Raw genomic sequence first — 113,933 nt, 5'->3', positions numbered from 1 at the left:
GGTCATCCGCCGGGGGCATCTGCAGCATCTTGAAGCGGCGGGCACCGGGCACCAGGAAGCCCTTGCGGAGCACGTTCAGCACCCCGCCGCCGTCCCGCTCGGGCTGGGAGAGCTGGCTGGTGAGCCGGTCCAGGATGAGACGCTCGCCCTTGGCCCGAGCGGCATCGTCACCGTGGGGCGGGACGACCTTCGCGAAGTTCTCCGGGGCCGTGTCCTCGAGCCAGCCCAGCACATCCTCGGGGAAGATCGCGCGTTCCTTGTCGTACCCCTCCGAGGTGGGGGAGTGGAGCCACCCGTGCTCCGAGAGGTAGGTGGCGATCTCCTGCTGGAGCTTCTTCTCCTGGTGCTGCTGACTCATGGGCTCTCCCTAGTTCTCCCTGTGCAGACCCTGCGCGATGTCGTCTTCCAGTTGCTCCGCGGCGGGCTTGTTCTTGGCGGTGACGTCGATCTGGCCCGTGGCTGCGGCCGTGATGAGGGCGGCTCGGCGCTCGCGAGCGAGGTGGGCAACTTTTTTCGCGTTGGCGACCATGTCGGACATGTACGTAAGTTCGTGGTTCAACGACGCAACGACCCTGTGCTGCTCCTCCAGTGGGGGCATGGGGAGCCTGAAGTTTTTGACCACTGTGGAGTTCGTCGAAGCCAGGTTGGTGGATTGCCGTGCCGTCTGATCGAAGTACACTCGCGCCGGTGTTGCTTCAAGGCCGTAGACGAGAAATTCTGGGGCGAGCAAACTTCCACATCGGAACGTAAAGACGTGATTCTGATGAAGCATGGGGTCGATCTCCGCGGCCCAAATGGCACCACGTCCCAGTTTGTCTCGGTCGCCCCCCTCGGTCATCAACACATCCCCCTCGTGAAGTCGATACCGTTCGGCCTCAGCGATGGGAAGATCAACGGTGGCAATGTCATCAAGACTGACACGGCCAACTTGAACGTTGGCAACGCGAAGATACGGGTAGCTTTCCGTTGCGCCGTCATGGGTCTTCCCGAGTGTTAGTCCGGACCGAAGCTCCCCTCGGTACTTTAGGGCGACTTCTGGCCATTCTGCGTCCATGAATATACGGTCGATGAGACTCCGTCTGCGCAATGCAACGGTATCCACGAGGGATCCAGTGTCGGCAATGAGCGTATCGATTTCGGCGGTCTCGTGGTCGAGGTAGTCCGCGATCATCTTCTGTTCCAATTCAGGAGGAACTGGCAAGCTAATATTTTTCATGGCAGACCATCGAGTGGACCACAAGTCTGCAACAATACCCGAACCGAAGCGGTAGAATTCTTCCTGAAACCCTGTGCTTCTTATGAGGTGGTGTGCAAAGCGTTTATTTATCCGCTCCGGAATCAAGACAGTGTTGATAACAGAAACCGATCCATCTCGAGGTGCTTCTCCTGCGGAGCCCTTGCGGTCGGACCTGCTGTTGATAACAATGTCGCCCTGATGCACGCGTTTTTTGGGTGCGCCATCTACGGAGACGGCCACTTGATCGAGTTGGTCTACCACTCCTGATTTCGTGACCGACAGGGGCGCATCCGTGAGCGACGTGGTCGCTTCATTTCTTTCCCTAAACAGCGATCCGAGAGGTGCCATGCTCCATCCCGAGGGGACGTTCTTCAGCCATAAAGGACGGTGACTATTTCGCATCTCTCTTCACCTCCTCCAGCCGCGCGCGGATGCGGCCCAGGACCTCGTCCAGGTCGCGGTCGATCTCCTCCAGCGGGCGGGGTGGGACGTACTCGTAGAAGTGGCGGGTGAAGGGGATTTCCGCGCCCTCCTTGGTCTTGGACTCGTCGATCCAGGCATCGGGTACGAACGGCTTGACCTCGCGTTCGAGGTACTCGTGAATGTCCTCGTCCCAGGGGACGTTCTCGGTGTCCCGCAATGTCGCATCGGCCTCGGGCTGGTGGAGGCGGCCGGTCTGCAGTTCGCCGCCCTCGTCCCGTTCGCTCAGCTCGTTCACAATCACCTTCACCAGGGCCGGCTTCAACCGCAGACCTGCCTCCGTTGCGGCTTCCATGAACTCATTGGTGAACCGCGCGCGGTTGGTGCTGACCGTGTTGTCTCCACGCTGGGACAGGCCGGTGAGGGCGGAACGGAGCGCAGCGGCGTCGTCGTGAGGGAGCTTGGAGACCTGCTTGGCGGCCATGACGCGCTCGATGCGCTCGGGCGTGCACGCGAAGTTGAGCCGGAGCGGGCGCTCCACCGTGATGGTGCGGTAGAAGAAGTCCTCCGTGCGGAAGATTTTGGAGCGTTTTGTCTCCGCGAAGTCCCGGTAGAGCTGGGCGATCTCCGCGATGTTCTCCGCGGAGAGCTGCTTGCGCTTGGAGCCCACCGACTTGCGCATTTTCACGAACATGTCCGTGGCGTCGATCAGCTGGACCTTGCCGCGGCGTTCCTCGGGCTTGTCCTTGGACAGCAGCCACACGTATGTGGAGATGCCCGTGTTGTAGAACATGTCCGTGGGCAGGCCGATGATGGCCTCCAGGTAGTCGTTCTCCAGGACCCACTTGCGGATGTTCGACTCGCCGGAACCCGCGCCGCCCGTGAACAGCGGGGAGCCGTTGAGCACGATGGCCGCGCGGCCCGCCGCCTGGTTCTCGTCCGCGGAGCCCGGCTCGCGCATCTTGGAGATCATGTGCATGAGGAACAGCAACGAGCCGTCCGAGACGCGGGGCAGGCCCGGGCCGAAGCGGCCGCCGAAGCCCGCGACCGTGTGCTCGCGCTCCACCTCCTTGCGGTTCTGCTTCCAGTCCACCCCGAACGGCGGGTTGGAGAGGCAGTAGTGGAAAGTGCGGCCCCGGAACGCGGGCTCGGTGAGGGTGTTGCCCAGCACGATGTTGTCGATCGGCTGACCCTTGACCACCATGTCCGCCTTGCAGATGGCATAGGACGCAGGGTTGATCTCCTGGCCCAGCAGGTTCACCTGGGCGGACGGGTTCAGGGCGGTGATCTTGTCGTCCGCCACGGAGAGCATGCCGCCGGTGCCGGCCGTGGGGTCGTACACCTCGCGGATCAGGCCGGGGACGGTGAGGTCCGCGTCGTCCGTGAGCAGCAGGGTGACCATGAGGTCGATGACCTCGCGCGGGGTGAAGTGCTCACCCGCCGTCTCGTTGGACGCCTCCGCGAACTTGCGGATCAGCTCTTCGAAGATGTGGCCCATCTGGTCGTTGCTGACGGCGTCCGGGTGCAGGTTGGCCTTGGAGAAGTGCTGGAGGATCTGCAGCAGCAGGTCGTGGTTGGCGAGGTCCACGATGGTGTCCTCGAACCGGTACTTCTGGAAGATCTCCCGCACGTTCGGGGAGAACGCGTTGACGTAGTCCCGGAGGTTCTCTTCCAGGTTGTCCGGATCGCCCTGCATGGACTTGAGGTCGTGCTGGGAGCGGTTAAAGAAGCTGTAGGTGTGGCCTGCACGGTTGCGCAGCATGGCGATGGGCGGCTCCACCCCCACGTACAGGGGGCCGATGGCCTCCAGCACCGCCTCTTTGGTGGGGGCCAGCACCGCATCCAGGCGGAAGAGGACCGTGAACGGCAGGATCACGTCCCCGTACTCGTGCTGCTTGTAGGTGCCGCGGAGGATGTCCGCGGCACCCCAGATGAAGGATGCGTGGTTGAACACTTGTGGGGCCTTACGTGGAGATCGGGAGGGTACTGCCGAGTGTAGGGCGCGGGGGTGCCGGGGGCGCGGAAGCCGGTGGAGCGGCGTCGTGCGGGCGTGGGCGGGAGGTGCCGGGGCGGCGCGGTGCACACCGAAGTCATAACGGGCTGACGCATTTTTATGAGTAACTCAGTTGCTCATAATTTTCGGAAGTCATCTGATCAACTGGCCAGGCGGCGCGAGTGCCTCCTGCGGCTGTGGATCGGGCGGGCGATTCGGAGTGAAGTCTGTTGGCGGATGGGTCGTCGTCACTAGGGTGGGTCCATGCAGATGAATGGAGCGGTCGTTGAGCACGCGGGCCTCTGGCTTGAGAATGCCCTGCAGTCCGGCGAGGGCGACGTGCTGCTGACCAGCCCGTACCTGTCCTTCACGGAGTGCGCACGGGTGGCGCGCGCCGCGCAGGAATCCACTCGGGAGATCATCCTCTGCACCGTCCTGGACCCCTTCGCGGCGGCCCAGGGGTACCTCTCGGTGGAGGGATTGAGAAGGCTTGCCGCCGCTGGGGTGGAGTTGCGCCACGTGAAGCGCTTGCACGCCAAGTGCTTCCTGGTGGGGGATCGGGGACTCGTGGGTTCCGGAAATCTCACGGGCGCTGGCCTGGGATATGCCGTTGAGCCGAATCGCGAAATCGGGGTGGAGGTGGCCCCCGATCAGGTGGTAGCCCTGCGAGAGACCATAGAAGGCTGGCCCGCCCACGTTGTTTCCGACGCAGACCTGGAGGATTTGGAGCAGAGGGCGCGGAGCGACGCTCCCGTGCCGGGGCGGGTGCCGGACCCAGCCGACCCCACTGGATTGCGCCGCGCGGCCGAGCAGGTGCTCCTGGATGCGCAGAATGGGGACCGAGAGCTGTGGATCAAGGTCGAGTACGGGGAGCCAAAGCCGGAGGCATGGTTGGATCCGTACTTCTTTGCGAGCCCCAAAAGCGGTCGCCCGGGGTTCAGGGCTGGCGATCTGGTGTTGATCTGCGCGGGAGACACCAACGACTGTTACGCCATCGTGGAGATAACGGGCGAAGCGGAGTGGAAGACGGACATTCCCCTGTTCCGAGGTCAAGTACGAGATGAGGACGCCATCGAACGCTGGCCCTGGATCAACAGGACCCGCCCTCGTCTGGTGCCACTGCACGACGTGGACTACAAGAAAGCTGACCTGGGCCTTCGCGCCCCGGTGCGGCGGGGCCACATGCGGCTGCGCCTGGACCAGTTCGCGGAGGCCGTGAGGTGTCTGTGTGCCAATGGGGTCGCGCCACGTTCCTGACGCAGGACTCTCGCTGGCTCACGGCGGGGAAACCTTCGTTTCGGCAGCAGCCACCAGTTTCTTCGCCCACTCGATGCACCTCGTCGCGTTCACCACTGTCAGACTCTGGACCCCGTATCCGGCGCGTGTCTTCATCGTGGGCAGGCGGCCCAGGGCGGTGTGGTCACCGCCAGCAGAGCGGAGGTACCGTACGGCGTCAACGTGGTTATCTGCCTTGGAATGTCCTCCCAGGGTGATCAGGCAGAGGGCATCCGAGGCTGCGATCCCAGCATGGATGGCGTTGGTGGCCACGACATCCGCGTACTCGACCTGAGGGTGCATCACCATAATGGTCTCAGCGGCGTCGAGAAATGCCTGTGCATCTGCCAGGCGAGCGAGTGCATCCGATCGAGCGGACATCAGGCTGCCACCGTCAAGCCCAATCGCTGCCGCAGCCACTGCTGGTCTCCGTACACGTGGACACCGTCCCGCAGGATCGAGTCGAAGATCGGTGCGGGCAGGACCTCGGAGATTTCGTAGACCAGAGGGCGAACATCGTTCCCGGTCAGTGCGTTGGCATGGATGGCAAGGTCGTTCAGGTCTTCGAAGAACTCGTCGTCCGGGTCGTCCTCCACGATGACGAGGAGGTCGATGTCGGACTCGTCCCGCATGTCTCCGCGAGCGGCGGAACCGAAGAGTGTGACCTGCACGGGATTGGTGGTCCACTGGGCGATCCGGGACTGCAGCTGGGACAAGAACTGGGCGCGCGCGTTCACCGCCCGGGTCACCACTTCGGCGAGAAGGTGGTCCTTGTTGAGGGAGTACTCCCGCCGGTTCCCGATCGAGCGTTCTCGGACCAGACCCCCGCTGGTAAGCCGCTCCAGGCACTTCCGGGCACCCGAGACGGACCCCCCGATGCCTTTGCTCCGCACCAGCTGGCCCGGGGTGAGGCCATCCTCCTGTGCGAGCGCCAGAAGGGTCTCCGATTCCAGGGTGGGACACAGTGCCCCAAGCGGATTTTGCAGTCTCATGACACCTCCAATCGCTCACTATTGTACGCGTTCGAGTGTCCAATGGGCCCTGTGTCAGCCCCATCCTCTGCCGCCGCCGCCTACCCTGGACCCATGCCCACCCCGTACCTCCCCATCCCCCCACTCTCCGACCTCCTCGACTCCGCCCACGTGGTCTCCCTCCCCATGCGCGTGACCTTCCGCGGCGTCACCGAGCGCGAGACCGTCGTCTTCCGCGGCCCCGCCGGGTGGGGCGAGTTCGGCCCGTTCCCCGAGTACGGGGACGCCGAGGCCGCCGCATGGCTGCGCGCGGGGATCGAGACCGCGTGGCAGGGCTTCCCGGAGCCCGTCCGTGACCGCGTCCCGGTCAACGCCACGGTCCCCGCGGTCCCCGCCGAGCGCGTTGCGGACGTCCTCGGCGGCTACTCCGGTCAGGTCCACGCCGTGAAGATCAAGGTCGCAGAGCGCGGCCAGGGCCTCGCGGACGACGTCGCCCGCGTGGCCGCCGTCCGCCACCTCCTCCCGGACGCCGAGCTGCGGGTGGACGCGAATGCAGGATGGGACGACGACGCCGCCGTGACCGCCCTGGGCGCGCTCAGCGAGTTCCGCCTCGCCTACGCCGAGCAGCCCGTGGCGAGCGTCGAGGGCCTGGCGAGCGTGCGGCGTCGGCTGCGGGAGCAGGGCGTGGGCACCTTGATTGCCGCGGACGAGTCCGTGCGCAAGGCCGAGGACCCGCTGGCCGTTGCGCGCGCGGGTGCCGCGGACCTGATCGTCGTGAAAGTGGCGCCGCTCGGGGGAGTGCGCCGCGCCCTGGAGATCGTGGCGCAGGCTGGACTGCCCGCCGTCGTCAGCTCGGCCATTGACTCCTCCGTGGGGATCCGCGCGGGCGTCGCCCTGGCCGCCGCGCTGCCCGAGCTGCCGCACGCGTGCGGGCTGGGCACCCTCTCGCTCATGGCGGCGGACGTGACCGCCGAGCCCTTGCGCCCCGTGGACGGGCACCTGCCCGTGCGGGACGTCGCCGTGGACGAGGCCCTGCTCGCCGAGCACGCCGTCGCGGGCGAGCGCCGGGACTGGTGGCTGGACCGGCTGCGGCGCACCCACGCCGTGCTGGCGGCAGCCTCGGAGATGTGACCTGGTTAACCCGATGTTTGCCCTCTGGTCGTGGCGTGATCACACCGGGGTGCTGAGGTGATGGGCGGAAACACTCGCTGACATGCACGGACGCATGTCTCACCCAGGGAGCCACTCCATGACCCAAGCACCCGAACGCCGCCGTCTCCTGCCCATGCTGGGCCACGTGAACGGCAAGCGCAGCCCGCTCACGTGCGAGCTCAAGTGCGGCAGCCAGTGCACCACCCCGGACACCAACACCTCCGGCAACGAGTACGTGCAGGACGTCATCTCCGCCGCGATGACCCGCCGCGCCGCCCTCGGGCTCGGTGCCGCCGGAGCCGTCACGGTGGGTCTGGTGGCCGCCACCGCCCAGCCCGCGGAGGCCACGTACGGCTACTGGGGCAAAGGCAAGGCCCGCCTGGACTTCACCCCCATCAAGCCGGTGAACATGACGGTGGACGATCTCAACGTCCCCAAGGGCTACGACTGGTCGCCCATCATCCGCTGGGGCGACCCCCTGTTCTACGACTCCCCGGAGTTCGACCCCAAGAACCAGACCCCGGAGGCGCAGGCCAAGCAGTTCGGCTACAACTCCGACTACCTGGACATCATCCCGGACCCCAACGGGCTCACGGGTGTGCTGGTGAACAACCACGAGTACACCAACGAGAACACCATGTTCCCCACGGGCTACGAGAAGACCAACCTGACCAACATGGTGAAGACCGCCATTCAGGCCCACGGCATGTCGGTCGTGGAGATCACCCGCGCCAAGGTGGGGGAGCCCTGGACCTACGTGCGCGGCGGTGCCCGCAACCGGCGCATCACCCTGACCACCCCGTTCGTGGTGGACGGCCCCGCGGCCGGCTCGGACCTGCTCAAGACGCAGGACGACCCCACGGGCAAGCGCGTGCTGGGCACCCAGAACAACTGCTCGGGCGGCGTGACCCCGTGGGGCACCGTGCTCTCCGGCGAGGAGAACATCCACCAGTACTTCATCACCTCCGGCACCGCCGAGGAGAAGCGCTACGGCTTCCCCACCACCATGCCCTCCCGCCGCTGGCCCGAGGTGGAGAAGCGCTTCGACGCCCGCATCCCGGGGTACAAGAACGAGCCCAACCGCTTCGGCTGGGTGGTGGAGATCGACCCCCAGAACCCGAACTCCGCCCCGCTCAAGCACACCGCAATGGGCCGCTTCAAGCACGAGGGCGCCAACGTGCGCGTGGGCGACGACGGCACCGTGGTGGCGTACTCCGGTGACGATGAGAAGTTCGAGTACATCTACAAGTTCGTCTCCGCCAAGAAGTACAAGAAGGGCGACAAAAAGCACAACATGACCCTCCTGTCCGAGGGCGACCTCTACGTGGCCAGGCTCAAGGGCAACTCGCCCAAGAAGCAGATCACCGGGGACGGCACCCTGCCCAGGGACGGCGAGTTCGACGGCTCCGGCGAGTGGCTGCCGCTGGTCAAGGGCGGCAAGTCCATGATCAAGGGCATGTCCGTGGAGGAGGTGCTCGTCTACACCCGCCTGGCCGCGGACAAGGCCGGGGCCACCAAGATGGACCGCCCCGAGGACGTGGAGCCCAGCCCCCACACCGGCAAGGTGTACGCGGCGCTGACCAACAACTCGGACCGCGGCAAGGCGGGCAAGGCTGGCGTGGACGAGGCCAATCCGAAGACCGGCAACCGGGACGGCTACGTCCTGGAGCTCACCGAGCGCCACAACCTCCCCCAGGCCACGCGCTTCGACTGGAACCTGCTGCTGGTGTGCGGCGACCCCACCAAGGACTCCGGCACGTACTTCGGCGGGTTCCCCAAGGAGAAGGTCTCCCCGATCTCCTGCCCGGACAACGTGGCGTTCGACAAAGCCGGCAACCTGTGGATCTCCACGGACGGCGCGCCCTCCAAGATCGGCTACAACGACGGCCTGTTCAAGGTGACCCTCAACGGCTCGGAGCGCGGCCGCGTGCAGCAGTTCCTGTCCGTCCCGCAGGACGCCGAGACCTGCGGCCCGGTGATCCACGACACCGAGGGCATGGTCTACATCTCCGTGCAGCACCCGGGTGAGGACGGCACGTTCGAGCAGCCCCGCTCGTACTTCCCGGACTACGCCCTGCCCACGCGCCTGGAGCCGGGCGAGTTCTCGATGCCCCGCCCCTCCGTGGTCCAGGTCTTCCGCAAGAACCGGAACAACAAGCCCCAGTTCCCGGGCGGCGTGAGCGACCAGCCGGGCAAGGGCGAGAACCAGGGCAAGAAGCGCAAGAACGGCCAGACCGGGCCCAAGTACCGCGGCTACGAGGACAAGTCCACCCAGGAGCTGCAGCAGCGCGCGCAGCAGGCTCCCAAGAGCTACGAGAGCTGAGACTCTCCGGCTCGGCCTGAGCAGGCGGGCGGGATCGCGGACAGCCGCGGTCCCGCCCGCTTTTCCATGCCCGGCGGACGACGCCGCCCGCGCGCCTTCCGCAGTCCGGTGCGGCCCGCCGGAAACCCGGCCGAGCGGCGTCGTCGTGGTTCGAAAACCGGGTGTGACGTGCGAGGACGCCGGGTATGTGACGTGTTTGTGACGGGGGTTCGTGGGGGTTACCGCGCGGTCTGTACGTTGGAACGACTCGCCTCCCTCTCACCCAAGGAGCACCCCATGACCACCTCCGCAGACACCGGGACCGCGCCCCCCAAGAGCGCGTCCGGACGCGTGCGCGGACCTCGTAAGGGCACCGATCTGGGCCAGTGGAAGGTCAGCGGGCGCACGCCCCTGAACCACAACGAGGAGTTCAAGGCGGAGGAGAACTCGCTCAACGTGCAGCAGCGGATCATCGAGGAGTACTCGAAGACCGGCTACGCCTCGATCCCCGCGGACGACGTCCACGGCCGGTTCCGCTGGCTGGGCCTGTACACGCAGCGCAAGCAGGGCGTGGAGGGTGCCAGCACCTCCAAGCTGGACGCCGAGTCCCTCTCGGACGAGTACTTCATGCAGCGCATCCGCCTGGACGGCGGGCAGCTGAGCACCGAGCAGGCGCGCGTGCTGGGGGAGATCTCCCGGGAGTTCGCGCGCGGCACCGCGGACGTCTCGGACCGGCAGAACATCCAGCTGCACTGGATCCGCATCGAGGACGTCCCCGAGATCTGGGAGCGCCTGGAGGCCGTGGGCCTGACCACCCTGGAGGCCTGCGGTGACACCCCGCGCGTGTTCCTTGGCAGCCCCGTGGCCGGTGTGGAGAAGAACGCCATCATCGACCCCTCGCCGGAGCTGGCCGCGCTGCGCGAGGAGTTCATCGGCAACCCCGAGTACGTGAACCTGCCGCGCAAGTTCAAGACCGCGATCACCGGCAGCCCCACGCTGGACGTGGTGCACGAGATCAACGACGTCAGCTTCGTGGGCGTGAACCACCCCGAGCTGGGCCCCGGATACGACCTGTGGGTGGGCGGGGCGCTGTCCGTGGCGCCGCGGCTCGGCGAGCGCCTGGGCGCGTTTGTCTCCCGCGAGAACGTGGTGCCCGTGTGGGCCGGGGTGTGCGGGATCTTCCGTGACTACGGCTACCGCAAGCAGCGCACCAAGGCCCGCCTGAAGTTCCTGCTGGCCGAGTGGGGCCCAGAGAAGTTCCGGAAGGTGCTGCAGGACGAGTACCTGGGCTTCGAGCTGCCGGACGGTCCCGCCCCGGAGCGCGCGGTGGGCCACTCGGACCACGTGGGCGTGCACGAGCAGGTGGACGGCAACCGGTACGTGGGCTTCGCGCTCACCGCGGGCCGGCTCTCCGGGGACGCGCTCGTGGCCCTGGCCGACGCCGCCGAGGCCGCCGGTTCCCAGCGCATCCGCCTGACCCCGCACCAGAAGGTGCTGGTGCTGGACGTGCCCGAGGACACCGTGGACGGGCTGATCGAGGCCGTGCAGCCCCTGGGACTGCACGCGAAGCCCAGCCCGTTCCGCCGCTCGACCATTGCGTGCACGGGCATCGAGTTCTGCAAGCTCGCATTCGTGGAGACCAAGGGCCTGGCCGCCCGGGTGATCGACGACATGGAGGACCGCCTGGCGGACGTGGAGATCCCCACGCCCATCTCCCTGCACATCAACGGCTGCCCGAACTCGTGCGCCCGCATCCAGACCGCGGACATCGGGCTCAAGGGCCAGTACATCGGGGAGGAGTACGTGTTCCAGGTGCACCTGGGCGGCGGGCTGGCCTCCACCGACCGCGAGGAGGGCGGCCTGGGTCGCACCGTGCGCGGGCTCAAGGTCACAGCGGACGACCTCTCCGACTACGTGGAGCGCGTGACCCGCACCTTCCTGCGGGAGCGCGGCCCGGAACAGTCCTTTGCCGAGTGGGCGCTGAGCGCCGAGGAGGATTCCCTGCGATGACCACCACTGACGTGACGACATCACCCGGGCGCACCCGCTCCACCGAGGAGCTCAAGGCCCTCGTGGAGGAGGCGCGTGAGCGTTTCGGCGAGCGGGACGCGGACCCGGACGAGGTGCTCGCGTGGGCCGCGGAGACCTTCGGGCCCCGCCTGGCGGTGGCGTGCTCCATGGCCTCGGACACCGTGGTGCCCGCACTGGTCAGCACCCACCTCAAGGGGGTGGACGTGCTGTTCCTGGAGACCGGCTACCACTTCCCGGAGACCCTGCAGACCCGCGACGAGTTCGCCCGGGACTGGCCCGTGAACGTGCGCACCCTGCTGCCCGAGCTCACCGTGCCCGAGCAGGACGAGAAGTACGGTGCCCGGCTCCATGACCGTGACCCGGGGCTGTGCTGCGGGATGCGCAAGGTCGCGCCGCTGGACAAGGCCCTGGCCGGGTACGAAGCGTGGGTGACCGGGCTGCGTCGTGAAGAGACGCCGCACCGCGCGAACGCCGCGCCCGTGGAGTGGGACGAGCACCACCAGATGGTCAAGATCAACGCCATTGTGGACTGGACCTTCGACCACGTGGTCGAGTACGCCGAGCAGAACCTGGTGGTGGTCAACCCGCTGCTGAGCCAGGGCTACCCGTCCATCGGGTGCGCCCCGTGCACGCGGAAGGTCGCCCCCGGAGAAGACCCCCGCGCCGGACGCTGGTCCGGCGTGGGCAAGACAGAATGCGGGATCCACCTGTGAGCACCACCACTGCCCCCACTGGTACTGCGCTGACCCAGCTGCAGCGGCTCGAGGCCGAGTCCATCCACATCTTCCGGGAGACCGCGGCGGAGGGCGAGCGCCCCGTGCTGCTGTTCTCCGGCGGCAAGGACTCCGTGGTCATGCTGCACCTGGCCGCCAAGGCCTTCTGGCCCGCACCCATCCCGTTCCCCGTGCTGCACGTGGACACCGGGCACAACTTCCCGGAGGTCCTGGAGTTCCGGGACCGCACGGTGGAGCGCCTGCACATCCGCCTGGAGGTCGCGAAGGTGCAGGACTACCTCGACGACGGCCGGCTCACGGAGCGCCCGGACGGCACCCGGAACCAGCTGCAGACCGTGCCCCTGCTGGACGCCATCACCGAGGGCCGCCACGACGTGGTCTACGGCGGCGCCCGGCGGGACGAGGAGAAGGCCCGCGCCAAGGAGCGGATCATCAGCCTGCGGGACGAGTTCGGCCAGTGGGACCCCCGCAACCAGCGCCCGGAGCTGTGGAGCCTGTACAACACGCGCCACCGCCCCGGGGAGCACGTGCGGGTGTTCCCGCTGTCCAACTGGACCGAGCTGGACATCTGGTCCTACATCACCGAGCAGGGCATCGAGCTGCCCTCCCTCTACTACGCCCACGAGCGGGACGTGGTGAGCCGGGACGGCATGTGGCTGGCCGTGGGCGAGCACGTGAGCCCGCGCGAGGGCGAGACCGTGCAGATCCGCACCGTGCGCTACCGGACGGTGGGGGACATGAGCTGCACGGGCGCCGTCGAGTCCCCGGCCACCACCGCGCAGGACGTGCTGGCCGAGGTCAGGACCAGCACGCTCACCGAGCGCGGGGCCACCCGCGCGGACGACCGCGTGTCCGAGGCCGCCATGGAGGACCGCAAGCGAGAGGGCTACTTCTAGAGATGAGCACCGAGAACCAAGCGAGCCTGCTGCGCATCGCCACGGCCGGCAGCGTGGACGACGGCAAGTCCACCCTGGTGGGGCGGCTGCTGCACGACACCAAGAACATCCTGGTGGACCAGCTGGAGGCCATTGAACGGGTCAGCGAGTCCCGCGGGCTGAGCTCCGCGGACCTGGCGCTGCTGACCGACGGGCTGCGGGCGGAGCGAGAGCAGGGGATCACCATTGACGTGGCCTACCGCTACTTCGCGACCCCCGCACGCAGCTTCATCCTGGCCGACTGCCCCGGCCACGTGCAGTACACGCGCAACACCGTCACGGGGGCGTCCACGGCGGACGCGCTGATCGTGCTGGTGGACGTGACCCACGGGATCGTGGAGCAGACCCGCCGCCACCTGGCCGTGGCCGCGCTGCTGGGCGTGCCGCACCTGATCGTGGCGGTCAACAAGATCGACCTGGTCCCGGACGCACAGGACGCCTTCGAGGCACTGGAACGGGACCTGCATGCGCTCGCGGACGAGCTGGGCGTGCTGGACCTGCAGACCATCCCGGTCTCAGCACTTCGCGGGGACAACGTGGTGGAGACCTCCGAGGCCACCCCGTGGTACGCGGGGCCCTCCTTGCTGGGCTGGCTGGAGAACCTCCCGGACTCCTCGCAGCTCACGCGTTCCGAGCCCTTCGCGCTGCCCGTGCAGACCGTGATCCGCCCGCAGTCCGCCGCGGTGTCCCCGGAGTTCACGGACTACCGCGGCTACGCGGGGCAGATCGCCTCCGGGACCGTGGCCGTGGGCGATTCCGTGGCGGTCCAGCCCGCGGGGCGCACCACCACGGTCACCCGCATCGACGTGGCCGGCGCCCCCGCCGAGCAGGCCGTGGCGGGGCAGTCCGTCACGCTGAGTCTCGCGGACCAGATCGACATCAGCCGCGGCGACCTGATCGCGGCCCCTGCCGAGGCGCCGCAGGGCTCCAAGACCGTGGACGCGGTGGTGTGCTGGCTGGACGACGAGAACCCCCTCCGTGAGGGCCAGCGCGTGCTGCTCAAGCACACCACGCGCGTGGTCCGCGGCATCGTCGGCTCCCTCGACGGGCGCCTGAACTTGGAGAGCCTCGCCGCGGAGTCCGTGGGCGCGTTCGAGCTCAACGACATCGGGCGCGTGAGCATCCGCGTGGCCGAACCCCTGTTCACCACCGCGTACACGGCCTCCCACGCGCTCGGTTCGTTCTTGCTGATCGAACCGCAGTCCGGGCGCACCCAGGCCGCGGGCATGGTCCAGGACGACAGCGTCCACACCCCGGGCGTGCTCGGCAGCCTCCGCGCGGACGCGGGGGAGTGGGCCATCTGAGCCCCGGCTGACGACGCCGCCCGGTCCCGTCCCACGGTGCCGCCGGGTGCGTGCCGTGCCCGGCGCCGTCGCGCCCGCAGGAGACGGTCGCGCCGCCCGTTCCGGTTCCACGGTGCCGCCGGGCGGCTGCCGTGCCCGGCGCCGTCGACCGGTCCGTCTGCGTCGGTGCGGCTGAGTACCCTCGGGAGGGTGATCACCCCCAGCATCCTCACGGCCACCACGGTTCTGCGCGCGCTCGCGGAGCGCGGAATGCGGCACCTGGTGGTGTCTCCCGGCTCGCGCTCTGCGCCGCTGGCCTACGCCGCGGCCGCCGCCCACGCGAGCGGTGCGCTGAGCGTGCACGTGCGGATCGACGAGCGGGACGCCGCGTTCACCGCCCTCGGGGTCGCGCGTTCCACGGGCCACCCGTGCGGCGTGCTCACCACGAGCGGCACCGCCGTGGGTGAGCTGCTGCCCGCCGTGATGGAGGCCTCCCACGCGGGGGTGCCCGTGGTGGTGCTCAGCGCGGACCGCCCGCCCGAGCTGCGCGGCACCGGTGCCAACCAGACCACGCGCCAGCCCGGGATGTTCAGCACCTTCGTGCGCGCGGAGGTGGACGTGCTGCCCCCGGACGGGACCGGGACCGAGGCCGAGCAGCGCGCCGAGATCGCCGCCGCCCTGCAGCCCCCGCTCGCCGCGCTGGCCGGAAGCCGGGACGCCGCGCCGGGTCCGGTGCAGCTCAACATCGCCCTGCGGGACCCCCTCTACCCCGTCTCGGACGAGGACCACGAGCACCTCAAGGACTGGGCCCGGGAACTGGCCGCAGAGCTGCGCGGCACCCGGCCCGACGGCCCCTCCGATCTCACGGCCCACCCGTGGTCGGTGCTTCCCGAACCGTTCCTGCCCGCCGAACTGTCGACCGACGGCGCCCCGACCGCACCGCTCCGCGACTCGAGCACGGCCTCAGCACCTTCCCATCCCGTGGTCTTCGCGGGCGACGGCGCCGGGCGGGCCGCCGCTCGATTCGCCCGCGAGCACGGCATCCCCCTGCTTGCGGAGCCCTCCTCGAACGCCCGCGAGGGGGAGGCGGTCGCCTCCTACGAGAGCCTCCTGGACACCGCCCTCGGGCGGCAGGTCGACACCGTGGTGCTCGTGGGACGGCCCACCTTGAGCCGCGCGGTCTCCGCCCTGCTCAAGCGTCCCGGCGTGCAGATGGTGGCGGTGCGCCCGGAGCCTACACCGTGGTTCGAGCCGGGGCGCCGCCCCGAGACCGAGGTGCGTGGCTTCGCGGAGGCCGCGAGCGCCGTCGGGACCGTGGCCGAGGGCTGGCTCGGTGCGTGGCGCGAGGCGGGGGACGCCGCCGACGCCGCGGTGCTGCGCTACGCGGACGGCCAGGAGCAGCTGACCCGGCTGCACGTGGCCCGCGCGGTGTGGGACGCGAGCTGCCGGGACGGTTCCGTGCTGGTGGTGGGTTCCTCCACGGTGGTGCGGGACGTGGACCTCGTGGCGCGGGCGGACTCGCCCGTGCCCGTGATCGCGAACCGGGGTCTGGCCGGGATCGACGGCACGGTGGCCACCGCGTTCGGCGTGGGGCTGGGCACCGGGCGCCCGGTGCGCGCCGTCATGGGAGACCTCACGTTCCTGCACGACGCCGGCGGGCTGCTCGTGGGCCCGGGGGAACAGGTTCCGGACGCGCACCTGGTGGTGGTCAACGACTCCGGCGGGGGAATCTTCCAGACCCTCGAGCACGGAGGGCTGGGCCTGGACGAGCGCTACACCGCGGCCGTGGAGCGGTTCTTCGGGACCCCGCACCGGGCGGGGGTCGCGCAGCTGTGCGCGGCGTACAGCGTCGAGCACGTGCGCGTGGACACGGTTGAAGACCTGACCGCGGCGCTCGCGGAGCCCGTGGGGGGCCGCAGAGTCATCGAGGTACCGGTGTCCCGGGAGACCCTGCGGGACGTCAACGCGGCCGCGCGGCAGGCGGGAGCGCGGGCGGCGCAGGAGCACCTCGCGGGCGGCTGAGCCGCGCCGCGGCCGCGGCGGTGACCCCGCTGGCGCGGGGTGCGGGGCCGCTCGTTAGCATGGCGTCATGAGTGAACAGACCGCACAGCAGAGCACCCCTCGCACCGCCCTGGTCACGGGCGCCACCCGCGGCATCGGCCGGGCCATCGCCCGGGACCTCGCCGCCGACCACGTGGTGTTCGTGGGAGGACGCTCCGCCGAGGACGTCGAGCGCGTGCGCGCGGAGCTCGCCGGCGTGGGCCCCGGGACCCGCCCGTTCGTGGCGGACGTGACCGACGACGAGCAGGTGGCCGCCGCCTGGGCACCCCTGCGGGACGAGTTCGGGGCGCTGAACGTCCTGGTGCACTCGGCGGGCATCGCCCCGCAGTCCCTCGTGGCGGACGCGCCCCGCAAGATGTGGGAGCAGATCTTCGACGTCAACGTGATCTCCGTGGCGCAGCTGACCCGGCTCACCCTGCCCGAGCTGCGCGCGGCTCAGGGGGACGTGGTGGCCATCAACTCCGGCTCGGGGTTCACGTCCCGGGCGTCCTCCGCGCTGTACTCCGGCACCAAGTTCGCGCTGCGTGCCCTCACGGACGCGCTGCGCGAGGAGGAGCGCGAGCACGGCGTGCGCGTGGCGTCGGTGCACCCGGGCCGCGTGGCCACGGACATGCAGGAGCAGCTGCACGAGTACATGGGCCAGGAGTACCGCCCGGAGGAGTGGATCCAGCCCGAGCAGATCGCCGCCGCGGTCCGCATGGCGGTGGACGCCGAGCGCACCTCCGAGGTGGAGGTCATCTCCGTGCGCCCCTCCGGGATGCGCTGAGCACCACCGGCCCGGGGTGCCGGGAGAGCTCCGGGCGGGTGCGCCCGGAGGGTGCTACATGCCCATCCACTCCTGCCTGAGGCGGTCCACGGTGCCGTCCTTCGTGACCCGGTCCAGGGTGCGGTTCACGGCGTCGAGGACCTCGGTGTTGCCCTTCTTGACGGCCACACCGAGGTTCTCGTTGGTGTCCACGGTCTGCACGAGCCGCAGCTCCGGACGCTTCTTCGCCTCCTGGGAGAGCGTGGAGATGTTTCCGGAGACCGCCTTGACCTGACCGCCCTGCAGGGCCGAGAACATCCGGTCCAGATCCTCGAACTCCCGCACCTTCAGCTTCTTGTGCCGCGCGTACTTCTCACCGGAGGTGGCGTGCTGGACCCCCACGGTGCTGCTGCCCACCGAGTCGAAGCCGGTGATACCGGAACCCTCGGCGGTCAGCAGCGCGATCTGGTCGTTGAAGTAGGGCTGCGAGAAGTCCACGGCCTCACGGCGCCGTTCGGTGATGGTCATCCCGGAGATGGCAGCGTCACACCGTCCCTCGTTCAGGGCCTCACCGGATTCCAGGGTGTGGAAGTCCGCCTGCACCACGGTGAGTGTGCGGCCCATGTCCCGGGCGATCTCGTGGCCCAGGGACATGTCGAACCCCACGGTCTCGCCGTCGCGCTCGAACTCGAACGGGGCGTAGGGGGAGTTGGTGCAGACACGGAAGGCCTCGGGGGAAGGGCTCTGCTGGGCCTCCTCCTGCGCGGAGGATCCACACCCGGCCAGCACCACGGTGGCCGCGCAGACGGCGGCGACCGCGGATGCAGTGCGACGTGGCGCTGGCATGGGGACTCCTCATCGAGTGGCCTGGACCTGTGGCGATCGTACTATGCGGCCTCGTGGCCCCGGCCGGATCCGCTACCCCTGGCTGCGCGCGGGCAGCGCCTCCAGCATGGGACGCAGCTTGGCCCACGTCTCGGCGAGCTCGGCCCGCGGATCGGACTCCGCCACGATCCCGCAGCCCGCGCTCACCCGCGCCCGGTGCCCGTCCAGCTGGACCGCCCCGCGCAGGGCGATGCCCCACTCGCCGTTGCCGGCGCCGTCGAGCCAGCCCACGGGGCCCGCGTAGAGGCCGCGGTCCATGCGTTCGAGGTCCTCGATGACCGCGCCCGCGGTCTCGGTGGGGGTTCCGCACACCGCGGCGGTGGGGTGCACGGCCTCCGCGAGCTCCAGCGCAGAGGGCAGCGTGCCGTCCACGCCGGTGCGCAGCTGCGCGGTGACGTCCGAGGCCAGGTGCCACACGTTGGGCAGCGCCAGGATGAACGGGTGCTCGCCGCCGGAGACCTCGTCCGCGTACGGGGACAGTCCTGCCACCAGGGAGTCCACGGCAAAGCGGTGCTCGCGCTGCTGCTTCTCGGACCCGCCCAGCTCGGTGCCCGCGAAGTCCTCCGGGTTCGCACCCTCGGGGAGGTCCTGGCGGTCCAGGGTCCCCGCGAGCACACGGGCCGTCGCGGTGCCGCGGTGCACGCGGATGAGCATCTCCGGGGTGGCGCCGAGCAGGCGCCCCGCGCACGGCGAGTCCTCCTCGCCCAGGCGCACGCAGTACGTCCAGCACGTGTCGAAGCGCTCGCTCAGCCGCCCGAGCACCCCGCCCAGGTCGATGTCCGCGCCGGTGTCCACCACCACGTCCCGCGCGAGCACGAGCTTGTCCAGCTCTCCGGCGCGGATCATGCCCACGCCGTCCGCCACGGCCGCCATCCACTGCTCCTCGTCCAGCGCACCGGGCACCGCCGTGGGGTGCGACGACGCCGCCCGGCCGGCATCCGCGCGAGGCGGCGCGGCGGCGTCGTGCCCGGCGGGGGCAGCGTGCCCGGCGGGGGTGACGCGCGCGAGACGTCGCCAGGCGGCGTCGAGGTCCGAGACCGTGGGGGAGGGGTCGGTGGTGACGAGCGTGAGCCAGGCGGTGTCCCCGCTGGTGCTCACCACGAGCTCGGGCACCATGAGCCCGGAGTCCACGGTGGAGGACGGGGCGAACGCGAACGCACCGAAGGCCAGCAGCCCGGTGCCCGGGCGCCGCACCTCGTCCGTGACGCGCGCGGAGTCCCGCACGGCGTCCCACCACACCCGCGCGGACGTGAACCGCGTGCCGCCGCGCACCCGGTAGGCCGCGGTGCGCCCGAGGCCCACGAGGCCCTGGCCGCGCACGATCCACGTGGCGGGGTCCTCGCTGCCGAGCAGGCGGCGCACGTCCGGGTCGCGCGCGAAGTCCGAGGCGGCGGGGACGTCCGAGAGGGGGAGGGTGAGCGCGCTCAGACGGGGCGCGGGGAACTCTGGTGTCATCGCCCACCAGCATAGGACGCGCTGGGCACCGGTGCTGCCGCTCCCCAGCCCGCCTCTGCGCCCTGCCCCCTCACGGGATCCCGGCCCCCGTGGTGCGCAATGACGGGCTCGAGGCCCGCACCGGAGCCCGACCGCGAGGGGGAGCCGGGGGCGGTGGGTGAGCGGGCGGCGTCGGCGGGCAGTGACACAATGGTCCGTGGATTCCAGGGGGTCTCGCGTGCCGGCCGGCGCGCACCCGGGGTGCACGAGGACGCGGAGGGCTGCGGCGCAGTGAAGGTTCTGATCAGCGGGGGCGGTCCCGCCGGCGCCACGGCGGCGTACTGGCTCGCGAGCCAGGGCATCCCCGTGACCGTCCTGGAGAAGACGGGCTACCCGCGGGAGAAGGTCTGCGGGGACGGGCTCACCCCGCGCGCCGTGCAGCAGATGCGGCTCATGGGACTGCCCCACGGCGAGGCCGAGGGCTACACGCGCAACCAGGGGCTGCGGCTCGTGGCGGCCGGGCGCACCGTGGAGTTCCCCTGGCCCGAGCTCACCGACTTCCCCTCCTACGGCCTGGTCCGCACCCGCGCGGGCTTCGACGAGGACATCATCCGCCACGCGCAGCGGGCCGGTGCGCACGTGGTCGAGCACCGTGCCGTGAAGGACGTCCTGCGGGACGGCACCGGGCGCGTGGTGGGCGTGCGCGCCACCGTGATGGACCCCGCCACCGGCCGCCGCACCGCGGAGACCGAGGAGCACACCGCGGACCTCGTGCTGGCCGCGGACGGGAACTCCACCCGCACCGCCGTGGCGGCGGGCCTGCACCGGCGCACCGACCGGCCCATGGGCGTGGCCGTGCGCACCTACTACCGCTCCCCGCGCTCCGCGCTGGACTGGATGGAGGGCTGGCTGGAGCTGCAGGACGGCACCTCCCCGCAGCGCTCGCTGCTGCCCGGCTACGGCTGGGTGTTCGGCGTGGGGGACGGCACCGCGAACGTGGGCCTCGGCATCCTGGACACCTCCCCCGCCTTCGGCACGCTGGACTACCGCACGGTGCTGCGCGACTGGGTGGCCTCCATGCCCGCGGACTGGACCTTCGACCCCGAGCACCAGGTGGGGCGCATCGGCTCCGCCGCCCTGCCCATGGCCGGCAACCGCACCCCCCACTACGTCCCCGGCCTGATGCTCCTGGGCGACGCCGCCGGGCTCGTCTCCCCGTTCAACGGCGAGGGGATCTCCAACGCCATGGAGTCCGGGCTCTTCGCCGCGTCCTGCATCCTGGACGCCGCCGGTGCCAACGGCTCTCAGCAGCGCGAGAACGCCCTGGCCCGCTACCCGCAGCTCGTGCGCGACGAGTGGGGAGCCCACTTCACGCAGGGCAGGGTGCTCGCCGAGCTCATCGGCCACCCCGCGGTGCTCTCCGCGGCGGTGCGCGCCGGGATGCACGTGCCCGCCCTGATGCGCTTCGCCGTGCAGGTGATGACCGAGCTCTCGGACCACCCCGCGCGGACCGTGACGGACCGCGCCATCGCGGTGCTGGACGCGCTGACGCCCGCGCGCTGAATTGTCGATAGAGTGGTGCACCGTGACTGATCCCAGCCGCCCCGAGGCCTCCCCGCGCCTGCCCGCGGGGTTCGAACTCATCGCCCAGGACCCTCGTCTGGGTCCCCTCATGCTGCGCTCGCTCGAGCGCGTGGAGGAGCGCCTGGGCGAAGCGGTGCGCTCCACGGACCAGCTGGCGGACGTCACCGCGCGCCACCTGCTCAACGCCGGCGGCAAGCGCATCCGGCCCCTGCTCGCGCTGCTCGCGGCGGAAGTGGCCGGGTCCGTGAACGAGGACGTCGTCGAGGCCGCGGTGGTGGTGGAACTGACCCACCTGGCCTCCCTCTACCACGACGACGTCATGGACTCCGCCCCCATGCGCCGGGGCGTGGAGACCGCGCACACCGTGTGGGGCAACACGGTGGCCATCCTCACCGGGGACATGATCTTCGCGCGGGCCTCGTCCATGGTGTCCGAGCTCGGCCAGGAGTCCCTCATGATCCAGGCCCGCACCTTCGAGCGGCTGGTCATCGGCCAGCTGCGTGAGACGGCCGGACCCGCCGAGGGGGACGACCCCGTGGAGCACTACCTGGACGTCATCGCGGGCAAGACCGGCTCGCTGATCGCCGCGAGCGGCCAGTACGGCGCCCTGCTCGGTGGTGCCCCCGCCTCCGTGGTGGACCTCATGGTGGTCTACGGCGAGAAGCTGGGGCTCGCGTTCCAGCTCGCGGACGACATCATCGACCTCACCGGCCACCCGGACGTCTCCGGCAAGACCCGCGGCACGGACCTGCGCGAGGGCGTGGACACGCTGCCCGTGCTGCTGCTGCGCCGCGAGGCCGTGGGAACCGACGCGCAGGCGGCGGCCTCGGCGCGCGAGGTGCTCGCCCTCGTGGACGGGGACCTCTCCGAGGACGAGGCGCTCGCCCGCGCCGTGGACGCCGTGTCCGAGCACCCGGTCTCCGCAGAGGCCTGGCGGATCGCGAACCAGTGGGCGGACGAGGCCATCGAGGCGCTCGCGCCCCTGGACGATTCCGTGGCCAAGTCCGCACTCCGTGAATTCGCCCACGCGGTGGTCCACAGAACCGGCTGAGTTGTCAGTATCCTTGGGACATTCACGATCCGCTTGCGTGCCCCGGGACCCCGGTGGCCGCGTCTATGGGACGAATTCCCCCGTGAGGTTCACACATGACCACTGACACACCACAGGGTGGCGCCGCGAAGGAAGCCTTCTCCGGCCGCACCATGTTCATCCTCGCCGCCATCGGCTCGGCCGTGGGCCTGGGCAACATCTGGCGCTTCCCGTACGTCGCCTACGAGAACGGCGGCGGCGCCTTCATCATCCCCTACCTGGTGGCACTGCTCACCGCGGGCATTCCCCTGCTCATGCTGGACTACGCGATCGGGCACCGCTACCGCGGTTCCGCCCCGCTGTCCTTCCGGCGGCTGCACCCCAAGCTCGAGACCATTGGCTGGTGGCAGCTCGGGATCTGCGTGGTCATCGCGGTCTACTACGCGCTGATCATCGGCTGGGCCATGCAGTACACCGTGTTCTCCTTCACCAAGGCGTGGGGGGACGATCCCGCCTCGTTCTTCATGTCGGACTACATGCAGGTCTCGGACGAGGTGACCATCGGCTTCGACTACATCTGGCCCGTGCTCCTGGTGACCGCGATCGCCTGGGTCGTGCTGCTCGTGGTGCTGATGATGGGCGTGCAGAACGGCATCGGCAAGCTCAACGTGGTGCTCCTGCCGCTGCTCGTGGTCATGTTCCTCATCATGGTGGTCATGGCCGTCACGCTGCCGGGCGCCTCCGCCGGGCTCAACGCGCTGTTCACCCCCAACTGGGAGGCCCTGGGCGACTCCTCCGTGTGGGTGGCCGCCTACGGGCAGATCTTCTTCTCCCTCTCCGTGGGCTTCGGCATCATGGTCACCTACGCGTCCTACCTCAAGCCCCGCTCGGACCTCTCCGGCTCGGCCCTGGTGGTGGGCTTCGCGAACTCCTCGTTCGAGATCCTCGCCGGCATCGGCGTGTTCGCCGCCCTGGGCTTCATGGCCACAGCTTCCGGCGTGGGCGTGGACGAGGTGGCCACGTCCGGCATCGGCCTGGCGTTCATCGCCTTCCCGGCCATCATCTCCGAGGCGCCGTTCGGCACCGTTCTGGGCGTGCTGTTCTTCGGCGCCCTGTCCTTCGCGGGCTTCACGTCCCTGATCTCCATCGTGGAGGTCATCGTGGCGGGCGTGCGGGACAAGCTCGGGCTCTCCCGCAAGGCGGCCGTGGCCACGGTGGTCCTGCCCCTCGCGGCCGTGTCCCTGCTGTTCTTCCCCACCACCACGGGGCTGAACCTGCTGGACGTGGTGGACGCGTTCGTGAACAACTTCGGCATCGTCACGGCCGCGCTGGTCTCGGTGCTGCTGCTCACCTCCGGGTTCACCGCGCTGCCCACGCTGCGCGACCACATCAACTCGGTCTCGTCCTTCAAGCTGGGGCGCACCTGGATGATCATGGCCGGCGGTGTGACCCCGGTGATCCTGGGCTACATCCTCATCGACCAGCTCACGCAGACCGTGGCCGAGGGCTACAACGACATGCCGCAGTGGTTCGTGAACGTGTTCGGCTGGGGCATGGCGGTCGGTCTCATCGTGATCTCCTACTTGATCTCCCGGCTGCCGTGGAGCAGGCGCACGTCGGAGGCCTTCACCAGCCCGGCACCCTCGGTGCAGGACGCCTACCTGGACCGCAAGGCGCTGGAGAACCAGGAGTCCCTGACCCACTACCCGGACACCGCCGGGCGCACCCCGGCGCTGGGCCAGGACTTCTCCCTGCGCGCCATCTACCGCGGCACCGTGGTCCGGCGGAGGATGCCCTGGTCGCGCTCGAGCACCGAGCGCGACACCCGGGCGACCACCTCCGCGGGCGCCACGTCCCGCCACACCGAAGGAGACAACCGATGAACGGCACCGCAATCGTCATGATGGTCGTGGCCATGGTCCTGGTGTGGGGCGGACTGGTGCTTGCGCTGATCAACATCAAGCGCTCTCCCGAGCTGGAGGACGAGATCGACACGCCCGCCGAGGACGAGGGCGAGCTCGCTGAGGCGCACCACGGGGGCATCGACGACGCCGCCGGGCGGCCGAGCACGTCGGCCGAGGACCCGCGCGACCTGCGCGGTGAACCGCGCCCCGCAGGTGAGGGTGCCCAGGCTCCCGAGCAGGCCACGGGCCGCCACCTCTGACCCGACCCTCCTACGCACGAAGGCCACTCCCGGAGATCTCCGGGAGTGGCCTTCGTCGTCCCCGGGGGCGGTTCGGCCGCGGGCTCGCCGCGACGGGGTGCCGCAGCGTCTTCCGGCGAGAGCTCAGCGGCGGGGCAGCCGCGGGGCACGCGGTGCGCGAACGGCGTCGAGGACGAGCAGCACCACCGCGATCCACACGAGCACGAAACCGGCCCACCGCTCCGGCGGCATGGCCTCGTGGAACACCGCCGTGGCCAGGATGAACTGCCCGATGGGGGCCACGTACTGGATCATGCCCACGGTGCTCAGGGGCAGGCGGGAGGCGGCGGCGCCGAACAGCAGCAGGGGGACCGCGGTGATCACACCCGCGGAGAGCAGCCGCAGGAAGTGCCCGGCGCCCTCGGAGAGCAGGGTGGTCTGCCCCTGCACCCCGAGCACGGCCACGGCCACGAGGGCCAGCGGGGTGATCATGGTGGTCTCCGCGGCCAGAGTGACCAGGGCCGGGTACCGGGAGCCCAGCCGGGACTTCACGAGACCGTAGAAGCCGAAGGAGAACGCGAGTCCCAGGGACAGCCACGGCACGGAGCCGTAGAACACGGACATCACCAGCACCGCCACCACTCCCACGGCGATCGCGGCCCACTGTAGGGGCCGCAGCTTTTCGTGCAGCACGAGCACGCCCAGCAGGATGGCCACGATGGGGTTGATGAAGTACCCCAGGGACGCCTCCAGCGTGTGCCCGGTGGTGGCGGCCACGGTGTAGAGCAACCAGTTCCCGGCGATCAGAACGCCGGCGGCGCCCAGGGCCAGGACGGCGCGGCGGTCGCGGAAGACCCGCAGGTACTGCCGCAGCCCGCCCGTCACCGCGAGCAGGGCCAGGCAGAACAGCAGCGAGAAGACCACCCGCAGGGCCACGATCTCGTAGGGTGTGGCGGGCGCCAGCAGCACGAAGTACAGCGGCAGCAGCCCCCAGATCGCGTAGGCGCCGAACCCGTAACCGACTCCGGCCCGGGCCCGACGGTGCTGGTCGGGTCCCGGGCCGGGTGTCATCTCATCACTCACCGGAGCATCCTACCGCCGGTGGTCGGGCGTGCAGGACGCGGAGGGAGGGCCTACAGGTCGAAGAAACGGCTGAGGAAACCGCGCTTCTTCTTGCCCTTGCGCTCCGTCTGCTCGTTGGTCTCGACCTCTTCGCCGTCCACCACGGCGGGCGCGGAGATGTCGTCGTCCGCGGCCTCGGGCCCGGCCACGGTCTCGCGGGTCACCACGGCCTCGCGCTCCACGTGGGCCTCACGCGGGCCGGCGGGGGAGGCGTCTTCGCACACCACGCGCTCCTCGGACACGGTGACGCTCTCGCGCTCGGTGCGCACGTCGTCCTCGCGGTCGAGCCCGCCGTGGGTCTCCGCCCCGGCGGTCCCGGGCTGGCCGGCCGCAAGGTCCGGATCCGGGATCCGCGACATGGCGGTGGTGTCCGGGTGCGGGGAGGCCTGCGGTCCGGCGGTGAGGGTCTCCTCCTGGTGGCCGGGCAGCACGGTGGTCTCCACGCGGCCGGGCTCGGCGGGCCCGGTGGGCTCCTGGTCGAACGGGGCGTCCGCGTCCCGCACCTGGCTCGCGGGCACGGCCACGTCCCCGGCGGGCTGCTCGGGTTCCGGCGCCTCGATGTCCTCGGGGGACAGCTCGGTGGGCAGCGGCTCCTCGTCCGTGGGCTGGGCTGCGGGCGCGGACGACGACGCCGCGGCGGCTTCCTCCCGCTCGCGCCGCTTGCGCTCCGCGGCCTCCGCGCGCTGCTGCTCACCCAGACGCTCCGCCTGGGCCACAGCGGCCTGACGGTCCTGGACCAGAGCCTCGCGGTGGGTCTGCGCCTGGCGCTCGAGCTCGCGCAGCTCGTCCTCGCCCACGGAGGGCTCGGCCGGTTCCACGCCGGTGATCTGGTGGTCGTCGAACCAGAAGCGCTGCGCGCCGTCGTGGACCGTGACCACGCAGGTGGCGTCCGTGTCCCACTCCACGTGGGCGCCGCGCAGCTTGGCGTAGCTGGCCACGGCCAGGTTGTGGTCCACGGCGGTGTCCGTGGTGAGGGACTCCCCGATCACCTGCATCATGCGCTGCTCGGTGAGCCGCGGGAGCTCGAACTGCTGGCCGTCCAGCAGCAGCCACGCCGTGATGTTGCCACCGGCGCGTGCGGGGTAGTGGGCGTAGAGACCGGTCACGGCCTTGGCCGCAAGGGTCACCCGGCGGGCGAGCCCCTCCTGCAGCGGCAGCTCCGCCGTGCTCAGCTCCGCGATCTCGTGGCGCTCCCCGGCCTGCTTGGCCTGCACCGCGGCGGAGACCACCTGCGGGTTGAAGTGGCCCAGCTCCTGCCAGCACCACACGAACGTCCCGCGGGCGGCGGACTCGGTGCCCAGCAGGTAGGGCGTGAGGGTGACCGGCGGGGTGGTCTGCAGGGTGAACGACGGCGCGGAGAAGTCCACGTCCCAATCCGCACCCTGCGACAGCTCGGCCAGCACTGCCTGGTACTCGGTGGAGATGAAGATCGACTCGTCGATCAGCTCCTGCAAAGTTTTCGTCATGGTCCCAGGCTAACAACTGGTGCGGGGTCCCACCGTCCGGCCCGCCCTGCCGGAACGCTGGGCGCGGGCCGGACGGGGCCGCACGAGGATCGGGGCGCCCGGGCCGCACGGGGGGGGGCGGGCGCGCGCCGGGCGCGGCGGCGTCGTCGTGCAGCGGGGCCACCAGTGGGCCGGGGCTCGGGCCCGCTGGGACGCGCCGCCCGCGCGCACCGGGGGACGCGGCACACGACGCCGCCGGGGTGACGCCGCGCACGTTGGCTAGGCTGGGGGCCACGCGGCCCGGACCACCGACCGGGAGTCCCGCGCACGCCCGTGACGAGACTGGCCCGGCGACACCGGGCCGAAGGGACACTGACGAGAACATGAGCTCCGCACCCGAGTCCGGCCCGACCCCTCCGACCCGCACCGAGCGAGAGCTCGTGGCCCAGGTGGGCGAGTGGGTGATGTCCGTGCTGCGCACCGATCCGGGCTGGGACTCCATGCTCGTGGAGTTCAAGCCGCAGGGTGGGCGCGTGCACCTGCGGGTCATCGAGAACCGGGAGGGCGCGGTGATCCCAGGCGCCGCGGGGCCCATCAAGGAGCAGAGCCCCGTGCTGGAGCTGCTCTCGGAGCTGCAGCGCAGCTGCTGGGTGGCCGGGCGCGGCAGCTGGCTCACCATGTCCCTCATGATCGCCGCGCAGGGCTGGCCCGAACCCACCCTGCGCACGAACGCGACCTACGACTTCGAGCAGATGCCCGCCACGTACGCGCAGGAGGGCTCCTACACCGCCCAGGACGTCCTCGCCCAGCTCACGCAGTTCCCCCGCACCCAGGAGCACGTGCCGCTGTGGGCCGTGGAGCTCGCGGACGCCGCGGGTCTCAGCCTCCCGTTCGCGGATCCCGCGGAGGACGAGAGCCACGGGGACGTGCACCCCCGGCTGCGGGCGGCGGCGCAGGCGCACGCCGAGGCACCGGGGGACCGGTCGCTCGCGGGAGTGCTGCGCGAGGCGCTGGCGGGCACGGTGCTGCTGGACGTCTCCGGGTCCGACATGGTCCCGGGGGAGGACGGCCAGCCCATCGGCCCGGACTCCCACATCCGCGTGCAGACCGTGAACCAGCCGGACGGCTCCCGGGCGCTGGCCGTCTACACCAGCGCGGACCAGGCCCGTGAGATGTTCACGCGCAGCAACCGGAACGAGGAGCTGCAGGAACCGGTGCTGCTGCGCCAGCGGGCCAGCGCCATGGTGCAGATGGTGGTCCAGGACGGGCAGTACGACGAGATCGTGGTGGACCCGGCCTCCGCGCACGCCACCCGGATCTCCCGGCAGCAGGTCGAGTGGGTGGGCAGCTCCCCGCAGAACGAGCCCCTCAAGCAGGCCCTGGTCAGCGGCAACATGGCCAACGTGCTGGGTGCACTGTTCAACCCGGACGCCCACCTGATGCTCGGCACCCGGGACCACGGCGAGGACGCCGTGCCCGTGATGGTCCAGCCCGAGCAGGAGGGCGCGGCACCCGACACCCTCCTGGTCTTCACCTCCGCCGCGGAGGTCGCCGCCCTGGACCCCGCCCTGACGGTGCGCTCCGCACCCGCCCGCCAGATCCTGCAGTTCGCCGTGGACTGCGGCGCCGCGGCCGTGTGCCTCAATGCCATGGCACCCGTGGCCACCCTGCCCACCGAGCAGCTCAAGGAGATGCTCGAGCTCGTGACGCAGCGCGAGGAGCAGCGCACCGGGACGCAGGACACCGAGTAGAACCCGGGCACGCGGCGTCGGGCTGCCCGGCGGAGTGCGCCCCGACGAACTCCGCGAACGGCATGGAGACCCGCGGACGTTCCGTGCCGGTCCCTGACGCTCCGCGAGAGGACCGGGCCCCTGAGGGGTCGGCCGCGGCGTCGGCCACGGGAACCCGGGCACACCACAGGCCCCGTCCCCGCCGAAGCGGGAACGGGGCCTGTGGATCAGCGGCGCCGCAGCGCCGGGTCACCGGGACGGATCAGATGCCGTAGGCGTCCGAACCGGAGTTGCGGGCCTCGGCCTCGCGGACGCGGCGGCCCAGCTCGGGGTCGACCTTCTCCCAGTACTGGAACGCGGCCTCCTTGATGGTCTCGTCCATCACGTCACCCACGTGACCGGCGATGTTCTCCACCGTCTCCGCCTTCTCCTCGTCGGAGAAGACCTCACGGTAGAGGGTGCCGGCCTGACCGAAGTCGTCGTCCTCGGAGTGCAGGGTGGCCGCGGTGCGCAGCAGGTCGCCGTCGGACTCCCAGCGCATGTTGTCCGCCACCGCGGAACCGGCACCGGCCACGGGGCCGCCCTGGGTGTTGGGCGCGTACACCGGCTGGTTCGGGTGCTTGAACGTGTACCGCATGGGGCCGTCCTGCGAGTACGAGTTCTGCTCCGAGCGGTACGGGAAGTTCACGGGCAGGTCCGCGAAGTTCGCGCCGATGCGGTGACGGTGCGTGTCCGGGTAGGAGAACACGCGGGTCATCAGCATCTTGTCCGGGGAGATCTCCACACCGGGAACGGTGTTGCCGGGGGAGAACGCCGCCTGCTCGATCTGCGCGAAGTAGTTCAGCGGGTTCTGGTTCAGCGTGAACTTGCCCACCTTGATGCGCGGGTAGTCCTTCTTGGAGATCGTCTTGGTGACGTCGAACGGGTTGAAGCGGTACGTCTTGGCGTCCTCGTACGGCATGACCTGCACGTACATGGTCCAGGACGGGAAGTCGCCCTTCTCGATCGAGTCGTAGAGGTCGCGGCGGTGCGCATCCGCGTCCTTGCCCGCGATCTCCTCGGCCTCCGGACCGGTGAGGCCCTCGGTGCCCTGGTCGGAGATGAAGTGGTACTTGATCCAGAAGCGCTCGCCGGCCTCGTTGCTCCACTGGTAGGTGTGGGAGCCGTAGCCGTTCATGTGGCGGTAGGTCTTCGGGATGCCGCGGGGGCCCATGAGGTAGGTCACCTGGTGGGCGGACTCCGGGGACTGGGTCCAGAAGTCCCACTGCATGGTGTTGTCCCGCATGCCCGAGCCGGGAAGGCGCTTCTGCGAGTGGATGAAGTCCGGGAACTTGATGCCGTCGCGCACGAAGAAGATCGGGGTGTTGTTGCCCACGATGTCCAGGTTGCCCTCGGTGGTGTAGAACTTCAGCGCGAAGCCGCGGGGGTCGCGCCAGGTGTCCGGGGAGCCCTGCTCGCCGGCCACGGTGGAGAAGCGCGCCAGCATGGGGGTCTTGGTGCCCTTCTGGAACACGGCGGCCTTGGTGTACTGGGACACGTCCTCGGTGACCTCGAGCTCACCGAAGGCACCGGCGCCCTTGGCGTGCACCACGCGCTCCGGCACGCGCTCGCGGTCGAACGCGGCGAGCTTCTCGACGAGGTAGGAATCGTGCAGGACGATCGGGCCGTCCGCGCCGACGCTCAGCGAGTGGGCGTCAGCGTTCGTGGGGACCGGCAGGCCCTCCTGGCTGGTGGTGAACGAACCGGTCTTGCGCAGTCCGTGCTCATGGGGAGTGGTGTCAGACATGATTCCTCCTGGGTGATGGATGGGATCCGACGGGAAGTGGTGACGTGCTACGCCTCGAGGTCCGCCGCCGCAGCAGCCTGCTGGCACTGCGGGCAGATGCCCCGGTACACCACCTCGGCGGACAGCAGCTCGAAGCCGTGGTCCTGCGAGGGCGTGAGGCACGGCGCGTGCCCCACGGCGCACGGCACGTCGCGGATGACTCCGCAGCGGATGCAGTACGCGTGGTGGTGGTTGTCCCCGGTGCGGATCTCGTACCGCGCCGGGGAACCGGGCGGTTCGAACTTGGACACCATGCCGATGGCCGCGAGGTCCGCGAGGACCACGTACACGGACTGGACGGACATGTTCGGCAGGACCGATCGGACCTGCCTGACCGTCTCCTCCGCGGTGGCGTGCGGCACGGCGTCCACGGCGTCGAGCACCGCGAGACGCTGCTTGGTGACCCTGCGCCCGTGCGAGCGCAGATGCGAGGTCCACGCGTCCCGTGAGGGATGCGGTGCGATCTCGGCGGTGGTCTCCATGGGCACGACTCTAACCTTATTCTGAGCTATTCACAATAGTTAGTGCACCCTTACCCGCGGTCCGCCGCGCCACGGCGGGGGATGCGCCACCCCTGCGCGCAGGTCGACCAAACGGGGGCAGTGCGGACTCGGGGGAGGCGTGCGGCGCCCCCAGCGAGGGCCGGAAAACTTTTTTCTGGTTCTCGCGTCACGATCCGTGGAACCGGGTGTCTACACAGTGAATCCGGTGCGGGCTGCGCCGGATTCCGGACGGTCCGATCGCTCTGGGACCGACGAGCCGGTGCCACGGTCAGTACGGGGACGCATTACGTGGCACGCGGCGGGCGAGAGCGTCTCTTCGCCGGGTGGGCTGCCCGGCACCGGGGGAAAGAGAGCGGTGCTAGGAGACGGGGGCGGGACCGGCGGGGGGCTGGTTCCGCCCCCGACCGCGGCACCGCACGGAGCCCACCTGTCATGCAGGCGACGGTCTGCTGCTTCCCAGCGGCGGCTGTCACAATGGTGGGGATCCCACCGCGCGTCGTCAGAGAGAGTCATGCCCCACAGAGCAGACCCGGATTCCGGACGTCCCTCGGCCCAGGCCACCGGCCCCGCGAGCGACGAGCAGCTGCTCCGTGCCGTGCGCGAGGGGGACACCGCGGCCTTCGGCGAGCTCTACGAACGCCACCGCGGCGCCGCACTGGCCGTGGCCCGCATGCACTCCCGCAACGACGCCGACGCCCAGGACCTGGTCTCCGAGGCCTTCACGCGGGTGCTGGCGCTCCTTCGAGAGGGGAAGGGCCCGCGCGAGTTCCTCCGGGCCTACGTGGTCACGGCGGTGTCGCGGCTGGCCGCGGACCGCGCCAACGACCTCACCCGCACGCGTCCGGAGGACCCGAAGCCGGACGGACCGCTGGACCGTGTGGAGCTCTTCGACGACTCCGTGGTGCGCCAGGTGGATGCCGCCGTGGTGGCCCGGGCCTTCGCCTCCCTCCCCGAGCGGTGGCAGGAGGTGCTGTGGTACCTCGAGGTGGAGCAGCGCCGGCCCCGTCAGGTGGCTCCGGTGGTGGGCGTGCAGCCGAACGCCGTGTCCGCGCTGGGCAAACGTGCCCGTGAAGGGCTGCGCGCCGCGTACGTGCAGGAGCACGTCTCCGCGCAGGCGCTGGAGGACTGCGAGCGGTACGCCTCGCAGCTGGGTGCCTTCACCCGCGGCTCCCTCACACCCGCCCGCACTCGGGCCGTGCAGGAGCACCTGGACCAGTGCTGCCGGTGCACCGCCGAGTACCTCCAGCTGCAGGACCTGGGTCTGGGAATGCGGGCCTGGGTGCTTCCCGTGCTCGCCGCGCTGCCGCTGTGGGGTGGTGCGGGCGGCCGCCTCGCGGACTCGTTGGCCGGGCTGCCCCTGCTGGGCGTCGGCTCGGGCGCGGCCCCGCTGCCCGGGGTGCACGACGCCGCAGCCCCGGCCTCCGCGCCCACGGTCGCCGCGTCCTCGGGTGCCGGCAGTGCAGGTCGCCTCGGCGGGGCCGGCACGGCCGTCGGTCATCCCGCGGGCGCTCCCGCGGGTGCGTCGGCGAGTGGCGGCTCGGGGGTCGCGGCGGCACCCGCGCGAGGGACTGCCGTGGTCGCGGGCTCGGGGACCGGACTCGTCGTGGCGGCGGTTTCTGCGCTCGTCCTGGCCGCGTCCGCGGCGGGCATCGTGGCCTGGACGAACGAGTCGCAGGAGGCGGCTCCCGCGGCCGCGAGTGCGTCGGCATCGCCCGATGCCGTGCGCAGCGCTCAGTCCACCGCCGAGCCCGGCTCGGTCGGTGCTGCCTCGGAGGGACCCGCCCCCGGCGCCTCGGGGACGACGGGGGACTCCGGGGAGCAAGGCGCCGTGGAACCCGAGGGCCAGGCAGACGCGCAGGTGCAGCCCGGGACGAGTGGCGGGCCGGGAGCACCGGCCCCCGGACTCCCGCAGAGCGAGGCCCCGGTGGTCCCAGCGCCGTTCGTGCCGGGGGAGAGTCCCCTGCTGCCGACCCCCGCGAGCAGCCTGCCGATCGTCGTGCCGCCCCTGGAACCCACCGGCGCGCGGTCCCTGGAGGCCACCGAGGATCTCGCGGACACACCGGACCCCACGGTGACCACCCCCGCGCCGTCGGTGACCGCTGAGCCCTCACCCGAACCCACGGCTCCGAGCGCCACGCCGTCTCTTTCACCCACCGAGGAGTGCGGCTGGGTGCTGGGGCTCAACGGGGAGCTCATCTGCTTCCCCTGGGTCAGCCACTGACCCACCGGCACCCGGTCCACCCGTCACCGCCCCCCGAGCGGCACCGCAGCGCAGTCCGAGATCCAGGACCCCACGGTCGCGACCCCCGGGATCCGCGGCGCCGCCACCCACGGCCTCCTGATCCAGAGACCCCCGACACTGAGGAGAACCACCTGATGCACCGTCACTTCAACGGCCTGAAAACCGTCCTGCTCCTGGGCGGGATGTGGGCGGTCCTGCTGGGAATCGGCTGGGCCATCTCCGGGGCCACCCGCAACTCCGTGTTCATCATGGTCTTCGCGGTGATGGGTCTGATCGGCACCGCCGTGAGCTACTGGAACTCCGACAAGCTCGCGATCCGCTCCATGCGCGCGGTTCCCGTGACGCCGCAGCAGGCCCCGGCCATGTACCGGATCGTGCACGAGCTGTCCCAGAAGGCCGGGCAGCCCATGCCCCGGCTGTACATCGCCCCGACCATGAGCCCCAACGCCTTCGCCACGGGCCGCAACCCCGAGAACGCCGCGGTGTGCTGCACGGAGGGCATCCTGCAGCTGCTCGACGAGCGCGAGCTGCGCGGCGTGCTGGGCCACGAGCTGATGCACGTCTACAACCGGGACATCCTGACCTCCTCGGTGGCAGCCGCGGTGGCCGGTCTGATCACCTCGGCGGCCCAGGTGCTGCAGTTCGCGGCGATCTTCGGCGGGCGCGGCGACGAGAACCGCGGCAACCCCCTGGTGGGTCTGCTCATGGCGTTCCTGGCGCCCCTGGCCGCCACCGTGATCCAGCTGGCCATCTCCCGCACCCGCGAGTACGACGCGGACGAGGACGGGTCGAAGCTCACCGGTGACCCCCTGGCGCTCGCCTCTGCGCTGCGCAAGATCGAGGGCGGCGCCTCCCAGCGGCCCATGAACCCGGCCGACCAGAAGGTGGTCAACACGTCGCACCTCATGATCGCGAACCCCTTCCGGGGCGGCTCGGTCACCGGGCTCTTCCGCACCCACCCCGCCACGGACGACCGTGTGGCGCGGCTCGAGAACATGGCCCGCAACGGCGGGCGCCCGGGCGGACGCTGAGCCTCCGCGCCCCGGGGCGGTGCGGCGGCGTCGTCGTGAACCGGCGGACGGCGCGCGCCGAGCCAGGCGGCGTCGGACAGGGTCCCGTCCAGGGGAGCGGAGATGCCGGGAGCACCGCTCCCCGGAACGCGCGAGGGGCCGGGACGGAGCAATCCGTCCCGGCCCCTCGCGCGTGAGCTCAGCGGTAGTTCACGAACTGCAGGTCGACCTCGAGGTCCGAGCCCTTGAGCAGGGAGATGATGTCCTGCAGGTCGTCGCGGGACTTGGACGAGACGCGCAGCTCGTCGCCCTGGATGGTGGCCTTGACGCCCTTGGGACCCTCGTCCCGGATGAGCTTGGTGATCTTCTTGGCCTGGTCCTGGGCAATGCCCTCCTTGATGGAGGCCTCGATCCGGTACTCCTTGCCGGAGGCGTACGGGTCACCCGCGTCCAGGGACTTCAGGGAGATCCCGCGCTTGACCAGCTTGGACTGGAACACGTCCAGCACCGCCTGGGCACGCTCCTCGGAGTTGGCCTTGATGAGGAGCTTCTCGCCCGAGAAGTCGATGTCCGCGCCCACACCGCGGAAGTCGTAGCGCTGGGCCACTTCCTTCTGCGCCTGGTTCAGGGCGTTCGCCACTTCCTGCTTGTCCACCTTGCTGACCACGTCGAACGACGACTCTGATGCCATGCTCTTGCTCCTCGGCTGTTCCGGTGCGATCGGCGGAGCGCGCGAGGCCGTGTGCTCACGCGTTCCAGAACTCTGTGACCCGGTCCGCGAGCTGACGCGCCTGCGCGAGACCGGCCTCGAACGAGGGTATCCGACGCGCCGGATCCAGCGGATTCATCCCGAACGCCCGGTGGCTGGCCTCGTCCGCCGTGACGTGCAGAGCGGCACCGGTCTCCTCGATCAACCGCAGGGACTCGTCGAGGGTGGGGCCGAACGGGCTCGTGGGCGGCTCGGGGTTGCACGAGACCACGAGCACCCGGTCGAAGCCAGCGGCCAGGTCCGCGTTGGTGGCCGAGCGCATGCCTCCGTCCATGAGGGCGCGGTCCCCCGCGTGCACGAGCGGGAAGACCGTGGGAACGGCGCAGCTCGCGGCCACGGCCCGCTCGAGCGGCACACCGCTGTCCGCGTTGAACACCACGAACTCCCCGGTGCCGGCATCCACCGCGGTCAGCGCGAGGCGCCCCGCCGGCCACTGCTCGGGCAGCATGCCCCCGATGCGCGCGAGCCACGCCTCCTCGGTCATCGCGGGGGTGGCCGACGCCGCCCGGGCCCCGATCGTCGCGCGTCCCGCCTCGGGCGTGGTGGCGCGCTGCGCGGCCTCGCCCATCAGCTGTATGAACTGTTCGGCGTCGAAGGCCGGTGCGGCGTCGTCGGGAGTGGACCGCCCGCTGCTGGCACCGGGGCCCATCTCGGCGCGCAGGGCGTCGAGCTGGAGACCGCCGGCGCGCAGCTGCACGGCCACCGCGGAGCCCGCGGAGGTGCCGACCACGAGGTCTGCCGCTCCCAGATCCGCTCCGGCCTCCAGCAGTCCGGCGAGCAGTCCGCTCTCCCACGCGATGCCGGCGGAGCCGCCGCCGCCCAGGACGATGGCACGAGAGGGGGAGGTTGTGGTGTTCATGGTGTTTCGCCTTCCTGTCCCGGGTCCGTCACCCTCCTCTGGAGGGGGTCGGGCCCGGGTGTGGTTGTCTGCTCGTCCATGATCAGGCTGCTGATCAGTTGTGGTCAACCGTTTGGGTCCCTGGCATCTGGGTGGTGCCCGTGCTACTCGGCGGCGGGTCCTCCCGTGGCGCCCTTCGTGGGCGTGGTTCGCGCGGCGTCCGCCGGGCGGGCATCCGTGGCCGCATCCGGTGCGCGGCAGCCGCTCGCTCTGGCCGGGAGGCTGACCGGGAACCGGGCACGGTGCGCCGACGGGGCCACCACCCGCGATTTTGGGCCCGCACCGCTCCCCGTGTACTGTTGAGGTGCTTCGCCGCGCGGTATCGCCGCGTGCGCAGGGCGTCTCGGCAGGTTACCCGAGCGGCCAAAGGGGGCTGACTGTAAATCAGCTGGCAATGCCTACGGGGGTTCGAATCCCTCACCTGCCACCGAGGACATGTCCTGGACATCACGAAGGGGCTTCCCGGATCACTGGATCCGGGGAGCCCCTTCGTCGTGCCGGGGGCGTTCCAGGAGTATCGGCGGGTGGTGGGTGGGGCCGTGAGCTCGGGTGGGCCGCGCCACCGGTGGTGCGCACCGCCGCGTCTGCCGCACGAGCCGCCAGGGTCAGGTGCGTGCCCCTGCAACACGCCCGGGAGGCGTTCCTTGTGCCACCAGTGAACGGTCTGGAGACCCTCGGGGGCGGCTCCTATGGTGGAGACCATGGCTACCGTTGACATCACCCAGGACACTCTGGGCCAGACCATTTCCGACAACGACATCGTGTTGCTGGACTGGTGGGCAGACTGGTGCGGCCCCTGCAAGCAGTTCGCACCCACCTACGAGTCCGCCTCCGAGAAGAACCCGGAGATCGTGTTCGGCAAGGTGGACACCGAGGCCGAGCAGGGCCTGGCCGCCGCCGCCCAGATCTCCTCCATCCCCACCCTCATGGCGTTCCGCGAGGGCATCCTCGTGTTCTCCCAGCCGGGAGCGCTCCCCGCCTCCTCGCTGGAGGAGGTCATCACGGCCGTCAAGAACCTCGACATGAACGAGGTCCGGGCAGAGGTCGAGAAGCAGGCGGCACAGGCTGAGTCCGCGGCCGAGCCCGAGGCTCCGCAGAACTGATCCTGGCCCGCGCAGCACTGCGCGGATCCGGCCCCGCGGACGCGGGGCACAGACACGGCGAGGGCGGTTCCCCAGCACGGGGAACCGCCCTCGTCGTGCGCCGGGGCGCTGCGGGCCCGGGCGGCGTCGTGCAGCGCGGCGTGTCAGGCCGCCGAGACCCCCAGCAGGGAGCCGATCAGGAACGTGGCACCCAGGGCGAGGGCGCCACCCACGACCACGCGGACGGCGGCGCGCGCCACGTGCGGTGTCTTGCCGAGCCGGGCGCCCAGCGTGCCCGTGAGGCCCAGCGCCACGAGGACCGCGGCGAACGTGATGGGGATCCGCAGCTCCGGCGGCGGAAGCAGGATCGCGAGCATCGGCAGCAGCGACCCCAGGAAGAACGCCAGGGCGGAGGAGATCGCGGCGGACCACGGGTTCACGATGTCATCCGGGTCGATGCCCAGCTCCGCATCCAGGTGTGCCCGCAGGACGTCCTTCTCCGAGAGCTCGATCGCCACCTGCTTGGCGGTGGCCTCGCTCAGGCCCCGCTCCCGGTAGAGCTCCGCGAGCTCCTCGAGCTCCGCTTCCGGCATCTCCTGGAGCTCCCACTTCTCCTTCTCGATGAGTGCTTCCTCGGAGTCCTTCTGGCTGGACACGGAGACGTACTCGCCCAGCGCCATGGACAGGGCGCCGCCGATCACGGCCGCCGAGCCCGCGATCAGGATGGGGCCGGTGGCCGCGGTGGCGCCGGCCACGCCCACCACGGTGGCGGCCACGGACACGATGCCGTCGTTGGCGCCCAGGACGGCGGCGCGGAGCTTGTTGAGTCGGTCCCCGGACTTCTCGGCATGGGGTTCTGCCATGGTGTGCTGTGACATGCCAGCAAGTGTGCTCCGGATTCGGGGGAACTTCTACGCAGGCCAGGCATACCTCAACGGCGTGCCACGGCGTGCGGTGCCGGCTGTCCCCCGGCAGGGGCGGCACGGGTGCCGTCGTGCCGTGACCACGCACGGTCACCCGCGTGGAAGGCGTCCTCCCTGTCAGACCTGCCGGTGGTTCCCGTCGCACCAGTCGCCCCAGGGCGCTCGCAGCGCCGGTGCCGCCTCGCATGACTCCGGTTCCCGCCGTTCCCGCGGTTCAGTGGTGCCGGTGGTCCTGCGGACTCAACCGCGGCCCGAACGACGGCTTGCGGTGGCCGCTGGCCTTGATGAGCCGCACCACGCGCTGGCGGTGGCCACGCCAGGGTTCCAGAAGCTCGAGCATCCGCTGGTCCGAGCCCGGTGCGCGGTCGAAGAACCAGCACACGTAGTTCGCCAGGTGGTAGTCGTAGACGCTCACCCCGTCAGGGTCCCCGTGGGTGCACTGCGTGATCTCCGCGGCCGTCCACGGACCGATCCCCTGGATGCTCTGCAGCGCCGTGCGCACCCGCGCAGGATCGGGATCCAGGGCGAGGCGTTCGAGTGCGGCGGCCCGGTGCACCGTGCGCATGACGGTGGCCGAGCGCGCCGGATCCACCCCGGCGCGGTGCCACTGCCAGGACGGTGTGCGCCGCCACTGCTCCGGTGTGGGCGGAACACGCATTCCGTGCGGAGCGGGCCCGGGGGCGGACTCGGCGTTCCAGCGCAGCAGCGCCCGGTACGCACGGACGGCCTCGATCGCGGTCACCCGCTGCTCGAGGATCGCCACCACGGCCCGCTCCAGCAGGTTCCCGGCGGACGGGAGCCGCAGGCCGGGGTGCTCGTGCCGGGCCCGGACCAGTGCATGCGGCAGCTCGGAGAACGCGGCCGAGGAGTCGAAGTCCTCCCACGAGTCCTCGTGGCCCACCCAGCGGGGAGCGGTGGACAGCCACCCCTCGCCACCGGGACCCCAGGCCTCCACCAGGACGTCGCGGTCCAGGGGATTCGTTCCGGTCGCACCGGCGGGCCGGGTGAAGCGCGCGCTCACGGGCAGACGGTTCCACCGGGTGGTGATCCACACGCAGTCCTCGCCGAGGACCCGGCACGTGGGATCCTCCGCACCGCGACCGAGCACGCGCAGCGTCTGCCCCAGGTGGAGCGGTCCCCGCGGGGTCCAGCGCCACCGGGCGGGCGCGTGTTCCGTCCCCGCGCCGCGCGTGGTCACCTCCGTGGTCATGGGGGCGATGATGCCACCGGGTTCCGACACCGTGCGCGGTCCCGCTCTCCGGGAGAAGACTGCCTCCGGCGTCCGCGCCGGGCCGACGTCTGGCCGCGGTCTCCCCACCGGTTCCGCCGATCACGTCGCAGACGCGGCACGAGTCCGGCACGGCCCGGTCGTCACGGCGACTGCGTTCACCGAGCGGCGCTCCGGCTGCCGGTAGTCTGCGTGGCAGGCGCCGACAACCGCCGTTCCCGGCCGATGGCGCTCGTCCGGGGCCGCGCGCTGAGAGCACGGCCCCGTTCCACTCGGCTCGGCCCAGCGACGGCGGGCCGGCCGTGCCATGGCCCCGCCTGTCCCGTCCCCCACGGGCCGGCGCCCTCGACCCCCGGACGGAGGACCGTTGGACCGCCAGAATCCCGCAGTCCCGGCGGTAGCACCGCCCGTTCGCGGCACGCGGGGCGCCCACTGGGCGTGGCTGCTCCCCGTTCTGGTGGGCTCCCTGGCCACGGCCCTGTACTGCGCGCTGTCCTGGAGCCAGTGGATCCGCTGGGACGTGCCCTCGTGGGACAACGCGATCTTCACGCAGCTGCTGTCCTCCTACGCGGCAGGCGAGGGGCCCGTGGTGGATATCAAGGGGGACGGCTTCAACCTGCTGGGGGACCACTTCCACCCGCTGCTGATCGTCCTGACCCCCGTGTACGCGCTGTTCCCCTCCGCGCTGACCCCCATGATTGTTCAGAACGTCCTGTTCGGGGCGTCCGCAGCCGTCATCACGCGCTGCGCCGCGCGGGCGATGCACCCGGCTCCCGCAGCCGCCATCGGTGTGGCGTACGCGCTGAGCTTCGGCCTGCAGAACGCGGTGGCGGTGCAGTTCCACGAGATCGCGCTCGCCGTGCCCCTGCTCGCCACGGGTCTCTGGGCCCTGCGCGAGCGTCGCTGGCTCGCCGCCACCCTGTGGTGCGCGCCGGTGGCGCTGGTCAAGGAGGACCTGGGGTTCACAGTGGCCGCCGTGGGAGCGCTCATGCTCGGTCACGCCGCACGCCCTGCGGTGCGGCACCGGCTCCCCGGACTACGACGCCGCTGGGACGCCTTCTGCGCGCGGCCCTCCCGCCCGACGGCGCCCACCACCTCAGCGGACGGGGGTGGGCCGAGCTGGGAGGTTGCGGCTTCCCGTCGTGACCTGGTGGGGGCACGACACGAACCGGACCGGGCGGCGTCGTCCCCGGTGCGCCGGGAGCGGGGGAGCGGGGCGCGGATGTCGCTGCGGGACCCGGCCGTGGTGGGTGGAGCGGCGCTCGTGGTGTGGGGTGTGCTGGTGTCGGCGCTCGCGGTGGGCGTGGTGCTGCCCGCGCTGAACCCCGCGGGCGAGTTCGCGTACGCGGACAAGCTGGACCTGGCGGGCCTGCTGCGGGACCCCGCGAGCGCGGTGATCCTGCAGGTGGTGCCCGCGCAGAAGCTCGGCACCTGGGTGCTGCTGCTGCTCGCGGGTGCGGTGGTGGCGGTGCGCTCGCCCATTGCGCTCGTGGCGCTGCCCACCCTGGCGTGGCGCATGCTCTCGCCGAACGACGGCTACTGGGGCGCGGGGTGGCACTACAGCGCGGTCCTGATGCCCGTGGTGTTCGTGTCGCTCGTGGACGCCGTGGTCCGGCTGCGCGGGGACTCCGTGCGGGCGCAGCAGCGCCTGGTCTCGCGGGCCGCACGGTCGCAACGCCGGGGCCGGGCGGAGGCCACCGCGCTGTGGGCCGTGGCCGCGGCTGCCCCGTGGTGCGCCCTGCTCGTCGCGCTCGCGGTCGGGACGCAGCTGCCGCTCGCGCGGCTGGCCTCTCCCGAGGCGTGGCGGCCCGACCCCCGCGCGGACGCGAAGACCACGGCGGTGGCCGAGATCCCCGCCGGCGCGAGCGTGGCCACGGACCTCTCCCTCATGAACGCCCTCGTGAGCCGCGCGGACGTGCACTGGATAGGCAACGGGCAGGATCCCGACCCCCAGTACGTGGTCCTGGACCGCTCCAGCGAGACCTGGGGGAGCACACCCCCGGAGGACGTGGCGGCGTACGCGGGCCAGGTCTACGGCGCCCGGTACACCGTGGTGAGTGACGAGCAGAACATCGTGGTGGCCCGCCTGGAGGGCTGATCCGGGGACGCCGTGCGGTAGGCTGGAGTGTCATCATCCCGGTCTCATGTCCTCAATCCACCGTTTCGCCGCTCCGGCATGTCGGTCCAGGACTTCAGCGGAGGTTCCGCTCGCACCGGTGTCAGTCACTCCATTCCACCCAAGCGAGGTTCTTCCGTGCCCACTGAATCCACCCCCGAAGACCACACGACCGCCCAGACCGTCGCCCCCGCAAGCGCGCCCGGGGAGACCGAGGTCGTCGCCGACGACGCCGCCGCCGCGGCCCAGGACGCAACGCCCGCCACCGAGCCGGGCGGCGTCGACAGCCCCTCCGCCCAGGCGGCGCAGGCGCCCTCCGAGGAGCCCCAGCTGCCCACGTTCGCCGAGCTCGGCGTGGACGGGCGTGTGCTGGCGGCCCTGGACGAGGTGGGCTACGAGTACCCCTCCCCCATCCAGGCCGCCACCATCCCCGCGCTGCTCAGCGGCCGGGACGTCGTGGGCCTGGCCCAGACCGGCACCGGCAAGACCGCCGCGTTCGCCGTGCCCGCGCTGTCCAAGCTCGCGGAGCTCTCCGACCTGCACGGTCCGCAGCGCAGCACCCGCGTGCTCGTGCTGGCCCCCACCCGCGAGCTTGCGCTGCAGGTGGCCGAGGCGTTCGGTTCCTACGCCACGCACCTGGAGGACTTCACCGTCCTGCCCGTGTACGGCGGCTCCTCCTACGGCCCGCAGCTGGCCGGGCTCAAGCGCGGCGCGCAGGTGGTCGTGGGCACGCCCGGTCGCGTGATCGACCACCTCTCAAAGGGCTCGCTGAAGCTCGACGACATCGCGTACGTGGTCCTGGACGAGGCCGACGAGATGCTGCGCATGGGCTTCTCCGAGGACGTGGAGAAGATCCTGGCCCAGACCCCGGAGGAGAAGCAGGTCGCGCTGTTCTCCGCGACCATGCCCAAGGCCATCCGCCGGATCGCGCAGCAGTACCTGCGCGATCCCAAGGAGATCACGGTCAAGGCCAAGACCACCACGGGCACCAACACCCGCCAGCGCTACATGCAGGTCATGGGCCCCCACAAGCTGGACGCCATGACCCGCGTGCTCGAGGTCGAGGACTACGACGGCGTCATCGTCTTCGTGCGCACCAAGGCCGCCACCGAGGAGATCGCGGACAAGCTCAAGGCCCGCGGCTACACCGCCGCCGCGATCAACGGCGACATCCCGCAGAACCTGCGCGAGCGCACCGTGGACTCCCTGCGCGACGGCAAGATCGACATCCTCGTGGCCACGGACGTGGCCGCGCGTGGCCTGGACGTCGAGCGGATCTCCCTGGTGGTCAACTACGACATTCCCCACGACACCGAGTCCTACGTGCACCGCATCGGGCGCACCGGCCGTGCCGGGCGCAAGGGGGAGGCCATCCTCTTCATGACGCCGCGCGAGAAGTACCTGCTGCGCGCCATCGAGAAGGCCACCCGTCAGCCCGTGGAGCAGATGCGCGTGCCCACCACGGACGAGGTCAACCAGACCCGCAAGGACAACTTCGCCCGGCAGATCGAGGAGACCATCGAGTCCGAGGACCTTGGACTGTTCCGCGAGATGGTCGAGCGCTACGAGGCCGAGCACGACGTGGACGCCGTGGAGATCGCCGCGGCCCTGGCCGTGATTGCGCAGAACGGCCGCCCCTTCTTCGTGGATGACCTCCCCGAGGTGCCGCAGCGCAAGCGCGACCGCGAGCGCAAGGACGGGGACGGCCCCCGCAGCCGGCGCTCCCCGGGTGACGAGGCCGGCATGAAGACCTACAAGCTGGCTGTGGGCCACCGCGACCGCGTGGTCCCCGGTGCCGTGGTGGGTGCGCTCACGCACGAGGGCGGGCTCAACGGCTCGCAGATCGGTGCGATCGACATCCGCCCCACCTTCACCCTGGTGGGCCTGCCCGAGAACCTGCCCGCGGGCACCCTCGACAAGCTCTCCAACACCCAGATCAACGGCGCTCCCATCCGCATCCAGGAGGACCGCGGACCGGGTGGTGCCCGCAGCGGTGGCGGCAACCGGTTCCGCGGCGGGGACCGTGACCGCGGACCCCGCAACGACCGTGGCGACCGCGGCGGGTACCGGGGCGACCGTGGTGGCTACCGGGACGACCGCGGAGGTGGCTACCGGGACGACCGTGGTGACCGTGGCGGCTACCGCGACGACCGCGGCGGGTACCGGGACGACCGCGGTGGCGGGCGTCCCCGCGGCGGTGGCTCCTCCTACCAGGACCGCCCCCGCAAGAAGAGCTACGGCCGCACCAACGGCGGCTACTCCGGACGCTGATCCGACCACCACTGACGCGCGGCCTCTCACACCCCGGCGGATCCTCGGAGGATCCCCGGTGGGGTGAGGGGCCGCGCGTCGTGCGGGGACTGGGTGGTGGGGCGGCCACTCGACCCCCGGGACTGGACGATGGGGGTCCACCCGCCCCCGGGGCTGGGTGGTGGGGTGCCTACCCGCCCGCCTGAGGGTGTGCATTTGCTCCGTTAGTGCAGAAACCGGGGCTCGGTGCTGCATTTACTCCACCTGGCAGCATCCGCGCCGGCGACCCTCCGCGCCGGCGACTCCCGCATCGGCCACTCTCCGCGCCGGCGACCCCCCCCGCATCGGCGACCCTCCGCGCCTGCCACCCTCCGCATCGGGCGCCGCCTGTGGCGCCCAACCCCTGCGCCGGCCATCCCCGCCCTGATCGCCACCTGCGACGACCAGCGCCCCCCGCCCTGCGCGGGCCGGTTCACCGGCGCTGTGGGCGGGCACGCGTCGCGTGATTCAGGGGCCAGAGCCGTTTTGTGCATCGCGCTGAGATGCTGTTAGAGTATTCCGCGTTGCCCCGATAGCTCAGTGGTAGAGCGCCATCTTGGTAAGATGGAGGTCCCGGGATCGATTCCCGGTCGGGGCTCTCATGATGACAACCTGCGGAACCTTGTGAACCGCGGGTTTCATCCATGATGTGGCGGTGTAGCTCAGCTGGTTAGAGCGCACGACTCATAATCGTGAGGTCGACGGATCGAGCCCGTCCACCGCTACCGTTCAGGCGCCGTTCCCCTCGGGGAACGGCGCCTTTTCCGTGTCCGGCTCCGCCGCTGGTCCCGCGCCGTGGATGTCCGGTGCATGCGTGCACGCGGGAGGGTGCGGGGCCCGGGCCACCACCCCCGGTGCCCGGGCCTCGGTGACATGTACCCGGTGCGCCGTCGTCGGCCAAGCCCTGCATTTGACGAGCGCGAGTGCACCGTCCCGGGCCACGCGTCGTCGGCGGACCGGGGAGTGGAGGGGCCGATAGGCTGGGCGGAAAGCCGTCCGTCGAATCGAGGAGACCATGGCCGTATCCCCTGACGTGGTGGGCACCACCTACCCGTCCATCCCCGCGTACCAGGTGGGCCGCGAGAAGATCCGTGAGTTCGCCACCGCTGTGAAGGCCACGGATCCCGTGCACCACGACGTCGCCGCCGCGCAGGCGGCCGGCTACCCGGACCTCGTGGCCCCGCCCACCTTCGCGATCGTCGTGTCCCAGCGGGCCGACGCCGCCCTGGTCAACGACCCCGAGGCCGGGATCGACTTCTCGCGCGTGGTCCACGCGGACCAGCGCTTCACGCACCACCGGCCCGTCGTGGCGGGGGACGAGCTGACGGCGGCGGTCACGGTGGATGCCGTGCGACCGCTGGGAACGGGGGCCATGGTGACGTCACGCGTGGAGGTCACCACGGTGGACGGGGAGAAGGTGGCGACCACCGTGTCGTCGCTGCTCGTACGAGGAGAGGACCAGTGAGCGTGGAGTTCGAGAGCCTGGAGAAGGGCCAGAAGATCGGCGAGCGCCGGATCGAGGTGTCCCGCGCGGACCTCGTGGCCTACGCGGGAGCCTCGGGGGACATGAACCCCATCCACTGGAACGAGGACTTCGCCCGGTCGGTGGGTCTGCCCAACGTGATCGCCCACGGGATGTTCACCATGGGCGTGGCCGTGGGGCTGGTGACCGAGTGGGCCGGTGACCCGGGTGCCGTGGTGGACTACCAGACCCGCTTCACCAAGCCCGTGGTGGTTCCCAACGCGTACGGCACGGCGGTCGAGCCGAGCACCGCGCTGTCGGTCAGCGGTGTGGTCGGGGCCGTGGATCCGCAGGCGCGCACCGCGCGCGTGGACCTCACGGTGACCGCCCCGGACCTCTCGGACCCCGATGCGAAGCCGGAGACCGCCACGGCGCTCAAGGTGCTCGTCAAGGCCCAGGCCGTCGTGAGGTTCCCGCACTAGGATTGACCACCATGAATGCACCGCGACTCTCCCAGCTCACGTCCACGGCCGTGGGCGGCCCCGTCTCCCGCTGCGTGGAGGCCAGCACGGAGGAGGAGCTCGTGGCGGCGGTCTCGCGCGCCGACCAGGCGGGGGAGCGCGTGCTGATCGTGGGCGGGGGGTCCAACATCCTCGCCTCGGACGAGCCGTTCGAGGGCACGGTGGTGCTCGTGGGCACCCGGGGTTTCACGGTCACGGACCCGCGCCGCACGGCGGGCAGTGCACCGTCTGACGACGTCGCCCGCGAGCCGGCCGGAGCATCTCCCCACGGCGGGGCCCACCACGGCGCCGCCCAGCATCTGCCCCCGGCCCACGGTGGCGCCGAGACCGAGACCGGGACCGAGACCGGTGGCGACGCCGCGGACGAGCGCTCCGTGCTCGTGGAGGCCGCGGCCGGACACCCGTGGGACGACCTCGTGCGGGACACCGTGGAGCGCGGGCTCGCCGGGCTGGAGACGCTCGCCGGGATCCCCGGGACCACGGGCGCCACCCCGGTGCAGAACGTGGGCGCCTACGGCTCGGAGGTCTCGCAGAACATCGTGCGGGTGCGCGTGTGGGACCGGCAGGAGCAGCGGAGCCGCACGTTCTCGTTCGAGGACCTCGAGTTCTCCTACCGTGACTCCCTGCTCAAGCGCAGCACGGACCACGGCTCACCGCGGTACGTGGTGCTCTCCGTGACGTTCCGGTTGGAGCGGCGTGAGGACTCCACGCCCGTGCGCTATGCGCAGCTGGCCACCGCTCTGGGTGTCGAGGTGGGGGAGCGTGCCCCGTTGACCACCGTGCGGGACACCGTCCTGCGGCTGCGGGCAGGCAAGGGCATGGTGCTGGATCCCGAGGACCGGGACACCTTCAGCACGGGCTCCTTCTTCACGAACCCCGTGGTGCCCGAGCACGAGCTCACGGACCGGATTCCGGCGGACGCCCCCCGGTACCCGGTCCTGGATGCACGAGGCCGCACCGTGGAGGGCGCCGTGAAGTTCTCCGCCGCGTGGCTGATCGACCACGCGGGCTTCGGCAAGGGCTTCGGGCTGCCCGGCACACGCAACGAGCTGCTGAACCTGGCCGGGGAGGACGTTGCCGGGGGCCGGGCGTCCCTGTCCAGCAAGCACACCCTGGCCATGACCAACCGCGGGGAGGCGACCGGGGAGGACGTCGCAGCAGTGGCCCGCGCGGTGCAGCGCGGTGTGGAGCAGGTGTTCGGGGTGCGCCTGGAACCCGAACCGGTGCTGCTGGGGCTGTCCCTGTGAGATGCGCGCGCCCCGCGGCGGCGTCGTTCTCCGAGCCCCGGGCGGTGCTGTCGTGAGCTCCGAGCTCCACGAGGAGATCGAGCGCGGTGAACGTGGCGGGCGGGTGCACGACGCCGTCCTGCGGCTGCGAGCCTTCTCCGAACGGCACCCCGTGCTGCGGGTGCTGCACAAGGGCATCGTGATCGTGCTCGGCGGGGTGTTCGCGCTCGCGGGGCTCGTGATGCTCGTGACCCCGGGGCCCGGGTGGCTGTTCATCTTCCTGGGGCTGGGCATCTGGAGCACGGAGTTCGAGTGGGCGCACCGGCTCAACATGCGCATCAAGCGGGCGGCACTGCGGATGTGGCGCTGGTGGTCCAACCTCGTGGCCGAGTGGCGCTACCGGCGGGCACGGGACAAGCCGCACGGGTGGGAGCAGGGGCCGCGGCACATGCGTGCCACGGACCCCTCGACAGGCCAGTGACCAGGGCAGCCGCGGCACTGACGAGGGGCCGCCGTCGTGACGGCCACGCAGCCGGACGGAACCCCGCTGTCTCAGAGTGTCCCGAGGGCGATCTTGAGCATCCGGCGCACGGGTTCGGCCGCGCCCCACAGCAGCTGGTCCCCCACGGTGAACGCGGAGACGTGCTGCGGTCCCATGGACAGGGTGCGGATGCGACCCACGGGGATCTGCAGCGAACCGGAGGCGGCCACGGGGGTGAGGTCCCTCATGGTGTCCTCCTTGGTGTTGGGCACCACGGTGGCCCACTCGTTGTCCTCGTCCAGGAGCCGCTCGATCTCGGGCACGGGGATCTCCTCGCGCAGCTTGAGGGTGAGCGCCTGGGAGTGGGAGCGCATGGCGGCGATCCGCACGCACAGCCCGTCCACGGGGATGGTGGCGTCCCCGGAGCGGCCCAGGATCTTGTTGGTCTCCGCCTGGGCCTTCCACTCCTCGCGGGACTGGCCGTTGCCGAGGTCCGCGTCGATCCAGGGGATGAGCGAACCCGCCAGGGGCACTCCGAACTGGGTGGTGTCCAGCTCCCCGCCGCGCTGGGCGGCCAGCACGGCGCGGTCGATCTCCAGGATCGCGGACGCCGGATCGGACAGCTGCTCGGCCACGGTGCCGTTGAGGTCCCCGAACTGCCGCAGCACCTCGCGCATGTGGCGGGCGCCGCCGCCGGAGGCCGCCTGGTAGGTCATGGAGGTGGCCCACTCCACCAGCCCGTTGCGGAACAGCCCGCCCAGGCCCATGAGCATGCACGAGACGGTGCAGTTGCCGCCCACGAAGTCCTTCGCACCGCGGTCCAGGGCGGCGTCGATGACGTCCCGGTTGACGGGATCCAGCACGATCACGGCGTCGTCGTCCATGCGCAGCGTGGAGGCGGCGTCGATCCAGATGCCGTCCCAGCCGGCGGCTCGCAGGGCTCCGTGGACGGCCGTGGTGTAGTCCCCGCCCTGCGTGGTCACGAGCACCGGGAGCTTGGCGAGCGCCTCGAGGTCGTGGGCGTCCTGCAGGGTGCCGGTGTCTCCGAGACCGTCGATCTCCGGTGCCGGCTCCCCAGCGGCGGAGGTGGAGAAGAACACGGGGTCCAGCTCCGCGAAGTCGTTCTCGGCGCGCAGGCGGTCCATGAGCACGGAGCCGACCATGCCGCGCCAACCGATGAAACCTACGGCGGCGGGGTGTGAAGTCATGCCGCCCAGTCTAGCCAGGAGGCGTGGGCCCGGTCCGGGGCTGGGACGAGGGTCGACGCCTCGTCCCCGGCCACGAGTGAGCAACCCACCACGGCGCCGCTCGCCCCCGCCCCGTCCGCACACCTCTGCTCCGCGCGCACCCGGCCACGACCTCCCGGCCCGCCACGCCACGGGGCCGGGCTCAGCCCTCGGCGCGCGGGTCCGGCGTGGTGGCCAGCAGGTCCCGGTAGGACGGAAAGCGGTCCATGAAGTCCCGCACGTAGCTGCACGTGGCCCGCACCTTCGTGCCGCGCTCGCGGTACTCGTCCAGCACGCGGGTCACGAGCGTGCGGGCGTAGCCCTGTCGGCTGAAGGCTTCGGAGATGATGGTGTGCTGCAGGTCCACGGTGCCGTCCGGGAGCACCTCCACGCCCAGGAAGCCGATGTACTGCCCGCCGTCCCACAGCTCGTAGCGGGAGTCGTCGTGGTTGGGCACGATCTTCAGCTCAGGGCTCGTGACGGTGCTCGGTGTGCTCTCGTCGCTCACGGGGGACTCCTCCGCTCGGTGTGTGTGGGACATCACGCTATCCCACGGGGGTGTGCGTCCACTCGTCGATCCGGAACCGGGTGCCGTTGCGGGACTCGGCCCAGTCCGCGACCTCCCGGCGGGACCAGGAGCCCTCCAGCGCGGGAGCGTGGGTGTCCCCGGTGACGTCCAGGTCCACGGTGGTCACCAGGGCACGGGTGAGCGGCAGCGGCCGGTGGGACACGGCCTCGTGCCACACTCCCGGCCCGCCGATCACCCACACCTCACGGGCGGTGTCCTCGTGCTCCGGCCCGGAAGCCGGGAGCAGGGACACGGCGAGGTCGAGGGCCTCGGTGTAGGAGCCCACGGCCCACACGCGCTCGCCGTCCGCGGGCACGGACTCCGGACGGGACGTGATCACGATGTTCGGCCGTCCCGGCAGCGGACGGAACTTCTCCGGGAAGGACTCCCACGTGCGCCGGCCCATGACCACGGGGTGCCCGATGGTGGTGCGCGCGAAGAACTTCAGGTCCTCGGACAGGTGCCACGGGATACCGCCGTCCACCCCGATCACACCACTCGGGCTCTGCGCCCAGATGGCCCCCACGACGACGCCGCTCGTGCCGCTCGCGGACGGGGCGTGAGCGGCGTCGTCGTCCGCCGGGGGCTGGGTCCGGGATGGGGCGGGGAAACGGTCCGCGCTCACACCGCCACCGGTGCCTTGATGCCGGGGTGGTGCTGGTAGCCCTCCACCGCGAAGTCCTCGAACGCGTAGTCGAAGATGGTCTCCGGGCGACGCGTGAGCCGCAGCGTGGGGTACGGGTAGGGCTCGCGCGCGAGCTGCGTGCGTACCTGCTCCAGGTGGTTGGTGTAGATGTGGCAGTCCCCGCCGGTCCACACGAACTCGCCGGGCACCAGGTCGCACTGCTGGGCCACCATCACGGTGAGCAGCGCGTAGGAGGCGATGTTGAACGGCACGCCCAGGAACAGGTCCGCCGAGCGCTGGTAGAGCTGGCAGCTCAGGGCGTCCGGGCCGTCCTCGCGCGGCTGCACGTAGAACTGGAACAGCGCGTGGCACGGGGGCAGCGCCATCCGGTCCACCTCCGCGGGATTCCACGCGGTGACCATGTGCCGCCGGGAGTCCGGGGTGGTGCGGATGGACTCGACCACGCGCGCGATCTGGTCGATCGTCTCCCCGTGCCCGGCGGGCCAGCTGCGCCACTGCACGCCGTACACCGGACCCAGGTCCCCGTTCTCGTCCGCCCACTCGTCCCAGATGCTCACCCCGCGCTCCTGCAGCCAGCGCACGTTGGAGGAGCCGGAGAGGAACCACAGCAGCTCGAGCGCCACGGAGCGGAAGTGCACACGCTTGGTGGTCAGCAGGGGGAAGGAGGAGCTGAGGTCGTAGCGGATCTGGCGCCCGAACACCGACAGCGTCCCGGTCCCGGTGCGGTCCGTCTTGGGCGTCCCGTTCTCCAGGACGTCCCGCAGCAGGTCCTCGTACGGTGTGGGGATCTCGCTCATGGCTCTCCTCTCACGACGCCGCACGCTCGCGTCGCGCTCTCTGCTGGCGGGGGCCGCGGGGGCGCCACCGCGGGGTGGTCAGTCGTCGAACGGGGAGATGATCTCGAACGCCACGGCGCGGGAGCGCTGGGAGCCGCGCGGCATGTGCATCACGATCATCTGACCCGGGCTCAGGTAGGGGTCAGAGTCCGGCAGCTCCTTGGCCATCCTGGAGGGCATGTGGGACGCGAGCACCTTGAGAACGGTGGGGAGCACGGGGCGGTGGGTGCACAGCACCACGGGGCGCTCGCTGTCGAAGAGCTGCTCCGTGACCTGGGCGGCGCGCTTGGGGTGGCGCTTGTGGGTGGCCTCGGTGAGCTGCGGACGCTCCTTGACCTTCACGTTGTGCTTGGTGGCGTAGGGCACCACCGTGGACATGCAGCGTAGCCAGGGGGAAGTAACCACGCGCTCGGGCTGCCACGCCGCGAGCAGCCGGGTCACGGCCAGGGCCTGCCGCTTGCCGGTGGCCGCGAGGGGGCGGTCCCCCTCGGCCCGCTGCCAGGACGAACGCGGCTTGGCCTTGGCGTGGCGGATCACGATCACGGGGCGGGTGGGCAGCAGGCCCTGGGAGTAGAGCTGGGTGAGCCGCTCCAGTGGCGCGCGGTCGTCCTTGTTGCTGAGCATCTCGTGGGCGCGGGCGGGGGTGACCCACCGCATCTCGTCCACCTCGTCGTCCTCCGGGGCCGTCTGCGCGGTGGGGGAGACCTCGGCCGCCCAGTAGCGCACGAGCTTGTCGTTGCCGCGGACCTTGTACTCGGAGTCGCCCAGGTGGACCCCCAGGGTGATGCGCAGCCCCGTCTCCTCGCGCAGCTCGCGCACGGCGGTCTCCGGCAGCGTCTCGCCGTCGTCCTGCTTGCCCTTGGGCCAGGACCAGTCGTCGTAGCGGGGACGGTGGATCACCAGCACCTGGAGCTCGTTGTCCACCACCCGCCAGCAGAGACACCCCGCGGCGAGGATGTCGTACGTGCTCAGGGTGCTGTTCTTCGCCATGCTCTGCTCTCCGTGCTCCGAAACTCGCGTGCCGCCCGCAGGGAGGGGGCGGGGATCCCGTACCGATGGTAGCGGGGCTCAGCCCCGGTACATGACGTCCACGTGCCAGCGCTCGAAGCCCAGGGACTCGTAGAGGGACACGGCCGCCGTGTTGTCGGCGTCCACGTAGAGCATGACCTCCTCGAGTCCCTCCTCGGCCAGGTGGTTGATGCCCGCGGCCGTGAGCGCGCGGCCCAGGCCGCCGCCCTGCTGCTCGGGGTCCACGCCCACGGCGTAGACCTCGCCCAGGTCGGCGACGCCCTCGCCGCCCGTGTGCACCTTGGTCCAGTGGAAGCCCACCACCCGGTCCGGGTCCTCGGTGGTCACCGCCAGGAGGAAACCGGCGGGGTCGAACCAGGACTCGCCCTCGCGCTGCTGCAGGTCGGACAGCGTCAGACGGCCCTGCTCGGGGTGCTGGGCGAAGGCGCGGGAGTTGACCCGCAGCCAGGACTGCTCGTCCCGGCCCACCTCGAACGCGCGGATCTCCACGCCCTCCGGCAGCGACACCTCGAGGGGCACGTCCTGGGCGCCGGCGACCGTGCGCTTGAGCTGCAGCAGGTCACGCACAGCGGTGAGTCCGTGCAGCTCGGCGAGCCGGCGCGCCGCGGGCTGGTTACCGTGCGCCCAGGCCTCCACGGTGCCGTCCACGAGACCGCGCAGCTGGCCCGCGATGGCCGTGGCCACGCCCCGGTTGCGGTGCTCCGGGTCCACGGTGAGCTCCACGGTGAACGTGGAGGCGGCGTCAGGCTGGGGCATCACCACGGCGGCTCCCACGAGGTCCTCGCCGTCGGTGGCGACCACGCATGTGACCCCCGCCCGGCCGGAGCGCAGCTCAACGAGCGTCTGGTCCGAGAACGGCGGCTCGCCGTCGTGCGCGCGGGAGTGCTCCGCGAGGGCCACGAGGTCCTCGGGGAACGGGATGCTGTCGTACGGGGTCACGGTGACGGACATGGCGGTGCCTCCTCGGCGGTCGTCGGCGCGGTGCTCAGGCAGAGGTCTCCCTGCCTGCCGCAAAGCTGTACCCCACGTTACGCACCGTGGTGATCAGGTGCTCGTGGTCCGAGCCGAGCTTGGCGCGCAGCCGCCGGATGTGCACGTCCACGGTGCGGGTGCCGCCGTAGTAGTCGTAGCCCCACACCTCGGACAGCAGCTGGCTGCGGGTGAAGACCCGGCCCACGTGCTGGACCAGGAACCGCAGCAGCTCGAACTCCTTGAACGTGAGGTTCAGGGCCCGTCCCGCGAGTTTCACCGTGTAGGAGTCCTCGTCGATGCTGAGCGAGCCCGCGCGCAGCACGCTCCCCTCGGGTTCCGGCTCCGGCGCGGCACCTCCCGCGCTCGCGAGCCGCAGCCTGGCCTCCACCTCGGCGGGCCCCGCGGTGCTCAGCACCACGTCGTCCACGCACCACGACGCCGCCACGGCCACCATTCCGCCCTCCGTCACGCTCAGCAGCACGGGCAGCGGGCGCTGGGCGGCGGAGAGCGCCTGCGCCGCGTTGCGGGCGCCCACGAGATCGGCGGTTCCGTCCAGCACCACGACATCCGGGCGACTCGGTCCGGTGAGCGCTCCGGTCGCCGTCAGCGGGTGCACCGAGACCGTGTGGGGGAGCAGCTCGAGGGCGGGCAGCGCGGTGTCCACCGCACCGGGGGCGGGGCTGAGCAGGGCGATGTGGGACACGGTGTGCTCCGCTCGCAGGCGTGGGGACCGGCCCCGAGCGGGCCCGGCCGATGACCGGGCCAGTATAGGCGGGGGTGTGCCGACGCCGCGGGGCACCCCACCGGGGCCCGGCCCCTGGGCAGCGCGGTCCCGACCACCGCCCCGGCCGCGCCCGGCGGGTGGTCGGGGCCCGGCGGGGGACGCATGGCGGTTACCCTGGCACCAGGGCGCGGAACAGATCACCGCCCGCAGGCCGGCCCGGAGGAACCTCCCCATGAAGTACGCGCGCATCATCATCGCCGCCGTGGTGGCGCTGGTCCTCGCGCTCACGGCCGGCCTCCTGGGGGGCTGGGCGCCGTTCGTGGTCTCCGTGGGCATGGCGGTCACGATCGGCGTGGGGTGGCCTGCCGCGGCGGGCATCCAGGCCCGGCGCCGCCACAACGTGCTCATCGCCTCGGCCGGCACCCTGGCGTGCCTTCTGGTGCAGCTGGTGCCGTCGCAGCGTCTCGTGTGGCTGCCCGCCGTCATCGGTGTGTCGTTCATGGCCGTGTGCGTGGCCGAGCTCGTGCGCGGTGAGGGTGCGAAGTACCGGCTGGAGTCCACTCTGGCGTCCGTCACGGGGGTGCTCGCGGCCGTGGCCGCCTCCGGGTGGATCGCGTTCTCCACCGTGGCCCACGAGCAGGGTCTCAGCGGGTGGCTCACCGTGGCCGGTGTGGGCGCCCCGTTGACCGTGATCCTCGTGGTCGCGGGTGCCCGCGTGATCTCTGCGGCCCCCGAGAACCTGGCGCGGCGGGGGATGATCACACTCGGTGTGACGCCCGTGGCGCTGCTGGGAATGGTGGCAGTTTTCACGGGTCAGGTACTGGCCGCCGTGGTAGCGTGAAGCCATGCTTGCACTCGAAATCTTCTACCTGGTCCTCCTGGGTCTCGCGACCCTCGCCATCCTCGGAATTGGCGCGAAGGTCGTGTTCAGCCTCTTCAAGGGGCAGATGTAGCTCGTGCCCATCGAGATCCCCTCTGACCTGACCCCCGAACTCGTCCCCTTCGCGTGGCTCCTGGGCACGTGGGAGGGCAACGGCTTCATGGGGTACGGCGACGCCGAGCAGCGCGCTTTCCGCCAGCGCGTCACGTTCGAGCAGACCGGCCTCCCGTTCGTGATCTACCGCGCGCAGACCACGCTCCTCGACGAAGAGGGCGAGCCGCAGCGCGAGGCCACGTACGAGCAGGGCTTCTGGGAGCTCGCGCGTCCCCGTGAGGACGGGGACATCGGCCCCGGCATGCTGCCCCCCGATCCCGTCCCCGTGCTCACCTCCGCGGAGGACGTCGAGAAGCTGCGCAACGCGGACGGCGGCTTCGACATCTCCGTGAGCATCCTCCAGCCCGGCGGGGTGGCGGAGCTGTACCTCGGGCAGATCAAGGGCCCGCGCGTGGACCTGCGCACCGACGCCGTGATCCGCGCCCAGGGTGCCAAGGAGTACCAGTCCGGCACGCGCCTCTACGGACTCGTGAACAACCACCTCATGTGGGCCTGGGACATGGCCGCCCAGGGGCGGGAGCTGGCCACGCACGCCTCCGCCGAGCTCACCAAGCTCGAGCCCACGGCCGATCCGCGGTCGTGAGCACGGCGGATTCCGTGTCCTCGTCCGTGCTGCTGGGGCGTCACGGAGCGGTGCCCGCCCAGGGCCTCGACGCCGGGGTGGCCGCCCACTACGGTGACCCCGTCCCGGAGCAGCGGGCCCTCGCCCGCGGACGAGCCGTGGTGGACCAGTCCCAGCGCGGCGTCGTGACCGTGAGCGGCCCGGACCGGCTGAGCTGGCTCACCACGCTCTCCTCCCAGGTGCTGACCTCCCTGGAACCCGGCCGCAGCACCGAGGCCCTCTTCCTCAGCGTGCAGGGACGCGTGGAGTACGCGCCCCACGTCGTGGACGACGGCACCACCACGTGGCTCATCACCGAGGCCGGGGAGACCTCCGGTCTGACGGACTGGCTGACCTCCATGCGTTTTGCCCTCCGGGTGGACGTGCAGGACGTGTCCTCACAATGGGCGGTTCTGGCGGCCGCGCAGGACCTCTCCGCACGGATCCCCGCGCTGCTCCCGGACCGCTCGGGCCCCGCCGTGGGCCCGGCGTGGCAGGACCCCTGGCCCGGGATCGCCGTGGGCGGTCACGGGTACGCCGCTGAGCAGGACCACCCCGGCAGCGCTCGCACCTGGTTCGAGCACCTCGTGCCGCGGGACGTTCTGGAGCCCGTGGTCGAGGCCCTCGAACGGGAAGGTTTCCAGCTCGCGGGGTCGTGGGCCGCGGAGGCGCTGCGGATCGAGTCCTGGCGTCCCCGGTGGGGCGCGGACACGGACGAGAAGACCATTCCCCACGAGCTGGACTGGATGCGCACGGCCGTCCACCTGTCCAAGGGCTGCTACCGCGGTCAGGAGACCGTGGCGCGCGTGCACAACCTGGGGCACCCGCCCCGCAGGCTCACCTTCCTGGACCTCGACGGCTCCCAGCACACCCTGCCGGAGGCAGGAGCGGCGGTGGAGCTGTCCGGGCGGGTCGTGGGTCGTGTGACAGCGGCCCAGCTGCACCACGAGGCAGGGCCCATCGCCCTCGCCGTGCTCAAGCGCTCGGTGGATCCGGAGGCGGTGCTCACCGTGCGGGAGATGCCTCACGCCGTGGACCAGGAGGAGTCCGACGGCTCCGCTCCCGCGGCGGAGCAGTGGGCGGCGTCGCAGACCGTGGTGGTGCCGCCGGAGGCCGGCTCGGTGGTCGGCCGAGCAGGTGGACTCATGCGCGGACCGCGCGGCGGAGGCATGCGGATCTGAGCCGTGCGGCGTCGTCGCCCCAGGCCACAGGTGGACGCGACGGGTGACGGCGGCACCAGGACGAGGTGGGCCCTCGGAGGCAGTTCCTCCGAGGGCCCACGTCGTGGAGCAGGGCTCAGCGGCCGAAGAGTTCCTTGGCCTCGTCGTATCGGTCCTGGGGGACGGCCTTGAGACCATCGAGGGCCGCGGAGAAGTCCACGCGGACCACGTCGGTGCCGTGCAGGGCGCACATCTTGCCCCACTCCTGGTCCGTCACCATGGTCACGGCGGCGATCCCCAGGCGCGTGGCCAGCACCCGGTCGAAGCCCGTGGGGGCGCCGCCACGCTGGATGTGGCCCAGGATCGTGTTGCGAGTCTCGATGCCCGTGATGCGCTCGATCTCCTGGGTGACGAACTCGCCGATGCCGCCCAGACGCGGTCGGCCGGAGGCCTCCACACCCTTGCCCGCAATGGCCTCCTCGCGGTCGTCGGGGATGAAGCCCTCGGCCACGACCACCAGCGGGGACCGGCCGCGGTCGTGGACCTCGCGCACCCACTCGGAGACCTGTTCCATGGACTCGCGGAACTCGGGAATGAGGATCGCGTGGGCGCCGGCGGCCATGCCGGAGTGCAGTGCGATCCAGCCCACGTGGCGGCCCATCACCTCGGCCACCATGCAGCGGTGGTGGGACTCGCCGGTGGTGCGGATCCGGTCCATGGCGTCCGTGGCGATGGACACCGCGGTGTCGAAGCCGAAGGTGTAGTCCGTGGCCTGGAGGTCGTTGTCGATGGTCTTGGGCACGCCCACCACCGGAAGCCCGGCGTCCGCGAGACGCTTGGCCCCGGCCAGGGTGCCCTCGCCTCCGATCGCGATCACGGCGTCGATGTTGTTGCTCTCCAGGACCTTGGCGATGTTCTCCGGCCCGCCGTGGGGGCCGTCGAACGGGTTGGTCCGGGAGGTGCCCAGGATGGTGCCGCCCTCACGGGCGAGGCCGCGCACGCTCTGGCGGGGCAGCTCCATGATGTCGCCCTCCACCACGCCGCGCCAGCCGTCACGGAAGCCCACGAACTCGTGGCCGAAGGATTTGATGCCGTGCAGCACCGCCCCGCGGATCACCGCGTTGAGCCCGGGGCAGTCGCCGCCGCTGGTCATAAGCCCGATTCGCATGATGGGGTCAGTGCTCCTCTGTGGTGTCGTGGTCGTTCTGACACCCTCCATCCTAGTGACCGGGGGTTCGTGCGGGGCGGGCGACGCCCCCGCGCACGGACGGGTTCCGTGAACGTTCTCGCCACGGCACGCCCCGGACATTCACCCGGGGTTAATGCGGGGAACTAAGATCGGAGCCGAGAACTGTGAACACGCCGTTCGCGACGCCAGGCCACCAGGAGGACCAGATGACCGCCCAGCAAGAACCGGCCCGTGAGAACCTGCGCGAGTTCATCGACAAGCTCGTGGACCAGGGGTACACGGTGCGGGACGGTCAGTCCCCGGACCCGGACCTGATCGACCCGGGGGGAAGCGCCGTGGAGACGTGGCGCGAGGGCTACCCGTACGACGAGCGGATGTCCCGGGAGGACTACGAGCTGGAGAAGTACCAGCTGCAGATCGAGCTGCTGAAGTTCCAGTACTGGGGCCAGGACAACGACCTCAAGCATGTGGTGGTCTTCGAGGGCCGGGACGCCGCGGGCAAGGGCGGCACCATCAAGCGCTTCACGGAGCACCTGAACCCGCGTGCCGCCCGCGTGGTGGCGCTGAACAAGCCCTCGGACCGTGAGCAAGGGCAGTGGTACTTCCAGCGCTACATCCAGCACCTGCCCACCAACGGCGAGATCGTGCTGTTCGACCGCTCCTGGTACAACCGCGGCAACGTGGAGCGCGTCATGGGCTTCTGCACGGACGAGCAGTACGAGGAGTTCATGCTGCAGGCGCCGGTGTTCGAGAAGATGCTCGTGGACTCGGGGATCCACCTCACCAAGTTCTGGTTCTCCGTGACGCAGCACGAGCAGCGCACCCGCTTCGCGATCCGCCAGATCGACCCCGTGCGCCGCTGGAAGCTCTCGCCCATGGACCTCGCGTCCCTGGACCGCTGGGAGGACTACACGGTGGCCAAGGAGGAGACGTTCCGGCGCACGGACACGGACCACGCCCCGTGGATCACCATCAAGTCCAACGACAAGAAGCGTGCCCGGCTCAACGCCATCCGCTTCTTCCTCAACCAGTTCGACTACGAGGACAAGGACACCTCGGTGGTGTACCCGCCGGACCCGCTGATCGTGCGCCGCGGCCGGGACGCCGTGGACGACTGAGCCGCACTCCGCAGCACCTGCCCCACCTGCCCCAGGCCACCCGATGGATTCCAGCGCGCCCGTGAGCCGCCCCGCCCGGTTCCTCCGAGGCTGGGCGGCCGCTGGCATCAGCATCCTCTGCGCGGCCACGTCCCACTACGCGATCGATCCCAGCCCGCCCAGCGCACTCCTCCTCGGTGTGGCGTTCACGCTGGCGGGGGTGGTCTGCGTGCTGCTCGCCGGGCACCGCATGGGCGCGCTGCGCACAGGGTTCGCAGTACTGCTGAGCCAGGTGCCGTTCCACGTGATCTTCTCGGCAGGTGGTCACTCGGGCTCCCAGGCATCCACCCGCCACGCCGCCGGGGCGAGCTCCCACGCGCACCACGACCCGTCCGTGCTGCACTCCCTGGCCGGTCACGGCGGCGCCGGTCTGACGGAGGCCGCGGCTGCGAGCCCGGTCCCGGGGATGTCCCACGGCGCGGAGATGCTCCACGGCCCCATGATCTGGGCCCACCTGGCGGCCGCTGCAGTGACCTTCGTGCTGCTGCGCCACGCCGAGGACGGCTGGTGGCGTCTGCTGCACGCCGCCGTCCAGCTCCTCTTCTCGGCCGTGGTGCTGCTGCGCCCGGTGCTCGTGCCGTGCCACGGGCTGCGCCCGGTCCCGCTGGCCTACCTCCTGCCACCGCGCACGTGGTCGCCCGTGCGCGTGATCTCGCGGCGCGGGCCGCCCCTCCTCTCGATCTGAGCAGTCCACCACCGACCACACCCCGTCAGGCACGGGGTGCCGTCGGCCTGTCTTTCATCGAGAGGTACTTCACCATGTCCACAGCACTGGATGCATCGTCGTCCGAACGCGCCCGCACCGGCGCGCCCATCATGTCCGTGTGGCTGCTGCCGCTGCTGCGACGGCTGCACTTCTACGCGGGGCTCCTCGTGGGCCCCTTCCTGGTGGTCGCCGCGGTCACCGGGGCCCTGTACGTGTTCACCCCCCAGCTGGAGCGGGTGGTCTACGCGGATGCGCTCACCGGCACCGCCTCGGCACAGCCCCTGAGCCTGGATGAGCAGGTCGACGCCGCCCGGCGCTCGATCGGCTCACCCGACTCGCCGGTGAACGTCCGGCCCGCGTCCGACGGCGGGACCACGCGTGTGATGTTCGCGGATCCCGCACTGGAACGGGGCGAGTCCCGTGCGGTGTTCGTGGATCCCGGCACGGGACGCGTCACGGGGGACATGACCGTGTACGGCACCAGCGGGGCCCTTCCGCTGCGCACCACCATCGACCGGCTCCACCGGGACCTGCTCCTCGGCGAGCCCGGTCGGCTCTACAGCGAACTGGCGGCCTCGTGGCTGTGGGTCCTCGCCCTGAGCGGTCTCTGCATGGTGGTTCTGCACCGGCGTCGTGTGGCGCGGGGCCGACGCGCCCGGGTGACGCTGGTGCCCCGGCCCGCAGAGGCGAACGCCTACCGGCGGACCCGCTCCTGGCACACCGCCACCGGCGTGTGGCTCGCGGTGGGCTTCCTGTTCCTCGCGGCGTCGGGCCTCACGTGGTCCGCGCACGCGGGGGAGAACGTGGCGCAGCTGCGCACCGCGCTGAACTGGACCACGCCGAAGGTCTCCACCGACCTCGGCGGGGCCTCCGGCGGCGGAGCCGAGGACGAGCACGCCGGTCACCACGGTCACGACGGGCACCAGGGTCACCAGGGACCCGACGACGCCGGGGTGCAGGGCTCCTTCGACGCGGTGCTGGCCACCGCCCGGGAGGCGGGCCTGGACTCGCGGATCGTGGAGCTCAAGCCTGCCGCCGCGGACGGGGCGGCGTGGACGGTCTCCGAGAACGAGCGTTCCTGGCCCACCCAGGTGGACAGCGTGGCGGTGGACCCGCAGCGGTTGCACGTCACCGACCAGGTGCGGTTCTCCGAGTGGGGCCTTCCCGCGAAGCTCACCCAGTGGGCCATCGCCGCGCACATGGGGCTCCTGTTCGGGCTGCCCAACCAGCTCGTGCTGCTCGCACTTGCCGCGGCGATCGTGGTGCTGGTGGTGAGCGGGTACTCCATGTGGTGGCGGCGCCGCCCCACCCGGGCCGCGGGCGTGCAGTTCGGTCCGCTGCCGCCGCGCGGGGCCCTGCGCGCCACCCCGGTGTGGGCGTGGCTCGCGCTGGGGCTGGGAACGGTCGCCGTGGGGCTGTTCGTCCCGCTGCTGGGTCTCTCGCTGCTGGGTTTCCTGGCCGTGGACCTGCTGCTGGGGCTCCGGGCACGACGCCGCTCGGACGGCACCGCGGCCCGGGTCGCCTCACAGGAGCGAGGGCGCGGGGGCATCGCGGGCGCTGACGCGGGAGAGGACCGTGCTCCGCTGCCGGCGCCCTCACTGGAGGGGATGGACCGGGGCTAGGGGCCCGTCACCCGGCACCGGCCCGTGCCCGCCACCCGCGCACGGGGTGAGGAAGGCCGTGGGCCCCACCGTTCGGTGGGGCCCACGGCCGTGGTGCGCTTCAGCGCGGTGTCAGGTGGCGCGCGGTGCGGCGTGCCGGGAACGGGCTCAGGCGGCGTCGGGCCCGAAGTTGTGACGGTCCACGAGCGCCCAGGAGGCCGCGGCGTTGACCGCGGCCACCGTGAGCACCGAGGGCCACGCGCCCATCTTCTTGGCCAGCGGGTGGGACGCGCCGAAGCTCCCGCCGTAGAGCATCCCGAGGCTCGTGGCGGTCGAGGGCCCGGCGGACGCGAGCCACGTGCGGCCCGCTGCGGCGCCGCACGCCGCGAGGACCACGCCGCCCAGCGCGCGCACGCCGGTGACGCGGGCGATGCCGTAGCCGCCGATCAGCCCGGCGCCCACGAGGAGCGCACTCGGCACGGCCACGGGGGACGGCAGGTGCGCGTCCAGGCTCTTCACGGTGTCGGTGGCTGCCATGTCAGTTCTTCCCTCCCAGGAACGCCTGCAGCCGGGAGAGCCCCTCGGCGAGGTCGTCGTCACCCAGCGCGTAGGACAGCCTCAGGTAGCCGGAGGGGCCGAACGCCTCGCCCGGGACCACGGCCACCTCGGCCTTCTCGAGGATCAGCTCCGCGAGCTCGGCGGAGGTCTGCGGCGTGACGCCGTCGAACTCGCGTCCGAGCAGGGCGGTCACGTCCGGGTACGCGTAGAAGGCGCCCGTGGGCACGGGGCAGTTCACGCCCTCGATCGCGTTCAGCCCGTCCACGATCGTCCGACGACGCCGGTCGAACGCCTCCCGCATCTCGGCCACCTTGTCCATGGGGCCCTCCAGGGCGGCGAGTGCGGCGGCCTGCGCCACGTTGTTCACGTTGGACGTGAGGTGGGACTGCAGGTTGGTGGCGGCCTTGACCACGTCCTCGGGACCGACCATCCAGCCCACGCGCCACCCCGTCATGGCGTAGGTCTTGGCCACACCGTTGAGCAGGATCAGGTGCTCGTGCAGCGCGGGAACGGCCTGGGCCATGGACACGAACTGCACGTCGTCGTAGGTGAGGTGCTGGTAGATCTCGTCGCTGATCACGAAGATGCCCTTGGCCGCGGCCCACTCGCCGATCGCGCGGGTCTCCTCCTCGGTGTACACCGAGCCCGTGGGGTTGGACGGGGAGCAGAACAGCAGCGCCTTGGTGGCGGGGGTGCAGGCGGCCTCGAGCTGCTCGGGGGTGACCTTGTAGTCGTTCTCCGCGCCCGCGAAGACTTCCACGGGATTGCCGCCGGCCAGGCGGATGGCCTCAGGGTAGGTGGTCCAGTACGGGGCGGGGAGCAGGACGTCGTCGCCGTCGTCCACCACGGTCTGGAAGGCCTGGTACACGGCCTGCTTGCCGCCGTTCGTCACGAGCACCTGCGAGCTCTTGACGTCCCAGCCGCTGTCGCGCGCGGTGGCCCGGGCGATCGCCTCGCGCAGCTTCGGCTGACCGGCGGCGGGGGAGTAGCGGAAGTTCGCCGGGTCCCGCAGGGCCTCGGCCGCGGCCGCCACGATGTCCTCCGGTGTGGAGAAGTCCGGTTCGCCCGCGCCGAACCCGATCACGGGACGACCCTCGGCCTTGAGGGCCTTGGCCTTCGCGTCCACCGCAAGGGTCGCGGACTCCGCGATCGCCGCGATCCGGTGCGAGATGCGCTGCTGCGCTGGTGACATGGGGATCATCTCTCCTGGGCTGGCTGGCGTCGCCCGCGGCGGAACCCGGGCGCTGGTCTCCCAGCTTAGGTGCCCCGCCCCCGGCTTTGCACGGAACGAGGCGGCCGCGTACCATAGTTGGTTGGTGCCGCCACCCGGGACCCCGTTGCCCCACGGCGGAACGGATCCGGGTGACACGAGCCGGTGATAGGCTCGGGCACCGTTGCCGCGGTCGTGGTTCCCTCGACGCGGCAGATGAAGGGCAGTGGCGCAATTGGTAGCGCAGCGGTCTCCAAAACCGCAGGTTGCAGGTTCGAGTCCTGTCTGCCCTGCTTCACGACCCACCACGGCATGAACACCACCGCCGAGAAGCTGCTTCACGCAGGGGAGAGCCGATGTCGCACACCGTCACAGGACAGACCCCGGGTCAACCCGCCGGTTCGGAGCGCAAGCGCGGCTTCTTCGGACGGATCTGGCTGTTCATCCGCCAGGTCGTGGGGGAGCTCAAGAAGGTCGTCACCCCGTCCCGGCGGGAACTCGTCAACTACGTCCTGGTCGTGCTGGTGTTCGTCGCTTTCATGATGGTGCTGATCTCCCTGCTGGACCTGGCCTTCGGGCAGCTGGCCCTCTGGCTCTTCGGTAACGGCGACCAGGCCCAGTAAGACCGCGCAGCACGTCCAGCCGTCCACAGAAAGCAGGAGAAGCCAGTGACCGATCACGAGCTCGAGAACGACGACACTCAGCCCGCGCAGCTCGACACCCCGTCCGGGGACGCTGCGCGCGAGGAGTCGGCGGAGAGCGTGTCCGACACTGTCGCGTCCGCCGAGCCCACGGACTCGCAGGACGTCACCGACGAGAAGGCCGTCCAGGAGGCGGACCTCGACGTCGCCGAGGGCAACGGCGAGGCCACTCCGGTGCCGCTCGTGGAGGTCGAGGTCTCCGAGGAGGCGGCCAAGGACCAGGTGGATCCCGTGGCCGAGTTCAAGGCCAACCTGCGCCGCCAGGAGGGCGACTGGTTCGTCATCCACACCTACGCCGGTTACGAGAACCGCGTGAAGACCAACCTCGAGACCCGCATCCAGTCCCTCAACATGGAAGAGGACATCTTCCAGATCGAGGTGCCCATGGAAGAGGTCGTGGAGATCAAGAACTCCCAGCGCAAGACCGTGCGCCGCGTGCGCATCCCCGGGTACGTGCTGGTGCGCATGAACCTCACCGACGCCTCCTGGGGCGCGGTGCGCCACACACCGGGCGTCACGGGCTTCGTGGGCCAGGACGCCTACAACCCCGCGCCGCTGCGCCTCGACGAGGTGTTCGACATGCTGGCACCCACGTTCGAGACCCCGGAGAAGGCCAAGGGCCTCGGCGAGACCGCCGGCTCCGGCGCGGGCGCCCAGGGTGGCGCCGCCCCGCAGGTCACGGTGGACTTCGAGGTGGGCGAGTCCGTGATCGTGAAGGAGGGCCCGTTCGAGACCCTCCCGGCCACGATCTCCGAGATCAAGGTGGAATCCCAGCAGCTCGTGGTGCTGGTCTCCATCTTCGAGCGCGAGACCCCCGTGACCCTGGGCTTCAACCAGGTCACCAAGATCTAGCACCCCAGACTTCGGAGTTCCCCGGATGCGCTTTGGTCCGGGGCTTCTCCGTCCGGTCGCCGCGCCACGGCGACCACCCGCCGTCGTACGCTCCTGTGCGGCGGTACGCACAGCCAGAAAGAGGACCATCACATGGCTCCCAAGAAGAAGAAGGTCGCAGGCCTGATCAAGCTGCAGATCCAGGCAGGCGCCGCCAACCCGGCTCCTCCCGTGGGTCCGGCGCTGGGTCAGCACGGCGTCAACATCATGGAGTTCTGCAAGGCCTACAACGCGGCCACGGAATCCCAGCGCGGCAACATCGTGCCGGTGGAGATCACCGTGTACGAGGACCGCTCGTTCTCGTTCGTCACCAAGACCCCGCCCGCCGCTCAGCTGATCAAGAAGGCCGCCGGCGTCGCCAAGGGTTCCGGCGTCCCCCACACCACCAAGGTGGGCAAGATCACCATGGACCAGGTCCGTGAGATCGCCGAGACCAAGAAGGAAGACCTCAACGCCAACGACATCGACGCCGCCGCGAAGATCATCGCCGGCACCGCCCGCTCCATGGGCATCGAGGTCAACTGAGTCCTCCCGACTCACCAGCAACACACTTCATCGTGGCAGGGCCGAGCGCGGTCCGCAGACCACAACTGCACAAGGAGAAGAAGCAGATGGCACAGCGCAGCAAGGCATACCGGGCAGCTGCCGAGAAGATCGAGGCGGGCAAGCTCTACGCTCCCGCCGAGGCGGTCGCCCTGGCCAAGGAACTGGCCGAGGGCAGCAAGTCCGATCCCACCGTGGAGGTCTCCATGCGTCTCGGCGTGGATCCCCGCAAGGCGGACCAGATGGTCCGCGGCACCGTGAACCTGCCCAACGGCACCGGCAAGACCGCCCGCGTTGTCGTCTTCGCCACCGGTGACAAGGCCGCCGCGGCCGAGGCCGCCGGCGCCGACTTCGTGGGCAGCGACGACCTGATCGCCAAGATCCAGGGCGGCTGGACGGACTTCGACGCCGCCGTGGCCACGCCGGACATGATGGGCAAGGTGGGCCGCCTGGGCAAGATCCTGGGTCCCCGCAACCTCATGCCGAACCCCAAGACCGGCACCGTGACCATGGACGTGGCCAAGGCCGTCAACGACATCAAGGGCGGCAAGATCGACTTCCGCGTCGACAAGCACTCCAACCTGCACTTCATCATCGGCAAGGCGTCCTTCGACGCGCAGAAGCTCGCCGAGAACTACGGTGCAGCCCTGGAGGAGGTGCTTCGTCTGAAGCCCTCCGCCTCCAAGGGTCGCTACATCACCAAGGCCACCGTGGCCACCACGTTCGGCCCGGGCATCCCCGTGGACCCGAACGCCACCGAGGTGAACGCCCAGGCGTGATCCCGGCTCGCCGTGGGGCCCTGGAGGGTGCCACGGTTCAGCAGTGACAGTAGGGCCCGTGCCGTCCCAGGCCGGGCCCTACTGCCATGTTCGGGGCCGGATCGCCATGGGCGTTCCATGATGTACTGGAGGTTGGATCCCGGCGCGGATCCGCCACCGGGTGCCGTCCGGGCTGTGGACGGCACGGAAGGAGAACACAGTGACGCAGTCGTCACCGGTACGTATCGAGCTCTTGCGCATCCCCGAGGCGTTCGACGCGGACGCCCAGCGGCTGCTGGGGGACGTCGCCTCCCTGGTGCAGTCCTCCCGACGCCACGTGTGGGGCACGGACCAGCTGAGCAACGAGGCCCACGACATCTTCCGGGACCTCAAGGACCCCTACGAGCGCGTCAACATCCTGTGCGCCTTCCTGGAGGACCGGCTCGTGGGGCGCGCCGAGGTGCGGATGCCGCTGATCGCGGACACCGGGATGGCGCAGATCGTGGTGCACGTGGACCCGGACGAGACGTCGGAGGGCATTGGACGCGGCCTTCTGGGTGCCGCTGAGCAGCTGGCGCACGGAGAGTCCCGCCGCCTGGTCCGGCTCGTCACCGAGCACCCGGCGTCGGAGGCCCGGGATCCGGCGGGCCCGGGGGACGGCAGCGTGGACGGCAGCTCGGACGGCGAGGAGCCCTCCGGCGGTCACGGCGCGCCGGTGGCGTGGCTGGATGCCGCGGACGGCTCCGGCCGGCTGCCGGCGAGCCACCGCCAGACCCGTTTTGCCCAGCACGCCGGGTACGGCCTGCGCACGGTGAGCAGCTTCGCCCTGCTGCCCGTTCCCCTGGCGGAGACCCGGCTGCAGCGCATCCAGGAGTCCCTGAGCTCGAGCCCGTTCGCCGAGCACTACCGCATGCACACGTGGGTGGGAGAGGCCCCCGAGGAGCTGCTCGCCCCGCTCGCGCAGCTGCACGCGAAGATCCCCACGGACTCGTTCGTGCGCCCCACCGTGGCGGATCCGGATCCCTGGGACGGGGACCGGGTGCGCCGCACCGAGCAGCTGCGCCAGGAGGACGGCGACCGTTCGCTCATGGCCGTGGTCCAGGACCTGCGCACCGGTGAGCTCGTGGGCATGACCGAGCTGATCCTCGCGCAGCACCGCCCCGTGCTGGCGCTGCAGGACGAGACGCTCGTGGTGCGGGAGCACCGCGGCCACCGGCTGGGCATGCGCCTCAAGCTGGCGAATCTGGAGCAGCTCACAGCCGTGGCCCCGGAGGTCACCACCGTGTACTCGTGGACCCACAGCGGCAACGACCGCATGAACTGGGTGAACGCGCAGCTCGGGTTCCAGGAGGCCGGGCAGTCCGCGATCTGGGAGCAGGACTTCAGCGTCGTCTGACCCCTCGGGGGACGTGCCGCCCACACGGGGCGGTTCGCCGGAGGTCACCAGGGCAGCGGGAGCACCACCGTGCGGTCTCCGGGCACGAGGCCGGCGCGCGGAATGCTCAGCAGCCCCTCTGCCTCGCTCAGACCCCGCAGCATGTTGGGGCCGACGGCGCGGCACGGCTCCCACGCGTCCCCGCGGCGTCGTGCGGGCACGAGTTTCTCCCGGCGTCCGCCCGCGGCGTCGACGCCCACGGTGACGGGAACGAGGCCCGGCGCGGCGCGCCCCGAGAACCCGGCGAGCAGCGGGCCACCCACAAGGAGCACCACCACGAGCGCGGCCAGCGGATTGCCGGGAAGAGCCAGCACGGCACTGCGCCGCGCGGCACCCAGCAGGGCGGGGTGCCCCGGCTGCAGGTCGAGCTGGTCCACGAGCACCCGGGTCTCCCGTTCGAGCATGGGGCGGACGTGGTCCACACCGGAGCGGGACGTGCCCCCGGTGGTGAGCACCACGTCGTGCTCTGCGCACACCTCCCGGAAGGCCGTGCTCAGGGATGCGGGGTCGTCGTCCACACGGTGCACCGTGCCCGGCACGCCTCCGTACGCGGTGACCGCGTGGGGCACGGACATGCTGAACGCGTCCCGCACCAGACCGGGCGCGGGCACACCTCTCGTGCGCACCTCGGAGCCCGTGAGCAGCAGGGCAACCCGGGGTGCCCGCCGGACGGGGAGGTGGTCCAGCCCGGCCACGGCGGCGAAGGCGGCGTCCGCGGGGGACAGCACCCGGCCGGCGTGGAACAGCACCTCGTGGACCTGGCACTCCGTGCCCGTCGCGCGGATGTGGCGGCCCTCGAGCTCGGAGGGCGGGGCGCTCGGCGCCAGACGCACGATGGAGCCGGAGCGGCACGAGAACTCCTCCCGGACCACGCTCGTGGTGCCCTCGGGGATCACGCCACCCGTGACCACCGGGACGGCAGTGCCCGGTGCGAGGGCCACCGCCGACGCGGCGCTGGGAAGAGGCACCGGGGCGCCGGGCCCCGAGGGGGCTGACGGCGAGTCACCGCCCACCAGCTTCCACGGTCCGGGACCGCGGACCGCGTAGCCGTCCATGGCGCTGGAGGCGTAGTGCGGCACGGCGCAGGCGGCCTCGACGTCCTCGGCCAGGACCCGGCCGGTGACCCGTGGCAGCGGCACGTGCTCGGTGGGGGCACCTCCGGGGCCACGGGGTGCCCCACACGGCTCGGTGGCAGGATCAGCTCCGGCGCGGTGGGCGAGCGCCGCTCCGACGCGGTGAGCGAGGTCCCGGGTGTCGTCCCGCCCCGCGTGACGTCGCACCGGGAGACCGCGGGCCCACGGGGGATCAGCTGGGGTGGGCACGGGCTCAGCCACCGGCAAAGGGCGGCAGGACGTCCACGGTGGCGCCGGGAGCCACGGGCGAGAGCGGATCCTTGGCGGCCACGCCGTCCACGAGCCACGAGCAGCGGGGGAGCACCTGCGCGAGGGCGGGCTCACCGGGCGGAGCCACGGGGTGCAGGCTCACGAGCAGCTGCGCCAGGTCGGTACGGCTCAGCGCCAACGGCGTGGCCACGTGCTCCTCCTCGGTGCCGGCGGCGGCGGCCGCCGCGGCGAAATACCTCACGCGCACCGCGTCAGCCCCCGATCGCGCTCATGCTGCGGTCCGGCTGGATGTAGTCCCCGGAGTCCAGACCGGTGTGCTCCATCCCGTGCGCCCTGGGTTTGACCCACATGGCCTCGCGCCAGCGCTGGGTCACCTGGGCGTCGGTGGCGCCGGAGCGCAGGAGGTGCATCAGGTCGGTCTCGTGGTGGGAGAACAGGCACGAGCGCACGTGGCCCTCGGCGGTGATGCGGGTGCGCGTGCAGTCCTCGCAGAACGGCTCGGTCACCGAGGCGATGATGCCCACGGTGCCCACCACCCGGTCCTCGGCCCTCCGGCGCACGAGGTACTTCTCGGCGGGCGCGCCGGCCCGGGGTGCGGTGTCCGGGGTGAGGTCGAAGTCCCGGGAGAGGCTCTCGCGGATCTGCGCGGCGCTCACCATGTTCTCCCGGGTCCAGCCGTGGTCCGCGTCCAGGGGCATCTGCTCGATGAAGCGCAGGTCGCACGCGTTCTCGAGCGCCCAGTGCAGCAGCTCGGGCGCCTCGTGCTCGTTGACGCCCCGCATGAGCACCGCGTTGATCTTCACGGGGCTCATCCCCGCGCGTCGGGCCGCGGCGACGCCGTCCAGCGCCTCGGTGAGCCGCCCACGGCGAGCGAGACGTTCGTAGGTCTCCGCGCACAGGGTGTCCAGGGAGATGTTGATCCGCGTCATTCCGGCGTCCGCGAGCCCCTGTGCCCGGGCGGCCAGTCCGATCCCGTTGCTCGTCATGGACACGGGTACGCCCGGCAGCGCGGTGTTCAGGGCCTGCACCAGCTGCTCGAGGTCCGGCCTGATGAGAGGTTCACCCCCGGTGAGGCGGATCTCCCGCACTGCGAACTCGGTCACGGCGATGCGTGCGAGCCGCACGATCTCCTCGACCGTCAGCAGGGACTCTCGGGGGAGCCACTGCATGCCCTCCGCGGGCATGCAGTAGGTGCACCGCAGGTTGCACTTGTCGGTGATGGAGATGCGCAGGTCCGTGGCGGTTCGTCCGAAACGGTCCGTCAGCGGTCCCTGCGTGGGCACTCCCCGCGTGGGAAGCACTTGGGGGTTGCCGAGGAAAACGGACATGCGCCCCAGTGTAGGTCTCCACCCCGACACCCTCGCCGCCCCCGGGAGGGTGACTACCCTGGACCCATGTCCCGCACCCCGTCCGCGCACCGCACCATCTCCGAGCACCGGGAGGCGGTCCGGGCCCTGCTCCGCTGCGCCCGCGCCCGGGGCCGCGAGGACGACGCCGCACGGCCGGTTCCACTGGCGGCGGCTCGCGGGCGCGTGCTCGCGGAGGATCTCGTGGCTCCTCTGGACCTGCCACCCCACACGAACTCGCAGATGGACGGCTTCGCGGTGCGGGTCGCGGACCTCGCCCCCGCGCACAGGGCAGGGCAGGTCACGCTCCCCGTGCACGGCACCCGCGCCGCCGGGGCCGCCCCGGCGCCCCACGTCCCCGGCACCGCGACCGCCGTGATGACCGGGGCAGTGCTCCCCGAGGGAGCCGATGCCGTGATCCCCGTGGAGCGCGTCCTGCCCCCGCGCTTCGACACCCCCACCGTCACGGTTGCCGCCGCCGACGTCCCGCGGGAGGGCAGCTTCGTGCGGGAGGCCGGCAGCGACGTCGCCCGGGGGGAGGTGGCACTGCCCGCCGGAACGGTGCTCGGAGCCGCCGCGCTGGGGGCGTGCGCGGCGCTCGGGCTCACGGGGGAGGACCCGGTGACGGTGCAGCACGGTCCGCGTGTGCTCGTGGTCAGTGGCGGGGACGAGGTGGTGCCCGCCGGCAGACCGCTGCCCGCGGGGTCCGTGCACGACGCGAACGGGCCGCTGCTCGAGGCGTGGCTCACCGGCCAGGGTGCCGCGCGCGTGAGCCGGCTGCGCGTGGACGACGACCCCCACGCGTTCCTCGGTGCCCTCCGTGCGGCACTGGAGGAGTCACGCGCGGACCTCGTGGTCACGAGCGGAGGCATCAGCGCGGGTGCCTTCGAAGTGGTGCGGCAGGGTCTTGAACGGGCGGGCACGCGGATGTGGTTCGGCCACGTGGACATGCAGCCCGGCGGCCCGCAGGGCTGCGGGCTGCTCCGGGGGACACCCGTGCTGTGCCTGCCGGGCAATCCCGTGAGCACGTGGGTCTCGTGCGAGGTGTTCCTGCGCGCCGCGCTCGCGGACGTGTGGGCCTGCTGCCCGCCCGCGCGCTGGACCTCTGCCCGGCTGGACGCCCCGGTGGAGCCCTTGGAATCCCGCACCCAGCTGCGTCGGGGCACGCTGCTGCCCACCGCGCCTGCGCGGGTCGCGCTGGTGGGCGGCGCGTCCTCCCACCTGCTGACCGCGGCCGCGCGGGCGGACGTGCTCGTCCGCATCCCGCCCGGCACCGGTACCCTGCCCCGGGGGACCGAGATGGACATGCTCGTCCTCGACGGCGGGGTGGTGACCCGGTGCTCGGAGACCTCGGACGAGGCGGCCGGGGCACCTCGCGGAGCTCGGAACGGACCGTGAGACCGGAACGCACACCCGCCCGGCCGGTGAGCCCGGTGCGCACCACGACACGACACGCACGGCGCCCCACGGCGCACGACCACAAGGAGAACAGTGAGCGATCAGCCCGAGGACAGGACGCCGCAGCGTCTCACGCACGTGCGCGAGGACGGCACGGCGCACATGGTGGATGTCAGCGAGAAGGCCGTGACGTCCCGGGAGGCCACGGCCCAGGCCGTGCTCGTCACGCGCCCGGACGTGGTCGAGCTGCTCGCGAACGGGGACCTGCCCAAGGGTGACGCCCTGGCCGTGGCTCGGATCGCGGGCATCATGGCGGCCAAGCGCACGCCGGAGCTGGTGCCCCTGTGCCATCCGTTGCCGTTGAGCAAGGTGACCGTGGACCTCGAGCCGCAGCGGGACAGGGTGGTCGTGCAGGCCACCGTGCGCACCCGCGGTGTCACCGGTGTGGAGATGGAGGCGCTGACCGCCGCGAGCGTGGCGGCTCTCACGCTGTACGACATGGTCAAGGCCGTCGACAAGGCCGCCAGCATCGAGGACACCCGGGTGCTGGCCAAGTCGGGCGGCAAGAGCGGTGACTGGAGCGCATCGTGAGCGGACACGGCGAGCGGCACGTGGGCGCCCAGCGTCCCGCCCACCGGGACGAGATCGGCGACTTCCACCTGGTGGGACGCCGGGCGGAGGTCGTGATCGTCTCCAGTTCCGCGGCCGCGGGAACGGCGCAGGACCTGTGCGGACCTGTGCTGCGGGACTGGCTCGAGGGCAGGGGTCTGCGGACCAGGGTGCACGTGGTTCCGGACGGACCGGAGGTGCTTACCGCACTGCGGCGTCTCACTGCGCACTCCCACACGGAGGAGGGGCCGCGGTTCGTGGTCACCTCTGGGGGAACGGGGCTGAACTCGGACGACGTGACTCCCGAGGCCACTGCCGCGGTGCTGGAACGTCAGTCCCCGGGCATCGTGCACGCGCTGTGGGCGCAGGGTCTTCAGAAAACTCCCACCGCCGCGATGAGCCGCGGCGTGGCCGGTCAGGTGGGGCGGACGTTCGTGGTGAACCTCCCGGGCTCGCGCGGCGGGGTCAAGGACGGGATGGCGGTGCTGGATCCCCTCATCGACCACATCAGCGCGCAGCTGGAGGACGTCCACGGCCACGGGGAGGACCGCTCGGCGACCCGCTCCGGTGACAAGGTGCTCCCCGCGGCCGAGGACGACTCCCACCCGGACGACGCGGACGCCAGGGTGGTCGCCGGCACCACTGCCACCTGCGGGCCGGGGCCGGCACACGACGCCGCCCGGGCCGCGGTCCCGGACGCGGCGGCGTCGTCCCCGGGCGGTGACCCGCGCTGCGGGCCCGCGGCGGAAGACCCCGTGCTCCGGGCTCGGATCACGGAGGAACCGCTCGACGGGGACCTCGCACGGCGCGAGGTGGCCGACCCCGGCTGCGGCGCGGTGGTCGGCTTCAGCGGGGTGATCCGCGACCACGACGGCGGCAGGAGCGGCGTGACGGGGCTCGAGTACAGCGCGCACCCCGCGGCTCAGCAGGTCATGACGGACACGGTGCGCGAGGTCGCCCGTGACCACCCGGGGGTCCGGCTGTGGGCCGAGCACCGCATCGGGGCGCTCGCCGTGGGGGACAGCGCCCTGGAGGTCGCGGTGGCCGCGGCCCACCGTGCGGAGGCCTTCGCGGCGTGCTCCCGGCTGGTAGACCGCATCAAGGAGTGCGTGCCCATCTGGAAGCGGGAGAGCTTCGAGGACGGGCGGCACACCTGGGTGGGGCTGGACGCCTGAGATGGTGGCGCGCAGAATCGTCCCCGCCCGTGTGCGGAGCTTCGACGCCACCGGAGAGCTCGCCGCGGGGCCGGACCGGCTCGCGGGGGAGGAGCCGCTGGAGATCCGCCTGGACGGTGAGCCGTTCACCGTGACCATGCGCACTCCCGGGGACGACTTCGAGCTCGTGACCGGCCTGCTGCTGAGCGAGGCCGTGATCACGGAGATCTCCCACGTGCTCAAGATGGACTACCGCTCGGGGGTGGACCAGGACGGGCACCGCACGTACAACGTGGTGGATGTGCGGCTCTCCCCCCGTGCTCCGGGCCCGGACCGCGGCGCGCGGCGCCAGGTGTTCACGAGCTCCTCGTGCGGGGTGTGCGGCACGCCGTCCCTGGACTCCGTGGTGAAACCGAGTGCGCACCCGGTGGCCCCGCCCCGCCCCCTCGTGAGCGCGGCGCGGCTCGTCTCGCTGCCCGACGAGCTGCGCGGGCACCAGCGGATCTTCGATGCCACCGGGGGAGTCCACGCCGCGGCCCTCTTCCCCGTGGGGCGGGACGAACCGCTGGTGGTCCGGGAGGACGTGGGGCGCCACAACGCGGTGGACAAGGTGGTCGGCTGGGCCGTGCAGCGTGGGCTGCTTCCTCTGGACGAGGTGGTGCTGCAGGTCTCCGCCCGGGCGTCCTTCGAGCTCGTGGGCAAGGCGGCGATGGCCGGGATCCCCGTGCTCTCCGCCGTCAGCGCGCCCTCGGCGCTCGCCGTCAGCTCGGGGCGGGAGCGCGGTGTCACCGTGGTGGGGTTCAACCGCCGGGGCCGGTGCAACGTCTACAGCTTCCCGGAGCGCATCACGGGACGGTGATCCGCGCGACCGCCGTGACGCGCGGATCACCTCGCTGGGCGACCACCCCGCTGGGCGGCCGACGCGGCGCAGCCGTCGCGCCCCGGGGAAGGGCCGCTCCCGACCCCACCCGCGCTCACGGCCACGCCCCGGGCGGGCGGTGGCCGCGGGAAATTGCATGGGCCCACCCCTCTGGGGTACGGTGGTGGCACCAAAGACCGCCGGTCATCATGTGCACCTCGGTGTGCGTGGTCTAAGAGGTTCTCGGCAACGGGAACCGTCCAGCGCAGGTGAACCAGCACGAATCCTTCATCGGACCACGCACTCACGTGTGCGCATCCGAGCATGGTCGAGCCCCGGGCATCTGCGCGGGGCTTTTGTCGTGTCAGCCTCCGGCGGACACGGAGCCGGCATCCACATGTAAGGAAGGAGCACCATGGCGAATCCTGAAAAGGCTGCCGCGGTTGCAGAGTTGAAGGACTTGTTCTCCAACTCGCACGCTGCCGTCCTGACGGAGTACCGCGGGCTCACCGTGGCTCAGCTGAAGACGCTGCGCCGTGCACTCGGTGAGAACGCCGAATACGCCGTGGTGAAGAACACGCTCACCGCCATTGCCGCGCGTGAATCGGGCATCGAGGCGTTCGAGGGCCAGCTCACCGGCCCCTCGGCCATCGCCTTCGTGTCCGGTGACGCCGTCGAGGCCGCCAAGAGCCTGCGTGACTTCGCCAAGGACAACCCCCAGCTGGTCGTCAAGGGCGGTTACCTGGACGGCGTCGCAATGGACGAGAACGAGATCAAGAAGCTTGCGGACCTCGAGTCCCGCGAGGTTCTGCTGGCCAAGGTCGCCGGTGCCGCCAAGGCGTCGATGTCCAAGGCCGCCGCGCTGTTCCAGGCCCCGCTGTCCAAGACCGTGCGCACCGCGGATGCGCTGCGCGCCAAGCTGGACGAGCAGGGCGAGAGCGCTGCCTGATCCCCTTCGGGGAACCCCAGGTTCCGGGTGGTCGGGCCCCGTCCCGCACAGACCCGTGTTCTTCCCACGCACACCTCGTCGGAGCCACCCGCTCCGGCACCACGTACAAGTAAGGAGCCAACACCATGGCTAAGCTGACCACCGAAGAGCTCATCGAGGCCTTCAAGGAACTGTCCCTCATCGAGCTGTCCGACTTCGTGAAGGCCTTCGAGGAGACCTTCGACGTCACCGCTGCCGCCCCCGTGGCCGTGGCCGGTGCGGCCCCCGCCGGCGGCGACGCCGGTGCCGCTGAGGAGGAGAAGACCGAGTTCGACGTCATCCTCGAGTCCGCCGGTGACAAGAAGATCCAGGTCATCAAGGAAGTTCGCGGCCTGACCTCCCTGGGCCTGAAGGAAGCCAAGGACCTCGTGGACAGCGCCCCCAAGGCCGTCCTCGAAGGCGCCACCAAGGAAGCCGCTGACAAGGCGAAGGAAGCCCTCGAGGGCGCCGGCGCCACCGTCACCGTCAAGTGATCCGGGGCGCCTCGCGCGCCTGCCGAGCCCGAGCGAGCGTGCTCTGACGCCGCTCGACCGGCTCACCCCAGAACCCCGCACCGCACGGTGCGGGGTTCTGCGCATCCCGGGCCACGTGCGTCGCCCCCGGACGGGGGCATTCACGTCGTCGGTGTGATGTGCGAAACTGTCTCCTGACCATTCGGCCGTCACAGTGCGGCGGGAGAGCGTGGCGGGTCAGGGGCGGGGAACCGTCCAGGACCGCGCCACCGCCGAAGGAGCAAACCCTCCCCGGGAATCTCTCAGGCACCCGTACCGCCGCACCAGGCCACTCTGAAGAGCTCACGGTCCTGCGGGACGGGGAGCACCGGCGGGGCAGGTCGGTGGCACGCCGCGGGCGGCCCCGGCGAAATCTCTCAGGTCATGGAACAGAGCGGGGAGGACTCATCGGGCACGCCGTGCCCACGAGCAGCCCAGGAGACTTTCGCATGTCGTTCCTGTCACGCCACATCGGCCCCGACGCCGATGACCTCACCACCATGCTCGGCGCCGTGGGCGCCGAGAGTCTGGACCAGCTGATCGACCGCGCCGTCCCGGAGAGCATCCGGATGCGCGAGTCCCTCGACCTGCCGGAGCCCCTTGACGAGCCCGAGGCGCTGTCCGCGCTGCGCCGGATCGCCTCCCGCAACACCGTGATGCGCCAGATGATCGGCCAGGGCTACCACGACACCGTGACGCCCGCCGCGATCCGCCGCAACATCCTGGAGAACCCGGGCTTCTACACGTCCTACACCCCGTACCAGCCGGAGATCTCCCAGGGCCGCCTGGAGCTGCTGCTGACCTTCCAGAACGCCGTCATCGACCTCACCGGTCTGGAGGTCGCGAACGCGTCGCTGCTGGACGAGTCCTCCGCCGTGGCCGAGGCAGTGCTCATGATGCGCCGCGCCAACCGCCGTTCCAAGAGCATGCGTGTCCTCGTGGACAGCCGCAGCCTGCCGCAGACGCTGGCCGTGCTCACCGGACGCACGCGCGCCGCGGGCATCGAGCTGGTGCTCGCGGACCTCGGCGATCCCGACGCCGCCGCGCAGGCGATCTCGGACGGTGACTTCTTCGGCGTCGTCGTCGCGCAGATCGGCGCGGACGGGGACGTCACCGATCCCACCGCCGTGATCGAGGCCGCCCACGAAGCCGGAGCGCTCGTGAGCGTGAGCACTGACCTGCTCGCCCTGACCATGCTGCGCAGTCCGGGGGAGATGGGCGCGGACATCGCGGTGGGCTCCGCCCAGCGCCTCGGCGTGCCCCTGTTCTTCGGCGGGCCCCACGCGGCGTTCCTGGCGTCCCGCAAGGGCACGGAGCGCTCCCTGCCCGGGCGCATCGTGGGTGTGTCCACGGACTCCTCCGGCGCTCCCGCCTACCGCCTGGCGCTGCAGACGCGTGAGCAGCACATCCGCCGCGAAAAGGCCACCTCCAACATCTGCACCGCCCAGGCGCTGCTGGCCATCGTGGCCGCGGCGTACGCGGTGCACCACGGTCCGGTGGCGCTGCGCGCGCTGGCGGAGCGGCTGCACGGCATGGCCGCGGACCTTGCAGCAGGACTGCGGGCCCGTGGCATCGAGGTGGCCCACGAGCGCTTCTTCGACACGGTGACCTTCTCCGTGCCCGGCCAGGCCGACGCCGTCGTGGCCGCCGCCGCGGACCGGGGGTACAACCTGCGCCGCGTGGACGGCGACACCGTGGGCGTGAGCTTCGGCGAGCCGCACACCGACCGGGACGTCGTGGAGGTCCTCACCGCCGTGACCGAGGCGTGCGGCGCCGCCGAGGGCGAGTCCGAACCGGGCGGCTCCGCGTTCGAGCTGCCGGAGGCGCTGCTGCGCACGGACGAGTACCTGACCCACCCGGTGTTCCACACCCACCGCTCGGAGACCTCGCTCATGCGCTGGCTGCGCGAGCTGTCGGACAAGGACCTCGCGCTGGACCGCACCATGATCCCGCTGGGCTCGTGCACCATGAAGCTCAACGCGGCCGCAGAGATGGAGCCCATCTCGTGGCCCGAGTTCGCGAGCATCCACCCCCTGGCCCCCGAGGACCAGACCCGCGGGTGGACCGAGCTCATCGAGCAGCTGCAGGGCTGGCTCGCGGAGATCACCGGATACGCCGCGGTCTCCGTCCAGCCGAACGCGGGTTCCCAGGGCGAGCTGGCCGGCCTGCTGGCCATCCGCCGCTACCAGGTGGACCGCGGCGAGCACCAGCGCAAGACCATCCTGATCCCCTCCTCGGCCCACGGCACCAACGCGGCGTCCGCGGTGCTCGCGGACCTCAAGGTCGTGGTGGTGGCCACCGCCCAGGACGGCACGATCGACCAGGACGACCTCCGGGCGAAGATCGACTCCGTGGGGGACGAGCTGGCCGGCATCATGGTCACCTACCCCTCCACCCACGGCGTGTACGACACCGACATCACCGAGGTCTGCGCCGCGGTGCACGACGCCGGCGGGCAGGTCTACGTGGACGGCGCCAACCTGAACGCGCTCATGGGCCTCGCACGTCCCGGCCGCTTCGGCGGAGACGTCTCCCACCTGAACCTGCACAAGACGTTCTGCATCCCGCACGGCGGCGGCGGGCCCGGCGTGGGCCCCGTGGCCGTGGCCGAGCACCTCGTGCCCTACCTGCCCGGCAACCCGGCCACGGCAGACCTCGACGAGCGCGGCGCGGGCTTCCCCGTGGCCCAGGCACCGCACGGTTCCGCAGGCGTGCTGCCCATCACGTGGATGTACATCGCCATGACCGGGGCGAAGGGGCTCACCGAGTCCTCCCGCACGGCCGTGCTGGGTGCGAACTACATCTCCCGCCGGCTCTCGGACGTGTTCCCCACGCTCTACACGGGGGACGGCGGGCTGGTGGCCCACGAGTGCATCCTGGACCTGCGCCCCATGACCAAGGCCTCGGGCGTCACGGCCGAGGACGTGTGCAAGCGGCTCGTGGACTTCGGCTTCCACGCGCCCACGCTCGCGTTCCCCGTGGCGGGCACCCTCATGGTGGAGCCCACCGAGTCCGAGGGGATCGAGGAGCTGGACCGCTTCATCGAGGCCATGCGGACCATCCACGCGGAGATGCAGGAGATCGCGGACGGGAAGGTCTCCCTGGAGGAGTCCGTGATCCGCCACGCGCCGCACACCGCCCAGGTGCTCACCGCGGACGACTGGGACCGGTCCTACTCCCGCAGCCAGGCCGGCTACCCCGTGTCCGGGCTGCGCCGCGTGAAGTACTGGCCCCCCGTGGGGCGCATCGACAACGCCGCCGGTGACAGGAACCTGGTGTGCGAGTGCCCGCCGATCGAAGCGTTCGACGCCGCGCACGCCGCCGCGTCCGGAGAGGAGAAGTGATGAGCGAGCGTCAGACCGCACTGCACGCGGCCCACGAGCGCCTGGAGGCCCGGTTCACCGACTTCGGCGGCTGGTCCATGCCCGTGCGCTACGCGAGTGACACCGCCGAGCACCATGCCGTGCGCCGTGGCGCCGGGATCTTCGACCTCTCCCACATGGGCGAGGTGGAGGTGACCGGGCCGCAGGCCGGGGCTTTCCTGGACCACGCCCTCGTGGGTGTGCTGTCCGGCATCGGCGTGGGCCGGGCCAAGTACTCGGTGATCGTGGACGAGGACGGCCGCGTGCTGGACGACCTCATCACCTACCGCCTGGGCGAGGACCGCTACCTCGTGGTGCCGAACGCCGGCAACCAGGACACGGTGGTCGAGGCGCTGCAGCAGCGGGCCGAGGGCTTCGACGTCACGGTGCAGAACCAGGGCCCTGAGACGTCCCTGATCGCTGTGCAGGGACCCCGGGCGCTCGAGGTGCTCCGGGCCACCGGACTGAACCCCGCCGAGGAGGTGGCGGGCCTGAAGTACTACGCGTGCGCCGTCGCCCGCTGCGGCGGTGTGGACGTGCTGGCCGCCCGCACGGGCTACACCGGTGAGGACGGCTTCGAGCTGTACTGCGCGAACGCCGATGCCGAGACGCTGTGGAACGCCCTGCTCGCGACCGCCGAGGAGCTCGGCACCGAGGACGCACCCGTGCAGCCCGCGGGACTGGCGGCACGGGACTCCCTGCGCCTGGAGGCGGGCATGCCGCTCTACGGTCACGAGCTCTCGACCGAGATCACGCCCGTGGAGGCGGGACTGGGCAAGCTCGTGGAGGTCGCCCTGCGCAAGAAGGACGAGGCCGGGACCCGCACCGTGGGCCACGACGCCCTGGCTGCCATGCTGCAGAACGCTCCCGAGCGCACCCTGATCGGGCTGGAGGGTCTCGGGCGCAAGCCCATCCGTGCCGGGTACACGTTGCTCGCGGGGGAGCGGACCGTCGGTGAGGTCACGAGCGGCCTGCCCTCGCCCACCCTCGGCAAGCCCGTGGCCATGGCCCTCGTGGCCACGGACGCGCTCGACGAGATCGCCGCCGGGAACGTGAGTGTCCAGGACGCCCGCGGCCGCGGCGTCGAGGTCGCGCAGACCGCGATGCCGTTCTACAAGCGGGGCTGAGCGCACCACGCACGACCCCCAGGGGTGGTGCCACGAGCGGGCCTGTCGGGAGTAGCCTCCTGGCAGGCCCGCTCCGTCGTACGAGACCCGACCACCGTGCGGGCCGGGACAGGCCCACCGCGCGGGAGCGGGGTGGGCGGAGAAGGAGACACCGTGTTCCTGCGAGACGTCGCCCCCGGGATCCACATGATCCAGAACCACCACGTCAACTGCTACCTGCTGGAGGACTCGCGCGGGCTGACGCTCGTGGACGCGGGGCTGCCGCGGGTGTGGAACGAGCTGGGGTGGGCGGTGCGCGAGCTCGGGCGGACACCGCAGGACATCCGGGCTCTCGTGCTGACCCACGCGCACTTCGACCACGTGGGGGTCGCGGCCAAGCTCGTGCGACGCCTGGGGATCCCCGTCTACGCCCACGAGAAGGAGCGCCACCTCGCGGCGCACCCCTACTCCTACGCCCACGAACGTCCCACGGCGGTGTACCCGCTGCGCCACCCCCGTGCCGTCCCCGTCCTGGGATCCATGCTGGCGGGCGGGGCCGCCGCCGTGCGCGGGGTGGACGTCACCCGGGAGCTCACCGCGGGACAGACGGTGCCCGTCCCGGGAAGCCCCCGGGTGGTGGCCACCGCGGGGCACACCTGGGGGCACTGCGCGCTGCACCTTCCGGACGCCGACGCCGTGATCACGGGGGACGCCCTCGTGACCCTCGACCCCTACACCGGTCTGACCGGGCCGCGCATCGTGGCCGGTGCGGCCACCGCGGATGCGGACATGGCCCTGGCTTCCCTCGCGGCGATCGCGGACACCGGGGTGGGGCTGGTGCTGCCCGGTCACGGAGATCCGTGGCGCCTCGGTGCGGTCCGGGCGGTGTCGCAGGCGCGCGCGAACGGCGTCGCCTGAGCGCCGACCGGGCATCTTACGGCCCGGGCGGGGTTTCGTCCAGCAAGGGTGTGGACAAGCCCCGGTGGTTCGCCTAAGCTAGTACTTTGCGTTGTCCCTTATACATGCGTGCCTTCATATAGCGGTGGGCGCCGCAGGGGCGGTCCGCGACACTCGTCGTCGCCGGCCCCTTTCTCTCTCCCCGGGAACCTCGCGTATTCACTGCATGTCTGTGGAAGGATCACATCTTGGTCGCCTCGAGCACCGATACGAACGTCTCCGCCAACCACCCCACGAGCGACAACATTCCGCGTCGCATATCCTTCGCGAAGATCCACGAACCGCTGGACGTCCCCAACCTGCTCGCGCTGCAGACCGACAGCTTCGACCGCCTGGTGGGCAACGAGCGCTGGCAGGCCCGCGTGGTCGAGGCCCAGGAGACCGGTGACACCAGCGTGTCCACCACGTCCGGGCTCTCGGACATCTTCGAGGAGATCTCCCCGATCGAGGACTTCCAGGGGACCATGTCCCTCTCGTTCTCCGAGCCGGAGTTCTACGACCCGAAGTACACCATGGACGAGTGCAAGGACCGCGACGCCACCTACTCGGCGCCGCTGTACGTCAAGGCCGAGTTCATGAACAACAACACGGGCGAGATCAAGCAGCAGACCGTGTTCATGGGCGACTTCCCGCTGATGACGGAGAAGGGCACGTTCGTGATCAACGGGTCCGAGCGCGTCGTGGTGTCGCAGCTGGTGCGCTCCCCGGGTGCCTACTTCGAGAAGGGCCAGGACCGGACGTCCGACAAGGACATCTACTCCGCCAAGATCATCCCCTCCCGCGGTGCGTGGTTCGAGCTCGAGATCGACAAGCGCGACCAGGTGGGCGTCCGCCTGGACCGCAAGCGCAAGCAGTCCGTCACGGTGCTGCTCAAGGCGCTGGGCTGGAGCGAGGCCAAGATCCTGGAGGAGTTCGGCGAGTTCGACTCCATCCGCGCAACCCTGGAGAAGGACACCACGGAGTCCCGCGAGGACGCCCTGCTGGACATCTACCGCAAGCTGCGCCCGGGGGAGCCGCCCACGGTCGACGCCGCGCAGTCCCTGCTGGACAACATGTACTTCAACCCCAAGCGCTACGACCTCGCCAAGGTGGGCCGCTACAAGCTCAACCGCAAGCTGGGCCTGGACAAGCCGTTCTCGGACCCGGACGCCTCCGTGCTGTCCCTGGACGACATCGTGGCCATGATCCGCTACCTCGTCACCCTGCACGACGGCGGCTCCACCATGCCCGGCACCCGTGACGGCGAGGCCCGCGAGATCCACGTGGACGTGGACGACATCGACCACTTCGGCAACCGTCGCATCCGCGCCGTGGGCGAGCTGATCGAGAACCAGATCCGCACCGGCCTCTCCCGCATGGAGCGCGTGGTGCGCGAACGGATGACCACCCAGGACGTCGAGGCGATCACGCCCCAGACCCTGATCAACATCCGTCCCGTGGTGGCCGCGATCAAGGAGTTCTTCGGAACCTCCCAGCTGTCCCAGTTCATGGACCAGAACAACCCGCTCGCGGGTCTGACCCACAAGCGCCGCCTGTCCGCGCTGGGCCCCGGCGGCCTCTCGCGCGACCGTGCGGGCATGGAGGTCCGTGACGTCCACCCCTCGCACTACGGCCGCATGTGCCCGATCGAGACCCCTGAGGGCTCCAACATCGGTCTGATCGGCTCGCTCGCGACCTACGCGCGCATCAACCCGTTCGGGTTCATCGAGACGCCCTACCGCAAGGTCGTGGACGGCACCGTGACCGACGACGTCGTCTACCTCACCGCGGACGACGAGCGCGGGCTCACCATCGCGCAGGCCAACGCGCCCCTGACCGACGACGGCCACTTCGCCGAGGACGCCGTCCTCGCCCGTGCCTCCGACGGCTCCGGCGAGGCCGTGCTCGTGGACCCGACCGACATCGAGTTCATGGACGTCTCCCCGCGCCAGATGGTGTCGGTGGCCACCGCCCTGATCCCGTACCTCGAGCACGACGACGCCAACCGCGCGCTCATGGGCGCCAACATGCAGCGTCAGGCCGTGCCGCTGCTCACCTCCGAGGCACCCCTCGTGGGCACCGGCATGGAGCGCTACGCCGCACTGGACGCCGGGGACTCCGTCCTGGCCACCAAGCCGGGTGTCGTCGAGGAGGTCTCTGCGGACCTCGTCACGGTGCTCAACGACGACGGCACCACCAAGCTCTACCCGATCAACAAGTTCGTGCGCTCCAACCCGGGCAACACGTACAACCAGCGCGTGATCGTGTCCGAGGGCCAGCGTGTGGAGCCCCGCACGGTGATCGCCGACGGTCCCTCCACGGACCACGGTGAGCTCGCACTGGGCAAGAACCTGCTCATCGCGTACATGTCCTGGGAGGGCCTCAACTACGAGGACGCCATCATCCTCTCCCAGCGCATGGTCTCCGAGGACGTCCTCACGTCCATCCACATCGAGGAGCACGAGATCGACGCCCGCGACACCAAGCTCGGTGCCGAGGAGATCACGCGTGACATCCCGAACGTGTCGGAGGAGGTGCTCTCTGCTCTGGACGAGCGCGGCATCATCCACATCGGCGCCGAGGTCCAGGCCGGCGACATCCTCGTGGGCAAGGTCACGCCCAAGGGCGAGACCGAGCTGACTCCCGAGGAGCGCCTGCTGCGCGCCATCTTCGGCGAGAAGTCCCGCGAGGTGCGCGACACCTCCCTCAAGGTGCCCCACGGCGAGTCCGGCACCGTGATCGGCGTGCGAGTCTTCGACCGCGAGGACGAGGACGACGACCTGCCCGCCGGCGTCAACCAGGTGGTGCGCGTCTACGTGGCGCAGAAGCGCAAGATCACGGACGGCGACAAGCTCGCCGGACGCCACGGCAACAAGGGCGTCATCTCCAAGATCCTGCCCGTCGAGGACATGCCGTTCATGGAGGACGGCACCCCGGTGGACGTCATCCTGAACCCGCTGGGCGTGCCCGGCCGCATGAACCTGGGCCAGGTGCTCGAGGTCCACACCGGCTGGCTGGCCAAGCAGGGCTGGAACATCGAGGGCGACCCCGAGTGGCTCAAGGGGCTCAGCAACTTCCCCAAGAGCTCCGGACCCACCAACGTGGCCACCCCGGTGTTCGACGGCGCCCGCGAGGACGAGATCTTCGACCTGCTGGACCACACCAACCCCACGCGGGACGGTCAGCGCCTGATCGGGCGCTCCGGCAAGGCCCGGCTGTTCGACGGCCGCTCCGGCCAGCCGTTCCCGGACCCGGTCTCCGTGGGCTACCAGTACATCTTGAAGCTCCACCACCTGGTGGACGACAAGATCCACGCCCGCTCCACCGGTCCGTACTCCATGATCACCCAGCAGCCGCTGGGCGGTAAGGCGCAGTTCGGCGGTCAGCGCTTCGGTGAGATGGAGGTGTGGGCGCTGGAGGCGTACGGCGCCGCCTACACCCTGCAGGAGCTGCTCACCGTGAAGTCCGACGACGTCCACGGCCGCGTGAAGGTGTACGAGGCCATCGTCAAGGGCGAGAACATCCCCGAACCGGGTGTGCCCGAGTCCTTCAAGGTGCTCATCAAGGAGATGCAGTCCCTGTGCCTGAACGTGGAGGTTCTCTCCGCGGACGGCAACACAGTGGAAATGCGTGATTCCGAGGACGACAGCTTCCGGGCTGCCGACGAGCTCGGCATCGACCTCTCCCACTCCGAGCCCAGCTCGGTCGAAGAGGTCTGAGACCCCGCTCATCCACAGATCAGCTCGTCACACTTCAGGATTTTACGAAAGAGGGACAGGACCTTATGTCCAACGATTCTTCACTGGGTCTCATGCAGATCGGCCTGGCCACCGCGGATCAGATCCGCGGCTGGTCCTACGGCGAGGTCAAGAAGCCGGAAACCATCAACTACCGCACGCTCAAGCCCGAGAAGGACGGCTTGTTCTGCGAGAAGATCTTCGGTCCCACCCGGGACTGGGAGTGCTACTGCGGCAAGTACAAGCGCGTGCGCTACAAGGGCATCATCTGCGAGCGCTGCGGCGTGGAGGTCACGCGTGCCAAGGTGCGTCGTGAGCGCATGGGCCACATCGAGCTCGCCGCTCCCGTGACCCACATCTGGTACTTCAAGGGCGTTCCCTCGCGCTTGGGCTACCTGCTGGACCTCGCGCCCAAGGACCTCGAGAAGGTCATCTACTTCGCGGCGTACATGATCACGTCCGTGGACGAGCAGGCGCGTCACGACGACCTGCCCAACCTGCAGGCCGCGATCGACCGCGAGAAGAAGCAGCTCGAGGACACCCGGGACGCGGACATTAACGCGATCGCCCGCGATCTCGAGACCGACCTCGCGCGTGTCGAGGAGGAGGGCGGCAAGGCCGCCGAGAAGCGCAAGCTGCGCGACTCCGCCGACCGCCAGATGGCGAACGTGCGCAAGCGCGCCGACCGCGAGATCGACTACCTGGAGAAGGTCTGGGACCGCTTCAAGAACCTCAAGGTCAACGACCTCGAGGGCGACGAGGCCCTGTACCGCCAGATGGTGGACCGCTACGGCATGTACTTCGAGGGCTCCATGGGCGCTGAGTCCATCAAGAAGCGCCTCGAGACGTTCGACCTCGCGGCCGAGGCCGAGGCGCTGCGCGAGACCATCGCCACGGGCAAGGGCCAGCGCAAGACCCGCGCCCTGAAGCGCCTCAAGGTGGTCAACGCGTTCCTCACCACGGACAACTCGCCGCTCGGCATGGTCCTGGACGCCGTTCCGGTGATCCCGCCGGAGCTGCGCCCCATGGTGCAGCTGGACGGTGGCCGGTTCGCGACCTCCGACCTCAACGACCTCTACCGTCGGGTGATCAACCGCAACAACCGCCTGAAGCGTCTGCTGGACCTCGGTGCCCCCGAGATCATCGTGAACAACGAGAAGCGCATGCTGCAGGAGGCCGTGGACTCGCTGTTCGACAACGGTCGCCGCGGCCGTCCCGTCACGGGTCCGGGCAACCGTGCCCTGAAGTCCCTGTCCGACATGCTCAAGGGCAAGCAGGGACGCTTCCGCCAGAACCTGCTGGGCAAGCGCGTGGACTACTCCGGTCGTTCCGTGATCGTGGTGGGTCCGCAGCTGAAGCTGCACCAGTGCGGTCTGCCCAAGCAGATGGCGCTGGAGCTGTTCAAGCCGTTCGTGATGAAGCGCCTGGTGGACCTGAACCACGCTCAGAACATCAAGTCCGCCAAGCGCATGGTGGAGCGCTACCGTCCCCAGGTGTGGGACGTGCTGGAAGAGGTCATCACCGAGCACCCGGTGCTGCTGAACCGTGCGCCCACCCTGCACCGTCTGGGCATCCAGGCTTTCGAGCCGCAGCTCGTGGAGGGCAAGGCCATCCAGCTGCACCCGCTCGTGTGCGGCGCGTTCAACGCGGACTTCGACGGTGACCAGATGGCGGTTCACCTGCCGCTGTCCCCGGAGGCGCAGGCCGAGGCCCGTGTGCTGATGCTGTCCTCGAACAACATCCTCAAGCCCTCGGACGGCAAGCCGATCGCCCTGCCCTCGCAGGACATGATCATCGGCCTGTACCACCTCACCACCGTGCGTGAGGGCTGGGCGGGGGAGGGCAACAGCTACTCCTCCGTGGCCGAGGCCATCATGGCCAACGACTCCGGCGAGCTGCACCTCAACGCCAAGTGCAAGATCCGCCTCGAGGACTTCGTGCCCTACGCGGGCTGGGAGGCCCCGGAGGGCTGGGAGCCGGGTCAGCCCGCCGTCGTGGAGACCACCCTGGGGCGCGTGCTGTTCAACGAGACGCTGCCCGAGGACTACCCCTGGGACGAGAACGTCGCGGACAAGAAGCACCTGTCCGCGCTCGTGAACGACCTCGCGGAGCGCTACCCAATGACCCGCGTGGCCAAGACGCTGGACAACCTCAAGGACGCCGGCTTCCACTGGGCCTCGCGCTCGGGCGTCACCGTGGCCATCTCGGACATCGCGACCCCGCCGGAGAAGCCTGCCATCATGGAGGGCTACGAGGCGCAGGCCGCGCGCATCCAGGGCCAGTACGACAAGGGTCTGATCGACGACGACGAGCGCCGCTCGGAGCTCATCGACATCTGGTCCAAGGCCACCGACGAGGTTGCGCAGGCCATGCGCGACAACCTGGAGCCCACCAACACCATCAACCGCATGGTGTCCTCGGGCGCTCGAGGCAACTGGATGCAGGTCCGCCAGATCGCCGGCATCCGTGGCCTCGTGGCCAACCCCAAGGGCGAGATCATGCCCCGTCCGATCAAGTCCTCCTACCGTGAGGGCCTGTCGGTGCTGGAGTACTTCATCGCGACCCACGGTGCCCGAAAGGGTCTCGCGGACACCGCGCTGCGTACCGCCAACTCGGGCTACCTGACCCGTCGTCTGGTGGACGTCTCGCAGGACGTCATCGTGCGCGAGTCGGACTGCCAGACCGTGCGCGGTCTGACGTTGCCGCTGGCGGACATCACGGACACCGGCGTGCGCACGCTCGGCGAGGACGTGGAGAACACGGTGCACGGCCGCGTGCTGGCCAGCGCCGTGGCGGACGAGAACGGCGAGGTGCTGGCCGAGGCCGGCGCGGACATGTCCGACGCCATGATCGAGAAGCTCTACAACGCCGGTGTGGACCAGGTGCGCGTGCGCTCGGTCCTGACGTGCGAGTCCGCCGTGGGCGTGTGCGCCGCGTGCTACGGCCGGTCGCTGGCCACCAACCAGCTGGTGGACATCGGCGAGGCCGTGGGCATCGTGGCCGCGCAGTCCATCGGCGAGCCCGGTACCCAGCTGACCATGCGCACCTTCCACACCGGTGGTGTGGCGTCCTCGGACGGTGACATCACGCAGGGTCTGCCCCGAATCCAGGAGCTCTTCGAGGCCCGCACCCCCAAGGGCGTGGCCCCGATCTCCGAGGTGGCCGGTCGGATCCGCATCGAGGACACCGACAAGTCCCTCAAGATCGTGGTGGTCCCGGACAACGGCGACGAGGAGTTCGCCTACCCGGTACTGCGCCGTGCCAAGCTGCTCGTGGCGGACGGCGAGCACGTCGACGTCGGCCAGCAGCTCGTCACCGGTGCGGTGGATCCCAAGGAGGTGCTGCGCATCCGCGGGCCCCGCGAGGCGCAGAAGCACCTCGTGGACGAGGTTCAGGGCGTATACCGCTCACAGGGCGTGGGCATCCACGACAAGCACGTGGAGGTCATCGTCCGGCAGATGCTGCGTCGCGTGACCATCATCGAGTCCGGTGACACCGCGCTGCTGCCGGGTGAGCTGGTGGACAACGTGCGCTTCCTCGAGGCCAACCGCGGTGCGGTGGCCGAGGGCAACCGTCCCGCCGCCGGTCGTCCGGAGCTCATGGGCATCACCAAGGCCTCGCTGGCCACGGACTCGTGGCTGTCCGCCGCGTCCTTCCAGGAGACCACGCGTGTGCTCACGCAGGCCGCCATGGAGGGCAAGTCGGACCCGCTGCTGGGTCTCAAGGAGAACGTCATCATCGGCAAGCTCATCCCCGCGGGTACCGGTCTGGACCGGTACAACAGCGTGGACGTGGAGCCCACCGAGGAGGCGAAGGCCCAGATGTTCACGGACCCGTCCGCGTTCGCCGACTTCAGCTACGCCGAGGAGAACGCCGGCGGACTGGGCTCCGAGTTCCAGGCCATCCCGCTGGACGACTACGACTTCGGCAACTGAGTCGCCCGCACTGCCGGTCCCGCGCCACGGGCGCGGTGACTGCGTGGTGAAGAGCGACTGAGTTCCGACCCGGCCCGGGTGGGTCTCCCGCACGAGGGAGGTCCACCCGGGCTTCGTCGTGTCCGGGCTCCTGTCGTTGGTCCAGACGCGGACGGCCGCAGGGGGAAGGGGCGCAGATTGGTGAGAGCCGAGATCAAAGAACAAACGCATGCAGTTGACCGCGCACGAAGCTTCCACTGCCAGCCCATAAGGCAAACGAAAACAGTTGTCCAGACCGGGCCGGCGCGTGGTGGAAGGGTGGCCGCACGGGCTGCTGTCCGGCGGGTGGCCCGCACGTGAGGCCGCGACGGCTCGCGGGAGTTTCCAGGACGGTCCCTCTCCGGTTCCGCGGACCGGACGGGTCTGATACGATGGGGCAGAATTGCTCGATTCCGGGCATTCTGCAATGAGATGGCAAATCGGACCCTGTCCTGTGGTACGCACCCTGTACCTAGATGCCATCTTTCGTCATGCTCAGGGGAGGATCCGCGGCGCGGAACCTGCCCGCGAGCACCCCGGGATCAATGTTCCGTCACCGGCGGGCCCGGCAACCACCGGACTCCGCTCCAACAGGAGGCACTGTGCCAACTATCCAGCAACTGGTCCGCAAGGGCCGGCACTCCAAGGTCGTGAAGACCAAGGCTCCCGCGCTCAAGGGGAACCCCATGAAGCGCGGCGTCTGCACCCGCGTGTTCACCACCACCCCCAAGAAGCCGAACTCGGCGCTGCGCAAGGTGGCCCGTGTCAAGCTCAACGGCGGCGTGGAAGTCACCGCCTACATCCCCGGCGAGGGCCACAACCTGCAGGAGCACTCCATCGTGCTCGTGCGCGGCGGTCGTGTGAAGGACCTCCCCGGTGTCCGCTACAAGATCGTGCGCGGCGCGCTCGACACCCAGGGTGTCAAGGGTCGCCAGCAGGCCCGCTCCCGCTACGGCGCCAAGAAGGAGAAGAAGTAATGCCTCGTAAAGGTCCCGCTCCCAAGCGCCCCCTCGTCGTCGATCCCGTCTACGGCTCGCCCGTGGTCACGCAGCTGATCAACAAGGTCCTGCAGGACGGCAAGAAGTCCACCGCCGAGCGCATCGTCTACGGTGCCCTCGAAGGTGTGCGCAACAAGACCAACTCCGATCCGGTGGCCACCCTGAAGAAGGCCCTGGAGAACGTGAAGCCGGCCCTCGAGGTCCGCTCCCGTCGCGTCGGCGGCGCCACCTACCAGGTGCCCGTCGAGGTCAAGGCCGGTCGCGCCCAGGCGCTCTCCCTGCGCTGGCTCGTGGGCTACTCCAAGGCCCGTCGTGAGAACACCATGACCGAGCGCCTGCAGAACGAGATCCTCGATGCCTCCAACGGCCTCGGTGCCGCTGTCAAGCGCCGCGAGGACACCCACAAGATGGCCGAGTCCAACAAGGCCTTCGCCCACTACCGCTGGTAAAATTCGGTAGTCCTGTCGGCCCCGCGGATCCGCGGGGCCGACTTCCAGGGCCCGGCACCACCTTTTACGAAGGGAACCATCGTGGCACTCGACGTGCTTACCGACCTCAACAAGGTCCGCAATATCGGCATCATGGCTCACATCGATGCCGGTAAGACCACGACCACCGAACGCATCCTGTTCTACACGGGCATCAACCACAAGCTCGGCGAGACGCACGACGGTGCCTCCACGATGGACTGGATGGCCCAGGAGCAGGAACGCGGCATCACCATCACCTCCGCCGCGACGTCGTGCTACTGGCACGACTACCAGATCAACATCATCGACACCCCGGGTCACGTGGACTTCACGGTCGAGGTCGAGCGCTCCCTGCGCGTGCTCGACGGCGCCGTGGCGGTCTTCGACGGCAAGGAGGGCGTGGAGCCCCAGTCCGAGACCGTGTGGCGCCAGGCCGACAAGTACGAAGTGCCCCGCATCTGCTTCGTCAACAAGATGGACAAGCTGGGCGCCGACTTCTACTTCACCGTGGACACCATCAAGTCCCGTCTGGGTGCCACCCCGCTCGTGCTGCAGCTGCCGATCGGCGCGGAGAACGACTTCGTGGGCGTGGTCGACCTCATCACCATGAAGGCCCTGGTCTGGGAGGGCGACTCCAAGGGTGACGTCTCCCTGGGTGCCAAGTACGAGACCCGTGAGATCCCCGAGGACCTCCAGGACCGCGCCGCAGAGTACCGCAACCAGCTGGTCGAGGCCGTGGCCGAGGCCGACGACGACCTCATGGAGAAGTACCTCGGCGGCGAGGAGCTGACGGAGGACGAGATCAAGCTCGGCATCCGCAAGCTCACCATCTCCTCCGCCGCGTACCCCGTTCTGTGCGGCTCCGCGTTCAAGAACCGCGGCGTGCAGCCCATGCTCGACGCCGTGGTGGACTACCTGCCCTCCCCGCTCGACGTGGAGGACGTGCAGGGTCACGCTGTGAACGACGAGGAAGAGGTGCTCACCCGCACCGCAGACGCCAACGGCCCGTTCGCCGCGCTGGCGTTCAAGGTCGCGTCGCACCCGTTCTACGGCCAGCTCACGTACATCCGCGTGTACTCCGGCAAGGCCAAGGCCGGCGAGCAGGTCCTGAACTCCACCAAGGGCAAGCGCGAGCGCATCGGCAAGCTCTTCCAGATGCACTCCAACAAGGAGAACCCGGTGGAGGAGATCTCCGCCGGTCACATCTACGCGGCCATCGGTCTGAAGGACACCACCACGGGTGACACCCTGTGCGACTCGTCCAGCCCGATCGTGCTGGAGTCCATGAGCTTCCCCAAGCCCGTGATCTTCGTGGCCATCGAGCCCAAGACCAAGGGCGACCAGGAGAAGCTCTCCACCGCCATCCAGAAGCTCTCCGCCGAGGACCCCACCTTCACGGTGTCCCTCAACGACGAGACCGGCCAGACCGAGATCGGCGGCATGGGCGAGCTGCACCTGGACATCCTGGTGGACCGCATGAAGCGCGAGTTCCGCGTGGAGGCCAACGTGGGCAAGCCCCAGGTGGCCTACCGCGAGACCATCAAGAAGGCTGTCGAGAAGGTCGACTACACCCACAAGAAGCAGACGGGTGGCTCCGGCCAGTTCGCCAAGGTGCAGGTCTCCTTCGAGCCGTTGCCCCTGGACGCCGAGGAGCTGTACGAGTTCGACAACGCCGTGACCGGTGGTCGCGTGCCGCGCGAGTACATCCCCTCCGTGGACCACGGCATCCAGGACGCCATGCAGCTCGGCATCCTCGCCGGCTACCCGGTCGTGGGCGTCAAGGCCACGCTGGTCGACGGCGCCTACCACGACGTCGACTCCTCCGAGATGGCGTTCAAGATCGCCGGCTCCATGGTGTTCAAGGAGGGTGCGCGCCGTGCCAACCCGGTGCTGCTCGAGCCGCTCATGGCCGTCGAGGTCCGCACGCCCGAGGAGTACATGGGTGACGTCATCGGCGACCTGAACTCCCGCCGTGGCCAGATCCAGTCCATGGAGGACGTCACGGGTGTCAAGCTCGTGCAGGCTCTGGTGCCGCTGTCCGAGATGTTCGGCTACATCGGCGACCTGCGTTCCAAGACGCAGGGTCGCGCCGTGTACTCGATGCAGTTCGACAGCTACTCAGAGGTTCCCAAGGCCGTGGCCGAGGAGATCATCCAGAAGAACCGCGGCGAGTGAGCCATCGGGGTTCGCCCCGAGATTTCAGTAAATTCGTAATCCAGAAGTAGACTTGCACAGGTTTCGACACGCTCAGCGCCGATGCGCTGTGGTCACATGCTCCGGTGCCCGGAGCAGTCGAGCAAGTCTCACCTCAATGTTCTAGGAGGAACACATCATGGCGAAGGCCAAGTTCGAGCGCACCAAGCCGCACCTCAACATTGGCACCATTGGCCACGTTGACCACGGCAAGACCACGCTCACCGCTGCAATCTCCAAGGTCCTGGCTGACAAGTACCCGGACGTCAACGAGCAGCGCGACTTCGGTGCCATCGACTCCGCCCCGGAGGAGAAGCAGCGCGGCATCACGATCAACATCGCGCACATCGAGTACCAGACCGACAAGCGTCACTACGCCCACGTGGACGCCCCGGGTCACGCCGACTACGTGAAGAACATGATCACCGGTGCGGCTCAGATGGACGGCGCGATCCTCGTGGTCGCCGCCACCGACGGCCCCATGGCGCAGACCCGCGAGCACGTGCTGCTCGCCCGCCAGGTGGGCGTGCCCTACCTGCTGGTTGCGCTGAACAAGTCCGATATGGTGGACGACGAAGAGCTGCTCGACCTCGTCGAGATGGAGGTTCGCGAGCTGCTGTCGGACCAGGGCTTCGACGGTGACAACGCCCCCGTGGTGCGCGTCTCCGCTCTGAAGGCCCTCGAGGGCGACGCCCAGTGGGTCAAGTCCGTCGAGGACCTCATGGAGGCCGTGGACGAGAACGTGCCGGATCCCATCCGTGACACCGACAAGCCCTTCCTCATGCCCATCGAGGACGTCTTCACCATCACCGGTCGTGGCACCGTGGTGACGGGCCGCGCCGAGCGCGGCACCCTGCCGATCAACTCCGAGGTCGAGATCGTGGGCATCCGCCCCGTGCAGAAGACCACGGTCACCGGCATCGAGATGTTCCACAAGCAGATGGACGAGGCCATGGCGGGCGAGAACTGCGGCCTGCTGCTGCGCGGTCTCAAGCGTGATGACGTCGAGCGCGGCCAGGTCGTGTGCAAGCCGGGTTCCATCACCCCGCACACCGACTTCGAGGCCAACGTCTACATCCTGTCCAAGGAAGAGGGCGGGCGTCACAACCCGTTCTACTCGAACTACCGTCCGCAGTTCTACTTCCGCACCACCGACGTCACCGGCGTCATCACGCTGCCCGAGGGCACCGAGATGGTCATGCCCGGCGATAACACCGAGATGACGGTCGAGCTGATCCAGCCGATCGCCATGGAGGACGGCCTCGGCTTCGCCATCCGCGAGGGTGGCCGCACCGTTGGCTCGGGTCGTGTGACCAAGATCATCAAGTGATCATATGATGATCGGGGAGAGGTTCTGAACTAATCCCTTGCGAAGCCCCGTGGTTCCCCGGAACCACGGGGCTTCGTCGTACCCGCGAGCTACGCCGAGGTTTTCACGTCCCCAGGTTCCCCGGTGACCCGGTGCCGCGGGTCGACGCCGCCGGCGGCCGGCGATCGCTGTCGCAGCGGTGCGCCCCGGTGCATGACACCTGGGACTACCGGCGGCGGCCACCTGACCTCGCGTTCCCGAGTCGGGCGGGGCGACGTCGTTCGGCCCGGGCGAGCGTCCCAGGTGCGGTCTCCCAGGTTGCGCCGCTGCTGTTCTCTCTGGCAGAATGGTCGCTGTTGTTCGCTCAGCGGCGCGTGCTTCACGCGCGGCGGCACCAACGCCTCGTACGTCGCAGGAACCGGGTGCAATGCAGTTGTGTAGCCGAAGCACTCGTGACGCACGCAGCACCGCGCGGCCGCGCCGCGGACAACCACTCATCACCGGCACCATGTCATTGTGCGAGTTCGGTAGCGTCGTCCACCGCGACACGCCCGAGTTCGGGTGCCGGAGCCCCGGCAGGGTGAGGAACCCGGAATCGTCCGGATTCAGTCTGTGCGGGGTGGTGGCAGAGGCCGCCGAACACAAGGAGCCCTGGGCTCCATACAGGGAAGTACTTGAAGAAAGAGAGTCACGACGCCATGGCGGGACAGAAAATCCGCATCCGGCTGAAGTCCTATGACCACGAGGTCATCGACGTCTCGGCCCGGAAGATCGTTGAGACGGTGACGCGCGCAGGCGCCACGGTGGTGGGACCCGTCCCGCTGCCCACCGAGAAGAATGTGTACTGCGTCATCCGGTCGCCGCACAAGTACAAGGACAGCCGCGAGCACTTCGAGATGCGCACGCACAAGCGGCTGATCGACATCATCGACCCCACGCCCAAGGCTGTCGACTCGCTCATGCGTCTCGACCTGCCCGCTGACGTGAACATCGAAATCAAGCTGTAAAAAGGATCGCACCCCAATGACTACCACTTTCGAACGCCAGGTGAAGGGCCTGCTGGGCACGAAGCTCGGCATGACCCAGGTCTGGGACGAGAACGGGAAGTTCGTGCCGGTGACCGTGGTCAAGGCCGACTCCAACGTCGTGACGCAGCTGCGCAACGAGGACAAGGACGGCTACAACGCCGTGCAGATCGGCTTCGGTGCGATCGATCCCCGCAAGGTGACCAAGCCGCTGGCCGGTCACTTCGCCGCTGCAGGCGTGACGCCCCGTCGCCACGTCGTCGAACTCCGTACTTCCGACGCCGCCGAGTACGAGCTGGGACAGGAACTGTCCGTCGAGCTCTTCGAGGCCGGCGCCAAGGTCGACGTGGTCGGCACCACCAAGGGCAAGGGCACGGCCGGTGTGATGAAGCGTCACGGCTTCTCCGGCGTCGGCGCCTCCCACGGTGCGCACAAGAACCACCGCAAGCCGGGCTCCATCGGCGGCGCGTCGTACCCCGCACGCGTGTTCAAGGGCATGCGCATGGCCGGTCGGATGGGCAACGCCCGTCACACCACCATGAACCTGACCGTGCACGCGGTTGACGCCGAGAACTCCCTGCTGCTCATCAAGGGCGCCCTGCCGGGCCCCAAGGGATCGGTCGTCCTCGTCCGTTCCACCGTGAAGGGAGCTTGATATCCATGGCAACTGAAACCGTCAACGTCGAGCTGCCCGCTGAGATCTTCGACGCGCAGACCAATGTGGCGCTGCTGCACCAGGTCGTCGTCGCCCAGCTGGCCGCCGCGCGTCAGGGCACGCACAAGACCAAGACCCGCGCCGAGGTCTCCGGCGCCGGCCGCAAGCCGTTCAAGCAGAAGGGCACTGGCCGCGCCCGTCAGGGCTCCATCCGCGCCCCGCACATGACCGGTGGTGGCGTGGTCCACGGTCCGACGCCGCGTGACTACTCCCAGCGCACCCCCAAGAAGATGAAGGTCGCCGCCCTGCGCGGAGCCCTCTCTGACCGGGCCCGCAACGGCCGCATCCACGTGGTTGCGGATCTGGTGAGCGGGGCCGAGCCGTCCACGAAGGCCGCCAAGCAGGCGCTGCGCTCGATCTCCGAGCGCAAGAACCTGCTGGTCGTGCTGGGCCGCGGCGAGGACACCGCCGCGCTGTCCGTGCGCAACCTGGTCAACGTGCACGCCGTGTACGCCGATCAGCTCAACACGTACGACGTGCTCGTCTCGGACGACGTGGTCTTCACCAAGGCCGCCTACGAGTCGTTCGTGGCAGCCGCGTCCGGTAGCAAGCAGGAGGACGCCAAGTGAGCGCCATCTACAACAAGGACCCGCGCGACGTCATCATCCGTCCCGTGGTCTCCGAGAAGTCCTACGGTCTGATCGACGAGGGCAAGTACACCTTCCAGGTGGACCCCTCGGCCAACAAGACCGAGATCAAGTACGCAATCGAGCAGATCTTCGGTGTGAAGGTTGCGTCCATCAACACCCTCAACCGTCCCGGCAAGCGCAAGCGCACTCGCTTCGGCTGGGGACAGCGAAAGGCCACCAAGCGTGCCGTCGTGTCCCTTCGGGAAGGCTCCATCGACATCTTCGGCGGTCCGCTCTCCTGAGCGGAGACCACTTTAACGAGGAACTCAAAACATGGCTATCCGTAAGCACAAGCCGACAACCCCGGGCCGTCGTGGCTCGTCAGTTGCGGACTTCGTAGAAATCACGCGCACCACGCCCGAGAAGTCCCTGGTGCGTCCGCTGCCCAAGAAGGGCGGTCGCAACAACACGGGCCGCATCACCACCCGCCACAAGGGTGGTGGCCACAAGCGCCAGTACCGCGTGATCGACTTCCGTCGTCACGACAAGGACGGCGTGGACGCCAAGGTCGCGCACATCGAGTACGACCCGAACCGCACGGCTCGCATCGCCCTGCTGCACTACGTGGACGGCACCAAGCGCTACATCATCGCGCCGAACCGCCTCAAGCAGGGTGACGTCGTGGAGTCCGGCCCCACCGCGGACATCAAGCCCGGCAACAACCTGCCGCTGCGCAACATCCCCGTGGGTACCGTCCTGCACGCCGTGGAGCTGCGTCCGGGTGGGGGAGCCAAGCTCGCCCGCTCCGCCGGCGCATCGGTCCAGCTGGTCGCCCGTGAGGGCAAGTACGGCCAGCTGCGCCTGCCCTCCGGCGAGATCCGCAACGTGGACGTGCGCTGCCGCGCGACCATCGGCGAGGTCGGCAACGCCGAGCAGTCGAACATCAACTGGGGCAAGGCCGGCCGCAACCGCTGGAAGGGCATCCGCCCGACTGTCCGCGGTGTGGTCATGAACCCGGTGGACCACCCCCACGGTGGTGGCGAGGGCAAGACCTCCGGTGGTCGTCACCCGGTCAACCCCAACGGCAAGCCCGAGGGACGCACCCGTCGCCCCAACAAGGAAAGCGACAAGCTCATCGTGCGTCGTCGTCGTACCGGCAAGAACAAGCGCTAAGGAGCCTGAACAATGCCACGCAGTCTCAAAAAGGGCCCTTTCGTTGATCAGCACCTCTTCGTGAAGGTCGCCAAGGAGAACGAGAAGGGCACCAAGAACGTCATCAAGACGTGGTCCCGCCGTTCCATGATCATCCCCGACATGCTCGGCCACACCATTGCCGTGCACGACGGGCGCAAGCACGTTCCCGTGTTCGTCACGGAGTCGATGGTCGGGCACAAGCTCGGCGAGTTCGCTCCCACCCGCACGTTCCGCGGCCATGTGAAGGACGACAAGAAGGGCAAGCGTCGCTGACCCCAGGGGTCAGCACGCTGCACTTCTTCGACAAGACGAGAGAAGGAAAGCAATGGAAGCCAAGGCATCTGCGCGCTACATCCGCGTGACGCCTATGAAGGCCCGGCGCGTCGTCAACCTGATTCGTGGCCAGCAGGCGAATGAGGCATTGGCGATTCTGAAGTTTGCCCCCCAGGCAGCTTCCGAGCCGGTGTTCAAGGTTCTCGAATCCGCCGTGGCGAACGCCCGGCAGAAGGCCGACCGCGAGGGACTCGCGTTCAAGCCGGAAGACCTCGTGGTCTCCGCGGCCTTCGTGGACGAGGGACCCACCATGAAGCGGTTCCAGCCGCGTGCCCAGGGCCGTGCGTTCCGCATCAACAAGCGCACGAGCCACGTGACCGTGGTCGTGGCGACCCCGGAGAAGGAGGAGGTCCGCTAAGTGGGACAGAAAATCAACCCCAACGGATTCCGTCTGGGCATCACCACCGACCACGTCTCGCACTGGTACGCCGACTCCAACCAGCCGGGTCAGCGCTACAAGGACTACATCCGCGAGGACGTCAAGATCCGCGAGCTCATGTCCAAGGGCATGGACCGCGCCGGCATCTCCAAGGTCGAGATCGAGCGCACCCGTGACCGCGTCCGCGTGGACATCCACACGGCACGTCCGGGCATCGTGATCGGCCGCCGCGGCGCCGAGGCGGACCGCATCCGCGGCGAGCTCGAGAAGCTCACCGGCAAGCAGATCCAGCTCAACATCCTCGAGGTGAAGAACCCGGAGATCGACGCGCAGCTCGTCGCCCAGGGTGTTGCCGAGCAGCTGGCCTCCCGTGTCGCGTTCCGCCGCGCCATGAAGAAGGCCATCCAGTCCGCGCAGCGCGCTGGTGCCAAGGGCATCCGGATCCAGTGCGCCGGCCGTCTGGGCGGTGCGGAGATGTCCCGCTCGGAGTTCTACCGCGAAGGCCGTGTGCCCCTGCACACCCTGCGCGCGAACATCGACTACGGCTTCTTCGAGGCGAAGACCACCTTCGGCCGCATCGGCGTGAAGGTCTGGATCTACAAGGGCGACCTGACCGACAAGGAACTGGCTGCCCAGCAGGCGGCTGCTCCGTCCTCGCGCGGTCGCAACGACCGTCGCGGCGGCGGCGGTGGCGAGCGGCGTCGTCGTCCGAATGACCGTAACGACCGTGGCGGGCGCCGTGAGCGCGACTCCGCCGCAGCCCCCCAGCAGAACAGCGCTGCGGAGGCCAACAACGCAGAGGGTGGTAAGTAATGCTTATCCCACGTCGTGTGAAGTTCCGCAAGCAGCACCACCCGCGTCGGCGGGGACAGGCCAAGGGCGGAACCCAGGTCACGTTCGGCGAGTGGGGCATCCAGGCGATGAGCCCGGCGTACGTCACGAACCGTCAGATCGAGGCCGCGCGTATCGCCATGACCCGTCACATCAAGCGTGGCGGCAAGGTCTGGATCAACATCTACCCGGACCGTCCCCTGACCAAGAAGCCCGCCGAGACCCGCATGGGTTCCGGTAAGGGTTCCCCCGAGTGGTGGGTCGCCAACGTCAAGCCCGGACGCGTCATGTTCGAGATCTCGGGCGTGAGCGAAGAGGTGGCGCGTGAGGCGCTGCGTCTGGCAATCCACAAGCTCCCGATGAAGGCACGCATCGTGCGTCGCGAAGGCGGTGAATGATCAATGGCTATTGGATCCAAGGATCTGAACATGGACAACCTCGCGGCTCTTGACACCGGTGCCCTCACCGACCAGCTGCGCAAGTCCAAGGAAGAGCTGTTCAACCTGCGCTTCCAGGCTGCAACCGGTCAGCTCGAGAGCAACTCGCGTCTGAAGTCCGTCAAGCGCGACATCGCGCGGATCTACACCGTGCTGCGTGAGCGCGAGCTCGGTATCCGCGAGGACGTGGCGCCGGCCGCAGCGAAGACCGAGAAAAAGGCCTCGAAGAAGGCTGCCAAGTCTGAGGATGATGCCAAGTGAGCGAGCAGGTCAACAACGAGACGGCTACGGCCGAGCGCGGTGACCGCAAGTCCCGCCAGGGCTACGTGGTCTCCGACAAGATGGACAAGACCGTGGTGGTCCAGGTCGAGGACCGCGTCAAGCACGCGCTCTACGGCAAGGTGCTGCGCAAGTCCAAGCGTGTGAAGGCGCACGACGAGCAGAACTCCTGCGGCGTCGGCGACCTCGTGCGCATCGTCGAGACGCGTCCGCTGTCCGCCAACAAGAACTGGCGGATCGTGGAGATCATCGAGAAGGCCAAGTAGGGCTTTCCCGCCGGGTCTCGATGGCAGGCCCCCGTCCGGTGTTCCGGGCGGGGGCCTGCTGCGTGTCTGCGCCCGGGCGATTGGAGATCGACGTCCCGACGCGGTAGAGTAGGCCGGTACGCGTGTCGACACACGTGTGCCCTCTGGCTTCGACCCTGCTGAGCCAGAATCCACAGCCGACCTCGTGCCCACGCGGCACGTCCACGGGTCGGCGGCAAGTCCCGCGGTTCGCCGCGGAAGGCGACCCACCCGCTCGGTGGGCACGCTGCGAGAACTTGCCCGTTGATTCTGCGCTCAGTCATGAATCCGGGCAGGGCAGCAGGACGATTTCCCTCGTCCACACGTGCGAGATCACAGCGTGCAAACTTTGCGCAGCGCCCCGGGCCCCTCCTACGGCCTCGGGGGAGACCGTGGCGTGAAGCGTTCACACGACCACCGTTCCGCAAGGCTCGACATTCAGCAGGTTTGGATGAGAACCGGCGCGACGACAGGAGTATTCAGTGATTCAGCAGGAATCGCGGCTGCGGGTTGCCGACAACACGGGTGCGAAGGAAATTCTCACCATCCGTGTGCTCGGTGGATCCGGACGCCGTTACGCAGGCATTGGTGACGTCATCGTCGCCACCGTCAAGGACGCCATCCCCGGCGGCAACGTCAAGAAGGGCGACGTGGTCAAGGCGGTTGTGGTCCGTACTAAGAAGCAGAGGCGCCGTCCCGACGGTTCCTACATCCGTTTCGACGAGAACGCCGCAGTGATCTTGAAGAACGACGGGGACCCCCGCGGCACGCGCATCTTCGGCCCGGTGGGCCGTGAGCTGCGCGACAAGAAGTTCATGAAGATCGTCTCGCTGGCTCCGGAGGTGCTCTGACATGGCTAAATTCAAGATCAAGACCGGCGACCTCGTGCAGGTCATCACCGGCAAGAACAAGGGCGAGCAGGGCAAGGTCCTGCGCGTGATCACCGAGACCTCCCGCGTGGTGGTCGAAGGCGTGAACGTCGTGACCAAGCACAAGCGCGCCAACGCCCAGGGCGAAGCCGGCGGCCTCGTCAAGTCCGAGGCTCCGATCCACATCTCCAACGTGATGCTCGTGGACCCGGAGACCGGCAAGCCGACCCGTGTGGGCTACCGCACCGAGACCGTGGAGCGCGACGGCAAGCAGAAGACCGTCCGCGTTCGCGTGTCCAAGAGCACCGGCAAGGATCTGTGATGAGCGAAACGACCGAAACCAAGTTCACCCCCCGGTTCAAGACCAAGTACCAGGAGACCGTTGCTCCGGCTCTGCAGGAGCAGTTCGGCTACGCGAACGTCATGGAGATGCCGCGCGTGGTCAAGGTCGTGGTCAACATGGGTCTGGGCGAAGCGGCCAAGGACTCCAAGCTGGTGGACAACGCCATCAAGGACCTCACCGCCATCACCGGCCAGAAGCCCGTGATCAACCGAGCCAAGAAGTCCATCGCGCAGTTCAAGCTGCGTGAGGGCATGCCGATCGGCGCGCACGTCACCATGCGCGGCGACCGCATGTGGGAGTTCCTGGACCGTCTGGTCACCCTGGCGCTGCCCCGCATCCGTGACTTCCGTGGTCTGTCCGACCGTCACTTCGACGGCAACGGCAACTACACGTTCGGCCTCACCGAGCAGTCCATGTTCCACGAGATCGACCAGGACAAGATCGATCGTGTGCGCGGCATGGACATCACCGTGGTCACCACCGCCAAGACCGACGACGAAGGCCGTGCCCTGCTCAAGGCGCTCGGCTTCCCGTTCAAGACCAACTGATTCCATCGACGTCAAAAGGTCCCTGCGGGCTGCAACCGGCAGGGAAACCGTGACGAGGAAGGGCTGAAGCCCACATGACAATGACAGATCCCGTCGCAGACATGCTGACGCGTCTGCGCAACGCGAACTCCGCCTACCACGACACCGTGAGCATGCCGTACTCCAAGCTGAAGGCCCGCATCGCGGAGATCCTGAAGGCGGAGGGCTACATCGCGGACTGGTCCGAGGAGCCGGCCCGGGTCGGCAAGACCCTGACCATGTCGCTGAAGTACGGCTCCAACCGTGAGCGCTCCATCGCCGGTGTTCGCCGCATCTCCAAGCCGGGCCTTCGCGTGTACGCGAAGTCCACCAACCTCCCCAAGGTGTTCGGTGGCCTCGGCATCGCGATCCTCTCCACGTCCTCCGGGCTGCTCACTGACAAGCAGGCCGGCAAGAAGGGCGTGGGCGGGGAAGTCCTCGCGTACATCTGGTAACCGGTAGCACAGAAGAAGAAAGGAAGAAGACATGTCACGTATTGGACGTCTCCCGATCTCTGTGCCCGCCGGTGTGGAGGTTTCCGTGGACGGTTCCGCAGTGTCGGTCAAGGGCCCCAAGGGCACGCTGACCCACACCGTCGCGGCACCCATCACGGTGGTCGTCGAGGACGGCACCGTGCAGGTGTCCCGTCCCAACGACGAGCGCGAGTCCCGCTCCTTGCACGGCCTCACGCGTTCCCTGATCGCCAACATGATCCAGGGTGTGTCCGAGGGGTACACCAAGCAGCTGGAGATCGTGGGCACGGGTTACCGCGTGCAGGCCAAGGGGGCCAACCTGGAGTTCGCTCTGGGCTACAGCCACCCGGTTCCCTTCAACGCGCCGGACGGCATCACGCTGTCCGTCGAGGGGAACAACAAGGTCACCGTTTCCGGTATCGACAAGCAGCAGGTTGGCCAGGTCGCCGCGAAGATCCGCTCCCTGCGTCTGCCCGATCCCTACAAGGGCAAGGGCGTCCGCTACGCGGGCGAGCAGATCCGCCGCAAGGCCGGAAAGGCTGGTAAGTAATCATGGCTCTCGTAATCAAGGGAAAGTCGAAGGCTGCTCAGCGCGCACGGCGTCACCGCCGCGTCCGCAAGCACATCGCCGGAACCGCGCTGCGCCCCCGTCTGGTGGTCACGCGTTCCACCCGCCACATGGTCGCCCAGGTGATCGACGACGACAAGGGCTTCACCCTGGTCTCCGCGTCCACCATGGAGAACGACCTGCGTGCGTCGTCCGACGACAAGACCGCCAAGGCCAAGCGCATCGGTGAGCTGATCGCCGAGCGCGCCAAGGCTGCGGGGATCGAGACCGTCGTGTTCGACCGCGGCGGCAACAAGTACCACGGCCGTGTGGCCGCGGTGGCCGAGGGTGCCCGTGAAGGAGGTCTGGCGCTGTGAGCGAGCAGAAGAACGAGAAGGAAACTCAGGTGAGCGAAGCCACCAACGGTTCCAACGAGACGGCTGAGGCGAACGCCTCGCAGCGTGGTTCCGACGAGAACCGCGGTGGCCGCGGCGGTCGCAACGACCGCGGTGGGCGCAACGAGCGCGGCTCCCGCAACGACCGTGGTGGCCGTGGTGGCCGCGGCGGCCGTGACGAGGAGAAGGACAAGTTCCTCGAGCGCGTCGTGACCATCAACCGCGTCTCCAAGGTCGTGAAGGGCGGTCGTCGCTTCAGCTTCACCGCTCTCGTGGTCGTCGGCGACGGCAACGGCATGGTCGGCGTGGGCTACGGCAAGGCCAAGGAAGTTCCCGCGGCCATCTCCAAGGGTGTCGAGGAGGCCAAGAAGAATTTCTTCCGGGTTCCCCGCGTGGAGGACCGCACCATCCCGCACCGTGTGCAGGGTGAGGCCGCGGCCGGCGTCGTCATGCTGCGCCCGGCCACCCCGGGTACCGGCGTGATCGCCGGTGGTCCGGTGCGTGCGGTCCTGGAGTGCGCGGGCATCCACGACGTGCTCTCCAAGTCCCTCGGTTCCTCCAACCAGATCAACATCGTGCACGCGACCATCCAGGCGCTGCGTGAGCTCGAGGAGCCCGCGTCCGTGGCGGCCCGCCGTGGCCTGCCCATGGACGAGGTCGTCCCGGCGCCGTTGCTGCGTGACATCCAGAAGGCAGGTGCCTGATGAACGGAAAGCGCATTCAGGCCACCGGCGCGACCCTGCGCGTGAAGCAGGTCCGCTCCGTGGTCGGTCAGAAGCAGAACATGCGCGACACGCTGCGTTCGCTGGGTCTCAAGCGCCCCGGCCAGGTCGTGGAGCGCAAGGCCGATGCGGCCACCGTGGGCATGATCAACACGGTGACCCATCTCGTAGAGGTTGAGGAGGCTTGAGCATGGCTGAGAACACCCAGAACAAGCGCCACGCTCTGAAGGTTCACCACCTGCGTCCGGCTCCCGGATCGCACCAGGCCAAGACCCGTCTTGGCCGCGGTGAGGCCTCCAAGGGCAAGACGGCGGGCCGCGGTACCAAGGGCACCAAGGCGCGCTACCAGGTCAAGGCCGGTTTCGCGGGCGGGCAGCTGCCGCTGCACATGCGCCTGCCGAAGCTGCGCGGGTTCAAGAACCCGTTCCGCGTGGAGTACCAGGTCGTGAACCTGGACCGTCTCGCGGAGCTGTTCCCCGAGGGTGGCACCGTCACCGTCGCGGACCTCGTGTCCAAGGGTGCAGTGCGCAAGAACCAGCCGGTGAAGGTGCTGGGCAGCGGGGAGATCTCCGTGGCCTTGAACATCACCGCAGACAAGTTCTCGGCCTCCGCGGCCGAGAAGATCGCCGCGGCTGGCGGTTCCACGCAGAACGCGTGAGAAGTTTCCAGCATTCGGTTGTAGGGTGAATCCCTGAACTGGAAGCGGGCCCCGTGCCGGATCACCGGCACGGGGCCCGCTGTTTTTGCCGGGATGTGCGCACGTGGGCCGGGAGGGCCGCGGCACATCCTTCGCTAGACTTGCCCGGGGTCGGAACCCACCGGGCCACCACGTTTTGGAGGAGGACCAGTGCTCAGTGCTTTCGCGCGGGCGTTCACCACGCCGGAGCTGCGCAACAAGCTGCTGTTCACGCTCGCGATCATCGTGATCTACCGGTTGGGGACCTTCATCCCCGCCCCGGGCGTGGACTACGGCAACGTGCAGCAGTGTCTCGCCATGGGAAACACCACGGGCGGAGCGTACGACCTGGTCAACCTGTTCAGCGGAGGTGCGCTGCTGCAGCTGTCGATCTTCGCCCTGGGCGTGATGCCCTACATCACGGCTAGCATCATCGTGCAGCTGCTGCGCGTGGTGATCCCGCGCTTCCAGGAGCTCCACGACGAGGGCGCGCAGGGGCAGACCAAGCTGACCCAGTACACGCGCTACCTCACGATCGGCCTGGCCGCGCTGAACGCCACCACGGTGGTGTCCCTGGCCCGCTCCGGAAGCCTGCTGGGCAACTGCCCCCTCCCGGTGATCCCCGACGACTCCATCATGGTCATCATCATCATGATCATCACCATGACGGCCGGCACCACCGTGATCATGTGGCTGGGGGAGCGCATCACGGACCGCGGCGTGGGCAACGGCATGTCGCTGCTGATCTTCACCTCCATCGCGGCCACGTTCCCGGCGGCTCTCGGGGACATCCTCAAGTCCCGCGGCTGGGGAGTGTTCCTGGGCGTCTGCGCGATCGGCCTCGTGGTGATCACGTGCGTGGTCTTCGTGGAGCAGTCGCAGCGGCGGATCCCCGTGCAGTACGCCAAGCGCATGGTGGGCCGGCGGACGATCGGAGGCACCAGCACCTACATTCCGCTCAAGGTCAACATGGCCGGCGTGATCCCCATCATCTTCGCGTCGTCCATGCTCACGCTGCCCACGATGCTCGCGCAGTTCGCCATGCCGGACGACGGCAGCCCCGCTCCCGGGTGGGTGGACTGGATCAACACGTACCTGGCCGGTGGCGAGCACCCGGTCTACATGGTCACCTACTTCCTGCTGATCGTGGCGTTCACGTACTTCTACGTGTCCATCACGTTCAACCCGGAGGAGGTCTCCAACAACATGAAGCGCTACGGCGGGTTCATCCCCGGCATCCGTGCCGGTCGCCCCACGGAGAACTACCTGCGCTACGTGCTCACGCGCATCACGCTTCCCGGCGCGCTGTACCTGGGCGTCCTGTCCATGATCCCGCTGATCGCCCTGGTGCTGTTCGACGCCAACCAGAACTTCCCGTTCGGCGGACCCTCCCTGCTGATCGTGGTGGGCGTGGGCCTGGACACCGTCAAGCAGATCGACGCGCAGCTGCAGCAGCGCCACTACGAGGGTCTCCTGCGCACCTGAGCCGGTCGCCATCAGACCGGGGCCGCGTGTTGGCGGGCCGTTAGACTGGAGTCCACGTTCACGACGACGCAAGGAGAGAGCATGACCCGCATGTTGATCATCGGACCGCCCGGTGCAGGCAAGGGCACGCAGGCCGCCCGGATCTGCGAGCGGCTGGGCGTTCCCGCCATCTCCACCGGGGACATCTTCCGTGCGAACATCAAGGACCAGACGGAGCTGGGCCGTGAGGCGCAGCGCTACACGGACGCGGGCAACCTGGTGCCGGACTCCGTGACCAACGACATGGTGCGGGACCGGCTGTCCCAGCCGGACACCGCAGCGGGGTTCCTGCTGGACGGCTACCCCCGCAACACGGCACAGGTCGAGGAACTGGACAGGATCCTCGAGACGAGCCAGGTGTCCCTGGACGTGGTGCTCCTGCTCACGGCGGACAACGACGAGCTCGTGTCCCGTCTGCTGGGCCGGGCCCAGGAGCAGGGGCGCACCGACGACACCGAGGACGTCATCCGGCACCGGCTGGACGTCTACGACGAGCAGACCGCTCCCGTGGTGGGCGTCTACGAGGACCGCGGCATCGTGGTCCGTGTGGACGGCCTGGGCAGCATCGACGAGGTCACCGAGCGCATCATGGCGGCGCTGCCCCGCTGACACGGCGGTGCGGCGTCGAGTGCCGCTCACCGGACCGGCGCCGCCGCGCAGTCCACAAAAAATATTCACCATGACCGGGCCCCCGAGGCGGTGCGCGAGCACCGGTTCGGGGGCCCGTCCGCCCACCGCACCGGGCCTCGGGGTCGGGGCCATTGACAACACACGGGAGGAGCCGAGCACTGTGTTCGGACGCCGCAGGATCCAGTTGAAGTCCGACGCCGAGCTGGCGGCCATGTCACGCGCGGGCGTGGTGACGTCCCTGGCGCTCGACGCCGCCGTGGCGGCCGCCGTGCCCGGGGCCACCACCGCGGACCTGGACACGGCGTTCCGTGCCGTCCTGGACGAGCACGGGGCGAGCTCCAACTTCCTCGGCTACCACGGGTATCCCGCTACTGTGTGCACCTCCGTGAACGACGAGGTGGTCCACGGGATCCCGGGGGAGCGGGTGCTGCGGGACGGGGACATCGTCTCGATCGACGGCGGCGCCGTGGTCGGGGGCTGGCACGGTGACTCCGCCCGCACGGTCCTGGTGGGCACCACGCACGATCCCGCGGACCAGCAGCTCTCCGACGTGACCCGGGCCGCCATGTGGCGGGGCATCGCCGCGATGGCCACGGGTACGCACGTGGGGGACATCGGCCTCGCCGTGGAGAACCACGTGCGGGCGGCGGTGGGGGCCCGGCTGGGCATCCTCGAGGACTACGTGGGCCACGGCATCGGCACGGAGATGCACATGGCGCCGGACGTCCCGAACTTCGCGATCAAGCACCGGGGGCCACGCCTGACCACCGGGATGGCACTGGCGATCGAGCCGATGCTCGTGCGCGGGGACATCGAGACCCGCGTGCTCGACGACGACTGGACCGTGGTCACGGTGGACGGTTCCCGCGCGAGCCAGTGGGAGCACAGCGTGTGCCTGCACAGCCAGGGGCTCTGGGTGCTGACCGCCGAGGACGGCGGAGCGGCGGAGCTCGCACCACTGGGAGTCCACCCGGTGCCCATCCCCGGCACCTGAGACCGGCAACCACCACGACCCTGGGACACTCGCAGGGAGAGGACAGCAATGACCACGCAACCCGTTGAGATCACCCCGCGGCCGGAAGCCGGCCAGCTCGTGTTCAAGCCCGCCCGTCGAGGCAAGCCCCCGCTGCACATAGCGGACTTCGACATGGCCGGGCGCAAGGCGTTCCTGAAGGACGCGGGCTACCCCGCCTTCCGGGCGTCCCAGCTGTCCAAGCACTACTTCGAGAGGTTCGAGGCGGACCCCGAGGCCATGACGGACCTGCCGGCGGACCAGCGCGAGGATCTGGTGGCCAAGGCCATGCCCCCGCTGCTGCGGACCGTGCGGCAGCTGCGTGCGGACGAGGGAATGACGGTCAAGTCCGTCCACCGCCTGTACGACAACGCCATGGTCGAGTCCGTGCTGATGCGCTACGACAAGCGGGTCACCATGTGCATCTCCTCCCAGGCGGGCTGCGGCATGAACTGTCCGTTCTGCGCCACGGGCCAGTCCGGCCTCACCCGCAACCTCTCCGCCGCGGAGATCGTGGACCAGGTGGTCCAAGGTGTTCGAGCGCTGCGGGACGGCGCCGTGGGAGACCCCGAAGAAGCGCCGCAACGGGTGTCGAACATCGTGTTCATGGGCATGGGGGAGGCCCTGGCCAACTACAAGGCCACCATGGGGGCGGTCCACCGCATCATCGACCCCTCACCGGACGGGCTGGGCATCTCGGCGCGCGGTCTCACCATGTCCACGGTGGGGCTGGTTCCCGGGATCCGGAAGTTCACGCTCGAGAAGCTGCCCATCACGCTCGCGCTCTCCCTGCACGCCCCGGACGACGAGCTGCGTGACGAGCTCATTCCGATCAACACACGCTGGAAGGTGGACGAGGCCCTCGACGCCGCCCGGGACTACTACGACGCCACGGGCCGGCGCGTGTCCATCGAGTACGCCCTGATCCGGGACATCAACGACCAGGGCTGGCGCGCGGACCTGCTGGGGGAGAAGCTCAACAAGCGCGGCGGCGGCTGGGTGCACGTCAACCCCATCCCGCTCAACCCCACACCGGGCTCCAAGTGGACGGCGTCCCGTCCGGGCGTGGAGCAGAACTTCGTGGAGCGCCTGCGCGCCCACGGGATCCCCACCACGGTGCGCGACACCCGCGGGTCGGACATCGACGGCGCGTGCGGGCAGCTGGCCACGGAGGTCTGACGGTCGCTGCGGAACCACCCCGCCGTCGCTTGCGCCAACACGCAGAACCGGGTAGTGTCGTCGGTTGGTTGTTTGTGCTCGCAGATCGAGTCATGCCCGGAACCCACCCCCTCGTTGCCACGTGTGGCGCGGGGTTGTTCGTCTGGGCAGCTGGAAGCGGGCACCGCCGTCCGGATAGACACCCGGACCCCTCGAGAAGTTAGCGGAGGATATGGCCAAGAAAGACGGAGTCATCGAGATCGAAGGCACTGTGGTCGAGGCACTGCCCAATGCGTCGTTCCGTGTGGAGCTGACCAACGGGCACAAGGTGCTCGCCCACATCTCTGGCAAGATGCGCCAGCACTACATCCGGATCCTCCCCGAGGACCGCGTGGTGGTGGAGCTCAGCCCCTACGACCTCTCCCGAGGCCGGATCGTCTACCGCTACAAGTAGCATCCAGGCCCCGTGCTCGCGCAGACAGCGTCCGCACGGCAGGGGTCGGAGTGCACACGCCATTACGAGTACGCGAAGGAATGCGATGAAGGTCCAACCGAGCGTCAAGCAGATCTGCGACAAGTGCAAGGTGATCCGCCGCAACGGGCGGGTCATGGTGATCTGCGAGAACCCCCGGCACAAGCAGCGCCAGGGCTGACGGGAACGCTCCCGCCCACGCAAGTGGATTGACAAGAACGGACACCGCAGCCGCCGCCCCAGGGCGCGGCAACCCCCGGCACGGAGGCCGGAGACCGGTCGCAGCACGATCGGGACGCGGTGTTCAAGACCTCCGGAACATCAAGGAGAACCGCCACTATGGCTCGTCTCGCAGGCGTTGATCTTCCCCGTGAAAAGCGGCTGGAAGTTGCGCTGACCTACATCTACGGCGTGGGCCGCACCCGCGCACTCGAAACTCTGGAAGCCACGGGCATCTCCGGGGACGTGCGCGTCAAGGATCTCACCGATCCGCAGCTCGTGGAGCTGCGTGACTACATCGAAGGCAACTACAAGGTCGAAGGCGATCTTCGCCGTGAGGTGGCCGCCGACATCCGCCGCAAGGTCGAGATCGGCAGCTACCAGGGCCTGCGTCACCGTCGGGGTCTGCCCGTCCACGGCCAGCGCACCAAGACCAACGCGCGCACCCGCAAGGGTCCCAAGCGCACGGTCGCCGGTAAGAAGAAGTAATCGCGGCCGCCGTCCAGTGGGCGGCTGACCGACGTCGAAGATCTTTGTAGGAGAATCCATGGCCCAGAAAACTCGCGCGACGGCCGCTCGCAAGCCGCGTCGCAAGGTGAACAAGAATGTGACCCAAGGTCAGGCTCACATCAAGTCCACGTTCAACAACACCATCGTGTCCATTACCGACCCCTCGGGTGCGGTCCTGTCGTGGGCCTCGGCCGGCGGCATGGGCTTCAAGGGCTCGCGCAAGTCCACTCCGTTCGCCGCGCAGCAGGCCGCCGAGGCCGCGGCCAAGGGCGCCCAGGAGCACGGCATGCGCAAGGTGGATGTGTTCGTCAAGGGACCGGGCTCGGGGCGCGAGACCGCGATCCGCGCTCTGCAGGCCACCGGGCTGGAGGTCGGCTCCATCCAGGACGTGACCCCGTCCGCGCACAACGGCTGCCGTCCCCCCAAGCGCCGCCGCGTCTGACTCGTGTCGCGTGGTCACCGGGCTCCCAGGAGCCCGGTGACCACGCATCGACGCGGTGACCTCGCCTGCTCACCGCGGCATCCACCCATTTTGTTTTCCACCACCTGCGTGCGTCATATGGCGGAGGCACGCTGAAAGGAAACATCAGTGCTCATCGCACAGCGCCCCACCCTCACGGAAGAGGCTGTGGCCGAGAACCGCTCCCGGTTCGTGATCGAACCCCTCGAGCCGGGTTTCGGGTACACCCTCGGCAACTCCCTGCGCCGCACGCTCCTGTCCTCCATCCCCGGGGCCTCCGTGACCAGCATCCGCATCGACGGCGTGCTGCACGAGTTCTCCACCGTGGAGGGCGTCAAGGAGGACGTCACCGAGCTCATCCTGAACATCAAGAAGCTCTCGCTGTCCTCCGAGGAGGACGAGCCCGTCACCGCGTGGCTGCGCAAGCAGGGCCCGGGCGAGGTCACCGCGGCTGACATCTCGGCTCCGGCCGGTGTCGAGGTGCACAACCCCGAGCTGCACATCGCGACCCTTAACTCGAAGGGCCAGCTCGAGATCGAGCTGACCATCGAGCGCGGCCGCGGCTACGTCTCGGCGTCCCAGAACAAGTCCGGTGACGCGGAGGTCGGTCGGATCCCCGTGGACTCGATCTACTCTCCCGTGCTCAAGGTGACCTTCCGCGTGGAGGCCACCCGTGTGGAGCAGCGCACCGACTTCGACAAGCTCATCCTCGACGTGGAGACCAAGGAGGCCATCTCTCCGCGCGACGCGGTGGCTTCGGCCGGCACCACGCTGGTGGAGCTGTTCGGGCTGGCCCGCGAGCTGAACTCCGCGGCGGAAGGCATCGAGATCGGTCCTTCGCCCACGGACGCGGCCGCCGCCGCGGACATGGCGCTGCCCATCGAGGACCTCGAGCTGTCGGTCCGGTCCTACAACTGCCTCAAGCGCGAGGGCATCCACAGCGTGGGTGAGCTCGTGGGTCGTTCCGAGGCCGATCTGATGGACATCCGCAACTTCGGTGCCAAGTCCATCGACGAGGTCAAGGACAAGCTCGGCGAGCTCGGTCTGGCCCTCAAGGACTCCCCTCCGGGCTACGACCTCGCCGCCCACGCGGCGTCGCTCGAGGACGAGGACGACAACAACAACCCGTTCGACGTCGATCTCGACTGACGCCCACACCACTTTCCGTGCCCCGCGGGCGATGAGTTGCCCGCGCGGGACCGATCACCAGGAGATCTACTATGCCTACCCCTACCAAGGGACCCCGTCTCGGCGCCGGGCCGACCCACGAGCGCATGATCCTCTCGAACATGTCCCAGCAGCTGTTCGAGCACAAGCGGATCACCACCACCGTGACCAAGGCCAAGCGCCTGCGTCCGGTGGCGGAGCGGCTCATCACCTTCGCCAAGCGCGGTGACCTGGCCTCCCGCCGTCGGGTCATGCGTCAGCTGACCGACAAGTCCGTGGTGCACGAGCTGTTCACCAGCATCGCGCCGGCCATGGAGGGTCGCGAAGGCGGCTACACCCGCATCACCAAGATCGGCAACCGCAAGGGCGACAACGCCCCCATGGCCGTCATCGAGCTCGTGATGGAGCCCGTGGCCTCCAAGGCGACCGTGTCCGAGGCCGAGCGCGCCACGGCCAAGGCTGCCCCGGCTCCCGCCGCTCCCGTGGACACCCCCGCCGGTTCCACCACCGCGGACGTCCAGGAGAAGGAGATCCCGGCCGACGAGCAGGCTCCTGCCGTGGGCTCGGAGGAGGCCGCTGAGGTCGCCGCCGAGAACTCGGAGGCCGAGTTCCCGGGTTCGCACGCTCCGCTCGAGTCCGGTGAGGCCCCCGAGGGCTTCTCGGTCAAGGGCAACCGCAACTCCATGAAGTACCACGTGCCCGGTTCGCGCTGGTACTCCGGCACCACCGCGGAGATCTGGTTCGACTCTCCGGCCAACGCCGAGGCCGCCGGCTTCCAGCCCGCGGGCGGCGCCGCCGCGCAGAAGATCTCCGAGTAGTCTCGGGTTCTTCGGTCGAACGGACACCGGAGACGACGCCGCCGCAGGTTGCCTGCGGCGGCGTCGTCGTCTCCGAGAACGAGAGGGAGACCTGTGGGGCAGGAGCAGATCAGACTGCGGATCGACCTGGCGTACGACGGTGCGCCGTTCAAGGGGTGGGCGCGGCAACCGGGTCTGCCGAGCGTCCAGGCGGCCCTGGAGGACGCGCTCTCCCTCATCTTCCGCGAGGCGTGTCCCACCGTGGTGGCCGGACGCACGGACACGGGGGTGCACGCCCGGCACCAGACCGTGCACGTGGATGTGCCCCGGCAGCGCTGGCAGCAGCAGAGCAGGCGGCGTGGCATGTCACGCGACGTCGTGCGCGGCGGCGTGCCCACGCAGCATGGTGACGGGGAGACGGGGGCGGGCGCGCCCGTGCCGGAGCTGACGCGGCGGCTGAACGGGGCGCTGAACAGGGTGCTCGGCAAGGATCGGGCCGCGGAGGGATGGGCGCCCGCCGTGGGCGCCGTGGTGGTGCGGGACGTGTCCGTGGCCGAGGTGGGCTTCGACGCGCGCTTCTCGGCGCTGTCCCGCGGCTACCTCTACCGCGTGGCCGATGCCGTGACGGGCCACGACCCGCTGGCGCGCACGTACTCCTGGTGGGTGGACGAGAGGCTCGACGTGGCCGCCATGGACCGGGCGGTGCGAGACCTCCTGGGTCTGCACGACTTCCTGAGCTTCTGCAAGCCTCGCGAGGGTGCGACCACGGTGCGCGAGCTGCAGCGGGCGTCCGTCACGCGCGGGGCGGACGGCATGATCACGGCGGCGCTCACCGCCGATGCCTTCTGCCACCACATGGTGCGCTCGATCGTGGGCGCGGTGGTGCGCGTGGGGCAGGGGCGGCACGACGCCCCGTGGCCCGCTCAGCGGCTCGAGGCACGGGTCCGGGACGCCGCCGTGGCGATGGCCCCGGCCCACGGCCTGGTCCTGGACGCGGTGCACTATCCCGACGCGCAGGAACTCGCCGAGCGTGCGCGCGTGACCCGAGCCCGGCGAGACGACGACTGACGGCCGGGGAGCGCACGGGTGCTCCCCGGGGCAGTCCTGGCCGTGAGTGGCGGGCGGAGCGGGGATCCGGTATCATCGAACGCTGTTGTGCGTGTTCTGCCCCGGTTCACGTGTACCCGCAGCGGTCGCTCATGTTGCAGAGCGCAGGGCCGTGCGGTGCACCGGGTTGCGGACGCACGGATGCCGCCCGGATCTCACCCGGGCCCCGAAGCACAGCAGAACCGATTGACACGAGTAATCGTGTCTTCACCAGACAAACGAAGGCAGATCAACGTGCGTACGTACACTCCGAAGCCCGGTGACGTCCAGCGTCAGTGGCACGTCATCGACGCCACCGACGTCGTCCTGGGTCGTCTTGCCAGCCAGACCGCAACACTGCTGCGCGGGAAGCACAAGCCGACCTTCGCTCCCCACGTGGACACCGGCGATTTCGTCATCATCATCAACGCGGAGAAGGTGGCCCTCACCGGCTCCAAGCTCCAGAAGAAGCGCGCCTACCGCCACTCCGGCTACCCGGGCGGACTCAAGTCCACCAGCTACGCCGAGCTGCTCGAGAAGAACCCCACGCGCGCCGTGGAGAAGGCCGTCAAGGGGATGCTGCCCAAGAACAAGCTGGCAGCCCAGCAGCTGTCCAAGCTCAAGGTCTACGCCGGTGCCGAGCACCCGCACCAGGCGCAGCAGCCCAAGCCCTACGAATTCACGCAGGTCGCCCAGTAATTCGGGCCAACGAAGAACACATAAGGAGAATCGTGGCTCAGAACACTGAAGAGCAGATCACCGAGGACGTGGAGCTGACCAGCTACACCTCCGAGTCCACCGAGTCCGTGGCCGGTGGCGCCGCCATGTCGGAGCGCCCCGCCCTGACCGTTCCCGGCCAGGCCGTGGGCCGCCGCAAGCAGGCCGTTGCCCGCGTGCGCCTCATCCCCGGCTCCGGCAAGTGGACCGTCAACGGCCGCAGCCTGGAGGAGTACTTCCCCAACAAGCTGCACCAGCAGGAGGTGAACGATCCGTTCACCCTCCTCGAGCTGCAGGGCGGCTACGACGTCATCGCCCGCATCTCCGGCGGCGGCCCCTCCGGCCAGGCCGGTGCACTGCGCCTGGGCGTGGCTCGCGCGCTCAACGAGATCGACGCCGAGCACAACCGTCCCGCCCTCAAGAAGGCAGGCTTCCTGACCCGTGACGCCCGCGTCATCGAGCGCAAGAAGGCCGGCCTCAAGAAGGCGCGCAAGGCTCCGCAGTACTCCAAGCGCTAAACGACGCCACCCAGGCCTCGGCCGGGTTCCGTCTCGCAGGGTCCCGTTCCTCGGTTTCGGCCGAGGCCCGGGGCCCTGCGTCGTTTTGCGCTTGGCTCCCCTCGCGCTGTGCGAGGCCGTCCAGGCCTCGGCCGGGTTTCGTCTCGCGGGGTCCCGTTCCTCGGTTTCGGCCGAGGCCCGGG

At 69.9% G+C, this 113,933-nt stretch carries 110 protein-coding genes, 4 tRNA genes and 1 riboswitch (1 of these 115 only partly in view); of the genes, 86 read left to right on the top strand and 28 right to left on the bottom strand.

Going from position 1 to position 113,933, the window contains the following annotated elements:
- The 3 genes in view from HMPREF2833_RS05245 to HMPREF2833_RS05235 are tightly spaced (at most 43 nt apart) and all read right to left on the bottom strand, a layout consistent with a single transcriptional unit that may run on beyond the window.
- Window positions 1-358: the start of a type I restriction endonuclease subunit R gene (locus HMPREF2833_RS05245; protein ID WP_070636816.1), read on the bottom strand. 2,843 nt of this gene lie to the left of the window's left edge; only the first 358 of its 3,201 coding nucleotides appear in the window; its start codon is at window positions 356-358; its stop codon lies off the left edge, out of view.
- Between the two features lie 9 nt (window positions 359-367).
- Window positions 368-1,585 (bottom strand): restriction endonuclease subunit S, encoded by a 1,218-nt coding sequence (locus HMPREF2833_RS12345; RefSeq protein ID WP_168165714.1) that lies wholly within the window; start codon window positions 1,583-1,585, stop codon window positions 368-370.
- A 43-nt stretch (window positions 1,586-1,628) separates the two neighbouring features.
- Window positions 1,629-3,611, bottom strand: coding sequence for a type I restriction-modification system subunit M (locus HMPREF2833_RS05235; RefSeq protein ID WP_070636814.1), 1,983 nt, complete (start codon window positions 3,609-3,611; stop codon window positions 1,629-1,631).
- A 303-nt stretch (window positions 3,612-3,914) separates the two neighbouring features.
- Between HMPREF2833_RS05235 and HMPREF2833_RS05230 the strand changes: the two genes are divergently transcribed.
- Window positions 3,915-4,907 (top strand): phospholipase D-like domain-containing protein, encoded by a 993-nt coding sequence (locus HMPREF2833_RS05230; protein WP_070636813.1) that lies wholly within the window; start codon window positions 3,915-3,917, stop codon window positions 4,905-4,907.
- 18 nt (window positions 4,908-4,925) lie between these two features.
- Here the strand turns inward: HMPREF2833_RS05230 and HMPREF2833_RS05225 are convergent, their stop codons facing one another.
- Window positions 4,926-5,306, bottom strand: a complete 381-nt coding sequence (locus tag HMPREF2833_RS05225) for a hypothetical protein (protein ID WP_070636812.1) — start codon at window positions 5,304-5,306, stop codon at window positions 4,926-4,928.
- The gene (locus HMPREF2833_RS05220) at window positions 5,306-5,917 is read right to left on the bottom strand and encodes a nucleotidyltransferase domain-containing protein (RefSeq protein WP_070636811.1); all 612 of its coding nucleotides are present in this window, start codon (window positions 5,915-5,917) and stop codon (window positions 5,306-5,308) included. The genes HMPREF2833_RS05225 and HMPREF2833_RS05220 overlap by 1 nt, the downstream gene beginning before the upstream one ends.
- 93 nt (window positions 5,918-6,010) lie before the next feature.
- Here HMPREF2833_RS05220 and HMPREF2833_RS05215 point away from each other — a divergent pair, with 93 nt between their 5' ends.
- The 8 genes from HMPREF2833_RS05215 to HMPREF2833_RS05180 all read left to right on the top strand — a co-directional run bounded on the left by HMPREF2833_RS05215 (window position 6,011) and on the right by HMPREF2833_RS05180 (window position 17,160).
- Entirely contained in the window at window positions 6,011-7,027 is a 1,017-nt protein-coding gene (locus HMPREF2833_RS05215; RefSeq protein ID WP_019311154.1) for an o-succinylbenzoate synthase, read from the top strand.
- 118 nt (window positions 7,028-7,145) lie between these two features.
- A complete protein-coding gene (locus HMPREF2833_RS05210) occupies window positions 7,146-9,371 on the top strand; it encodes a PhoX family protein (RefSeq protein ID WP_070636810.1) in 2,226 nt (741 codons plus the stop codon).
- A 276-nt stretch (window positions 9,372-9,647) separates the two neighbouring features.
- Window positions 9,648-11,360 carry a nitrite/sulfite reductase gene (locus HMPREF2833_RS05205; protein ID WP_059281608.1) on the top strand — a complete coding sequence of 571 codons (1,713 nt, stop codon included), beginning with the start codon at window positions 9,648-9,650 and terminating at the stop codon, window positions 11,358-11,360.
- Window positions 11,357-12,094 carry a phosphoadenylyl-sulfate reductase gene (locus HMPREF2833_RS05200; protein ID WP_059281607.1) on the top strand — a complete coding sequence of 246 codons (738 nt, stop codon included), beginning with the start codon at window positions 11,357-11,359 and terminating at the stop codon, window positions 12,092-12,094. Before HMPREF2833_RS05205 ends, HMPREF2833_RS05200 begins: the two co-directional genes overlap by 4 nt.
- The gene (gene cysD, locus HMPREF2833_RS05195) at window positions 12,076-13,011 is read left to right on the top strand and encodes a sulfate adenylyltransferase subunit CysD (RefSeq protein WP_059281606.1); all 936 of its coding nucleotides are present in this window, start codon (window positions 12,076-12,078) and stop codon (window positions 13,009-13,011) included. The genes HMPREF2833_RS05200 and cysD overlap by 19 nt, the downstream gene beginning before the upstream one ends.
- A 2-nt stretch (window positions 13,012-13,013) precedes the next feature.
- On the top strand, window positions 13,014-14,354 hold the full coding sequence (locus tag HMPREF2833_RS05190; RefSeq protein WP_019311226.1) for a sulfate adenylyltransferase subunit 1: 1,341 nt from the start codon (window positions 13,014-13,016) through the stop codon (window positions 14,352-14,354).
- Window positions 14,355-14,543: 189 nt separating this feature from the next.
- Window positions 14,544-16,355, top strand: coding sequence for a 2-succinyl-5-enolpyruvyl-6-hydroxy-3-cyclohexene-1-carboxylic-acid synthase (gene menD, locus HMPREF2833_RS05185; protein ID WP_019311225.1), 1,812 nt, complete (start codon window positions 14,544-14,546; stop codon window positions 16,353-16,355).
- Between the two features lie 67 nt (window positions 16,356-16,422).
- Complete coding sequence (locus HMPREF2833_RS05180; protein ID WP_019311224.1) at window positions 16,423-17,160, top strand: SDR family oxidoreductase; 738 nt, start codon at window positions 16,423-16,425, stop codon at window positions 17,158-17,160.
- A 54-nt stretch (window positions 17,161-17,214) separates the two neighbouring features.
- Here the strand turns inward: HMPREF2833_RS05180 and HMPREF2833_RS05175 are convergent, their stop codons facing one another.
- Together HMPREF2833_RS05175 and HMPREF2833_RS05170 are read right to left on the bottom strand one after the other, a co-directional pair.
- Window positions 17,215-17,985, bottom strand: coding sequence for an ABC transporter substrate-binding protein (locus HMPREF2833_RS05175; protein ID WP_019311223.1), 771 nt, complete (start codon window positions 17,983-17,985; stop codon window positions 17,215-17,217).
- 72 nt (window positions 17,986-18,057) lie between these two features.
- A complete protein-coding gene (locus HMPREF2833_RS05170; RefSeq protein WP_070636809.1) occupies window positions 18,058-19,479 on the bottom strand; it encodes an isochorismate synthase in 1,422 nt (473 codons plus the stop codon).
- A 270-nt stretch (window positions 19,480-19,749) separates the two neighbouring features.
- Between HMPREF2833_RS05170 and HMPREF2833_RS05165 the strand changes: the two genes are divergently transcribed.
- From HMPREF2833_RS05165 to HMPREF2833_RS05150, 4 genes are all read left to right on the top strand, one after another.
- Window positions 19,750-21,021 (top strand): geranylgeranyl reductase family protein, encoded by a 1,272-nt coding sequence (locus HMPREF2833_RS05165; RefSeq protein WP_029603669.1) that lies wholly within the window; start codon window positions 19,750-19,752, stop codon window positions 21,019-21,021.
- Between the two features lie 109 nt (window positions 21,022-21,130).
- Complete coding sequence (locus tag HMPREF2833_RS05160) at window positions 21,131-22,093, top strand: polyprenyl synthetase family protein (protein WP_100205783.1); 963 nt, start codon at window positions 21,131-21,133, stop codon at window positions 22,091-22,093.
- Window positions 22,094-22,188: 95 nt separating this feature from the next.
- Window positions 22,189-23,955, top strand: a complete 1,767-nt coding sequence (locus HMPREF2833_RS05155; protein ID WP_019311219.1) for a sodium-dependent transporter — start codon at window positions 22,189-22,191, stop codon at window positions 23,953-23,955.
- On the top strand, window positions 23,952-24,236 hold the full coding sequence (locus HMPREF2833_RS05150; protein ID WP_019311218.1) for a methionine/alanine import family NSS transporter small subunit: 285 nt from the start codon (window positions 23,952-23,954) through the stop codon (window positions 24,234-24,236). Before HMPREF2833_RS05155 ends, HMPREF2833_RS05150 begins: the two co-directional genes overlap by 4 nt.
- Before the next feature lie 123 nt (window positions 24,237-24,359).
- On the opposite strand, the gene rarD is transcribed toward HMPREF2833_RS05150, so the two are convergent.
- Window positions 24,360-25,298 carry an EamA family transporter RarD gene (gene rarD, locus HMPREF2833_RS05145; protein ID WP_019311217.1) on the bottom strand — a complete coding sequence of 313 codons (939 nt, stop codon included), beginning with the start codon at window positions 25,296-25,298 and terminating at the stop codon, window positions 24,360-24,362.
- A 50-nt stretch (window positions 25,299-25,348) separates the two neighbouring features.
- Window positions 25,349-26,803, bottom strand: coding sequence for a DUF6882 domain-containing protein (locus HMPREF2833_RS05140; RefSeq protein ID WP_029603667.1), 1,455 nt, complete (start codon window positions 26,801-26,803; stop codon window positions 25,349-25,351).
- A 362-nt stretch (window positions 26,804-27,165) separates the two neighbouring features.
- On the opposite strand from HMPREF2833_RS05140, the gene HMPREF2833_RS05135 reads away from it, so the two are divergent.
- Window positions 27,166-28,533 carry an SseB family protein gene (locus HMPREF2833_RS05135; RefSeq protein ID WP_019309703.1) on the top strand — a complete coding sequence of 456 codons (1,368 nt, stop codon included), beginning with the start codon at window positions 27,166-27,168 and terminating at the stop codon, window positions 28,531-28,533.
- Window positions 28,534-28,774: 241 nt separating this feature from the next.
- Here the strand turns inward: HMPREF2833_RS05135 and HMPREF2833_RS05130 are convergent, their stop codons facing one another.
- Window positions 28,775-30,298, bottom strand: coding sequence for a catalase (locus HMPREF2833_RS05130; RefSeq protein ID WP_019309702.1), 1,524 nt, complete (start codon window positions 30,296-30,298; stop codon window positions 28,775-28,777).
- A gap of 47 nt (window positions 30,299-30,345) precedes the next feature.
- Entirely contained in the window at window positions 30,346-30,819 is a 474-nt protein-coding gene (locus HMPREF2833_RS05125; protein ID WP_035885120.1) for a Fur family transcriptional regulator, read from the bottom strand.
- Window positions 30,820-31,351: 532 nt separating this feature from the next.
- Here HMPREF2833_RS05125 and HMPREF2833_RS05120 point away from each other — a divergent pair.
- On the top strand, window positions 31,352-33,061 hold the full coding sequence (locus HMPREF2833_RS05120) for a sigma-70 family RNA polymerase sigma factor (RefSeq protein WP_050899433.1): 1,710 nt from the start codon (window positions 31,352-31,354) through the stop codon (window positions 33,059-33,061).
- Window positions 33,062-33,216: 155 nt separating this feature from the next.
- Window positions 33,217-34,113 (top strand): zinc metalloprotease HtpX, encoded by an 897-nt coding sequence (htpX, locus tag HMPREF2833_RS05115; RefSeq protein WP_019309700.1) that lies wholly within the window; start codon window positions 33,217-33,219, stop codon window positions 34,111-34,113.
- A 178-nt stretch (window positions 34,114-34,291) separates the two neighbouring features.
- Here the strand turns inward: htpX and HMPREF2833_RS05110 are convergent, their stop codons facing one another.
- Window positions 34,292-34,783, bottom strand: a complete 492-nt coding sequence (locus HMPREF2833_RS05110; RefSeq protein WP_019309699.1) for a YajQ family cyclic di-GMP-binding protein — start codon at window positions 34,781-34,783, stop codon at window positions 34,292-34,294.
- A 55-nt stretch (window positions 34,784-34,838) separates the two neighbouring features.
- Window positions 34,839-35,720 carry a patatin-like phospholipase family protein gene (locus tag HMPREF2833_RS05105; protein ID WP_019309698.1) on the bottom strand — a complete coding sequence of 294 codons (882 nt, stop codon included), beginning with the start codon at window positions 35,718-35,720 and terminating at the stop codon, window positions 34,839-34,841.
- Between the two features lie 384 nt (window positions 35,721-36,104).
- Here HMPREF2833_RS05105 and HMPREF2833_RS05100 point away from each other — a divergent pair.
- Both HMPREF2833_RS05100 and HMPREF2833_RS05095 read left to right on the top strand, forming a co-directional pair.
- Window positions 36,105-36,186 (top strand) — tRNA-Tyr (locus tag HMPREF2833_RS05100).
- Window positions 36,187-36,460: 274 nt separating this feature from the next.
- Window positions 36,461-36,862 (top strand): thioredoxin family protein, encoded by a 402-nt coding sequence (locus HMPREF2833_RS05095; protein ID WP_029603159.1) that lies wholly within the window; start codon window positions 36,461-36,463, stop codon window positions 36,860-36,862.
- A 143-nt stretch (window positions 36,863-37,005) separates the two neighbouring features.
- Here HMPREF2833_RS05095 and HMPREF2833_RS05090 read toward each other — a convergent pair whose 3' ends face one another.
- Together HMPREF2833_RS05090 and HMPREF2833_RS05085 are read right to left on the bottom strand one after the other, a co-directional pair.
- On the bottom strand, window positions 37,006-37,719 hold the full coding sequence (locus HMPREF2833_RS05090; RefSeq protein WP_019309696.1) for a VIT1/CCC1 transporter family protein: 714 nt from the start codon (window positions 37,717-37,719) through the stop codon (window positions 37,006-37,008).
- 259 nt (window positions 37,720-37,978) lie between these two features.
- Window positions 37,979-38,974, bottom strand: a complete 996-nt coding sequence (locus HMPREF2833_RS05085) for a DNA-3-methyladenine glycosylase family protein (protein WP_029603158.1) — start codon at window positions 38,972-38,974, stop codon at window positions 37,979-37,981.
- A gap of 385 nt (window positions 38,975-39,359) precedes the next feature.
- Here HMPREF2833_RS05085 and HMPREF2833_RS05080 point away from each other — a divergent pair, with 385 nt between their 5' ends.
- From HMPREF2833_RS05080 to HMPREF2833_RS05045, 8 genes are all read left to right on the top strand, one after another.
- Window positions 39,360-41,090 (top strand): DUF2079 domain-containing protein, encoded by a 1,731-nt coding sequence (locus tag HMPREF2833_RS05080; RefSeq protein ID WP_019309694.1) that lies wholly within the window; start codon window positions 39,360-39,362, stop codon window positions 41,088-41,090.
- A 156-nt stretch (window positions 41,091-41,246) separates the two neighbouring features.
- Window positions 41,247-43,379, top strand: coding sequence for a DEAD/DEAH box helicase (locus HMPREF2833_RS05075; protein WP_019309693.1), 2,133 nt, complete (start codon window positions 41,247-41,249; stop codon window positions 43,377-43,379).
- 544 nt (window positions 43,380-43,923) lie between these two features.
- Window positions 43,924-43,995: transfer RNA gene (locus HMPREF2833_RS05070), tRNA-Thr, on the top strand.
- A 53-nt stretch (window positions 43,996-44,048) separates the two neighbouring features.
- Window positions 44,049-44,122: transfer RNA gene (locus HMPREF2833_RS05065), tRNA-Met, on the top strand.
- A 290-nt stretch (window positions 44,123-44,412) separates the two neighbouring features.
- On the top strand, window positions 44,413-44,862 hold the full coding sequence (locus HMPREF2833_RS05060; RefSeq protein ID WP_019309692.1) for a MaoC family dehydratase N-terminal domain-containing protein: 450 nt from the start codon (window positions 44,413-44,415) through the stop codon (window positions 44,860-44,862).
- A complete protein-coding gene (locus HMPREF2833_RS05055; RefSeq protein WP_019309691.1) occupies window positions 44,859-45,341 on the top strand; it encodes a MaoC family dehydratase in 483 nt (160 codons plus the stop codon). The genes HMPREF2833_RS05060 and HMPREF2833_RS05055 overlap by 4 nt, the downstream gene beginning before the upstream one ends.
- Window positions 45,342-45,352: 11 nt before the next feature.
- Window positions 45,353-46,627 carry a UDP-N-acetylmuramate dehydrogenase gene (locus HMPREF2833_RS05050; RefSeq protein ID WP_019309690.1) on the top strand — a complete coding sequence of 425 codons (1,275 nt, stop codon included), beginning with the start codon at window positions 45,353-45,355 and terminating at the stop codon, window positions 46,625-46,627.
- Window positions 46,628-46,679: 52 nt separating this feature from the next.
- Window positions 46,680-47,087 carry a PGPGW domain-containing protein gene (locus HMPREF2833_RS05045; protein ID WP_019309689.1) on the top strand — a complete coding sequence of 136 codons (408 nt, stop codon included), beginning with the start codon at window positions 46,680-46,682 and terminating at the stop codon, window positions 47,085-47,087.
- 71 nt (window positions 47,088-47,158) lie between these two features.
- Here HMPREF2833_RS05045 and asd read toward each other — a convergent pair whose 3' ends face one another.
- The 7 genes from asd to HMPREF2833_RS05010 all read right to left on the bottom strand — a co-directional run bounded on the left by asd (window position 47,159) and on the right by HMPREF2833_RS05010 (window position 53,067).
- Window positions 47,159-48,295: an aspartate-semialdehyde dehydrogenase gene (gene asd / locus HMPREF2833_RS05040; RefSeq protein ID WP_019309688.1), complete on the bottom strand. Its 1,137-nt coding sequence runs from the start codon at window positions 48,293-48,295 to the stop codon at window positions 47,159-47,161.
- A gap of 181 nt (window positions 48,296-48,476) precedes the next feature.
- The gene (locus HMPREF2833_RS05035; protein WP_019309687.1) at window positions 48,477-48,821 is read right to left on the bottom strand and encodes a GNAT family N-acetyltransferase; all 345 of its coding nucleotides are present in this window, start codon (window positions 48,819-48,821) and stop codon (window positions 48,477-48,479) included.
- A 37-nt stretch (window positions 48,822-48,858) separates the two neighbouring features.
- The gene (locus HMPREF2833_RS05030; RefSeq protein WP_019309686.1) at window positions 48,859-49,506 is read right to left on the bottom strand and encodes a dihydrofolate reductase; all 648 of its coding nucleotides are present in this window, start codon (window positions 49,504-49,506) and stop codon (window positions 48,859-48,861) included.
- A complete protein-coding gene (locus tag HMPREF2833_RS05025; RefSeq protein ID WP_019309685.1) occupies window positions 49,503-50,324 on the bottom strand; it encodes a thymidylate synthase in 822 nt (273 codons plus the stop codon). The genes HMPREF2833_RS05030 and HMPREF2833_RS05025 overlap by 4 nt, the downstream gene beginning before the upstream one ends.
- A 78-nt stretch (window positions 50,325-50,402) precedes the next feature.
- Complete coding sequence (locus tag HMPREF2833_RS05020; RefSeq protein WP_019309684.1) at window positions 50,403-51,353, bottom strand: NUDIX hydrolase; 951 nt, start codon at window positions 51,351-51,353, stop codon at window positions 50,403-50,405.
- Window positions 51,354-51,431: 78 nt separating this feature from the next.
- On the bottom strand, window positions 51,432-52,343 hold the full coding sequence (mshD, locus tag HMPREF2833_RS05015) for a mycothiol synthase (RefSeq protein WP_019309683.1): 912 nt from the start codon (window positions 52,341-52,343) through the stop codon (window positions 51,432-51,434).
- A gap of 34 nt (window positions 52,344-52,377) precedes the next feature.
- On the bottom strand, window positions 52,378-53,067 hold the full coding sequence (locus tag HMPREF2833_RS05010; RefSeq protein ID WP_019309682.1) for a response regulator transcription factor: 690 nt from the start codon (window positions 53,065-53,067) through the stop codon (window positions 52,378-52,380).
- A 253-nt stretch (window positions 53,068-53,320) separates the two neighbouring features.
- Here HMPREF2833_RS05010 and HMPREF2833_RS05005 point away from each other — a divergent pair, with 253 nt between their 5' ends.
- From HMPREF2833_RS05005 to HMPREF2833_RS04995, 3 genes are all read left to right on the top strand, one after another.
- The gene (locus tag HMPREF2833_RS05005; RefSeq protein ID WP_019309681.1) at window positions 53,321-53,929 is read left to right on the top strand and encodes a hypothetical protein; all 609 of its coding nucleotides are present in this window, start codon (window positions 53,321-53,323) and stop codon (window positions 53,927-53,929) included.
- 115 nt (window positions 53,930-54,044) lie between these two features.
- Complete coding sequence (locus tag HMPREF2833_RS05000) at window positions 54,045-54,665, top strand: nitrobindin family protein (protein ID WP_019309679.1); 621 nt, start codon at window positions 54,045-54,047, stop codon at window positions 54,663-54,665.
- A complete protein-coding gene (locus HMPREF2833_RS04995; RefSeq protein ID WP_019309678.1) occupies window positions 54,662-55,864 on the top strand; it encodes a CAF17-like 4Fe-4S cluster assembly/insertion protein YgfZ in 1,203 nt (400 codons plus the stop codon). The genes HMPREF2833_RS05000 and HMPREF2833_RS04995 overlap by 4 nt, the downstream gene beginning before the upstream one ends.
- Before the next feature lie 115 nt (window positions 55,865-55,979).
- Here HMPREF2833_RS04995 and HMPREF2833_RS04990 read toward each other — a convergent pair whose 3' ends face one another.
- Window positions 55,980-57,011, bottom strand: a complete 1,032-nt coding sequence (locus HMPREF2833_RS04990) for an ATP-dependent 6-phosphofructokinase (protein WP_019309677.1) — start codon at window positions 57,009-57,011, stop codon at window positions 55,980-55,982.
- Between the two features lie 227 nt (window positions 57,012-57,238).
- Here HMPREF2833_RS04990 and ppk2 point away from each other — a divergent pair, with 227 nt between their 5' ends.
- From ppk2 to HMPREF2833_RS04975, 3 genes are all read left to right on the top strand, one after another.
- Entirely contained in the window at window positions 57,239-58,150 is a 912-nt protein-coding gene (gene ppk2, locus HMPREF2833_RS04985) for a polyphosphate kinase 2 (protein WP_029603156.1), read from the top strand.
- 61 nt (window positions 58,151-58,211) lie between these two features.
- Entirely contained in the window at window positions 58,212-58,874 is a 663-nt protein-coding gene (locus tag HMPREF2833_RS04980) for a hypothetical protein (protein ID WP_019309675.1), read from the top strand.
- Window positions 58,875-58,948: 74 nt separating this feature from the next.
- Complete coding sequence (locus HMPREF2833_RS04975; RefSeq protein ID WP_019309674.1) at window positions 58,949-60,517, top strand: PepSY-associated TM helix domain-containing protein; 1,569 nt, start codon at window positions 58,949-58,951, stop codon at window positions 60,515-60,517.
- Window positions 60,518-60,664: 147 nt separating this feature from the next.
- Here the strand turns inward: HMPREF2833_RS04975 and HMPREF2833_RS04970 are convergent, their stop codons facing one another.
- Together HMPREF2833_RS04970 and HMPREF2833_RS04965 are read right to left on the bottom strand one after the other, a co-directional pair.
- Window positions 60,665-61,033, bottom strand: a complete 369-nt coding sequence (locus HMPREF2833_RS04970; RefSeq protein WP_019309673.1) for a hypothetical protein — start codon at window positions 61,031-61,033, stop codon at window positions 60,665-60,667.
- Window position 61,034: 1 nt separating this feature from the next.
- On the bottom strand, window positions 61,035-62,246 hold the full coding sequence (locus tag HMPREF2833_RS04965; RefSeq protein WP_035885112.1) for a pyridoxal phosphate-dependent aminotransferase: 1,212 nt from the start codon (window positions 62,244-62,246) through the stop codon (window positions 61,035-61,037).
- 238 nt (window positions 62,247-62,484) lie between these two features.
- Between HMPREF2833_RS04965 and HMPREF2833_RS04960 the strand changes: the two genes are divergently transcribed.
- From HMPREF2833_RS04960 to HMPREF2833_RS04935, 6 genes are all read left to right on the top strand, one after another.
- A tRNA-Trp gene (locus HMPREF2833_RS04960) sits at window positions 62,485-62,557 on the top strand.
- 63 nt (window positions 62,558-62,620) lie between these two features.
- Window positions 62,621-62,887, top strand: coding sequence for a preprotein translocase subunit SecE (gene secE / locus HMPREF2833_RS04955; protein WP_019309671.1), 267 nt, complete (start codon window positions 62,621-62,623; stop codon window positions 62,885-62,887).
- A 45-nt stretch (window positions 62,888-62,932) separates the two neighbouring features.
- Window positions 62,933-63,817: a transcription termination/antitermination protein NusG gene (gene nusG, locus HMPREF2833_RS04950; protein ID WP_019309670.1), complete on the top strand. Its 885-nt coding sequence runs from the start codon at window positions 62,933-62,935 to the stop codon at window positions 63,815-63,817.
- Window positions 63,818-63,949: 132 nt separating this feature from the next.
- Entirely contained in the window at window positions 63,950-64,381 is a 432-nt protein-coding gene (gene rplK, locus HMPREF2833_RS04945; RefSeq protein WP_019309669.1) for a 50S ribosomal protein L11, read from the top strand.
- A gap of 86 nt (window positions 64,382-64,467) precedes the next feature.
- A complete protein-coding gene (gene rplA / locus HMPREF2833_RS04940) occupies window positions 64,468-65,178 on the top strand; it encodes a 50S ribosomal protein L1 (protein ID WP_019309668.1) in 711 nt (236 codons plus the stop codon).
- 199 nt (window positions 65,179-65,377) lie between these two features.
- Window positions 65,378-66,553 carry a GNAT family N-acetyltransferase gene (locus tag HMPREF2833_RS04935; protein ID WP_019309667.1) on the top strand — a complete coding sequence of 392 codons (1,176 nt, stop codon included), beginning with the start codon at window positions 65,378-65,380 and terminating at the stop codon, window positions 66,551-66,553.
- A gap of 44 nt (window positions 66,554-66,597) precedes the next feature.
- Here HMPREF2833_RS04935 and HMPREF2833_RS04930 read toward each other — a convergent pair whose 3' ends face one another.
- The 3 genes from HMPREF2833_RS04930 to moaA form a co-directional block, all read right to left on the bottom strand.
- On the bottom strand, window positions 66,598-67,731 hold the full coding sequence (locus HMPREF2833_RS04930; protein ID WP_019309666.1) for a molybdopterin molybdotransferase MoeA: 1,134 nt from the start codon (window positions 67,729-67,731) through the stop codon (window positions 66,598-66,600).
- Window positions 67,732-67,918: 187 nt separating this feature from the next.
- Window positions 67,919-68,182, bottom strand: coding sequence for a MoaD/ThiS family protein (locus tag HMPREF2833_RS04925; RefSeq protein WP_019309665.1), 264 nt, complete (start codon window positions 68,180-68,182; stop codon window positions 67,919-67,921).
- A 4-nt stretch (window positions 68,183-68,186) separates the two neighbouring features.
- A complete protein-coding gene (moaA, locus tag HMPREF2833_RS04920) occupies window positions 68,187-69,263 on the bottom strand; it encodes a GTP 3',8-cyclase MoaA (RefSeq protein ID WP_019309664.1) in 1,077 nt (358 codons plus the stop codon).
- A 66-nt stretch (window positions 69,264-69,329) separates the two neighbouring features.
- Here moaA and glp point away from each other — a divergent pair, with 66 nt between their 5' ends.
- The 48 genes from glp (at window position 69,330) to rpsI (ending at window position 113,751) form a co-directional block, all read left to right on the top strand.
- The gene (gene glp, locus HMPREF2833_RS04915; RefSeq protein WP_019309663.1) at window positions 69,330-70,679 is read left to right on the top strand and encodes a molybdopterin molybdotransferase MoeA; all 1,350 of its coding nucleotides are present in this window, start codon (window positions 69,330-69,332) and stop codon (window positions 70,677-70,679) included.
- A gap of 93 nt (window positions 70,680-70,772) precedes the next feature.
- Complete coding sequence (moaC, locus tag HMPREF2833_RS04910; RefSeq protein WP_019309662.1) at window positions 70,773-71,270, top strand: cyclic pyranopterin monophosphate synthase MoaC; 498 nt, start codon at window positions 70,773-70,775, stop codon at window positions 71,268-71,270.
- Window positions 71,267-72,463, top strand: coding sequence for a molybdenum cofactor biosynthesis protein MoaE (locus HMPREF2833_RS04905; RefSeq protein WP_019309661.1), 1,197 nt, complete (start codon window positions 71,267-71,269; stop codon window positions 72,461-72,463). Before moaC ends, HMPREF2833_RS04905 begins: the two co-directional genes overlap by 4 nt.
- 1 nt (window position 72,464) lies before the next feature.
- Window positions 72,465-73,301: a formate dehydrogenase accessory sulfurtransferase FdhD gene (gene fdhD, locus HMPREF2833_RS04900; protein WP_019309660.1), complete on the top strand. Its 837-nt coding sequence runs from the start codon at window positions 72,465-72,467 to the stop codon at window positions 73,299-73,301.
- Between the two features lie 415 nt (window positions 73,302-73,716).
- Window positions 73,717-74,250, top strand: coding sequence for a 50S ribosomal protein L10 (gene rplJ / locus HMPREF2833_RS04895; protein ID WP_019309659.1), 534 nt, complete (start codon window positions 73,717-73,719; stop codon window positions 74,248-74,250).
- A 125-nt stretch (window positions 74,251-74,375) separates the two neighbouring features.
- Window positions 74,376-74,762, top strand: coding sequence for a 50S ribosomal protein L7/L12 (gene rplL / locus HMPREF2833_RS04890; protein ID WP_019309658.1), 387 nt, complete (start codon window positions 74,376-74,378; stop codon window positions 74,760-74,762).
- Window positions 74,763-74,951: 189 nt separating this feature from the next.
- Window positions 74,952-75,069, top strand: a riboswitch (glycine riboswitch).
- Between the two features lie 160 nt (window positions 75,070-75,229).
- Window positions 75,230-78,124 (top strand): aminomethyl-transferring glycine dehydrogenase, encoded by a 2,895-nt coding sequence (gene gcvP / locus HMPREF2833_RS04885; protein ID WP_019309657.1) that lies wholly within the window; start codon window positions 75,230-75,232, stop codon window positions 78,122-78,124.
- Window positions 78,124-79,269: a glycine cleavage system aminomethyltransferase GcvT gene (gene gcvT / locus HMPREF2833_RS04880; protein WP_019309656.1), complete on the top strand. Its 1,146-nt coding sequence runs from the start codon at window positions 78,124-78,126 to the stop codon at window positions 79,267-79,269. The genes gcvP and gcvT overlap by 1 nt, the downstream gene beginning before the upstream one ends.
- Window positions 79,270-79,422: 153 nt before the next feature.
- Complete coding sequence (locus tag HMPREF2833_RS04875; protein WP_019309655.1) at window positions 79,423-80,166, top strand: MBL fold metallo-hydrolase; 744 nt, start codon at window positions 79,423-79,425, stop codon at window positions 80,164-80,166.
- Between the two features lie 227 nt (window positions 80,167-80,393).
- Complete coding sequence (gene rpoB / locus HMPREF2833_RS04870; protein ID WP_070636808.1) at window positions 80,394-83,903, top strand: DNA-directed RNA polymerase subunit beta; 3,510 nt, start codon at window positions 80,394-80,396, stop codon at window positions 83,901-83,903.
- 65 nt (window positions 83,904-83,968) lie between these two features.
- A complete protein-coding gene (locus tag HMPREF2833_RS04865; protein WP_070636807.1) occupies window positions 83,969-87,856 on the top strand; it encodes a DNA-directed RNA polymerase subunit beta' in 3,888 nt (1,295 codons plus the stop codon).
- A gap of 620 nt (window positions 87,857-88,476) precedes the next feature.
- A complete protein-coding gene (gene rpsL / locus HMPREF2833_RS04860) occupies window positions 88,477-88,851 on the top strand; it encodes a 30S ribosomal protein S12 (protein ID WP_012397684.1) in 375 nt (124 codons plus the stop codon).
- Window positions 88,851-89,321, top strand: coding sequence for a 30S ribosomal protein S7 (gene rpsG / locus HMPREF2833_RS04855; RefSeq protein WP_012397685.1), 471 nt, complete (start codon window positions 88,851-88,853; stop codon window positions 89,319-89,321). The genes rpsL and rpsG overlap by 1 nt, the downstream gene beginning before the upstream one ends.
- Window positions 89,322-89,402: 81 nt before the next feature.
- Entirely contained in the window at window positions 89,403-91,517 is a 2,115-nt protein-coding gene (fusA, locus tag HMPREF2833_RS04850) for an elongation factor G (protein WP_019309652.1), read from the top strand.
- 157 nt (window positions 91,518-91,674) lie between these two features.
- Window positions 91,675-92,865, top strand: coding sequence for an elongation factor Tu (tuf, locus tag HMPREF2833_RS04845; RefSeq protein WP_019309651.1), 1,191 nt, complete (start codon window positions 91,675-91,677; stop codon window positions 92,863-92,865).
- A gap of 677 nt (window positions 92,866-93,542) precedes the next feature.
- Window positions 93,543-93,851 (top strand): 30S ribosomal protein S10, encoded by a 309-nt coding sequence (gene rpsJ, locus HMPREF2833_RS04840; protein WP_003803825.1) that lies wholly within the window; start codon window positions 93,543-93,545, stop codon window positions 93,849-93,851.
- A 16-nt stretch (window positions 93,852-93,867) separates the two neighbouring features.
- On the top strand, window positions 93,868-94,524 hold the full coding sequence (gene rplC, locus HMPREF2833_RS04835; protein ID WP_019309650.1) for a 50S ribosomal protein L3: 657 nt from the start codon (window positions 93,868-93,870) through the stop codon (window positions 94,522-94,524).
- Between the two features lie 5 nt (window positions 94,525-94,529).
- Window positions 94,530-95,153: a 50S ribosomal protein L4 gene (rplD, locus tag HMPREF2833_RS04830; protein WP_070636806.1), complete on the top strand. Its 624-nt coding sequence runs from the start codon at window positions 94,530-94,532 to the stop codon at window positions 95,151-95,153.
- Window positions 95,150-95,455: a 50S ribosomal protein L23 gene (gene rplW / locus HMPREF2833_RS04825; RefSeq protein WP_019309648.1), complete on the top strand. Its 306-nt coding sequence runs from the start codon at window positions 95,150-95,152 to the stop codon at window positions 95,453-95,455. The genes rplD and rplW overlap by 4 nt, the downstream gene beginning before the upstream one ends.
- Before the next feature lie 31 nt (window positions 95,456-95,486).
- Window positions 95,487-96,326 (top strand): 50S ribosomal protein L2, encoded by an 840-nt coding sequence (rplB, locus tag HMPREF2833_RS04820; protein WP_019309647.1) that lies wholly within the window; start codon window positions 95,487-95,489, stop codon window positions 96,324-96,326.
- Between the two features lie 12 nt (window positions 96,327-96,338).
- The gene (rpsS, locus tag HMPREF2833_RS04815; protein ID WP_019309646.1) at window positions 96,339-96,620 is read left to right on the top strand and encodes a 30S ribosomal protein S19; all 282 of its coding nucleotides are present in this window, start codon (window positions 96,339-96,341) and stop codon (window positions 96,618-96,620) included.
- A gap of 52 nt (window positions 96,621-96,672) precedes the next feature.
- Entirely contained in the window at window positions 96,673-97,038 is a 366-nt protein-coding gene (rplV, locus tag HMPREF2833_RS04810) for a 50S ribosomal protein L22 (RefSeq protein WP_012397693.1), read from the top strand.
- Complete coding sequence (gene rpsC / locus HMPREF2833_RS04805; RefSeq protein ID WP_012397694.1) at window positions 97,039-97,872, top strand: 30S ribosomal protein S3; 834 nt, start codon at window positions 97,039-97,041, stop codon at window positions 97,870-97,872. It abuts the gene before it with no gap.
- Entirely contained in the window at window positions 97,872-98,288 is a 417-nt protein-coding gene (gene rplP / locus HMPREF2833_RS04800) for a 50S ribosomal protein L16 (RefSeq protein WP_019309644.1), read from the top strand. The genes rpsC and rplP overlap by 1 nt, the downstream gene beginning before the upstream one ends.
- A gap of 3 nt (window positions 98,289-98,291) precedes the next feature.
- On the top strand, window positions 98,292-98,588 hold the full coding sequence (rpmC, locus tag HMPREF2833_RS04795) for a 50S ribosomal protein L29 (protein ID WP_019309643.1): 297 nt from the start codon (window positions 98,292-98,294) through the stop codon (window positions 98,586-98,588).
- Window positions 98,585-98,872: a 30S ribosomal protein S17 gene (gene rpsQ, locus HMPREF2833_RS04790; protein ID WP_019309642.1), complete on the top strand. Its 288-nt coding sequence runs from the start codon at window positions 98,585-98,587 to the stop codon at window positions 98,870-98,872. Before rpmC ends, rpsQ begins: the two co-directional genes overlap by 4 nt.
- Window positions 98,873-99,372: 500 nt before the next feature.
- Complete coding sequence (gene rplN / locus HMPREF2833_RS04785; RefSeq protein ID WP_012397698.1) at window positions 99,373-99,741, top strand: 50S ribosomal protein L14; 369 nt, start codon at window positions 99,373-99,375, stop codon at window positions 99,739-99,741.
- A 1-nt stretch (window position 99,742) separates the two neighbouring features.
- Complete coding sequence (gene rplX, locus HMPREF2833_RS04780) at window positions 99,743-100,081, top strand: 50S ribosomal protein L24 (protein ID WP_019309641.1); 339 nt, start codon at window positions 99,743-99,745, stop codon at window positions 100,079-100,081.
- Window positions 100,081-100,650 carry a 50S ribosomal protein L5 gene (gene rplE, locus HMPREF2833_RS04775; RefSeq protein WP_019309640.1) on the top strand — a complete coding sequence of 190 codons (570 nt, stop codon included), beginning with the start codon at window positions 100,081-100,083 and terminating at the stop codon, window positions 100,648-100,650. Before rplX ends, rplE begins: the two co-directional genes overlap by 1 nt.
- 74 nt (window positions 100,651-100,724) lie before the next feature.
- Entirely contained in the window at window positions 100,725-101,123 is a 399-nt protein-coding gene (gene rpsH / locus HMPREF2833_RS04770; protein WP_019309639.1) for a 30S ribosomal protein S8, read from the top strand.
- 31 nt (window positions 101,124-101,154) lie between these two features.
- Window positions 101,155-101,691, top strand: coding sequence for a 50S ribosomal protein L6 (gene rplF, locus HMPREF2833_RS04765; RefSeq protein WP_019309638.1), 537 nt, complete (start codon window positions 101,155-101,157; stop codon window positions 101,689-101,691).
- A 2-nt stretch (window positions 101,692-101,693) separates the two neighbouring features.
- Window positions 101,694-102,065 carry a 50S ribosomal protein L18 gene (rplR, locus tag HMPREF2833_RS04760; protein WP_012397703.1) on the top strand — a complete coding sequence of 124 codons (372 nt, stop codon included), beginning with the start codon at window positions 101,694-101,696 and terminating at the stop codon, window positions 102,063-102,065.
- Window positions 102,062-102,787 carry a 30S ribosomal protein S5 gene (gene rpsE, locus HMPREF2833_RS04755; protein WP_019309637.1) on the top strand — a complete coding sequence of 242 codons (726 nt, stop codon included), beginning with the start codon at window positions 102,062-102,064 and terminating at the stop codon, window positions 102,785-102,787. Before rplR ends, rpsE begins: the two co-directional genes overlap by 4 nt.
- Window positions 102,787-102,993, top strand: coding sequence for a 50S ribosomal protein L30 (gene rpmD, locus HMPREF2833_RS04750; RefSeq protein WP_012397705.1), 207 nt, complete (start codon window positions 102,787-102,789; stop codon window positions 102,991-102,993). The genes rpsE and rpmD overlap by 1 nt, the downstream gene beginning before the upstream one ends.
- A 2-nt stretch (window positions 102,994-102,995) precedes the next feature.
- Entirely contained in the window at window positions 102,996-103,463 is a 468-nt protein-coding gene (gene rplO, locus HMPREF2833_RS04745) for a 50S ribosomal protein L15 (RefSeq protein ID WP_019309636.1), read from the top strand.
- A 189-nt stretch (window positions 103,464-103,652) separates the two neighbouring features.
- The gene (gene secY / locus HMPREF2833_RS04740; protein WP_019309635.1) at window positions 103,653-104,966 is read left to right on the top strand and encodes a preprotein translocase subunit SecY; all 1,314 of its coding nucleotides are present in this window, start codon (window positions 103,653-103,655) and stop codon (window positions 104,964-104,966) included.
- Window positions 104,967-105,047: 81 nt separating this feature from the next.
- Window positions 105,048-105,614, top strand: a complete 567-nt coding sequence (locus tag HMPREF2833_RS04735) for an adenylate kinase (RefSeq protein ID WP_019309634.1) — start codon at window positions 105,048-105,050, stop codon at window positions 105,612-105,614.
- A gap of 181 nt (window positions 105,615-105,795) precedes the next feature.
- Entirely contained in the window at window positions 105,796-106,629 is an 834-nt protein-coding gene (gene map / locus HMPREF2833_RS04730) for a type I methionyl aminopeptidase (RefSeq protein ID WP_019309633.1), read from the top strand.
- A 48-nt stretch (window positions 106,630-106,677) separates the two neighbouring features.
- Window positions 106,678-107,826, top strand: coding sequence for a dual-specificity RNA methyltransferase RlmN (gene rlmN, locus HMPREF2833_RS04725; protein ID WP_019309632.1), 1,149 nt, complete (start codon window positions 106,678-106,680; stop codon window positions 107,824-107,826).
- 211 nt (window positions 107,827-108,037) lie between these two features.
- Entirely contained in the window at window positions 108,038-108,259 is a 222-nt protein-coding gene (gene infA, locus HMPREF2833_RS04720) for a translation initiation factor IF-1 (RefSeq protein ID WP_012397711.1), read from the top strand.
- Window positions 108,260-108,344: 85 nt separating this feature from the next.
- Complete coding sequence (gene rpmJ / locus HMPREF2833_RS04715) at window positions 108,345-108,458, top strand: 50S ribosomal protein L36 (protein ID WP_012397712.1); 114 nt, start codon at window positions 108,345-108,347, stop codon at window positions 108,456-108,458.
- Between the two features lie 158 nt (window positions 108,459-108,616).
- Window positions 108,617-108,985, top strand: coding sequence for a 30S ribosomal protein S13 (gene rpsM / locus HMPREF2833_RS04710; protein ID WP_012397713.1), 369 nt, complete (start codon window positions 108,617-108,619; stop codon window positions 108,983-108,985).
- Between the two features lie 58 nt (window positions 108,986-109,043).
- Window positions 109,044-109,448, top strand: a complete 405-nt coding sequence (rpsK, locus tag HMPREF2833_RS04705; RefSeq protein WP_012397714.1) for a 30S ribosomal protein S11 — start codon at window positions 109,044-109,046, stop codon at window positions 109,446-109,448.
- Window positions 109,449-109,595: 147 nt separating this feature from the next.
- Entirely contained in the window at window positions 109,596-110,615 is a 1,020-nt protein-coding gene (locus tag HMPREF2833_RS04700) for a DNA-directed RNA polymerase subunit alpha (protein WP_019309631.1), read from the top strand.
- 71 nt (window positions 110,616-110,686) lie between these two features.
- A complete protein-coding gene (gene rplQ, locus HMPREF2833_RS04695) occupies window positions 110,687-111,451 on the top strand; it encodes a 50S ribosomal protein L17, sunset domain variant (protein ID WP_019309630.1) in 765 nt (254 codons plus the stop codon).
- Between the two features lie 93 nt (window positions 111,452-111,544).
- The gene (locus tag HMPREF2833_RS04690) at window positions 111,545-112,498 is read left to right on the top strand and encodes a tRNA pseudouridine synthase A (protein ID WP_019309629.1); all 954 of its coding nucleotides are present in this window, start codon (window positions 111,545-111,547) and stop codon (window positions 112,496-112,498) included.
- 273 nt (window positions 112,499-112,771) lie between these two features.
- The gene (rplM, locus tag HMPREF2833_RS04685) at window positions 112,772-113,215 is read left to right on the top strand and encodes a 50S ribosomal protein L13 (RefSeq protein ID WP_019309628.1); all 444 of its coding nucleotides are present in this window, start codon (window positions 112,772-112,774) and stop codon (window positions 113,213-113,215) included.
- Window positions 113,216-113,247: 32 nt separating this feature from the next.
- Entirely contained in the window at window positions 113,248-113,751 is a 504-nt protein-coding gene (gene rpsI / locus HMPREF2833_RS04680; RefSeq protein WP_019309627.1) for a 30S ribosomal protein S9, read from the top strand.
- The last annotated feature ends 182 nt before the right edge of the window (window positions 113,752-113,933 follow it).

The organism is Kocuria sp. HMSC066H03 (assembly GCF_001812045.1).
GTDB classification, from domain to species: Bacteria; Actinomycetota; Actinomycetes; order Actinomycetales; family Micrococcaceae; genus Kocuria; species Kocuria rhizophila.
The sequence above is the reverse complement of the archived record's forward strand: the minus strand, read 5'-3'. Positions and strand labels throughout refer to the sequence as shown.

Coding starts and splice junctions, on each gene's coding strand:
- glp (WP_019309663.1), top strand. CDS start 69,330: ATGTCCCGCACCCCGTCCGCGCACCGCACCATCTCCGAGCACCGGGAG.
- HMPREF2833_RS04990 (WP_019309677.1), bottom strand. CDS start 57,011: ATGCGAATCGGGCTTATGACCAGCGGCGGCGACTGCCCCGGGCTCAAC.
- HMPREF2833_RS05150 (WP_019311218.1), top strand. CDS start 23,952: ATGAACGGCACCGCAATCGTCATGATGGTCGTGGCCATGGTCCTGGTG.
- rplR (WP_012397703.1), top strand. CDS start 101,694: ATGGCTCTCGTAATCAAGGGAAAGTCGAAGGCTGCTCAGCGCGCACGG.
- HMPREF2833_RS05105 (WP_019309698.1), bottom strand. CDS start 35,720: ATGAACACCACAACCTCCCCCTCTCGTGCCATCGTCCTGGGCGGCGGC.
- asd (WP_019309688.1), bottom strand. CDS start 48,295: ATGACTTCACACCCCGCCGCCGTAGGTTTCATCGGTTGGCGCGGCATG.
- HMPREF2833_RS04965 (WP_035885112.1), bottom strand. CDS start 62,246: ATGTCACCAGCGCAGCAGCGCATCTCGCACCGGATCGCGGCGATCGCG.
- rplX (WP_019309641.1), top strand. CDS start 99,743: ATGGCTAAATTCAAGATCAAGACCGGCGACCTCGTGCAGGTCATCACC.
- rpsJ (WP_003803825.1), top strand. CDS start 93,543: ATGGCGGGACAGAAAATCCGCATCCGGCTGAAGTCCTATGACCACGAG.
- HMPREF2833_RS05215 (WP_019311154.1), top strand. CDS start 6,011: ATGCCCACCCCGTACCTCCCCATCCCCCCACTCTCCGACCTCCTCGAC.
- rpmD (WP_012397705.1), top strand. CDS start 102,787: ATGAACGGAAAGCGCATTCAGGCCACCGGCGCGACCCTGCGCGTGAAG.
- infA (WP_012397711.1), top strand. CDS start 108,038: ATGGCCAAGAAAGACGGAGTCATCGAGATCGAAGGCACTGTGGTCGAG.
- HMPREF2833_RS05210 (WP_070636810.1), top strand. CDS start 7,146: ATGACCCAAGCACCCGAACGCCGCCGTCTCCTGCCCATGCTGGGCCAC.
- rpsG (WP_012397685.1), top strand. CDS start 88,851: ATGCCTCGTAAAGGTCCCGCTCCCAAGCGCCCCCTCGTCGTCGATCCC.
- cysD (WP_059281606.1), top strand. CDS start 12,076: ATGCGGGATCCACCTGTGAGCACCACCACTGCCCCCACTGGTACTGCG.
- rpsS (WP_019309646.1), top strand. CDS start 96,339: ATGCCACGCAGTCTCAAAAAGGGCCCTTTCGTTGATCAGCACCTCTTC.
- rplC (WP_019309650.1), top strand. CDS start 93,868: ATGACTACCACTTTCGAACGCCAGGTGAAGGGCCTGCTGGGCACGAAG.
- rplA (WP_019309668.1), top strand. CDS start 64,468: ATGGCACAGCGCAGCAAGGCATACCGGGCAGCTGCCGAGAAGATCGAG.
- rplO (WP_019309636.1), top strand. CDS start 102,996: ATGGCTGAGAACACCCAGAACAAGCGCCACGCTCTGAAGGTTCACCAC.
- HMPREF2833_RS05005 (WP_019309681.1), top strand. CDS start 53,321: ATGAAGTACGCGCGCATCATCATCGCCGCCGTGGTGGCGCTGGTCCTC.
- ppk2 (WP_029603156.1), top strand. CDS start 57,239: ATGACCGCCCAGCAAGAACCGGCCCGTGAGAACCTGCGCGAGTTCATC.
- htpX (WP_019309700.1), top strand. CDS start 33,217: ATGCACCGTCACTTCAACGGCCTGAAAACCGTCCTGCTCCTGGGCGGG.
- HMPREF2833_RS05095 (WP_029603159.1), top strand. CDS start 36,461: ATGGCTACCGTTGACATCACCCAGGACACTCTGGGCCAGACCATTTCC.
- secE (WP_019309671.1), top strand. CDS start 62,621: ATGTCGCACACCGTCACAGGACAGACCCCGGGTCAACCCGCCGGTTCG.
- HMPREF2833_RS04970 (WP_019309673.1), bottom strand. CDS start 61,033: ATGGCAGCCACCGACACCGTGAAGAGCCTGGACGCGCACCTGCCGTCC.
- HMPREF2833_RS05170 (WP_070636809.1), bottom strand. CDS start 19,479: ATGACACCAGAGTTCCCCGCGCCCCGTCTGAGCGCGCTCACCCTCCCC.
- HMPREF2833_RS05230 (WP_070636813.1), top strand. CDS start 3,915: ATGCAGATGAATGGAGCGGTCGTTGAGCACGCGGGCCTCTGGCTTGAG.
- rpsH (WP_019309639.1), top strand. CDS start 100,725: ATGACAATGACAGATCCCGTCGCAGACATGCTGACGCGTCTGCGCAAC.
- HMPREF2833_RS05200 (WP_059281607.1), top strand. CDS start 11,357: ATGACCACCACTGACGTGACGACATCACCCGGGCGCACCCGCTCCACC.
- HMPREF2833_RS05130 (WP_019309702.1), bottom strand. CDS start 30,298: ATGTCTGACACCACTCCCCATGAGCACGGACTGCGCAAGACCGGTTCG.
- HMPREF2833_RS05180 (WP_019311224.1), top strand. CDS start 16,423: ATGAGTGAACAGACCGCACAGCAGAGCACCCCTCGCACCGCCCTGGTC.
- HMPREF2833_RS05190 (WP_019311226.1), top strand. CDS start 13,014: ATGAGCACCGAGAACCAAGCGAGCCTGCTGCGCATCGCCACGGCCGGC.
- HMPREF2833_RS05205 (WP_059281608.1), top strand. CDS start 9,648: ATGACCACCTCCGCAGACACCGGGACCGCGCCCCCCAAGAGCGCGTCC.
- rplQ (WP_019309630.1), top strand. CDS start 110,687: ATGCCTACCCCTACCAAGGGACCCCGTCTCGGCGCCGGGCCGACCCAC.
- rplV (WP_012397693.1), top strand. CDS start 96,673: ATGGAAGCCAAGGCATCTGCGCGCTACATCCGCGTGACGCCTATGAAG.
- HMPREF2833_RS05085 (WP_029603158.1), bottom strand. CDS start 38,974: ATGACCACGGAGGTGACCACGCGCGGCGCGGGGACGGAACACGCGCCC.
- HMPREF2833_RS05175 (WP_019311223.1), bottom strand. CDS start 17,985: ATGCCAGCGCCACGTCGCACTGCATCCGCGGTCGCCGCCGTCTGCGCG.
- HMPREF2833_RS04975 (WP_019309674.1), top strand. CDS start 58,949: ATGTCCACAGCACTGGATGCATCGTCGTCCGAACGCGCCCGCACCGGC.
- HMPREF2833_RS04865 (WP_070636807.1), top strand. CDS start 83,969: ATGTCCAACGATTCTTCACTGGGTCTCATGCAGATCGGCCTGGCCACC.
- HMPREF2833_RS05125 (WP_035885120.1), bottom strand. CDS start 30,819: ATGGAGACCACCGCCGAGATCGCACCGCATCCCTCACGGGACGCGTGG.
- HMPREF2833_RS12345 (WP_168165714.1), bottom strand. CDS start 1,585: ATGGCACCTCTCGGATCGCTGTTTAGGGAAAGAAATGAAGCGACCACG.
- HMPREF2833_RS04735 (WP_019309634.1), top strand. CDS start 105,048: ATGACCCGCATGTTGATCATCGGACCGCCCGGTGCAGGCAAGGGCACG.
- tuf (WP_019309651.1), top strand. CDS start 91,675: ATGGCGAAGGCCAAGTTCGAGCGCACCAAGCCGCACCTCAACATTGGC.
- HMPREF2833_RS05120 (WP_050899433.1), top strand. CDS start 31,352: ATGCCCCACAGAGCAGACCCGGATTCCGGACGTCCCTCGGCCCAGGCC.
- HMPREF2833_RS05025 (WP_019309685.1), bottom strand. CDS start 50,324: ATGAGCGAGATCCCCACACCGTACGAGGACCTGCTGCGGGACGTCCTG.
- rpmC (WP_019309643.1), top strand. CDS start 98,292: ATGGCTATTGGATCCAAGGATCTGAACATGGACAACCTCGCGGCTCTT.
- rplJ (WP_019309659.1), top strand. CDS start 73,717: ATGGCGAATCCTGAAAAGGCTGCCGCGGTTGCAGAGTTGAAGGACTTG.
- HMPREF2833_RS05140 (WP_029603667.1), bottom strand. CDS start 26,803: ATGACGAAAACTTTGCAGGAGCTGATCGACGAGTCGATCTTCATCTCC.
- HMPREF2833_RS05225 (WP_070636812.1), bottom strand. CDS start 5,306: ATGTCCGCTCGATCGGATGCACTCGCTCGCCTGGCAGATGCACAGGCA.
- rplL (WP_019309658.1), top strand. CDS start 74,376: ATGGCTAAGCTGACCACCGAAGAGCTCATCGAGGCCTTCAAGGAACTG.
- rpsM (WP_012397713.1), top strand. CDS start 108,617: ATGGCTCGTCTCGCAGGCGTTGATCTTCCCCGTGAAAAGCGGCTGGAA.
- fdhD (WP_019309660.1), top strand. CDS start 72,465: ATGGTGGCGCGCAGAATCGTCCCCGCCCGTGTGCGGAGCTTCGACGCC.
- HMPREF2833_RS05220 (WP_070636811.1), bottom strand. CDS start 5,917: ATGAGACTGCAAAATCCGCTTGGGGCACTGTGTCCCACCCTGGAATCG.
- HMPREF2833_RS05050 (WP_019309690.1), top strand. CDS start 45,353: ATGAATGCACCGCGACTCTCCCAGCTCACGTCCACGGCCGTGGGCGGC.
- rplE (WP_019309640.1), top strand. CDS start 100,081: ATGAGCGAAACGACCGAAACCAAGTTCACCCCCCGGTTCAAGACCAAG.
- mshD (WP_019309683.1), bottom strand. CDS start 52,343: ATGTCCGTCACCGTGACCCCGTACGACAGCATCCCGTTCCCCGAGGAC.
- rlmN (WP_019309632.1), top strand. CDS start 106,678: ATGACCACGCAACCCGTTGAGATCACCCCGCGGCCGGAAGCCGGCCAG.
- rplK (WP_019309669.1), top strand. CDS start 63,950: ATGGCTCCCAAGAAGAAGAAGGTCGCAGGCCTGATCAAGCTGCAGATC.
- rpmJ (WP_012397712.1), top strand. CDS start 108,345: ATGAAGGTCCAACCGAGCGTCAAGCAGATCTGCGACAAGTGCAAGGTG.
- HMPREF2833_RS05020 (WP_019309684.1), bottom strand. CDS start 51,353: ATGGCGAAGAACAGCACCCTGAGCACGTACGACATCCTCGCCGCGGGG.
- HMPREF2833_RS05090 (WP_019309696.1), bottom strand. CDS start 37,719: ATGTCACAGCACACCATGGCAGAACCCCATGCCGAGAAGTCCGGGGAC.
- rplF (WP_019309638.1), top strand. CDS start 101,155: ATGTCACGTATTGGACGTCTCCCGATCTCTGTGCCCGCCGGTGTGGAG.
- gcvP (WP_019309657.1), top strand. CDS start 75,230: ATGTCGTTCCTGTCACGCCACATCGGCCCCGACGCCGATGACCTCACC.
- HMPREF2833_RS05060 (WP_019309692.1), top strand. CDS start 44,413: ATGGCCGTATCCCCTGACGTGGTGGGCACCACCTACCCGTCCATCCCC.
- gcvT (WP_019309656.1), top strand. CDS start 78,124: ATGAGCGAGCGTCAGACCGCACTGCACGCGGCCCACGAGCGCCTGGAG.
- rplP (WP_019309644.1), top strand. CDS start 97,872: ATGCTTATCCCACGTCGTGTGAAGTTCCGCAAGCAGCACCACCCGCGT.
- rpsK (WP_012397714.1), top strand. CDS start 109,044: ATGGCCCAGAAAACTCGCGCGACGGCCGCTCGCAAGCCGCGTCGCAAG.
- rplD (WP_070636806.1), top strand. CDS start 94,530: ATGGCAACTGAAACCGTCAACGTCGAGCTGCCCGCTGAGATCTTCGAC.
- HMPREF2833_RS05155 (WP_019311219.1), top strand. CDS start 22,189: ATGACCACTGACACACCACAGGGTGGCGCCGCGAAGGAAGCCTTCTCC.
- HMPREF2833_RS05135 (WP_019309703.1), top strand. CDS start 27,166: ATGAGCTCCGCACCCGAGTCCGGCCCGACCCCTCCGACCCGCACCGAG.
- moaA (WP_019309664.1), bottom strand. CDS start 69,263: ATGTCCGTTTTCCTCGGCAACCCCCAAGTGCTTCCCACGCGGGGAGTG.
- rplB (WP_019309647.1), top strand. CDS start 95,487: ATGGCTATCCGTAAGCACAAGCCGACAACCCCGGGCCGTCGTGGCTCG.
- HMPREF2833_RS05110 (WP_019309699.1), bottom strand. CDS start 34,783: ATGGCATCAGAGTCGTCGTTCGACGTGGTCAGCAAGGTGGACAAGCAG.
- HMPREF2833_RS05160 (WP_100205783.1), top strand. CDS start 21,131: ATGCTGCGCTCGCTCGAGCGCGTGGAGGAGCGCCTGGGCGAAGCGGTG.